The following is an 81804-nucleotide window of genomic DNA, read 5'->3' as shown; positions in this document are numbered from 1 at the left end:
AACAAAAAAATTGAATTTCTGGCTAATTTATACTTGACTTTTCATAGCTGGTCTCCTCGTATATTTGTACATATTCACAAAAGCCAAATAGATCAGCGGTAATTACTTTATTGTAAAATATTTAAAATTCCTATTTCACTACGTTCTGTCTATTTTCACAAAAAACTGCCGTGACACACCTTGCCTCAATCCAAAGTATAAAACAATAATAATGTACTCCGTTTAAAACATTTTTTCTCTGTCTGCAGCAAGTATCCCATTACTAACTTATCCCCATGTTCATCAAAGGTCAATGTTTTTTTTCAAATCCATAAAATCTCTCCTTAACGTAAAAAAGCTGAGCACAAGTCTCAGCTTGGTCCCCAATGTCAAAAAACACTGGGCAACTCTGTTGCATTTAGTATATCCACCCCTCAATAAACATGCAATAGTTTTTATTTTTTTTCGCATTTTCATCGTTACAAGTTCTACTACATTGCCTGTAAGTGGTCCCTTACTACTAAGGAATCCGCCCAACACCTTTGCCTTTATCCCACTTCCAGCCATGAGCCTTAGTAGTCTAAACCGTAGTAATTCCAAGACTTTCCGCCATATTATGCCGTACTCTGCCCCAGTCTGCGAGGGTATGCATTATCATAAAACTGGAGTGCCGTGGCAGACAAATAACACTCTTATCATTGCTTAAAACTCCTTGAAATGCTGTATTTACGCTGTTTGCAGGCATTTTCCGATAATCTTCAATCCTGTCATTTTCCTGTATATCACAGCATAAATTCGTATATTTTCTTATCCAAATTTAGTAACTTCTTAGTAATAATCAGCCTGGAAAACAGGCTTTCTAAGAACCTTATAATCAGATTATTCTTAATTCTTTTTTCTATTATTTTATCATACTATGCCAGTTTTGCAATCCTATTCATCTCTTCTTTTGCATCAATTAATCCCAGATGCGTATATACATTTAACGTAACCCCTATATCAGAATGTCCCATTAAATATTGGAGTGCTTTCGGATTCATTCCAGCTTTCGCCATATTGGAACAATATGTATGCCTGCATACATGAGGCGTGATCTTTGGCATTTGTTCCTCATGAGTACGATTATACTTTCCTAACGCCCACTGAAAATGTTTTTCCCAATGGAGTGCTACCTCAGGCATATCTTTTTTATCCAGGAATAAAAATCGACTATATTCATCTATAATCGGCTCAACCCTTACTTTTTTACGGTTTTTCACAATCTGTTCAAAACATTCATAAACTTCATCTTTAGAAGTATAGTAACAATATTTTTCCTTAAAATCAATAATAATACTTCATCTTTAGAAATTTTCGAGGATCAGAATGATTATTTATTGGGATAAAAAAACGAACAGCAAAAACAGAATAGGACAACGGGTAAAAGAATTACGAAAGGCTCATAATCTTACTCAGAAAACGCTCGCTGCCAAATTACAACTTGCAGGATATGATTTTAATGATCTGGCAATCCTGCGAATATCTTCTCGGTCTGACGGACGCTCCTGCAAAATAATTTAATTGTATTGCCTCCAATTATATGCTAAACTATGGATAGATACTTCTGAACAACATACACTATTTATAAACCGTATGATTGGAGTGATTTTATGGAATTAACAAAAAAAGTCCCTACAACCGATAAAAACCAGGAAAACAATCATCTTCTCTGCATGTTAGACCGGGGAATTGATGATATGGAAGCTGGTCGTGAATTGCCACTGGAAGATGCTTTTCGCAAAATCACAGAATTAAGGGATGCACGAAGAAATGCAAGAATATAAAATTATTTTAACCTGGGAAGCAATTTACGACGTCACAGACATTGCAGATTATATTGAAGAAGAATTCGGCCAGCAACGTGCTGACCGTTTTCAATCTGATCTGAAAGAACAAATGCAGAATTTAAGCCAGTTCAGTACTGCCTTTCCCCGAACTCAAATTCTGTACAGAGGATATTCCATACATAAAAGATCTTTTCCGCCATCTATTATTTTTTATATTATAATGGAAGAGACAAAAGAGATTCATATTCTCCGAGTGTTGCGCCATGAACGAGATTGGGAAAATATCCTGTTGCAAAGATCAACTTATACATATCCGGAATAAATAGCTGGAAGCCAATCAGAGATTTTTCTGAAAGGTATCCCTGGCCCTCTTATATTTTATAATTTCTTAATTTGACGCTTCCGCCTACTCCTGTTAAAATAAACTGTAGACACATCTATCCAAAACATCATACAGTCAAGTAATATAACTGTCATAACCGAACTGGTTAGACAGTTTTTTTGTACTCTTTTTTATAGAAAAAAACGAATTGGAGGATTTCAATGAGCAAACGTACCAGAATTCATCCCGTACAATTTTATTTGAATGATGACGAACAATACATTTTAGAAGAAAAATATCGTCTTTCCAGGATGAAAAGCAAATCTGCCTTTCTACGGAAAATGATCTTATATGGATTTGTATATGAAGTAGACTACTCTCATATCCGAAAAATGAATACCCTGTTGGGCAATATCAGCAGCAATTTGAATCAGATCACCCATCGTATAAACAGTACCAATACAGTTTACCCAAAGGACCTGGACGATATAAAGGAGTTAATGGAAAAATATGGCAGTTACAAAAATCCATGGTATCAAAACAACCGTTAATAAAGCAATAGAATACATCTGCAATCCAGATAAAACTGACCAGAATCTATATATTTCTTCCTTTGCCTGCTCTCCCGAAACAGCCGTTCTTGACTTTAAATACACTTTGGATCATACACATGACTGCAGAGATCCGCACAATACAAATAAGGCATTTCATCTGATTCAGGCATTTTCCCCTGGTGAAGTTTCCTATGAAGAAGCCCATCAAATTGGCAAAGAACTTGCGGATCGCTTACTGGAGGGAAAATACTCCTATGTTCTGACAACACACACTGATAAAGGTCATGTACATAACCATTTGATTTTCTGTTCTGCAGATAATATCACTTTTTCTCATTATCATGACTGTAAAAAGAATTACTGGAAAATACGAAATCTCAGCGACACTTTATGCCAGGAACATAACCTGTCCACAATTATGCCAGATGGTAAAAAAGGAATGAAATACAATGAATGAGCTGCAAATAAATCTGAATCCAGTAAAAAAGCGCAGCTGCGAAAAGATATCAACCAGACAATCCGAATCGTTTCCACTTACTCAGAATTTCTTGCATTTATGGAAGCTAAAGGATATGAAATAAAAAACGCAGAATTTGGCGAAAACAGCAGGAAATACATTACCTTTCGTTCTCCCGATATGTCCCGTCCAGTGCGTGGAAGTGCTAAATCTTTAGGAAAAAATTTTACTAAGGAACGTATCAAAGAACGTATTGAGAATAAACTCCAGAGAACTGCCATTTCTTCTGTTCGCAAGAAGTTAATAGACACCAACGCTCCCAATATAACAGGAAACATCGGCCTTCAGAAATGGGCAAATAAGGAAAATTTAAAGATTGTTTCTACTACATATGGCCAGATGCTTACACATAATCTACATAATTTTTCAGAACTTGAAAGCCGCATAACCTTGTTACATATGCAACAAAAAGAGGTAAATACCACTGTCGTCTCTCTTGAATCACAGATCCGACATCTTCGAGAACTGCTAAAATACGCTGAACAATATCAGAAAAATAAAATTTATAACGACCATTATAAAAGCTCAAAAGATTCGGATCGTTATTTCCGTAAATATGAATCTCAAATTATCCTTTTCGCTGGTGCCGAGCATATTTTACAGGAAAATGGTATAGACCTGAAACAGCTCAATACCAATAAGTTACAGGCTCAAATTTCAGAGCTTATTTCCAGAAAGAAGTCAATAAATACTCAATATGTTTCCTTTCGGAAAGAAATGAAAGAGTTGGAATTGATACATCAAAACTTGTCCAAGTATCTAAAACCGGATGATCCTGAAATAGAAAAATCTTCCCATAACAAACTTCCTTCTTTGTAAAACCATAATAATAGGCAGTGATTTCACTCGCTGCCTAAATTTCCGTTAAACCGATATCCTACACCTCGTACTGTTTGTATATATAATGGTTGTCCAGGATCATCTTCTATTTTTTCTCTGATATTGCAGATATGTCGCATAACCACATTATAATCACCGGAATAAGGTTCATTCCATACCAAATCATAAACCATTTCTTTTCCAAATATTCTACCTGGACTTTTCGCTAAAAGAAGTAAAATATCATATTCATATTTTGAAAGATGAACATCACTATCATTCTTTTTAACAATTCGTTCCTGTAGATATATTTTTAATTCTCCAAACCTTATAATTTCCGGTATGAATTGTTTTTTATGTTCCCAGCTAGTCAATATGTTTTCACTTATGCTTCCATTAGCATCTGTGATTCTCTCAATAATTTCTATCTTTTTCACCTTTATTGCCTCTACATTATTAATTTTATATTCTATATATCATCTGCCATTTGACTTTTTTCTTCTACAAGTAATATAATATATTTATTACATATGTAGGATTTAGCAGGAGGATTTTATTATGTCACTACCCCAAATTTCAGAAGCCGAATTTGAAGTTATGAAAATTGTATGGAAATATGCTCCCATCAATACAAATGAAATTACAGAAAAACTTACTCTAACTACCAGCTGGAGTCCAAAAACAATTCAAACTCTTATCAAGAGACTTGTTTCCAAAAAAGCTCTTTCCTGCGAAAAACAAAGCCGGGTATTTGTCTATACTCCATTAGTCCAAGAAGATGAATATATACGCCAGGAAAGCAATTCTTTTTTAAAGCGATATTATAATGGAAATCTTTCTTCTATGCTGGCTTCTTACCTTGAAGACGATAAGCTCTCTTCAACAGAAATTGATAACTTACGCCATTTATTATCAAAACATCAGAAATAGGAGGTTTTGAATGAGCAACTGGATTATCCACTTTTTAATCAGTAATATCTTCATATGTATTTTTACACTTGTAATAATCGGAACAAAAAAACTTCTGAAAAAATATTTATCTGCGGCTACACAGTACCATCTCTGTTTTCTTTTATTTTTACTACTTGCCGTGCCATTTTTTCCTGTACAGATTCATGGCTCACAACTTTTTTCATGGTTACATTTTTTTCAAACTGACTCAGGACTTAACTCTGGTACCGACACGCTATCCGAACTTACCAGTAATACACAAAATATTTTGTTAAACCAGGTGAATGATTTTTCAGTTTCCATCAGTAGTCAATTTTCTGGAGGCTTGAATACCATACTCTTTCTAATATGGATAACGGGTGTTATGATTATGTCAGTCCTCACCCTTCATTCATTAAACTATGTACGTTCCATAAAAAGATCTGCTCTCCCGCTTCAAAATCAGCAGGTAAAAACTATTTATTACAATTGTTTAAAGGAACTTAAAATCTCTCACCCAGTATCAGTCTACAGTACTGCATTTTTAAAATCACCAGTTTTAATCGGAATAATACATCCCAGAATTTACATTCCCATCCATTTAATTTCCGAACTGAATCCTGATGATATGCGTTTTATGCTGCTACACGAATTACAGCATTACCGTCACAAAGATACATTTATTGGCTTCCTCATGGTCATAAGTAATATACTCTACTGGTTTAACCCTTTTGTTTGGTACACTTTAAAAGAAATTCTCTGTGACCGTGAAATAGCCTGTGATTCTGCTGTATTGCAGATGATTTCTGCTGATGAATACCAAGCTTATGGAACTACACTGATTAATTTTGCAGAAAAAATATCCTCTTTTTCCTCTCCACTGGCAGTTGGAATGTCCGGAAATTTCAGGCAGATGAAACGACGTATTCTCAACATCGCCGTTTTTAGGAAAGAAACTCTTTATCAAAAAATGAGAGCATTGATAATTTATCTGGTCATTAGTGCTGTTTTTATTGGATGTACACCCATTTTATCCATTGATGCCTCTACTCAAAGCGTATATCATTTTAGTGATACAGACAAAAATATCTCCCTGTTAGATATATCCGAAACATTTGGAACATATGATGGATCATTTGTTTTGTATGACAATAATTTGGATTCCTGGAAAATATACGATCTTGAAGAAGCCACCAAACGTATTCCGCCAGAGTCTACCTACAAAATATACGATGCATTATTAGGGTTGGAATCCGGAATCATCACACCAGAACACTCTTCCATGACATGGAATGGTGATGCCTTTCCTTTTCCATCCTGGGAAGCTGATCAGGATTTAAACTCTGCTATGCAAAATTCCGTTAACTGGTATTTCCAGGCAATTGATTCGCAGCTCGGAATTAACAGAGTCCAGGAATTTTTGAATAAAATAGAATATGGAAACCAGACAACCAGTTCAAATCTGGATTTATACTGGTCCGATTTTTCATTAAAAATCTCGCCTTTAGAGCAAGTAACATTATTGAAAAAATTTAACACAAATGAATTCCATCTAAATTCCCAAAATGTATTTTCTGTTAAAAATGCTATAAAAATTGCCAGTACACCTAATGGTAATTTCTACGGAAAAACTGGAACCGGTCGTGTCAACGGACAGGATATCAACGGCTGGTTTATCGGATATGTAGAAACTTCCGATAACAGCTATTATTTTGCAACCAATATCCAAAGTGATTCTAATGCAACTGGCAAAAAAGCATTTGAAATCACTTCTGATATCTTAAAAAAATTACATATATGGAATTAACAAATATGAAAGGGCTGATAGTTGTTATCAGTTCTTTCTTTTTATTCTATATTGATATTTGGGAACTTCTTTCGTACCATTATTCAGAATTTTATTCCCCATATATTTAAAACTCTTATCATCGTTGAACTTAACAGTCAGCTCACTTGTAATAACGGCATCATTACATATAAATGTATCACATACAGCATCAACAACCAACACACTGTTTCCCTCTCCGCTATCTCTTATTTCAACGACCTCCGGTAAAGATGTTCCAAAATGAGTAGGGCTATAATTTAAACGGCCTAATCGTTCCCAGTCATAAGTTTGATGTTCCGAATCAAATACTGCCCATTTTTTAATTTGATCTGCTGTTATCGGCAAAAACTCCATTATCAGATTTTCAAACTCTTCTGCCGGAATTCCACTTGAGTTACCTGAAAACTCATATCTCTCCCCGTATTTCATTCGATATAAATATTCATATAAACCATTATAATCTAACCCTTCCATATCAGATCTATCCCAATCAGAACATAAAAGATTATTCCCCTGATATCCAAGCAAATACACACACCTCTTTGAAACTTCCCTGCATTCATCACTTAAAGGTTTAATTCTTATCATAGAACTGCCATCAACCGCTTCTGATACTTCCGGATACTTTGGAACGCATAGCGTATAACCAAACCAGCCTTTTTCTGTATATTTCCATTCTTCTATCCTTGTATACGAAACATATACAATAGATGGATTGTCGTTCATACCCCAAACAGCTTTCACAGCCAGCAAATACATATCTGTCCCATCATAATTGAATTTGAGTCTTTCTATCCCACCATCCCTGTTAATCCTATATAAGACGATATCTCCTGTCAGATCCTGTTCTGCCCTGAAAAGAAATTCTTCCATTTTAGAATAATTAGCCATATTTGAATACGGTGCTGATGTAATAACGGGGACATTTTTTTCCTTTAATACTTCCTGCATTTCTTCCATTACTGTCTCAGAAACTACTATATTCGATGAAGTCCCTTTATCCGCCTTTTGATAAATGACTTTCATCTGATTCATAACATTCTTACAATCTTCAATAGCTTCTTCTTTCACGACTTCATCTACTGGCAAATCATATCCTCTTTCTTGTACAGCATAATTCGCAGTTTCCTGTGAAATATATTCTAAATCAGCCCCTTTACATTTTGTATTTCCTATGAAAAAGCATCCCGAAATAAATAAAACGCTCATCATCTTTTTCAGTTTTCTTTTTGTAATCATATCAATTATCTCCATAACATTCCTCCCACTTTTCGTCTGATAATCTTTCCGTATACCAGGTAACCTCTATTTCTGACCTTGATACATAATTGGATACATATTGAAATCTATCTTTATCTAACAGCCGAATGGTTACGCTATGACAAAACGCCTGATCTAATTCTTTTTGTGGCCATACCGCATTTACTTCCAGTGTTATTGTTCCATCTTGATTTTCTATGTAGGAAACAACTTCCGGATATGGAATATATGGTGTGGGAGCAAAATCATATACGATTCCTCTGGTTCGATACCGATATGTCTGTATTTCTGTGTGAAATACCGTTCCTGTCTGCAGTATCTCTGCGCTTATATTAAAATATTTTTGAAATATCGTTTCAAATGATTCTTTTGGGATTTCATAAGTCTTTCCTTCCTTAAATTCATCAGTTTTTTCTTCCATTGAAAGTAAACGATCAAAAACATCATAAAAATTTATTCCATCATAATTTTTTTCACTCCAATTAGAAGTAAACAATTTATTAAGTGTATATCCAAAAGGAAGTATATATTTTCGATTCAACTCCCGACATTTTTTATTTAACGGTGCTACCCGAAAGTCCCGATATCCAGACGGTCCATCATATCCTGCCGGATGATATTCTTCTATAAAGAAATGCCCGTTTTCTGTATATTTCCATGAATTAGCTCTAAACTCATGATAATATGTTTCCTGCCAAGTGTCCTCTTTCCATTTAAAAGAGCTTACTTCAACGTCTATTTTCCCCTGTTTGGTTTTCAGATCATACCGGATAAAATAATCCCCTGCTATAACTTGAAATATAGTAGTTTTTCCATTCTTCTCTTTTTCTGCTTTTTTCAAAAAATCATCTACTTTAATACTTTGAACCATATCCAGCTGATTGTAGGAATCAATTACTGCATATCCATATTTTCCAAAATAATCCATACTTTTTTGTATTGTACTCAGCTCATATAGTGCATTTTCTTTCACAGCATTCTCATATATGTTCCGATAGCCTTCTGCTAGCATTTCACACTCTCTGTAAATTTTTTCTTTCGTATCTTCAATTGTCTTTTTCTGCTCTTTCTTTATGCCACATCCACTACAGACAGCAAGAAAAATAACTCCCACAAATATTTTCCAAATTTTTTTCATATCATTTTCCTCTTACATTTGTAATATTTAAAGGTAAAAATTATTCATTACCAAGATATTCATCCAGTATCGCCTTATCCTTTTCCACCACATAACCGCTTCCTCCAATATCTTTCACATTCTCTACCATACTGATGAGCAAAATAGGATTCTTTGTATCTCTATCTGTAGTAAAAACTGTAAACCAGCCAATTTCTGTTCCAGATGTATCTTCTTTTGTAGCTTTCAGTTCCGCTGTTCCGGTTTTTCCTGCTAATCTAATGTCTTCCCGGCATGCTCCATAACCAGTTCCTTCCGGGTTATTCACTACACCCTCTAGCCCCTCCATAACCTCCGAAACAATTTGTGGTGAAAAAACATCTTTTATCCAGATTTCACTGGAAGTGCTTCCACCATCCGCGTGAAGATATGGCTTTATCATATTTCCATCATTTAGAAAAGCCGTATAAATGCTTGCAAGATGCAAAGGATTTACCAGAATCTGTCCCTGTCCATACCCACTGTCAGCAAGCTGGATTTCTGTTTCTATCTTGTCCATATTAGAATATTGGGACTCTGACATTTTAATATCAAATGGAAGTTCCTGATTAAATCCTATTTGATTTAGAGACTGCATCAGTTGATCCGCACCAATTTTTAATGCTGCTTTTGCAAAATAAATATTATCTGAATAAATAAGCGCATTTTTCAAGATCACAGGTTCATAATCATGAAGTGTAGTCACTGTATAATCTCCCCACGAGGAATCTTTCTGCCACGCCAGACCCTCATTTCCAAAATCGTCATTTGCAGTAAATGCCCCCACTTTTAATCCAATTGCAGCAATTACAGGTTTAAAAGTTGAGCCTGGACACCATGTCTGGCGAAAGCGGTTGTATAAAGGCCTGTCTTCATTTTCATTTAATGCACTCCACTGGCTATTGTCCATTCCACGTACAAAATCATTATTATCATAAGATGGCGTACTTACCAACGCCAGTACTTCCCCTGTATAAGGATTCAAGGCTACAGAACATCCTCTGTCTTCTTTAAATTGTTCATAAAGAGTACTTTGAAGATCGCCATCAATCGTAGTGTGGATATCTTCTCCATCTTTTTTAGGCTCATATGCAATGACACTTTTTTTATTTCCATTTGCATCTACAATACAGATCTCACACCCATCTGTCCCTTTTAATTCTTTTTCATAAAGCGTTTCCAGTCCCGTCTTTCCAATCACACTGTTTGTACGATACCCTTCCCCTTTATGTTCCTGCAAATCCTCGGCTGTAACCGCCTGTACATACCCTACCAGATGAGAGGCAGCTTCTTTTAGATAATAAGTTCGTACTTTTACATCAGATAACATAATACCTGGAATCTTCAATAATGTGTCCTGCTTTTCTTTTTCTTCCAGAACAGTTTCATCCGGATTCACTGTCAGAAGATCGACCTCTTGTATTTTAGGAATTGTTGCTACTGGTACAAAAGAATCTGCTTTTACCCAATCGGCTTTTAACTTATCCTCAATTTCGTCTGCTCCAATTCCAAGATACTCTGCCAGTTTTTTTATTGTATCTTCCCTGTTCTCCATTCTGCCCGGAACAATTCCTACCGAAGATGCAGTTCCCTCTCCAGCCAGCTGGCGACCATTTCTGTCTAAAATATTTCCTCTTTTTGCCTCTTCTAACGTTACCTGAACTTTATCCGTTGCAGATAACTCTGGAAAAATCAACTGATCCTGCCAGATTAAATGATATCCTGTCCAGTTATGTGAAAATACCGCATTGTTGGTAAATTCTACATTTCCTGCAGCAGTCTGCATATTTGTTGTATAGGAAACTGCCGCATTTCCGTTTTCTTTTCTTTTTGCTGTAATATCGGTTATGGACAGATCAGACATCTCAATGCCTTCATATATTTTAGAATTTCGTTCTATAAATTCTTCCTTACTGTTCATGCTGCTTTTTTTCTGATCCAGCATGGCATACATTTGCTCATATTCCCCTTTTTCAATATATTTCATATATTCCATTAGTCTTTTTTCAGGAACATTACGATTCATTATTGTTACAATACCGATTCCACCACCAATCAATATACCGCTAAATAAAACTATTTTTGTGATAGTCTTCGTGTGTTTTTTTCTTTTCGTTTTTCTCATATAGTTTTATTTCTCCTTTTTTCGTATTTTCTTAAATATTACACTTGTAATATTTAAACGTCAAGTTTTTTCTTAGGTTTATATATGTAAACAAGAGGAAAGATTTGGATAAAAAAAGAAAGGGCATCTCAAAGCTCTCTTTGATAAAGAACTTTACCGACACCCTGAGGTAATGGTTTCTCCGGATGTTTCCCAAACGCTATAATCACTCTCCAGAAGAACCAAAAACGATTTTTAATTTTTCTCTCAGAAAAAAAGAACTACTCTAAATCTGCAGATCTTTGAAATAACCCTGCTCGTTTCTTATAATCACAAACATATTCAGGCAACACATTCTTTGCTGGCAGATTATTATAGCGGAAAACGCAACAAATCCCTTTATTAACTTTTGTTCTATATAATTCCTGTACCAATCCTATTGTTTCATCATCTGAACAAAAGCTCTTCGGAATCTCCTACAATCCCTGATAATAACGCAAATCTGTTTACTATGTCCTCTCTGTCAGTATACAAGCCAGCTAATCTCTTTATTATAGTATCTAAATACTTCTTCCCAATTCCACTACTCAAAATTTCTTCAGTCACTGTTTCTGCAGATGTATTTTTATATCAGCCAGAGTTTCCCTGGCTGAATTCTTCCAATATATACCTGTTAACACTTCTCAATGCTGACACTTTTTCCTTCGCTTCTCATCTTTCACCTGCTATACTGCACTCTGGCTTGAATTCATTCCCCCTCTTCCAGTTCCGATTTATAATCTTCCAAGTCCATAAGAAAAGTCTCATAGCCTTCATCACTCATGCAGAACAGCTTTCTTAGGGTATTGCAGACAAGCCCGATCATATCCGCATCCCCTTTTAGAGATGGAATGATATGGTCGATTGCTTCCATTGTGTCATTTCTGTTTCCTTTATCAAACATTGCCGTTACTGAACATTCGTCTGTATCAAAGTTCATTGCCAGATTCATCATAATTCTACATCCCCCTTCTTATGTGCTTTGGATTTTTCTACTTCTTTATTTTCCTGCTCCTGTGCTTTTGCCCTTGCCTGAAACTCTTTCAACGACTGCAATACAGATTTTTTCAGTTCTCCTTTCATTATACAAGAATGAGGCGGTAATCGCAAACACAATCCACAATACAAAATGATGTTCTTTTTTTCTGGATATTTCTGTGATATACTTATACGCGGTCGTATCAGACCGGAAAGGAAATATTATGTTACAAAAATTATATGTTTTTTTCAGGAAAGAAACCGTTTTGTCAATTGCAGTGATCCTGGCGCTTCTTTCTATGTTCTGGGTCAGACCGGATAAGGCTTATTTTACTTATATCGATTTCAGGACTCTCGGGCTCCTCTTCTGTTTGATGGCAATTGTAGCTGGTTTGAAGGCTGTTGGTGTTTTTGATATACTTGCCAAAAAATTGCTGATGGGAACATCGGGAACTGTGGGTGCGATCAGGCTGTTGGTACTCTTATGTTTCTTCCTGTCAATGGTGATCACCAATGATGTGGCATTGATTACTTTTGTTCCTCTTGCACTGATCATTGTGCATAAACTGCCAAAGGAACTGGGCAATTACTGGCTTCTTAAAATAGTAGCCATGCAGACAATCGCTGCTAATCTCGGAAGCATGCTCACACCAATCGGAAATCCGCAGAACCTTTATCTATATGCCAGAGCAGGGATGTCCGCAGCAGAATTAATAACCCTGATGCTTCCCTATTCCGCCACAGCACTTATCCTTCTTCTGATATGGATACAGGTAGCCGCTGCCAAAGCACCTCACGTATGCGGTTCCGAAAAAAATAAAACTCTTTTGGGATTCTCTGGCAGAAAAGAACTTAACATGGAATATCTGGCCGCTTACCTGATCTTATTTACAATCTGCCTGCTCACTGTTGCACGTATCATTCCATACCAGATTCCTCTTGTATTGGTTCTTATATATATGTTGCTAAGAAACAGGGAAAATATAAGCAGGGTGGATTACTCCCTGCTTGCCACCTTTATCGCATTATTTATTTTTATCGGCAACCTTGGAAGGATTCCGCAATTCAGCAGTTTTCTGGAAAGAATCATGGCAGGAAGGGAAACACTTACTGCTGTTCTTGCCAGTCAGATTATGAGCAATGTTCCCGCTGCGCTTCTTTTATCCGGCTTTACAGATAATTACCAGGCTTTAATTGTCGGAACCAATATTGGAGGTCTCGGCACTCTGATTGCATCCATGGCAAGCCTGATAAGTTTCAAATATATTGCAAAAGAAAACAGGAATCTGAGAGGGAAGTATTTGGGAATATTCACAGCCTCCAATATTATATTCATGATATTCATGTTAATATTGTATTTTTTTCTTAGATAAAGGTTTTCCCGGAATTACAAAAGCTATAGCAATTCTTTCTTCGCAAAAAATTCTCCGCGGCACTCTCCCATCCTGGAAGAAAAGCCGCGGAGAAATAAATATATTTTCGGTGCCAATACAAAGATCATTAATCTTTACACCACTTTACAACTTTCAAATTGTCTTATAAATATAGTTTTTTCAACCTTCCTATTTTAGTTTTCTATATTCTTCATCACTTACCGGTTCAAGCCATTCATTGGAACTATTTTCGCCCGGAACTTCTATTGCCAGATGTGAAAACCATTCATTCGGTGCTGCGCCATGCCAGTGTTTCACTTCTGCCGGAATATTGATGCAGTCGCCTGGCTTCATTTCTACAGCTTCTTTACCTTCTACCTGATAATATCCTCTTCCGGCAACGCATACCAGAATCTGTCCGCCTCCACTTTTTGCATGATGGATATGCCAGTTATTTCTGCATCCTGGTTCGAATGTCACATTGAAAATTCCAACCTGAGAAGTAGAAATCGGTGCAAGAAAACTCCTGCCCGAAAAATACTGTGCAAAGCCATCGTTTGGTTCACCAATTGGAAATACCATCTCTTTTGCATGCGCCCGCATCGCTTCCTCTTCGTATGGCAAATCTCCCTCGCCTGTTTCCCACACTTCCTTTGCAAGATTGAAAACAGCCCATGCTTTTGGCCAACCTGCATAGAATGCGGCATGTGTGATCACTGCAGCAATCTCTTTTTGTGTCACACCATGATTTTTTGCATTTTGAAGATGATATCTTAAAGAAGAATCCGTAATTCCGGAAGCCATCAGAGCAACCACTGTAATAATGCTTCTTGTTTTTACGTCGATGTCCTGGTTATTCCAGTTTTCGCCGAAAAGTACATCATCGTTAAAATGTGCAAATTCCGGTGCGAATTCACCAAGTGTATTTCTTCCTGCTGTCTGTACTATTTTTCCCATATTCTGTATACCTCCATAACGCTGTTATTTATAAAGAGTTTACCCATTCAGTGATTTCCTGTTTCGTTCCACAATTTAACAGTCTGCCTTCTGTAATAACTGCGTCTGATGCAGATGACTGCAATTCTTTCACAGTGTTCCCAAATCCACTTCCTCCGGATGTTGCAAAAAGCACAATCTTTTTACCACTGAAATCGTAAGCTTCTAAAAATGTATTGATGATTGTCGGAGCCACATACCACCAGATTGGGAATCCCAGAAGGATCTCGTCATAAGAACTCATATCCATCTCTTTTTTCATAATCGCCGGTCTATATTTTTTATCACTCATTTCCACACTGCTTCTGGATTTTTTATTCATCCAGTCAAGATCAGGCTTTGTATATGGAACTTTCGGCTCAATCTCAAACAAATCCGCTTTTGCTTCCTCTGCGATCATCTGTGCTACTTTTTTTGTTGTACCGCTTGCACTAAAAAATGCCACTAATTTTTTACTCATAATAAAAAGCCCCTTTCTATACGTATTTTTCACAAAAAAATAGATGTATAAGATTTACATTCATCTTACACATCTATTTTAAGCTCTATCGCTTCATCATGTCTAATGCTTATATTGAATTTTGTTTTATGCCTGAAAAGCATTAATCTCCTCGATCATTTTACGGACTGCCAAAGAATATGGGATATTCCGTCGCCAGGCAATCACCGTACTAGTCTTGATTTCAGGAGAAATTCTTCGCTGTACAAGAATATCCTCTCGCCAATACTTTGCAGCACCCTCAATTGAAATTGGATACCCCAGTCCATTTGCCGCCATAACTCCGGCATTCGTTCCAAGATTACTCGTAAAAGCAATCTGTAATTTTGAAAAGTCTTTCCCAAACCAGTTGGCAAGTTCACTTTGAACGTTCATTCTTTCCGGCAGGATCAAGGGCTTTCCAATAAGATCTTCTTTTTTTATAAACTCTTTTTCTGCCAGCGGATCATCCGGCCGCATTCCGACACACCAGTGATCGCAATCTGTGATCCGGATATAATCCAGCCCTTCGGTGTCCACCGGCTCCATGAATAATGCAATATCTACAATTCCTTTGTTCATCATCTCATACACTGCATCTGCTGTTGCAGTATGCAATACAACCTGAACCAGCGGATATTTTTCTTTATATGTTTTACATATCTTCGCCAATGTCTCCACTGCTGCAAATTCACCGCATCCAATGGTTATCGTGCTCTCTACAACCTCTTCTTTTCCTTTCAGTTCCTCAAGCGTCCTTTCCTCAAGATTAAGAATCTCCAAGGCACGCCTTTTTAATAAAATTCCTTCATCAGTGAGCGATATTTTCTTCCCGTTTCGAATAAATAATGTTATTCCCAGGTCCTCTTCAAATGCCGCCATTTGTCTGGATAGCGTTGGCTGGGTAATATGCAATTGTTCTGCTGCTTTTGTAAAGCTCTGTTCTTTTGCTACTGTTAAAAAATAGCGTAATAATCTTAATTCCATATCTTTATATTCCTACAAATTTTTCTTGTAACCATTCTATCATATTGCATCCCAGACATATCTGCACAAAATACCGTGGGTTATTTTTGGGTTATTTTCTAACCGCCTATGCCCTTCAGACTGTGATTTTACTGGCTTTTGGGCGAAGCTTTCAAAGAGTGCCGTGGCATATAAATAGTATTTTTATCATTGTTCTTAAACGCCTCTTCCTTTTCCACTATTATAGCTGATCGTACTTGGCCGCACTCCCTTTTGCCTTATCTACCGGATACTTTGCTTCATTCTGCGACATCTTCATATTTATGATTTCATCTGCATCCAGTTCCAGTTTGTCTAACAGATTCTGACTATAAACCAAAACATCTGCCAATTCCTCCTTGACATGTTGCAGATCATATTCTTCATCAGACCACTGAAAACACTCTAATAACTCTGCTGCCTCAATTACGATTGATTTTGCAAGATTTGCCGGCGAATGAAACTGATCCCAGTTTCGATCTTCTGTAAATTTTCTAATTCTGTCTATTGTTTCATACTTCATAATTAAATACTCCTTTATTTTGCTACTTCTAACAATGCTTTCTGACAAAGTGAAATTTTTCAGACACGCTCTAATGTTTCATCAACACTATTTTATACATGCAGATTTTTCTGCATCTCTTCTTTAAATTCTCTTCCTTTAAACAATATCACTGCTACAAGAAACAGGAAACATATTAACGCTCCAAACATACTTACTGTTGGATTTTTCACCACTTTGCATAAGAGTAAAATTCCCGGAAGAATCAATCCGTATCCGGCAGCCATAATTTCGTAAATAAGATACTCTCGCACAGGGCATTTCCGCACCTTAGCGATTACAAACATCGCTGTAAGTGTAGATACACTCATGATTGGCAGCACAAGATCTACAGACCAACTGTGCCAACCGGTCAGTGCATCCCATATAAAGCAGATAATAGTACCGACAAAAAGCTGCCACATCGCATTTTTCAGCAGGTTATAGCGTTTAAAAAAGCCAATCGATGAGGCAATCCACATTGTCACAACGCCTCCGGCTGTAAATAAGGTCCAGCGAATTCTAGGATGGAAATTACACTCCGTAACAAGCATTGCTGCAACAATTGCAATACACAGAAAGCTATAAATTTTATAGACTTTCATTTCCTGTTCGCTTGGCTCATCTGTCTTTGGAAATTCAGGTTTTACTTTTTCAGATGCAATTCCCTGTTCTTTTAACAAGCGATAAAAATTACGTTCAATGTTCACTGTGTCGTATCTGGATGTAAATGCAAATGATAATTTATCCTGAAAAGAACACAAACACAATTCAAACTTAGGAGTGTTTGTGTACACACCAAATCGTTCAATATAAGGCACATAACTCGCATGCATTTTAACCGCACTCATATTAGAGAAGATTGCTGTCGTGTTCTTCTCTGAATATTTTGCCCCGGCCTGAATACATAGATTTTTCAGTTCCAAAGGTGCAAGCCTCAGAATCGGATGCAGTTCCAAAGCAAGCAACTCGCTGATATGTGCTGACATCTTTTCTTTTGTCAGTTCTGTCTCAAAAAATTCTTTCGTATATTTCAGTATTGCCTCAAAACTTTGATCTTGTGTAGTAAAATTATATCCCGGCTCAATCCAATTAAAAAAATTCAGCATCGATAAAGACGGGAAAAACTTTCTTAAGTTAACCGGAACCATTAACACGACCGGCTTTTTCTTTTGCATTTTAGACATTTCTTCATTTATTGCCATCATAAATAATGCTGTCAAAAAGACTGTCATAGATACTCCGAGTTCCCTGCTCCGCTTCAATACTGCCTGAACTGAAACAACAGATTCATGGACGTGCAGATGATTTCCATCTTTCTTTTTTCTCCGTATCTGGAAAGCATGTAGTTTTCTTTTTTTCGGTCGTTTCTGATCTTTTGAATAATATTTCAAAAAACTATCAACTTCTTGATCTTGTACCGTCATATCTTCTGGTAACAATGAAACTGGTTCTAATCCATTTACTTTGTGAATAAGATAGAGATAATTTTTTACCAGTTCTTTTAAAAATTCTGTCGCTCCTGTGCCATCTGTCAATACATGGAATACTTCGAAGTTGATTCGTTTTTTATAATAGGTTACTTCAAAAAGCAGTGTCTTCTTATCCTTTATATAGAGTCTACTACAAGGCTCTTTGTACTCTTCCTTTACAATCGGTCGTAAATTACATGGCTCAAGATAATGCCAGAATAATCCTTTGCGAAGCACCATTAAAAACGTAGGAAATGTTTCTATTGTCTGATTCAATGCTTCCTGCAAAACGTCAGGATTTACTTCTTCTTTCAATTCGCAGTAAAAACGAAACACTCTCGTATCTTTTTTATTACTGGCAGCAGAATATAATTTTGCTGCATTATCTAGTTTTCTCCAACGTGCTTTTTTCTTACTCACAGTGTTTCCTCTTTCAGAAATTCATTGATATAGGTGAAACTTTCCTGTACATGAAGCTGCTTGATCCCCAACGCAAAATATCCATGTAATGCATCTTTGATCCGATGTATCTCCACATAATTTCCAGCCTCTTTTAAGCGCTTCCCATATGCTTCCCCTTCATCTCGAAGTGGATCAAATTCACATGTAAGAATCAATGTATCAGGTTGATTCGCTAAATCTTCTGCTATGTATGGTGCAAAATAAGGATTCTTCTTATCCTCTTTATTTCTCGCATAAAGATCAATATAATCCTGCATCTTCCCAGCTGTCAAAAGATAATCTGTTCCATTTTCCTTAACAGATGGAAATGGTGAATTTTCTGTATAATCATTATATGTAGCCGGATAGATCAGTATCTGTCTTTTTGGCATAAATTCTCCACAATCTCTAGCCATCAAAGATAATGCTGCACAAAGATTCCCTCCGGCACTATCTCCGATCAATGTAATATTTTCGGGTTTTATGTTGAGCATAAAATCTCCGGAATATAATGTTTTCGCAACGGCATAACAATCTTCCAGACCTGCCGGGAATTTATCTTCCGGTGCCAGTCGGTATTCAACTGCAACTACATATTGTCCGGTTGCATTAGCAAGCCGGGCACAAATTCTTTCATAATTATCGATACTCTCTGTAACCCAGCCGCCGCCATGTATAAACAAAAGCATCTTTTTATCTTGAATATTATGTTTCTTTTCTTCACTCTCACGAAAACTTTTTTCAGTTGGAAAGAAAATACGAATCGGGACTGCATGACTCCCGTTATATATTTTCTCATCTATTTTTTTATAAAAAATCTTCATAGGATCCAATCGTTTTAAATCCGCCATATGACGAAATGCTTCTACTTCCACACCATCAAAAGACAGAGCTTTCAAAATCTTCTTCGCTGTCTGATTAATCAATACTATATTCTCCTTATACCCGTTCTTATGTCTGTAAAAGACTACGAGCCCATTATATCATAAAGTGCTTATTAAAGTGAATTTAATATTGCAAAAAGCACCAGCCAACTGAATGACTAGTGCTTTTAACATCAATATACTTTATTTTGTATAAACTGTATTCCCTTTTGCAATTACTTCAACAAGCTGAAGTTCCTGGTCAAGAATACAAAGATCCGCATCATAGCCTTCTTCAACCTTACCTTTTCCTTTGAGCCGAAGAATATCTGCCGGATTAGATGTAATTGTAGAAATAGCTATTTCTAAAGGAATTTCTGTTTTAAATACACATTCCTTTACTTCCTTCAGAAGGCAGCTGGACTGTCCAACGCCCATTCCAAGGAATTCACCATCACTACTGTACATCGGAAGGCTTCCCTGTCCATCAGAAGAAATTGTCATACGGTCAGGATTTACTCCTGCATCCAGCATCCGTTTGATACCATTACATACACGTACCTCATCACAGATAGTTTCCCAATAGTCAATATCTTCATTTCCGGTAAAGTCTACTGCTCCGCCTTTCAGCGCATACTCGATCGACTTGCCAAAAAGCATCTCATTTCGATTGATATGTGTTGGCAGTATTTGAGAAGCCGGTATCTCTGTCTCATCTACCACTCGTTCAATAAGATCTAAGCATCTCGGACTGTCGCCAAGATGAACATTTACAATACCAGCTTTCCCGGAAAGAACACCGCCAAGTCTTGTATCCGCAACGACACGTACAAATTCCTCAAAAGTCGGCTGTGAAGAACGATGATCAGAGATCGCGATTTCTCCGGTTCCAATGATTTCCTGAATCATCATAATATCTTTGACAATACTGTCAGTCAACGTGTGAACCGGAATCTGATAACTGCCTGTATAACAGTATGCAGACATTCCCTGCTCATTCAATCCTTTTGTCTTTGCAACCAGTGCACACATATCACGACCGATTCCATCTGTTCCAAGGCAGCCAACAACTGTTGTTACTCCAAACTTCGTAAGTCCTTCCATAGTTGCTTCCGGAGTACGATTGGCGAATCCACCTTCGCCACCGCCTCCAAGTACATGAACATGACAGTCAATGAATCCCGGAGTTAAAAGTAACCCCTCTCCATTGATCATTTCTGCCTCAGAAAGAAATCCGTCTGCGCATATAGAGCCTGCATCTTTAATCTTGACAATCTTATCATTGATTATAAGTACATCTTTTTTCCCCAGATGCTGTGGGGCATAGACATCAATATTCTGAATTAATTTCATCATAAATCACTCTCAATTATCAAATGTATGTTTTAGAATCCAGTTCCAACTGCAATAAGAATTGTAATAATTGCACCAATCATTAATACACCAAGGAATTTCCACATGAATTTAATCCAGTTAGACCACTCAATCTTTGCAATTGCAAGAGATCCGATCAGACATCCTGATGTAGGAACAATCAGGTTTGTAAATGCATCACCAAGCTGGAATGCAACTACAGCTGTCTGACGTGAAACACCTAACAGGTCTGACAGTGGAGCCATGATTGGCATTGTAATCGCAGCCTGTCCGGTTCCGGATACAACGAAGAAGTTGAATACGGACTGGAACAGATACATAAGTACTGCTGCAACTGCTCCGGAAACTCCAGACAGTGCATTTGAAATATTATACATAATTGTATTAATAACCGTAGGTGTTGTCGGATCAGATCCACCAAGAACCTGCATGATGCCCTGTGCCATAGCAACAACAAGTGCAGCACCGATCAGGTCTTTTGCTCCATCTTTGAATGATGTTGCGATATCATTCAGTTTCATATCGTTCAGTTTAAAGATAACTCCAATCACACCGGAAACAATTCCCATAATGAAGAACTGAGTAGCAATCTCCGGCATGTAGTATCCTTGAGTCATAACTCCCCAAACTACCCATACTACTGTAGCAGCCAGTGTCAGAAGAACTAAAATGTGTCCAAGACCAAATGAATGTCCTTCGTCAATTCCTGTTTTTTCATTCTGCTCACGGAAATATGCATCGGTCTTATATGCGATTGAGATTGTCGGAGTCTTTTTGATCTTTGATGCATAGAACATAGTCATTCCACAGCCGAGTACTGTAAATACTACCCACATTACCATACGGAATCCTGCTCCAGAGAATACGTCAATACCTGCAATACCCTGTGCAATACCTACAGAGAATGGATTCATCCATGATGAACCGAAACCAATCTGTGTTGCAACATAAGTAACAAGAACTGCGATAACTGAATCGTATCCAACTGCAACAAACAATGGACAAAGAATCATAGTAAACGGAAGTGCTTCTTCTCCCATTCCAAAAACTGCTCCACCAAGAGAAAACAGTACGAAAAGTATCGGAATCAGCAGTTTTTCTGCTCCCTTTGCCTTACGGATCAATCCAATCAATCCGGATTCAATCGCTCCTGTACGGATCATGATACCGAATGCACCGCCTACTACCATAAGAAATGCGATAATCTCGATTGCAGAACTGCTTACGATTCCGTTATACATATAGTTGAAGAATCCTGTTCCACCATCTCCACTAAAGAGTGCTACTCCTTCTGTTACTACATTTCCTGCATCATCTGTCAGATACTGGAAACTTCCGTCTTTGATTACCGTACGGGTTTTCTCAACACCATTGATCATGTACGAAATATCCTGTGTTTCGTAAAATCCCTTTGGTACAAGGAAAGTCAGAAGTGCAGCGACAACAACTACTAAAAAGATAATAATGTAGGTGTCAGGCACTTGAAACCCCTTGTTAAAAGACTTTAACCCTTTTCCTTCTTTTTTGCTCATTTTCGAGTTTCCCTCCCATTTTTGATATACTATATCAGTGTACCATAGAATGCCTAAAATATAACTAAAAATTTACATATTTTATCAATTTTTGTCATTTCCCTGTATTTTTATACATCAAAAGATAGGTGTTTTATTCAATCAATCACATCATTCTGAAATCTTGACAAATGTTCATAAGGTAATATCAGTCTTCCCCTGAACAGTCCGCACCCATCATTGATCAGACTGTTATCTACTGCGGAAAACATATTTACATCCAGATCTGCCAGTTCCAGCTGCAAAAGACGCATGCCCCGTTCATAGGCTTCATCAAAATAAACGCACTCGCCTTCTGGAATAGCATCACGTCTTGCACGCTCATCCTGCTGTTTCTTCTCATATCCCAGATGATTCGCCGGACCAATTTCCGCAGTGTCATCCATTTTCTGAGTACGTAGCTGCACCTCCATGAAAGAACGGGAACTGTTATCATAAACTGTGATATGTAATGACTGATATCCTTCCCCGCTGGTTCCACAGATATAATCCCGGTAATACATCTTCACATCTTCATTAAGAAGCGGCGACGTACTTTTCTTTACTCCATAGGCAGACTCCACCGTAAACCCTCGTTCTTCCAGGAACCCGGGAAGAACATTGGCAATCTCATAAAGATAGCGGATCGACGCCGTTTCCTGATCTTCTCCTGGTTTCAGATGACACTTGGGCATACACAACACAATTCTGTATGCAATAAAATCCCGAAAACAACTGAGTTTATTTTTCAGTTCCGATACAGGAGGATAGGTTCCATGTTTTGTATAATAATCGTAAATATATTCCACAATATAGCCGTTAAATTTCTCTTCTGCCCGGATCAGCGATTTGATCCTTCCTTTAAATGTAAACGCAAGAAACGGATATTCATGAGCCATATATTTATAAAATTCCCGGATCTTCTGGGACTGGGCCGTAAGGAAATCATTGTGTTCTAAAAGCTCTGTGATCTGAATCAGGAAATTCACATGCATCATATCAATCTCATTATGAGTAAGTTTCGCTTCTTTTCTCAGATCCCGGGTATATTTCTGTAAAATTTTTAAAACCGTATCTCCTGAATACAGATAATCATTTAATGTAATCATAAGTTTTTCCTCTTTTGGAGTTATAGCGTGTTTGAAGATTGTAGAAATGATTTTTCAAACACGCTATAATCTATAACCGAAATTTAGTTTTTCATTAATTTTAATGCTTTGTCAATATATCTACTGTTCTGTCAGCCTTTAACCAAACTGCTTCTTTTTCTTCATGAGTAACAAAGATCAACGTCTTTCCCTCCGTCTTTTTCAAAATATAATCAATTGTTTTTGCTCTGGTTTTTTCATCAAGACCTCTGAGAGGTTCATCCATGATCACACAGTCTGATTCAGCCAGCAATGCCCTCAGGATAGATACTCTCCTACGCATTCCTCCACTCAGTTCACGAACCGGTTTCTGCCATATCTCAGTAAGCGCAACTGCTTTATACGCCTCCTCCAGTTCTCTGTCTGTTATTGTTTCTGTACATACCAGTCTTATATTAGAAGCAGCGCTCAGATTTTCACACAGACGATCTTCCTGAAATACTGCACTGAGTTTCCTGTCACTTACCCCTTCTATTTTCCCCTTATCCGGAATATCCAGTCTCAGAAGAAGCCGTATCAGTGTTGTTTTGCCACATCCGGATCTTCCTCTGATACAAGTGGTTTTCCCTTCCGGAAAAACACAGGACAAATCTTGCAGTACCTGCTGTTCTCCGTATGCTTTACTAATATGATCTACCTTTATATCCATATCTCTTCTCCGCCTGTAACAGACCTCATAAATAATGCATTTAAGAGGATTATCATAAATCAAAATTTCCGTTATCTATGTTCTATCATATAAACTACTCTGCTTACAATTCCAAGAAAACACTTTTCAAATACAAAACTGATCACAATTATCACAATTGTCCACGCAAAAAGATCCGGAGTATTCAGATATATTTTTGCATTATACAATTTCTCACCAATAGAACCTGAAGGTACTCCGATAACCTCTGCTGCCACTCCTGCCTTCCAGCACATTCCAAGAGAAAGCCTGCATGCTGAGAGAAAATAAGGCAGTACCTGCGATACATAAATATACCTGATCTGTCTTCTGAGATTCACACGAAATACTTTTGCCATTTCCAGTATCTTCCTGTCCGTCTGTCGTATTCCCTCAAGGATATTTGTATATATCACCGGCAGAACCATAAGAAAGGAAATAAAAACTGACAGATTTTTCGAAGGAATCCATATCAGGCACAAAATAATAAAAGATGCCACAGGTGTAGATTTGACCACTGCGATCACAGGTGCTGTCAGGATTTCCACTGTTTTTGACCAATATGCCCACACTGCCAGAAAGATTCCCAGAAGCACAGCCAGAAGAAATCCTGTCACAATGCGTACAAAACTAAATCCGACAGACTGCCAGAAATTTCCGCTGAAAATCAGTTCAAAAAGCTTTCGGACAACAGAAACAGGAGATGCCAGAAGGATCTCCTGTTTCAGATACATACTCGCAAACTGCCAGATTGCAATCCAGAAAAGTACTGCTAATATGTGAATTCCTGTATATTTCGTTCCATTGTCAGTTTTTGCTCTATCGTTTGTAATAGAATGCATCATCCGGCAACTGTCCTCCTATAATCTCAGGATTCTGATCATCCAGGGTTGCCAGATATCCTGAAAGCATGGTTTTCATCTCATCACCTTCAATAAACACAATACTGCAGTCAGGGATTGCTTTCTGCGCAACTTCTTTTGCAATAATATCATGATCTCCTATGATCTGGGCCGCAGCTTCTGTGTCACTATTAACAAAATCTACAGATGCTTTATAAGCATCCATAAAATCATTTACTTTATCTGCATGATCCTGAACAAACTCATTGTTCGCGATCACAACTCCTGTCACCAGTTTACTTCCGTCATCCATGGAATCTTCCCACAGTTTGTTCAGATCCAGGGCAACCTTCAGCTTATCGTTTTTCATCAGCGCTGTAGTTACAAAAGGCTGCGGAAGAAGTCCGACTGCTGTCTGATCCTGCACAAGTGCGGAGACTACCTCTGCGTGCTCAGATTTAAATTCAACAGTCACATCTTTTTCAGGGTCGATTCCATTCGCTTTAAGAACAGAGTTCAGAGCATATTCCGGAGTTGCACCCTTTCCACTGGCATAAATGGTCTTTCCCTTAAGATCCTCCACAGATTTTACACTGTCTCCATTCTCTACAAGATAGAGAACACCCAACGTATTGACCGCCAGGACACTGACATCCTTATCTGTCTTCTGATACAACGTTGCTGCCAGATTTGCCGGAACAGCTGCAATATCAAGCTTGTCCTGTACTACCATCGGAACAATCTCATCCGGAGATGCAGCAATCGTAAAATCGTATCCGTCTTCATCAAGAAGCTGCGCCATTCCCATTGCTGTCGGACCTTTCAGGGCGCCTATCCGGACAGCATCCGAAGATGATCCTTCGGATGCCCATACGCTGACCTCTCCAGTGTTACCGGTCAATCCTGCACAGATACACAAAGCCATTGCACAAATCATCAATTTTCTTTTCATTTTACTCAACATCCTTTCTTTATTTAAGAATTTAAAAATCATTTACAGCAGTTCAGAAAAATAATACAAATAAGGCGCAAAACTCTGTCTTTATGTCCCTGATTTCAAATCTGCCAGTATTTTTCTTAATTTACTTCCATAATCTTTTCCTGCTGCCCAGCCACCGCCATAAGGATTTTCCTGGATTCCCAGCCATTCCACGTAAGGCGCCGTCTCTCTTGTCACGTAATCAAAGCGTTCATCTACACATTCCTGATTCAGGGAATCTGTGGAGGCGTAGGCTTTGAGATGCTGAACCTGAGCACGTATTCCTGTTCTTACATCCGGAAATGCGATTCCTTTGACTCCACCTCCGGTTGTTCCAAGACCTGCGAAATTGAACTGGTCGATTCCCGCATCACCACCGAAACTCAGCCATCCGGTTTCCAGCATTGCCTGCGCAAAAACTACTTCACCACGTACATTCTCGGCATTTGCCTCCTCTACAATAATATTGCAAAAGATATCTATATCAGATGCTCCGCCGCCACTGAGTTCTTCAGATGGGTAAGTGCATCCCTGACTGTTGTATAATGAACACATTTCATCGACGGAAACAGTTGTTCCACCCATAATCGTGTAGTATCCATAAGTATTATCTGTCGGGTCTTCATCGGAGATAATTTCTTCTCCGTTATTTTCTGCATTTTCGAGATATTTAGGTTTGGAGATCTGTCCCTCTCCTGAATGATCAGTTTCCTGACTGTTTTTTTCTGCACTATCAGTTGTTTTAGCTATCGTGTCGTCATCTGGGGTATCTGCAGCATTGTCTGCTGCGCTGTTTTCTGTATCAGTGGACGCTATCCCTTCACTGGCACTTACCAAAGCAGGTGCCCCGAACATCAGGGCACCTGTTATTGTCATAAGCAGCCAGAAATATTTTCCCGGCACTTTTTTCATCTTATGCGTTTACCTTTCTCATTGCAGCTTCTACCACATGACCAACCAGTACAGAAGTTGTTACACTTCCAACACCGCCAGGTACAGGTGTAATAGCATCTACGATAGGCTCTACTGCTGCGTAATCAACATCACCGCAGAGTTTGCCTTCTGCATTTACGTTGATACCTACATCGATGATTGTCTGGCCTTCTTTTACATATTCGGCACCAACAACACCGGCGCGGCCTGCTGCTACAATAATGATATCTGCTTCACGTGCTACAGACGGCATATCTACAGTTCTTGTGTGGCAGATCGTAACAGTTGCGTTCTTTTTAACCAGCATCATTGCTGCAGGTTTACCAACAACAAGGCTTCTTCCGATTACTACTGCCTTTTTGCCTGTGCAGTCGATTCCGTAATGATCAAGGATTTCCATACAAGCCTGTGGTGTACATGGCGGGAAACCAATCTTCTTGCCTGTGAATACACCGGACATGGAAAGGTCTGTCATACAGTCAACGTCTTTTTCAGGAGCAAGTGCATTCTCGATCACTGCCTGATCCAGATGTTTTGGAAGCGGACGGAATAATAATACGCCGTGAATGCTGTCATCTTTGTTTACTTTATCGATTGTTGCAAGAAGTTCTTCCTGGGAAACATCTTCCGGAAGTAAGATTTTCTCACATGCAACGCCTAAAGTTTCACAGCGTTTTGTTGCTCCTCTTTCATAGGAGATATCGCTTGGGTTTTCACCAACACGGATGATGCAGAGGGTAGGATTTACTCCTTTTCCCTGAAGCTCTGCTACGTTTGCTTTGATTTTCTCGTTTAATGCTGCTGTTACTTCTTTACCTAATAACTGCTTAGCCATTTGTCGTTCCCTCCGAAATTATACGTTATTATTCTATACTGTATCTGAATGATTTCAGCATAACCGTCTCATAAATCATATGCACTCTGTAAAAAAATACATCTCAATAAATAATGTTACACTTTATTAAAAGAGACGGAAAACAATACAGAAATTTCTATTTTACTATTATTTCAGTCTGCCAAGTACGCTGTTGAATGTATCATCTGCGATCTTTGTATATTTCTCAAGCATGGCATCTGCTTTTCTGTTTAATTCTTCTGCATACTCTCTGTCAGCCATGGATTTTGTGTTGATGTATACGTTCAGGCTGGCACCCTGTAATGCTGCTTTACAGAAAGCTGCACCAACGCCTGCATCACTGATGGCAAGCTTAGAGCCTTTTGCACCGAATTCTACGATCAGTTCAATTGCTTCACAGCATTTCTCCATGATTTCCATTGGTACAGAGCAGGCATCTTTTAATACGATCTCCATGACTCTGGCTTTCTCAGCTTTCTCTTCTTCTGTTTCCTTTGGCATTCCATATGCCTTTGATAATGGCTCGAATACTTCTGCATCACGCTCGATCAGACGAAGGAAATCCTTCTGTAACTGATCGCATTTTGCTTTTAATTCGTACATTTCGTCTTCAACATCCGCATATTTCTTTTTTCCTACAGTAAGGCTTCCTACCATATTTCCAAGAGCAGTTCCTACTGCACCAACTAATGCAGACGCACCGCCGCCGCCCGGAACCGGAGCCTTAGATGCCAGAACTTCAACGAATTCTGTACATGTACTTGTTGAAAATCCCATTTTTTCTCCCTCTTTCTTTTTGTTTATATTTACTTATCTGACTCTGATATCCGCAGATTATTCTGCAATCTCTATAATCCTGATATCATTTGTCATTTCTGAACGCATTTCAGGTATGCTTTCAGAGAACCAATGATCACATCTCCCATAACTGCCATATCCTCTGCCTGAAAAGAAACAGGGAAGTTGTCAGAAAAGAGAATCTGTGAAGACGGCGGAAATTCCTCATCGCCCTCCCAGAGGATCATCTGTATTTTATATTCCGGAAAAATTTCTACTTCATAGGCAATATCTCCATGCTTTACAGGTATGGCACTGATATGCTCCATGATCGCCCTGAAATCTCCCGGACGGTTACCATAGGAAAATGCCAGACGTTTGATACATCTGCCGTCAAACTGTCTTAAATATACTTCTCCCCATGGCATCTCCCGGTATGTCTTAAATTTTCCGGAACTCTCAGACTTCACACCGTTTAAAAGAAAACGAATCGTCAGGATCCTTGCATAGATCATGTTCTCCAGTGGATAAAAACCTTTATCATCCGGAGTATGTGTTACTTCAAAATCCGGCCATGTAATCTGATACTGTGTTCCAAGAAAAGTTAAAGTAAGTTTTTTTGCTTCTTCATCGTAAGGAATAGACAGTCTGGAAGCAATTTCCTTCGGATCTGCAGTTGCAAACTCCTGAGTATAATGCTCCCATGGCATTCTTTCCTTACTGTCTTTTTCATAATTTAAGTCATTTAAGCTAAACGCCATATAAATCTCCATAAACAGGACAGATCAAAGGAATCTAAAGATCCGTCCTGTTATTTTTATTTCTCTAGATATTCATAATTTCTCATATAGAAATTACTGAAATTCATCAGCGGTTCTGAACCTCTTCCATTACAGTCGGGAACATACTTGTATCTGTATGAGGAATAAAACATGCACCTACAAATTCATCCATATAGATCGGTACTGTAGAAAGTTCCATATATGTCATATTTGCAGCAAGTTCATAAGTCTTCTTCTCTGCCGGTGTTGACAGAAGCATCAGATACGCACCTGTCAGAGAAGAGTTACCAATGTAGTGGAATTTCTCGATCGGGATATCCGGGAACATACCGATGTTGACTGCATTCTGCATGTTGATACCGCTTCCGATACCGCCTGCAACATACACATCATCGATCATGCTCACATCGAAGTCCAGAGAAGTAAGCATTGTACGGATTGCTGAGAAGATGGCACCTTTGGCACGGATGAAGTTGTCAATATCAACTTCTGTAATCTCAACATCCTTTACAGAACCTGCCTCTTCCTCAAATGCAAGGATATAGCTGCCCATTCCATATTTGTCATGTTTGATTCTCTTTCCTTCGCGGATAAATTTACCCTTCGGATTGATAATTCCGCAGATATAAAGTTCACTGATCACATCGATGATACCGGAACCACACAAACCTACAGGTTTGGTTCCCGGATCACCTACGATCTTGTAGGTCGGCTCCATAGTCTCTTTGTCAATGGTACATGCTTCGATGGCTCCATCTGTGGCACGCATACCACAGCTAATGTCACCACCTTCAAAGGCAGGACCTGCGGAACATGCGCAACTCATCATAAAATCTGAGTTTCCAAATACAAGCTCTCCGTTTGTACCAAGGTCGATAAACAATGAAAACTCCGGTCTGTTCCAGATCTGGCTGACCATTGTTCCGGCTGTGATATCGCCACCTACATAGCTTCCGATATTCGGCGCCATAATAATATGCGCGTCTTTATTGATATCAATCCCCACATCAGAAGCAAATAGGGAATTGGTCTTAAAGAATGCAGGGATATATGGTTCTGTACGTAATGGGTCAGAATTAATTCCTGCAAACAGATGATTCATAGTTGTATTGGATGCTACACACATCCTGTAAATACGGTCTCTTGGGAATTTTGCGCTTTTACACATTTCATGAATCATCGGGTTGATGGTCTCTGTAATTACAGCATCCTGTAATTTCTTTTGTCCACCAGGTTTCTGTGATTCCACAATACGATTAATTACATCTGCACCAAAACGGATCTGGCCGTTCCCTGCAGAACTCTTTGCAAGAATCTCACCGTTTTCCATATTGATCAGTACAGCAGAAACCGTTGTTGTTCCGATATCTACAGCAAGACCGCCGATTATTATATCTTCGTCTTTGCCGAAAATATCATACACGAACATATCGTCAGATGTGGCACGAATCACGCACTTCACTGCAAAATTGTTCTCTCTTAATACATCCGGAAGTTTCTTCAGAACTGCATAAGGGATACGAACCCTGCCAATATTTAAATATTTACGCAGTGCACGTGTCAGTCTCTCATTATCCGGCATTGTGTCATCCAGAGACGGAGGAGTCATCACAACTTCCACTACCTCAAGACTGTTCTTTAATTCTATGCCAGCAAGCTCAATGTCTCTCTTGGCATTTTCAAAAATGGCTATTTCCTCTTTAGAGCTTAAATCAGCTACTTTCATTCTGCTCTTATAGGCAGATGCAATATCAGGTACCAGCACATTTACATCTGCACTGATCTTGCTGCAGCATGCAAGGCGCCATCCTTCCTGATATTCTTCGTCAGAAATATGTAATGTCTTTTTGCTCTCCAGTTCTCCGCTCTTTAACTGGACACGGCATTTTCCGCAGGCTCCGTTTCCAGAACATGGTGCATCGATCGCCACATTGGCTCCACGAGCTACCTCAAGTAAATTGTCCCCCGCATTGGCAAACGCTTCTACCACACTGCCATCTTCGAATGAAAATGTTACCTTAAACATTCGGCAACCACCTTTCTCATAATCGTTAATAGCCTGTAATAAAACAAGGGCCGAAGACCGAAGCCTTCAGCCCCCATAATTATGTATTCAATTCGTATGAAACTGATTAGATTTCCAGATAGGAATCTGCATACAGTGTATTGCCTTTGAATACATCACAGGATTTGATAGTTTCCATCAGACGAAGGTCGTTAGGGTTAACGATTGCTGATGTAAGACCATTCATCATAGCCATTGCTACAAGAGCAGAGTCCATGATCGGACGGATATGTTTTGGCATACCGTTACTGTTGTTAGAAAGACCACCTGTAGAGTTCAGTCCCATTTCAGAGAACATCTTGATAGCTTCAAGAACTTCCATCTGTTTGTCCTGCATTCCTTTTACAACGAGGAATAACGGGTCAAACCACAGATCTTCTGTATCCATGCCCTGAGCCATACCTCTTTCAAGCATGTTCTGGCAGTGCATCATACGCTCATCATTGTCAGCTGCTACCATACCAGAGGAGCAAAGTGCGATACAGATTGCATCATTTGCTGCTGCAAGGTCGATATTGGAAATTCTGTCACCTGCGTCTGCAGAGTTAACGATTGGTTTTCCTTTTGCTCTGTTGTATACAGAAATACCAGCTTCGATAGCTTTCTGGTTTGTTGTATCCAGTGCAAGCGGAACATTATCAAACTCAGACTGAAGGAGCTGAACAGCCCATTTCATTAAGTCTTCGCCATCATTTTCTGCAGGTCCGATATTTACATCGAGGTAAGTAGCACCAGCATCCAGCTGCTGTTTTGCTCTTTTGATGATCGGTTCAGGATCTCTTTCTGTAAATGCTTTGTTTACTGCCGGTGCAGTAGTGGAAAGTCTTTCTCCAATTGTTACGAATTTTGCCATAACCCTGTTCTCCTTTTATATTTATTTATACAGAGAAATCTGACAATTGCAGATCCTCTGCATACATTTTTCTTTATAATCCGGCCAGTACAAAACCGACCAGATGTTTACGGTCATTAAATCTGACCGTCTGCCTGCAGATCCTTTAAGAATTTAACAAGCTGTACAGCTTCTCTTGGTCCAACGATGATTTCCCATCCAGGAAGTTTTGCTTCCAGATCACCCTTCAGAACCGCTACTTTACCAGGAATGATCAGTTTTCTGGATTTAACCTTCGGTTCAACATTCTCTTTGATATAAGAAGAAATACTGTTACCGGAGAATTTACCAGCTGCCCATGATGTCAGTACGGAAAGTCCGCCTGCATCATTGATTACCAGGTTAAGCGGAACACCGGAACGCTCCAGCTCGCCGGATACTACGAAATATGTAAGAGCAAAGTCTACAGTAGTAACTACTACTGCATTCTCATCAGCACCATTTAACGGATAGATGCCTGGCTCAACTTTCATTGGCTTCTGCGGGTCAGTGTAAACGTTCTGACGCAGACCATATAATGGAAGAGCCTCTGCATATGTCATCTGCTCCATAACGATGATGGAACCATATTTCATTGTAAACATAGATGCTAAAGCTGCCTGTAAGTGAAGGTCACCTTTTGCGATCTTAACAAGGTTTACGATAGATGGATAACCAAATGTTCTGTCCTGATCTTTCAGAGCTGCACGACGAACCTGTACAGTGTTTGCAAAGGTTTCTTTAATGTCAGCGCCTGTTGTATCAAGAACAAGATTCTTGTTTCCAAGTTTTTCAAGAGCTGCTGTTGTATCATATAATTCATTTAAGTCTTTACCGGATACACCGAGAACAACACCTGCTTCTGTAGCAACTGCGTTCATTGCTTCATAGTTGGAAGCATCAGCACCGTTTAAGACCGGTTTGCTGTCTTTGCATACTGCAAGAGCTGCTTTAGCGATTTCAGGATCTTTACAGTCAAGAACTAAAGTTCTGCCAAGACCTGCTGCTTTTTCTACAAGTGCAGTATATTTAGCTGCATCTGCGCCTTCACCACAGTTTACATATACAAGTTCAGCATACATTCTTTCGCCGATACGGTCATAATCTACCTTCGGAATTTCTGCAAGTTTTGCCTCTACTGCAGCGTCATCCATGCATGTGCACAGAGCTACTGCATATCTTGGCTTGCTTACAAATGTTTTTTCATGTCTGAATAATACTGTTTCTCCACCCAGAGTGTGCTCTTCTGCACCAGTACCAATTTTGATTGTCTTCATTGGCGGAGCAGTAGCCTCGGAAAGAGATGCTAAAGCTTCATCAGACATATGCGGACATTGTTCGATTTTCATAGCGCCCTGAGCAACTTTCATAGAGAAAGCCATACAAGTTGGGCATCCGCATTCCTTACAGTTTTTCTTTGGTGTTAATTTAAAAATCTGAATACCATTCAGTGCCATTTTATTTGTTCCTCCTATTCAATTACGCAAGTGCTTTGATCATTCTGGAAATAGCTGCAACAGCTTCCGGATGTCTTAAGATGACTGCATCAGATCCGGCTGCAAGGTCAGCAGCAGCTGTCATAACTTCCATATCGATTCCACGCTCTTCTTCCGGTCCCCATTCAGGCATATCTTTCTCAGAAGCTGTTGCTTCTTTTACGCCCCATGTTTCAGCGGATACCGGTGTAATGATAGGCATCTGCAGCATGTTATCATTCTGAGATAAAGCTGCACCTTTAATACGGTCCATAGTGGATACAACATATTCATATCCATATCCGGCAGCAGCACTACCGATATTCATAACAATTTTCTGTGCATTAACGCCTAACTGAGTAGTTACAACGTTAAGCTGTTTAGCAAGGTTGATATCTACGGCAGATTCTGCACCTACGATCTGATCGTAAGCAAGTCCTGCTGCAGCACCGATTGCTTTGTAGTTTTCTTCTTTTTCTGAAAGAATCAGTACGTTTCTTCCCTGAAGAGCTTCTGCTACCTTAGGAAGGAGTTCTGCGTCTTTCTCTACATTCTTGCATCCTTCAACTACTAATGGTGCATCAATTGCATCTGCAACTTCTTTAACAACTGCGATAAGTTCATCAACAGATTTGTTTACACCGTTCGGATCTCCACCCTCAAGGATCAGAGCTACAAAGTCAGCACCTTCCATAGCTGCTGCTTTTTTAGCCATTTCTCCGATTGTGGATGCTCCGTCATAGTATGCTTTGATACCTTCGGATACAATATTCTCAAGACCCATATCAGAGATTTCAACACCGATCTTAGGTGCGTTTTCTGATGGTGCATCAAAAGAATAAAATGGATAAGTAGAGTCTCCGCCGATTGTTACAGTCTTATCTCCGCTACCAATTGTGACTGTATTAATCTTTGCATTAAATTTCTGAAGTTTCTGATTAAACGGCATTTCTATTTGGCCTCCTTAAAAAAATTACTATGTACTTGCCTCTACGCAGACAAATCACATCATCTCATATAGTATACTACATCATCGGGTCCATTGACAAGGCTGGATGATTATGTTCTGTTAAAAATGCAACAAGCTCTTCTGGATCTGTTGTATTTGTCTCGTCACCAATCATATCAGTAAAGTTGTCAATACCATACAGTTCCTTTGCTGTCTTATTCAAACGCTCCGCAACTGTCTCTTTTAATTCCTTAGGCATCCATACGATACGTTCAATACCGCCTTCTGCCTTCATGAATTTCTTGGATGAAATAAAGTGTTTACCATGTCCCATGAATCCTGGTGTCTGAACACCGCCGCCAGTCATAGATGCCATCTCTGAGAATGTCATTCCGAGAGGTGTCATTCCTGCATATTCACGGTTGGCGATTACTACACCATTAGAAAACGGCTCAATACCACAGATACACTCAAAGCATCCACAGGAAGTCATAGGATCCTGCATAATGGAATAAAGTGTAACGTGTTCGAGAGCTCCCTGTGAGAATTTTTGTACAGCTTCATCAACATCCTCATAAGAACCAAGGTTCTCATCAATTGGTCTTTCCTTTGTAATGATCTGACAAGGTCCGTTTGGATCCAGTTCATTTGTTGCTTTTGCATCCAGCCATGAAACGGCTCCGCAAAGTCCAAGTCTCTCTGGTGTAACAACACATACATGAGACGGTGAAAAAGCCTGACAAAGGATACAGCTGTAATATACGTCTACAGTTTCATCTGTAAGATTTTCAAGACGTGCATCACGTTTATCGAATACAGGGATTGCTACCTCATGACGGATTCTTGTACACTCAGCCGGATCAGTATAAACGGTTACCTGACATTTATCAACTACAGCTTCAAACTCATTTTTTACCTGTGTATACAGAACTTCACCGATATGTCTGATACGGAATCCTGCATTGTAAGCTTCCTTACCGATACGGATCCTCTGCATATCTCTCTGTCCTGTATGATAAACTCCCTCAATACAGTTAATGTAATTGTGGAATTTACGCTCAATTACAGGTTCAAAATCAGGCTGCATTCTCTTTCCCGCTACTTCTACCACGTAAGCGATCGGATTCTTGCTTCCCAATTCCATTTCATCTACATCTGGTCCTACAACTGTAATCTTGTGGTCCTCTACCTCATCCATGCTTCTTGTCTGCACAAGTTCTGCACAATCCACACGGGAACCGTCGAACTCAACCTGCATATCTTTACGACGGATAATCTCGCCTTCGAATGCAGACGCAAACGCAACAGGAATATCAATATTGGTAATTTTGATCTTAATATTTCTGGCTTCCAGAGAAACCTTATTAAAATCAGCAACATTCGGGCATGCGATCAGCGCACCCGGAACTTCTGTAATGTTTTCATCTTCATTGGAAATCACAGGGAATCCAAGTTTGATTGCTCCTGCACCAGCAGCCAGAATCACATCATCGATCGGTTTAAACGCATTGACAAATGCCGGTACTCTCTCTGATGTATACTTGATCAGAGCGGCTGCATCTCCAGGAGTAACGTTTCCGAAGATCAGAGCTGCACGAAGTGCCACGGATACTACATGGATTACAGAAGTAATATCTTTTCCAAGTGGTACGATTCGAACATTATAGCCCATTTTCAATCCAAGTTCCTGCGCCTGGTCAATAATTCCTCCAACAAGTGTAACAAGAATTCCCTGTGCCTGATAACTCTTTACCAGATCTACACCTTCCTGTGCGGTAGGTGCCGATCCAATAATAACAGCTACACCAGGAATATCACCGGTTACAAGAGGTACACCAAGTTCACGGATTATGGAATCCGGAAGGTGTCCATAGTACGGTTCACTGTATGGCTCCGCTCCATCCAGATACTTCAGTACTTCTATGAACTCTGCACAAAGTGCGGTAGCGACTCCGGACATCAAAGCGTCATCTAACTGATGCTCTCTTGTCATAAGAGATTTGATCACACCAAGTGCTTCTTTCATTTCACCAAGGGTCTTCACCTTGACTCCTGTTACTGCATAGTAACATGGCAGACAGTAGGCAGTATGAGGAAATTCAACTGCCTTGTCTGCGCCGTGCTGTGCAATGGCTCCCTCTACAGCCTGACAGGTTAACCCGTAGACTGCATCATTTCCGTTAAAGATTCTGTCGATTAACAATTTGCACATCTCCATTTCGTATTTAGAATAATACTATGGTTTTATCTATATAACGCTTTAGGCGTTTAAACCCCGGAGACGTTTAGTGGCTTCCGCATTGCCCATCCACGACTCCGGGCAAAACCACCAATCTTTACATCATCGGATCAAGAGCTAATGCCGGATGGCCTTTTTCTGTAAGGAATCCAACCAGTGTCTCCGGATCAGTAGCGATTGTTTCATCACCGATCATATCTGTAAAGTTTTCAATACCATAGAGTTCATTTGCTGTCTTATTAAGACGTTCAGCAACAAACTCTTTCAGTTCTTTCGGCATCCATACGATACGTTCAATACCGCCTTCTGCCTTCATGAACTTCTTGGAGCTGATGAAATGTTTACCATGTCCCATGAAACCAGGTGTCTGAACACCACCACCTGTCATGGATGCCATTTCTGAGAATGTCATTCCAAGAGGTGTCATGCCTGCATACTCACGGTTAGCGATAACAACACCATTGGAGAATGGCTCGATACCGCAGATACACTCGAAGCATCCGCATGATGTCATAGGATCCTGCATGATAGAGTACAGTGTAACGTGCTCTAATGCACCCTGGGATAATTTCTTAACAGCTTCATCTACATCTTCATAAGAACCAAGGTTCTCATCAATAGGTCTTTCTTTTGTAATTACCTGGCAAGGTCCGTTTGGATCCAGCTCGTTGGTAGCTTTTGCATCCAGCCATGAAACGGCACCGCAAAGTCCAAGTCTCTCAGGTGTAACAACACATACGTGAGACGGGGAGAATGCCTGGCAGAGGATACAGCTGTAATATACATCTACAGATTCGTCTGTCAGAGTATTCAGACGGTCATCACGTTTCTCGAAGATCGGGATAGCAACTTCATGACGGATTCTTGTACACTCAGCAGGATCTGTATAAATAGTAACTTCACATTTATCAACAACTGCGTCAAATTCATTCTTAACCTGTGTATAGAGAACTTCACCGATATGTTTGATCTTGAAGCCTGCAGCAAATGCATCTTTGCTGATACGGATTCTCTGCATATCTCTCTGTCCTGTATGGTATACACCTTCGATACAGTTGATGTAGTTATGGAACTTACGCTCGATAACAGGTTCAAAGTCAGGCTGCATGTTTTTACCTGCAACTTTAACAACATATGCAATGCTGTTCTTGCTGCCAAGTTCCATGTCGTCTACTTCCGGACCAACAACTGTAATCTTATGGTCTTCTACTTCACTTGCATCACATGTATGTACAAGCTCTGCACAGTCTACACGGGAACCATCGAATTCAACCTGCATGTCTTTACGACGGATAATCTCACCTTCGAATGCAGATGCGAAAGCAACCGGGATATCGATGTTTGTAATTTTAATCTTGATGTCACGTGCTTCCAGAGAAGTCGCATTCCATTTGGAGATGTCTTTCTGGCAGATCAGGCTCTTTGGTACTCTTGCAACATCTTCCTGGTTTGTGATAACCGGGAATCCAAGAGCGATAGCGCCTGCACCACAAGCTACGATCACATCATTTAACGGTGCAAATGCATTAACAAATGCAGGTACACGTTTCATTGTGTAATCCATCAGAGTTGCAGCATCACCTGGTTTTACGTTACCGAAGATAAGAGCTGCACGAAGTGCTACAGATACTACATGGATAACTGCTGTAACGTCTTTTCCAAGCGGGATAACACGTACGTTAGCACCTGTCTTGTATCCAACTTCCTCTAACTGGTCAATAACGTCACCAACCAGAGTGATCAGGATACCCTGAGACTGATAGGATTTAACAAGGTCTGCTGCTTCCTGAGCGGAAGGAGCTTTTCCAAGGATAACTGCTACACCAGGGATATCGCCTGTTACAAGCGGTACACCAAGTTCACGGATCACTGCATCTGCAAGATGTCCGTAGCAAGGAGCTTCATAAGGAACTGCTCCGTCAATATATTTCAGAACTTCGATAAATTCTGCGCAGAGAGCTGTAGCAACGCCTGACATAAATACGTCATTTGTTCTTTTCTCTCTTGTCATAAGAGTTTTTACTACTGCAAGAGCATCTTTTAACTCTGCAAGAGTTCCAACCTTTGTTCCTGTTACTGCATAGTAGCATGGTAAAGAATATGCTGTATCAGGGAAGCTGACTGCTTTGTCAGCGCCGTATTTTTCAATTGCCTGGTTGATGGCACCCTCTGTAAGTCCATAAACCGCGTCGTTTCCCGCAAAAACACTTTCAAATAAAGTCACTTGTTCTACCTCCTAATATATGATTACTGACGATCTATCTTTTCTTTTATTTTAATGATCTCATTGGTAACTGTCTTGCTGAAGTCATACGGGGATTTTCCCTGTCTGTCTGCATCAATTACCTCTGTGTTGTAATGAATCATACCTAAAAGATCTTCCTGTGGAATCCGTTCTCTGATAAAGTTTTCGTCATCTTCATTGCGCACTTTGTTTGCGACAACCTTTACCTGAGACACTCCTAAATCTTTTGCCAGGCGCTTTACATTTTTATATGTCTGCACACTCCTTGCACCTGGTTCGATCACTACGATAAATGCGTCAACTCCTTCTGTGGTTCCTCTGCCGAGATGTTCCAAGCCGGCCTCCATATCAAGAATTACTACATCTTCTCTTCTAAGTACCAGATTATTGATAATGCGCTTTAACATTACATGTTCCGGGCATACACATCCGCCACCGCCTGTCTCGACAGTTCCCAGGACAAGGAGCCGTACGCCATTACAGACCTTACCATATTTCTCCGGAATATCGTCTACTTTCGGATTCAGATGATAGAACTGATTTCCTGCTGTAGCCCCTGTACGTTCTTCCACCAGCTTACGCATCTTTGAAATCGGTACAATAGAATCCAGAGTTTCTTCATCAAAGCCTAATGCAAGACCAAGATTCGCATCCGGATCCACATCTGCTGCAAGTACCGGTCTGCCCTCTGCTGCATACAACCTGGCCAGCGTTGCTGCAAAAGTGGTTTTGCCTACGCCGCCTTTTCCTGTAACTGCTATTTTCATTTTACGTCATCCACCTTTTATTACATTTTTAAGATCACAGCAGATTAGATTCCTAATGCTGTTCTCTTCTCTTCGATTCTTTCGATCATCAGATCAACTAATTTCTCAATATCTGTTTCTACTGTATAAGCAGCTCCTGTCCATTTTCTTGTTCCCTCTGTAAGAAGCTCTCCCATTTCTGAAGAACCGGAAACATATGGATCAACACCAAGGAATGTATCAATACCGGTACCTACTACATAGTTACCGATGGATACAGCTTTTTCAGACATCCACTCAGGAGCACATCCAACTACAGGAAGCTGATTGATCTGAAGACCTGCATCTTTTGCAAGTTCAGCAGCAAGGATCATCATACGGGAAATATCTACGCATGATCCCATGTGGAGTACCGGTGGGATATCAGCCAGTTCACAGACACGTTTCAGACCTGCACCGCAGAGATCTTTTGCAGATTTGTCCATAAGACCTGCTTTTGCAGCTGCCTGCGCAGAACATCCGGAAGCAATGACAACAATATCATTGGCGATACATTTCTTCATCAGTTCAATATGTGCATAGTCAGGACGGATCTTAGGATTGTTACATCCAACCATAGCAACAGCACCACGGATAACACCGGAAGTGATGCACTCAAGTAATGGTTTTGTTGTTCCTGTCTCATCAACCTGAGAGTTTGTAACACCGTCAAGAACCTTAACGATTGCTTCTACGGAATAACCAACTGTAGCTTTCTGTTTCAGCTGTGGGATATGTACAAGTTCAGGTTTTCTGTTCTTGAAGTTGTCAATAGCCATCTTGACGATTGCTTTTGCATTCTCTCCTGCTGTCTCAGCATTGAATCTGATAAATTCAGCATCAGGCATCTGAGCGATCGGAGAAGTTGTGATAAATTTAGTATGGAAGCATTTGCTTAAAGGTCCTAATGCAGGGAAGATACACTGAACATCTACTACGATCGCTTCGCAGGCACCTGTCAGTACTACATTCTCCTGCTGCAGGAAGTTACCGGCCATCGGAACACCGCGACGCATAGCTACTTCGTTTGAAGTACAGCATACACCGGAAACAGTGATTCCTTTTGCTCCTACAGATTTTGCATAATCGATCATTTCTTTGCTGTCTGCATATTCACAGATCATCTCGGAAAGACTCGGATCATGTCCGTGTACAACGATGTTTACATTCTCTTCAACCATTACACCAAGGTTAGCTTCAGTGTCAATTGGCTTCGGAGTTCCGAATAAAACATCAGAGAACTCTGTTCCCATCATGGAACCGCCCCATCCATCAGCCATACCGCAGCGGATAGACTGTTTTACAAGAGCTTCCGGAAGAGAAGAACATCCCATATGAGCCATATGTAAAGAAGTGGAAACCTCACGGTCGATCGCACGTGGTGCAATTTCATTTTCAATCAGTTTCTCTTTCTGTCCTGCAGGCATTCTGTCAAGGAATCTCTGATATCCAAATGGTTTACCATATTCCATCAATCCTGTCTCAGCCATTTCATGAGCCAGATCATAGATATCTTTTCCTTCTGTCTCTACGCCCCATTCTTTTGCGATACGGATCAGTTTCTCAGGATCTTTTACCTGATAGTTTCCGCCGTCTTTTGCACAATATAATGTGTGGCAGATTTCACGACCGTGATCAGAGTGAGTAGCTGCACCACCTGCTGTAAATTTCAGGAAGTTTCTTCCTACGATACCATGAACGTCACATCCGCAGATACCTCTTGATGCTTTAGGGGTAATACGACATGGTCCCATAGCACAGATACGACAGCAGACACCCTGCTCACCGAATTTACAATGTGGAGTCTGTTTTTTTACACGAAGCTGCCATGCGTCAGCTCCAACCTTTGCACCTGTCTCCAAAAGTCTGGCAGTAGCCTCTTCAAACTCTTCCACTGTAGTTAATTTGAATTCACTCATTATAGACCTCCTTTAATTCTGGTTTGTGTATTCCTTTAAGATACACATTTTTATTTTATTAATAATCCCACAGGCAGGAAATCCCGGTTATCTATAGGTTATCTATATCTGAAGAATTGGCTCCGTTAAAGATAACTGTGATAACCCATCCCATCCCCTCCCATGGGTTATTTAACTTAAAAAATAAAGATGTAAACTTGTATTTATCTCTGCATATATAGATTTCCTATGCGCAGAAACATCCCTCATCGGATTCTCATCCGACAAGGGGTGTTTCTTATAATTTTAAATTATCAACGATTGCACGAAGTGCAGTCTTGACAGGGTTGTCTTCCGGAAGTGTGCTTGTAGGACGTCCTTCACAGTCATATTCATAAACTGTTTCATCCTGTGGAACAACACCAAGAAGTGTCAGTCCCTGATTTGCAATCTCTTCCTGAATTCCCTTATTCAATTCTCCTTTCGGAGCTCGGTTAATGATCAGACCGACTGTATCAGGATGCATATCACATTCTTTAATGAGTTCTGCAATCCTGCCTACTGCCTGTACGCCTCTTCTGGAGCAGTCGCTGACCAGAATGGCAGTCTGCATGCTCGGAAGAACACCTCTGCTGATATGTTCCATTCCGGCTTCATTATCTACAACAATATATGGATAATTATTCTGGTATTTTGCAAGCTGAGTCTGAAGAAGACCATTCACATAACAGTAGCAACCCTTTCCCTGAGTTCTTCCCATAACAAGAAGATCAAAGTCATCATCCTCAACCAGAGCATCTTCAAAACGCATTTCCGCATAATCAGCTTTAGACATTCCGGTAGGAATTGGATTCTCTTTTGCAAGCTCTGCACGTGCAATTTCTTCACGCACATCGCCAAGAGTTGTCTCTACCTTTACGCCAAGAACCTCATTGAGGTTTGAGTTTGCATCAGCATCTACTGCAAGAATCGGCCCTTTACCCTTTTCACACAGGTACTGGATCAGCATTCCGCATAATGTTGTTTTTCCCACGCCGCCTTTTCCTGCGACAGCAATTACGTGTGCCATAAAACCAGGTGCCTCCTAAATCTGTCTTAGTATTCTTTCTATAAATAAAAAATGATGTTAAGGTCAAAAGGTGTTTTGTCCCTATCTTAATATCAGTCACATTTCAGTTTCACAATACTGTTGGCAAGGTCAACCATTAAAATAGTTCCCTCGACCACTCTCTCATCTCCCATAATATCACGGAGAATCAATTTATTCCCATCCACATCTATACGGGAAACATTTTTAAAAATAACAGAATCGTCACTTTCTTTATATACAGTTGCCAGACACATGTGATGTCGCCTCCTATTTCATCTCTTCTTTAACAAGTGTTAAGGCAAGTCCAAGTCTCATATTGCCTTTCTGAAAATCTGCAACAGCTTCCTTAATAGTCTTACATGCTGCATCCATTCCCATCTTGGCAAGGTTATCAGCCATCTGATCCAGTTCCTGAGCATGATGCTCATTGTGCTGAAGCATATATGTCAGAAGAGCCAGTGTCTCATTCTTACAGTCACCTTCACTGCAGGATCCGCAATGAGCAGTATCACAGGCATGATCTGCATGAGAATGTCCATGATCATGACCTTCGCCATGAGTATGCTCATGAGTATGAGTCATACCATCTTCATGGGTATGTTCATGGGTGTGTCCATGCCCATGCTGGACAAGATTCCCATTTTCATCTTTGATTAAATGCATGGTTAAATGCTCCCTTCTATTGAAAAATACACTGAATTTATAAAATTCAGTCTTTTTTTATGACAATAAATTATCAATTTACTGATATTATACATCTTTTTTTTCGTTTCCGCAAGCCATTTAGCATAAATAATCACTAAAAAAATTTTGAAATATATGCTTTGAAATAGCTTTTTTCACAAGAACTGTTAATACTTTAACCATTATGTTATATTGTTAACAATGTACTCTTGCAAAAACTTAATAATTTTTATGTACTTCTGACACATTTTTATGTTATACTTGGACCAGATTATCGGGCAAAGCAGCTTGCCCAAAGTGTATATAGGAATTGGAGGAATTGTTTTGGATAATACTGTTTTTCTGAATACAAACAGAGAGATGCCTTTACTCGGACTGGGAGTATACAAAGCCACCGGGGAAAATGAGGCCGAAAATGCTATTATTTCTGCTGTTGAATCAGGATACCGTCTGATTGATACAGCCTCCGTATATAAAAACGAAGAAAATGTAGGACGGGGAATCGCCAGCTGTGGAATACCGCGAAATGAACTTTTTATTACTACAAAAGTATGGAATACCGCACAGCGTCTGGGAGACATTCAGGGTGCTTTTGAAAGAAGCCTGGACCGGCTCAAACTGGATTATGTGGATTTGTATCTGATCCACTGGCCGGTTCCGGGATGTTATCTCAGCACCTGGAAAGTACTGGAGGAAATCCAGAAATCCGGGCGGGCTCTTTCTATCGGTGTCAGTAATTTTGAAATCCGTCATCTGGAAGAACTGGAAGCCAATTCCGGAATCATACCTGCTGTAAATCAGATTGAATGCCATCCTCTCTGCTATCCGAAAGAGCTGATTGATTATTGCCAGAATAAAGGAATTCAGGTACAGGCATATGCCCCACTTGCCAGAGGCGCATATCTTGATAACGATGTAATGTGTGTACTTGGAACCAAATACGCTCATACTCCCGCTCAGATCGGTCTGCGCTGGGCTACTCAGAAAGGAATTTCCGTAATTCCCAAATCCGTACATCCTGATCGCATCAGAAGCAATGGCAATATTTTTGATTTCACAATCGAACAGGAGGATATGGATCTGATCGATACTCTGAACGAAAATTTCCACAGTTCACATGTTCCCGAGGATTTAAGGGACATTGCATTCTGATAAAGAGTAGTTAAAAAATATTTTATCATTCAAATGTAAAAAGCAGATGTATTTATATAACATCTGCTTTTTGCATATTTATCATCTCTGTCTATAGAATTTTCCGTAAATGATGCATTCAAAAGTTTTTCGTAACCATTCAGCAGTCAGCTATCCCGCGAGGTACTGAACAGTTACAGTTTCTCTATAACATCTCAGTTAGTTTTCTGTCCGTCTTCCCATGGAAGCATCGGCGTCTCCACTTTTTTATCTCTTACCATAAGGTCGATCACCGCTTCCGCTGCACTTTTTCCTTCGAACAGGACTTTGTTTATTTCCGTGATGATCGGCATTTCCACATCATATTTCTCAGCCAGTTCTTTTGCTGCTTTTGCGGAATAGACGCCTTCCACGATCATTTTCACTTCAGCCATCGCCTGCTCCATGGTATATCCTTTTCCCATCAGATATCCGGCTTTCCGGTTACGGCTGTGGACACTGGCACAGGTAACGATCAGATCTCCGATCCCGGACAGACCATAAAAGGTTTCCATACGTGCTCCCATTTTAACACCCAGACGTGAAATTTCTGCAATTCCTCTTGTGATCAGGGCTGCTTTGGTATTATCACCGTATCCCAGACCATCTGCGGTTCCGGCTGCCAGTGCGATCACATTCTTTAACGCTGCGCCAAGCTCCACTCCCAGCATATCCGGCGTGGTATAAACTCTGAAAACAGGGCTCATAAAGATTCCCTGCAGATATTCTGCTGTCTCTCTCTGGTGAGAACTTACCACACAGGTAGTCGGAAGTCCTTTTCCAACCTCTTCTGCATGGCTTGGGCCGGAAAGCACAGACACATTTGCCTGTGGAAGTTCCTGTTCAATGATCTCGCTTAAAGTAAGAAGAGTTTTTTCCTCCACACCTTTGGCAACATTTACAATTTTCTGTCCGTTTTTTACAAAAGGCGCCATACGCTTGCAGGTACTTCTGGTATAAGGCGAAGGAACTGCCAGAATTGCCACATCTGCATCCCGCAGGCTTCTCTCAAGATCTATTGTGATATCAATCGGTTCAGGAATCTTTACACCCGGAAGTTTGCTCACGTGTTCCCGCTTTTCTCTTAATGTTGTTATCTCCTCCCCAAGCGCCGACCAGAGAATCACCTCGTGTCCATTATTGTAAAGAAGGATAGACAGGGCAGTTCCCCAGCTTCCCGCACCAAGCACACTTATCTTTGCCATATAAATACCTCTTTTTATTTATTTTTTTTGCTTAAATAAATTTTACTTTCTGTCCCGTCAAGAAGCCGTTTTATGTTCTTTTTATGTCTGTAAAATGCCAGTACTGTCAAGAGTCCCATAACAATATAAAGCTCGATCATATGATAAGAATCCATATGATAAGAACCCATCTGTCCAAATACGATCATACTGATAAATGCAGCCAGATATGCACTTACCGAACACAGAGAAACATAGTGTGTCAGGAAAAACAGTCCGAAAAATACAATTGCACAGATCACAAAAATCCGCCAGTCAAAAGCAATCACAAGTCCTACAGATGCAGCTACGCCCTTCCCGCCCTTAAAATTAAGATAAAACGGAAAATTATGCCCCAGAATACACCCAGCTGCTGCATAAAGGCTCAGCAGCGGCAGAATATCTCCATAAGAATTTCCGAATATTGCCCTTACGATCAGGATGGCCGCAATACACTTCAGACAGTCACACAACAGATTCAATGCCCCGGCCTTTTTGCCAAGTGTACGCAGTACATTTGTAGAACCCAGATTTCCGCTTCCCTGTTTGCGGATATCAATATGATAAATTTTTCCTAAAATGTATGCGGTCTGAAAAAGTCCGCATGCATATCCAATTACAATACAAATCAGGCGTTCCATGATTATTCTTTTTCACCTCGTTCACGAATAATGAATTTCAGTGATGTTCCCGTAAATCCAAAGGCATCCCTGATCTTATTCTCCAGATATCTGGTGTAAGAGAAATGCATCAGCTCTTTGTCATTTACAAAGATAACAAATGTAGGCGGTTTGACAGCTACCTGTGTCATATAGTAAATCTTCAGACGTTTTCCCTTATCAGACGGAGGCTGCTGCATTGCCACTGCCTCAGAAAGGATTTCATTCAGGACACCCGTCTGGATACGCAGTGTCTGGTTTTCGATAACCGCATCGATCGTTTCAAACATTCTGGAAATCCTGAGTCCTGTTTTTGCAGAAATAAATACCAGTTCCGCATATGGCATATATGCCAGAACCTCGCGGATTCTGTTTGTGTGCTTATAAATAGTCTTATCATTCTTTTCAATGGCATCCCATTTATTTACGGCAATGATAACACCCTTTCCTCTTTCGTGGGCAATACCTGCAATCTTGGCATCCTGTTCTGTAACACCCTCTGACGCATCGATCATTACAATGACAACATCCGCACGTTCTACTGCAGTCACTGTACGGATCACACTGTATCTCTCAATCTCCTCTTTGACTTTTCCCTTACGGCGAAGTCCGGCAGTATCAATAAAGATATAATCCTTTCCCTGCCATTTTACTCTGGTATCTACCGCATCTCTTGTAGTTCCGGCAATATCAGAAACAATCACACGGTCTTCTCCCAGAAGTTTGTTTACCAGTGACGATTTTCCTACGTTTGGTTTTCCCACAATGGCAATTCTCGGGATTTCATCATCTTCTTCTGTATCTGCATCCTCAGGGAAATGTTTTGCCACTTCATCCAGCATATCACCCAACCCCATACGGTTTGCCGCAGAAATCGGAATCGGTTCACCGATACCAAGGTTATAGAACTCATAAACATCCATCATAAATTTCTGGATACTGTCTACCTTATTCACAACAAGGACAACCGGTTTGCCGCTACGTCGGAGCATATCTGCCACCTTCGCATCGGAATCCACCAGTCCCTGATGAACGTCTGTGATAAAGATAATAACATCTGCCGTATCAATGGCAATCTGTGCCTGCTCTCTCATCTGAGAAAGGATGATGTCACTGCTGTCCGGCTCAATACCGCCTGTATCGATCATGGTAAATGTCTTGTCCAGCCATGTCACATCTGCATAAATTCTGTCTCTTGTAACGCCGGGTGTATCTTTTACAATAGAAATCTTCTCACCTGCCAGCGCATTAAACAATGTGGATTTACCTACATTAGGCCTGCCCACTATCGCTACTACCGGTTTGCTCATATATCTGTCTCCTTCTTATCTTTTTATGGTCTGGTGCTTCGATCAGACAGTTTACCAGGTCAGCACCCGGTTCATCTACCACTACAACTTCCGTCTTAAGAGCCTGTCTGACATCTTCCACCGTCAGGTCATCCAGAAAAACATCCTCGCCGCTTCTGAGCATATTGCATGGGATCAGTACTTTTTCTCCCAGATTTCTCTGCGCAAGCTGATCCATAAGATCAGTAGCTGTGATCAGACCGGAAACTGTGATCTTCTCTCCAAAGAAATTATTCTTTACTGCATATACTTCAGCCTGGACATTCGGAAATTTCTTCTGTACCAGTTTTATCATTTTACCTATATAAGGCGCTGCCAGCCGTCCTGTTGCAACAGTGGCATTTACCTCTCTGTCATCGCCTTCAAGCTGCTCAAGTCTCTCTTTTACCTCTGTTTCAAGCAGACGCATCATACCAACACCATTCTCCAGCTGAAGGTATCCGTCATATCTGCCCTCCTCAGGAAGTTCATATCCTGCAAGAATATACCATTCATCCGAAGCATGTACAAAATGAATACCATGCTTCTTCACCATAATCTTCTGCCACCGCTCTACCTGACTGATCAGATACCTTGCATCCTCTTTATCAAAAGATTCCAGTGGATACAGACCTTTTCGATACCTGGAAAGGCCTACAGGTACGATTGAAACGCTCTGCAGTACAGGCGCATATTCCGACAGTTTTTCCAGACTGTATTCCAGTTCATCCCTGTCATTAATCCCCTTGCAGAGCACAATCTGCCCGTTCATGGTCACATCACCTTTATAAAGCCTGTCAACTTTTGCAAGGGCATCTCCGGCAAATCGATTATGGAGCATTTTACAGCGAAGTTTGGGATTCATAGTCTGAAACGATACATTGATCGGGGAAAGATGAAACTTGATAATACGATCCAGATCATAGTCACTCATATTGGTAAGGGTAACATAGTTTCCCTGCAGGAATGACAGTCTGGAATCGTCATCTTTAAAATATAAAGTTTCTCTCATACCGGGCGGCATCTGGTCTATAAAGCAGAAAATACAGTGATTGGAACAGGAGCGGTACTCATCCATAAGACTGTTCTCAAACTCCACGCCAAGATCATCTTCATATTCCTTTTCTACTTCCAGTTCCCATTCCTCGCCATTCTTCTTTCGGATAAGGAGCTTAACAAATTCGTCATTCATCAGATAACGATAATCAAACACATCCTCTACCGGCTGGCCGTTAATGGAAAGCAACGCATCTCCCGGTTCCAGTTCCAGTTCTTCTCCGATACTGTCCGGAAGAACCTTGGATATTATGTGTAAATTTTTTTTCATGAATTTTACTCCATTGGAATGTAACCGGAAATTGTGTGTGGGATAAACTTTTCCGGCACATTTTGTTTCTCGATCATTCAGGAGCCGCTGATTTATTTACTGTGCAGGCACAGTAACTTTCTGACATTTACTCCTGATATCATATGACAGTAATTCCGGGCAAAATATACCTGCGCCCAGAATCCACTATCTTTTATATCATAACAATTGTAAAAGAAAAAATCAATAAATTCCTTGACGTATTTTAGGGCAAATGTTATATATTATATTGAAATCTATTTTTTGAGTATAAAATCACTACTTAGGAGGAGTATTATGCCAAACATAGAATTGTTGGAAAAATCCATGCCGGTTGCACCTATCCGTATTGCAGCTCTTGGATGCAGAGAACTTGCAGAAGAAGTTGACAGAAAACTTGTTAAATTCCGTAAAGAGCTGGTTGAACGCAAACAGCTCAGTGTTATTCCTCAGGGATACAGCGAAGAATCATTTATTGTAGAATGTGAATGCCCCCGTTTCGGAACCGGTGAGGGTAAAGGTTATATTAAAGAATCCGTTCGTGGCACTGACCTTTATATTATGGTTGATGTGACCAATTACAGTGAATCTTATACTGTATGCGGACACGAGAACCATATGTCTCCTGACAACCATTTCCAGGATCTTAAACGAATTATTTCCGCTGCAACAGGCAAGGCACACCGTATCAATGTAATTATGCCGTTCCTTTATGAAGGCCGCCAGCACAGACGTACTAAAAGAGAATCTCTGGACTGTGCACTGGCACTGAAGGAGTTAAGCGATATGGGAGTTTCCAATATCATTACCTTTGATGCCCATGATCCACGTGTCCAGAACTCTATTCCGCTGAATGGTTTTGATAACTTTTTCCCTACTTATCAGTTTTTAAAAGCTCTGATCAAGAGTGTGCCGGATCTTCGTGTTGACAATGACCATCTGATGATCATCAGCCCTGATGAAGGTGCCATGTCCAGAGCTGTATATTTCTCCAACATCCTTGGAGTAGATATGGGTATGTTCTACAAACGTCGTGATTACTCTACAATCGTCAATGGAAAGAATCCTATTGTTGCACATGAATTCCTCGGAGATTCCGTAGAAGGCAAAGATGTTGTAGTTATCGATGACATGATTTCCTCCGGCGGAAGTATGCTGGATGTTGCCAAACAGTTAAAGGAACGCAACGCAAAGAGAGTATTTGTATGCACTACCTACGGTCTGTTCACAGACGGTCTGGATAAATTTGATGAATATTACGAGAAAGGCTGGCTTGACAGAGTGATCACAACCAACTTGAATTACCGCATTCCGGAACTTCTCGAAAGACCATATTATGTAGAAGCAAATATGAGCAAATATCTTGCGAGCATCATTGATATCATCAATCATGATGTTTCCGTTGAGAAGGTTCGTTCCAGCAACGAAAAGATCATGTCTCTTATGGAAAAAGTAAATTCCAGATAGTTTTTCCGGCAGATGAATACGAAAAGGGGAGCTGTTAACCAGCTCCCCCCTTTTTCGTATTGTACAGTTAATCTGCAAATTCAGGATTACTCACTTCGCACTGTTGTGCTTATAACAATTTCAGGTTTTATGAACGTATGCCAAGAAAAGCCCCAAGATTTCCCCTTTTTCCATGGGAAGCCCTGTGAGAAAAGAGAAACTCAGGATTACAGCAGGTACAGAGATTTGGCATGGAAATGTTTTCTTCCGGGATTCCCGCTTCCAGAAAAATAATCTTGTTTGCCATCCACAGATTTAACTGATATTTTCCGTTTTCTTTTCTATAAAACAGCTTGTTCCGGTATTTCTTATCAAAAACCTTTTCAAATTCTTCAATCACATCTTCGCTGACTTCATAACACTCCTGACAGATAGACGGTCCGATGGCCACTTTCAGATCTTTCGGATTACTTCCATACTCTTCAGACATCTTTTCTATGGTAACTGCACCGATTTTCTGAACCGTACCTCTCCATCCCGAATGAGACAGTCCGATCGCGTGATTCGCCGGATCAGCAAAATACAGTGGAACGCAATCCGCATAAAAGGTTGCGAGAACCAGCCCCGGAACATTTGTGATCATTCCATCTGTATCTGTATAATCACGCGGAATCACAATTCCCTTTCCGCGGTCTTTCTCTGTTACTTTCCGCACATTGTTGGTATGAGTCTGATCAGATGTAACGATGCTGTTCATATCAAATCCCATAGCATCAGAAATCCTTCTGTAATTTTCTTTCACGCAGGACTCCTCATCACCTCTTGTAAAACTCAGGTTCATAGAACTGTAGATTCCTCTGCTCACTCCGCCAAAGCGGGTGCTGAATCCATGAACAAGCCAGTTCATTTCTTCATATGCGGGATATGTAAGAAATGTAACATCTTTATTGTTTTTTACATTCATCTTTGGAATCTGTTCACTGTTCCATTTTATCTTCATATTTCATTATTCCCTTCCTGCTGTATGGCAGATTATTCATCAAAGCAGTTTCTATAATTATTAGAGGATTGCAATATATTCAAACGCATTCTTAACCCAGTGTATTTCATCCCCGTCAATTCCTGCCACATCGAAACGGCATGGGATATCCACATTGTGATATTCCACTGTAAGAAAATACCTTGCCACCTTACATATGGTTTTCTGTTTAGCAGGATTTACTGCAGCCAGCGAATAACCGGAACTATTGTCTTTCCTGTATTTTACCTCAACAAAAACAAGATATTCTCCATCTCTGGCAATCAGATCGATTTCTCCAAATCTGCATCTGTAATTATATCTCAGAATAAATAATCCCTGCTGTTTCAGATAATCAGCAGCTTTTCGTTCGTAACAGCTTCCGGTAGACCGGGTATTTTTATGCAAATTCTTCCATCCATTTCTTTTTATATTATATGTAGGCATCTTTTGTTGTTACTGTGCATCACTCAGTGTATTGCTGTGTACTGAAGGATAGTAACCCTTTTGCGACTGTTTATATGAAATGTGTAATAAAGGTCTTTCTGTGGATCGGGGTTTCTCCGTATTTTTTCAGTGCCGCAATATGATCGGCAGAACCATATCCCTTATTTGATGCAAAGCCATATTCCGGGAACACTTTATCATATTCTTCCATCATTCTGTCCCTTGTCACTTTTGCAACAATACTTGCTGCTGCAATGGAAACACTCTTTGCATCTCCCTTAATAATGGGAACCTGTGGAATGGTGATCTGAGGAATCGTGACTGCATCATTGAGAAGAAGCTGAGGAACCACTTCCAGTTTACTTACCGCCTCCCGCATTGCCTCATAAGTAGCCTGAAGGATATTGATCTCATCAATACGCTCCGGGCTGCGCATACCGATTCCTACTGAAACCGCTTCCCTCATAATCACATCATACAGTTCTTCTCTTTTGGAAGCACTGAGTTTCTTGGAATCGTTCAGATAAAGGATCCGGCTGTCCTGTGGCAGAATTACTGCACATGCCACAACCGGGCCTGCAAGGGGGCCTCTTCCCACTTCATCAATTCCGCATAAATAACCAAGATGTTCATATTTATGCTCATATACCTTCATATTTTCAATACGCTGCTTCTCCGCTTCCAGAGCTGCTTCCTTTTTGCGGCACTGTGCGATCAGCTTTTGCACACCACTTCTTGTATCTTCTTTATAAATTTCATATAAAGCCGGGTAGCTGCTCATATCTGCTGCAGCAAACTCGGCTTTAATCTCAGCTATTGTTTTCATAATGGCGCCCACTCCAATGTGATCCGCCCCATTTTTCCGGAACGGAAATCATCAAACAGTATCAGCGAAGCTTTGGCATAGTCCAGCTCTTCCTGCTTTTTCAGACACCCTCTGGCTCTGGCAATCGCCTCCAGAACTTCCACAGAAGTTCCCTCCTCTGTGATCTGATATCTCTCTGCCAGAATCCCTTTATAATTTTCGCGCAGATAATCGATCAGCCAGAGTGCCAGTTCCTCCATATTCAGAATGTCATCTTTGATAGAACCTACACATGCCAGACGGATTCCCACCTGCTGGTCTTCAAATTTCGGCCACAAAATACCAGGAGTGTCCAAAAGTTCTACTCCCTTATTCAGACGGATCCACTGTTTTCCTTTCGTAACTCCCGGCTTGTTTCCGGTCTTTGCACAGGCCCGTCCTGCAAAGGTATTGATAAATGTAGATTTTCCTACATTCGGGATTCCCACTACCATAGCGCGGATCGGACGGTTTTTAATACCGCGGCGTCTGTCTCTTTCTATCTTTTCCTTACATGCTTCCTGGATCACATTATTGATTGCTTTCATTCCGGAACCATTTCTGGAATCTACTTTTACAACATAAAATCCCTTTGCCTGAAAATAAGTTTTCCAGGCTTCATTCTGGCGCTCGTCAGCCAGATCTGATTTATTAAGAAGAATCAGTCTGGATTTATTTTTTCCCAGTTCATCGATATCCGGGTTTCTGCTCGAAAGAGGTACGCGGGCATCCACAAGTTCAATGATCAGATCGATCAGCTTAATGTCCTCCTGCATCTGTCTCTTTGCCTTGGTCATATGACCAGGGTACCACTGTACGTTCATATACACCTAACCTTTCAAAAATCCAAATTTATCTTTCGGGGAAATGACAAACCATACCTTTCCCACAATATATTTCTTATTGATATTTCCGATATCACCATACCGGCTGTCCTCACTGTTATTTCTGTTATCGCCAAGTACAAAATACTCACCGCTTTCCAGAGACACTCCATCGGATGCCAATCCCGCATTACTGATTTCAGGAAAATTCTTATTTTCATTATATACTTCTCCGTTGATCAATACTGCTCCGTTGGATATCTGTACAGTCTCACCGGGCAGACCGATCACGCGGCCGATATGCAGAGCCGCATCATCACTTCCACTGGTTTTATATACAATGATATCTCCCCGTTCAGGTGAGGATACTTTATAAACAGCCCTGTTTACAAAAAAGCGTTCTCCAACCTGTAGTGTGGGCTCCATGGTACTCTCCTGTACAGTCACTGATTGAAACAGCGCAATTCCCGCCAGAATGCCAAAAATGAGCACTACCGCTATCTGAAATATCCAGTTAAGGATTCCCCGGACTTTTTTATCTTCAAGTTTTATTTCCAGCATATCTCTGGTCTCTTTCAGTGCCGGACTATCTTTCCATTTTCTGATATTCATCCAAATCTCCTGACAGATGGAAAAAGAGGGACAATACACAAGTTATTGTCCCTTCTTCTGCTAATTCATGAAATTATTTAACAAGCTCTTTAACCTTAGCTGCTTTACCTACACGATCTCTTAAGTAGTTCAGTTTCGCACGACGTACTTTACCACGACGAATAACTTCTACTTTTACTACATGTGGGGAATGAAGTGGCCATGTTTTCTCAACGCCTACTCCGTTAGAGCTCTTTCTTACAGTAAATGTAGCTCTGTTGCTTCCGCCCTGTTTCTTGAGAACTGTTCCTTCAAAAACCTGAACACGTTCACGGTTTCCTTCTTTGATCAGTGCGTGTACTCTTACAGTATCACCTGTGTTGAATGCCGGTACTTCAGCTTTTAACTGAGCTGCTTCGATGTTTTTGATAATTTCGTTCATTGTATTTTCTCCTATTCTTATATGGATGTTCTTAATACATATCCTGTAACAGAGGACCATCTTTTTTCACAACAGTTGTGATTATACTATATAGCCTGATGTATTGCAATACTTTTTGCAAATTTTTTACCAGCAGATTACTTCACATCCTGTTTCCGTAACCAGAACAGTTACTTCCCACTGGGCTGAAGGAAGTCCGTCCTCTGTACGGACTGTCCACTCGTCAATCTCATCCGTATAAATTTCATCGCTTCCCATATTTACCATCGGCTCTATGGTAAACATCATACCTGGAACCATCAGGACACCTGTATTCTCTTCAGAAACAAAGCTTACCCATGGATCTTCATGGAACTCAACTCCCACACCATGTCCACCGATTTCTCTGACTACAGAATATCCGTTTTCTACTGCATGTTTATGAACTGCACTTCCCATATTTCCGATCGGAGTCCATGGTTTCACCTGGGAAATACCAATCTCAACACATTCTTTTGTGACCTTGACAAGTTTTTCTTTCTCCGGACTCACTTTACCGATGCAGAACATTCTGGACGAGTCAGAATAATAACCATTATATATTGTAGATACATCAACATTGATAATATCTCCCTCTTTCAGAATCTGCTCTTCATCCGGGATTCCATGGCATACCACTTCATTTACAGAAGTACACACGCTCTTTGGAAATCCTTCGTAATTTAACGGTGCCGGGATTCCCCCATGCCGTACAGTCTCTTCATGTACCCATCTGTCAATCTCTTCAGTGGATACACCTGGTTTAATATGCTCTTCCACATAATCAAGAACTGCGATATTGATTTTGCAGCTTTCTTTTATTTTCGCGATCTGCTCGGGTGTTTTGATCAGATCATGATCGATCACTGCATATCCTTTCTGCTTCATTATTTCCATTTTTTCATCAAATGCCTCATGGCATTTTTTATATTTTTTTCCGCTTCCACACCAGCATGGATCGTTTCTTCCAATTTTCAAAGACATGATAATTCCTCTTTCTTTTTTCTTATGTAGGGTACAGCGCATCATCACCATTACAGGAAACTGTGTACTGTTTTATCATACCACATTTTCTCTCGGAAATGTGAACTGTTATTGGTAAAATTACTCGTTATCTTTCGTGAATTGTAAGAAAAAGCATCTGCATCAAAGCATTTTTCAAACACACTCTGGGATTGAAAAATCCGGCAGTTTAATTGCTGCCGGATTTTTCAGAATCAGAAGTCTTATCTGTATTCATAATCTGATTAAGTTCATTTATCATCTCATCATCTTTCAGACGAAACTTTACTTCCACTCGTCTGGATGCATCCTTATCTACATTCCCATCGGAATCCAGAACCGGATTGGCTGAACCATGACCATTTACGGTCAGATAATTCTGAAGTTCTGAAATCTCATCAGAACTCAGGAAGTTCTCCCTGATTTCCGTCAGATACTGTGCAACTGCGAGAGAACGTTTCTGAGAAAGCTCCAGATTGTAATCATAGTCTCCGTCTGTGTCTGTATAACCGTCAATGATGATCTCAGCCAGATACTTCTTATAATCTTTCTGAAGAAGCACCTTACAGTAAATCGGAAGGATATCTGCAAGTTCCTGTTTGCCCTCATCTGTCAGTTCTGACTTATCATAGTCAAATAATACATTTGCATTGAGGGTAAGAGCACCTGTCTGAGCATCAATATCAACACTTACATTGTTTTTGGAAAACTCCTTCTGCAATGCTTCAATAACATCTGCCTTGACACCGATGATATTATCAATTTTCTTCTGCTGTGTGGCAAGAAGAGATGTTTTTTCATCAAGGCTGGCCTGCTGTTCCTTTAACTGTGCTGCCAGTTCTGCAAGAAGCTTTTTCTGCTTGTCAAGCTGTTCATCCTGGGAACTCAGCTTGCTGTTTTTCTCGTCCAGCTCACTCTGCTGTGCCAGAATTTCCGCTGTATACTGCTCCTGAAGAGCTATCTTGTCATCTCTCTCCTTAATACTCTCGTTATAACTTTTCTGAGCCTGAAAAAGAGTCACACACATAATCAGTATAAAAAGGAGCAGCACACCGGCCATCATATCAGAATAAGACCGCCAGACATTAAATCCGCCCTCTTCTGATTTCTTTCTTTTGCGCATATTTCTCTCCTTTTCTTATTTGAATAAGCTGAATTTACCTTTCTGGTTTTTGGAAATATTCTTCATATTTTTGTTCATCTCCTCCAGAAGTGCTTCCTGACGCTCGCTCTGTTCCTCCAGAAGTTTGCGTACTTCCTCCACAGATTCTTTCTGTGCCGCACTCTGAGCTGATTTTCCGCCTGAGAGATAAATATTGTTGTCTTCTTTCTGAACAGAAATATCTGCAAAGAGTCTGCGTACCTCTTCCATTGTCTCGTAAGTCATCTTCTGATAAGATACAAAGTCTTTCATCTTTACATCCAACTGTTCTACCAGTTTACGGTTAGCCTCAAGCACATCTTTTCCTGCCTGATTTGCAGCCGAAACCTTTTCCATTCCCTGCGCGGCAGCTTCCACATATTTCTGCATTGTCTGATTGCAGGCAACCCAGAATTTGGCAGAAGATTTCTCGGATTCATGCAGATAATCCGCAATGCGCTGATAATCCTGCTGCTGAAGCTTCTGGATTTCCTGATTATCCTGTGTGATTCTTGTTGCCGTAGACATATAACGGCCCTGAACCTGTCCCAGTTCATTTACAAGGTCTTTCATAGCTTCGCTCTGTTTTGCATAAGAGGTATTCAGCTGATTACTCATCGTCTGATAGAGCCTTGTAGTATAATCAATATTTTCTTTCTGCGCTTCCTTCAGCTGTACAAGAGCTTCATTGAAATCTGTGAACTGCATTTTAAATGAACCGTTCATCTCCCGCAAAAAAGTACGCAGGATATCCTGAACCACATCCTCCTGACATTTTGTTACAGATTCTGTCAGAATCTCCAGAGATTCTGTCATCTTCTGGAAAGTAGGATTGATTGCTTTCTCAAAACTCTCTGCCATCTGTGAGGTAAGCTGCTCTGCCATCTGTTTCATGGCTTTTGTCTGAACCTTCTGACTTGCAAGCATCAGGTTTCTTGACTCGCTCTCAGCCGCCGGAAGTACATAAAGATGAAATCTCTCCAGAAATCCCTGAAGCTTCGCATCCATTCCGGAATAAACGCTTTTCATTCCGGAACTGTAGATCAGTGCAAATGCAATTCCATAGATAGAAGTAAGGAATGCTACTTTGATACCATCTACCAGGGCAGATACAGAGGTAGTCATTGTCTCATAGCTGGATGGCTCAAAACTCTTAAGCCCCCATACCAGACCAATAAAAGTACCAAGAATACCAAGGCTAGTAAAAATATCCGGTGCCATTTCCAGAATCTTCTTATGTACATGAAGATCAATCTCGTCCTCATTTATGTAATCTTCAACATCTCCGATTCCTTCCTGGTTTTTCTCCATGGCATCTACAAAGCTGTCCATTCTGTCATCCAGATATTTATGTTCAAACATCCCCTTCAGGCAGGAAAGATCTTCGCTTTTGGCTTTTCCGGGTATTTTGAATATACTGGAAAGCTCCTGCGTTCCTCTTGCAAGAGCCTCTCCAATGCTGTCTACCCGAAACATACCGCCAAACAGTCCGGCCAGATAGATCACAGCCATAACAGCGAGGAATGCAAAGTTATAAATCATCGTGCCTGATGAACCATTCCCGGTCAGCAGCGTCATGGCAACACATCCGCCAAGCACCACCAGAAAAAGAACCGTATTCATAATTTTTTTGCCCATAATACACCTCCTGTGATTATTTGCAGATTCTGCACAAAATTACAGACAATTTCCTTTTTCGTATATCATATCACAACGTCATATCTGTCACAAGTAAAAATATAGTTACTGTTCACAGTAACGTATCCAAAATTCATTCCAGATTGCCTGCGGCAATGGAGTTTGGGCTTATATGTCTCGGGATAGTGGTGTATAAACAGTAACAAAATATATTAAAAGTCCGGCAGAAAAGCTGTACTCAAAGCACAGTTTTCCACCGGATTATTTTACAGAATTGTTATATTTCAGAATAAACTTTATCTTCTTCCAGAAATCTGGCTTTTCCATCTTTTACTTCAAGCAGATTGATACTGCAGTTTGGAGGCACACATCCATGCCAGAAATGTTCCGGATCCTGATAAACATTCTGAAGCAGTGCACGAACTGCACATCCATGAGAAGAAACAAGAATTGTTTTGTCTGCCAGAGCAGGATCTGTCGTTTTCTCCACCCAGAATTCTCTGGTGCGTTTCAGAATATCAGAAATGTTTTCGCCGTTTTGAGGACGTTCAAATTTCTGTGGCTCTTCAAAGAAAATTTCCATTTCATGGCTGATGATCTTCCCTTGTTCATCCTTAAACCGGCTTCCTTCAAGAACTCCAAAATCAATTTCCTGGATTCTTTTATCCTCAATAACAGGAATCTGCCTGTTTCCCAGCACATAATGTGCTGTCTGTCTCGCTCTTGCCAGAGGACTGGTAAAACAGATATCAAACGGAACATCTTTTAATGCTTCTCCTGTTCTTTTCGCCAGTTCAATTCCTTCCGGTGCAAGGGGAATATCCATTGCCCCCTGCACTTTTTTCAGTTTATTCCACTGAGTTATCCCATGTCTTAATACATAAATCAGCATTAACTTCTCAACTCGATTCCAAGATCTGTCAGACCATTCAGGATTTTCTTCATTGCAGCTGTAATCTCGCTCTCTTCCAGAGTCTTGTCATGGTGACGGAATACCAGAGAATAAGCCATGGATTTATATCCTCCTTTAATCTGGTTTCCTTCATAAATGTCAAATAACTGATAACTCTCCAGAATCTTTCCGCCTCTCTGAGTCAGAATATGTTCAATCTGTCCTGCAAGAACGGTTTTCGGAACGACCATACTTAAATCGCGGGTTACTGCAGGATATTTTGCAATTCCTGTGTATTTATGGTTGAAGCTTGCAAATTCAAGAACCGTAAGGATATCAATCACTGCCACATATGCCTTATCACCGATTCCATAAGTATCTGCAACCAGAGGATGAACCTCTCCCAGATAGCCCACAACCTTACCATCATAAACCATATTTGCCTGTCTTCCGGGATGAAGGTAAGTTTTTCCGCTGTTTGGATCATAATCTACTTTATCTCTCATTCCTACTTTCTCAAAGAACTCTTCACATACACCTTTCATGTCAAAGAAATCGCCGTTTCCATACATACCAAGTGTAAAGTGCATACGCTCATCCGGAAGTTCTGTAAGAGGAAGTGCTTTCGGACGATATACATTACCAAGTTCATAGAGACGTACATCTTTATTTCTTCTGTTATAGTTCGTAGCCAGAGAACTGAGCATACCGTTTAAAGTAGTTGTTCTCATGACACTGTAGTCTTCTCCCAGAGGATTGCTGATCACGATTCCCTGACGGAGCTTACTGTCAGCCGGAAGTCTTAATTTGTCAAATACCTTCGGACTTTCGAAAGAATAGGTCATTCCTTCAGAGAAACCACAATATTCCGCAATATCACGTGCCACTGCTTCAATACGAAGTTTAAACGGAAGCTTACCTGTTGTAGCTTCACCTGTAGGCAGAGTAGTCGGAATCTTATCATATCCGAAAAATCTTGCAACTTCTTCTGCAACATCAGCTACATAATGGATATCCTGACGGAAAGTAGGAGCTACGATCTCATTTGTTTTTTCGTCATAGGTCAGTTCTACTTTTGCCAGATAAGCAAGCATTTCTTCCGGTGTCAGGTCAGTTCCAAGAAGAGCATTAATCTTCTCCGGTTTGAAAGGAACTCTGGATGGTTCTCTTACTTCATTGCAGATATCTACCATTCCACCTACGACTTCACCTGCTCCAAGTCCCTCCATCAGCTGGCATGCTCTGTCGATAGCTGCCTGCGCATTGTTCGGGTCAAGACCTTTTTCGAATTTACCGGAAGCATCTGTTCTCAGACCGATTCTCTTGGAAGAAAGGCGGATATTTGTTCCATCAAAACATGCAGCCTCGAAAAGAACAGTTTTTACATCGTCTGTGATCATAGAATTCTCTCCACCCATGATACCGGCAATACCAACTGCTTTCTCACCGTCACAAATCATCAGTACCTGATCATCCATGGTACGTTCCTGTCCATCCAGCGTTACAAATTTCTCATCATTCTCTGCACGACGTACAACGATTTCTTTTCCTGCAATCCTGTCCAGATCATATGCGTGCATTGGCTGACCAAATTCTTCCATTACATAGTTTGTAATATCTACCAGATTATTGATCGGACGGATTCCATTGGAAGCCAGACATCTCTGCATCCATTTCGGAGATGGTCCGATCTTAACATTCTTTACGACTCTTGCGCAGTAACGTGGACAAAGTTTCGGATCTTCTACCGTTACTTTTACATAGTCAGAAGCTTTTTCATCATTTCCCTTACACTCTACAACAGGAGGACAGAATTTCTCATTAAACGTAGCTGCCGCTTCTCTTGCAATTCCCAGTACGCCGTAGCAGTCAACACGATTGGATGTAATTTCATATTCAAAGACAACATCATCCAGGCCCAGTGCCTTGATCGCACTCTCGCCTACAACAGCGTCTTCAGGGAAAATATAGATTCCGTATTCCGGTGCTTCCGGATACATTTCTCTTGTGCTTCCCAGCTCTTCGATGGAACACATCATACCATAGGAATCGATTCCGCGAAGTTTTCCTTTTTTGATTTCAATTCCACCCGGTGTTTTCTTTCCGTCATGTCCACCGGCAACACGTCCGCCGTCAAGAACAACAGGAACCTTATCTCCCTCTTTTACATTAGGAGCGCCTGTAACAATCTGTACAGTCTCTGTTCCGATATTCACCTGGCAGATGATCAGTTTATCTGCATCCGGATGTTTCTCAATTTTTTCAATCTGACCGATCACGATCTTATCCAGATCTGCGTCCAGTTTTTCAAAGCCTTCCACTTTTGTTCCTGTCAGTGTCATGGCATCTGTATATTCCTGTGCTGTCACATCAAGATCCGGCACATACATTTTAATCCAAGATAATGAAGTATTCATTTTGTTAATCCTCTTTCTATATTATAGCTCAGACTTATAGCAGCTTTCCCGGACAGAAATTTCCTCTTGGCTGCATAGCTCTGTTGTTTCAGACAGTCATTTCATTAGAACTGTTTCAGGAAACGGATATCATTCTCATAGAGCAGTCTCATGTCATCAATCTCATATTTCAGAAGTGCAATACGTTCAAGACCTACGCCAAATGCGAATCCTGTGTATTCTTCCGGATCAATTCCGCACATGCTTAATACATTCGGATGAACCATACCGCAGCCAAGGATTTCAATCCAGCCGGAACCTTTACAGAAACGGCAGCCTTTACCACCACACTTGAAACAGGATACATCCACCTCTGCGCTTGGCTCTGTGAACGGGAAGTGATGTGGTCTGAACTTAGTTTTTGTCTCAGGTCCGAATAATTCCTGTGCAAACTCCTGCAAAGTTCCCTTAAGATCTGCAAAAGTGATGTTCTTGTCAATAACAAGACCTTCGATCTGATGGAAAGAAGGAGAATGTGTTGCATCTACTTCATCTGAACGGAATACACGACCAGGTGCGATCATACGGATCGGCAGCTTTCCTTTCTCCATAGTACGTGCCTGAACCGGTGAAGTCTGGGAACGAAGAAGGATAGAATCGTTGATAAAGAAAGTATCCTGTTCATCACGTGCCGGATGATTTTCCGGAATATTCAGTTTAGTAAAGTTGTAATCCGCATACTCTACCTCCGGTCCCTCTACTACTTCATAACCCATACCAATAAAGATACGCTCTACTTCTTCCAGGGCGATGGTGTTCGGGTGACGGTGACCGATTTTAGCTTTCTTTGCAGGTAAAGTCACATCAATCACTTCCTGTTTCATCTTCTCTTCACGTGCTGCTTCTTCCAGTTTCTGTTTAGATTCATCAAGAAGTGCTTCTATCTTGCTTCTTGTTTCGTTTACAAGCTGTCCAACCTTCGGGCGCTCTTCCGGTGCAACATCTTTCATACTCTTTAAAATTGCAGTCAATTCACCTTTTTTACCAAGGTATGCCACACGTACTTCGTTCAGTTTTTCCAGACCTTCGGATTCACTGATCCGTTTTCCGGCTGCTTCAGCCAGTTCCTGAAGTCTTTCTTTCATATCCATGTTCTCTTTCTCCTTTATGTCATAATGTCAGAGAAGAAAAATCGTTACTGAGAACAGAATGAACAGTAACGTAAAATCTGACTCTGACTTGATAGCCACAAATCGCTCCGTTGCAAAAGCAGTTCTCGCAATTCATGTTATAATAGCAGAATTGGCAAACAAAAAACTCCGTCCCACTAAAGGGACGGAGTAAAATATCCGCGGTACCACCCTGCTTCCTGCATTTTCTACAGGCTCTCGGTCTGCTTAACGCGCAGTAACGTCATTTCCTACTCAGTAAATACTGTCATTCAGAAACGCGGCTCCGGTGGGAAATTCAGGAAATATCTGAACCTGAGGCAGCTTCCAGCCGATGGCTTCCTCTCTCTGACGGAAAATAAATCCCTGTAAACACCTTCTAAGCTTTTCATGATTATCAACACTAGTAATCATGCCACAGACGTCAAAATCTGTCAAGTACCATTTACATTATTTATTTTTAAGATATTCATCGATACCTTTGGCACCAGCTTTACCTGCACCCATGGCAAGGATAACAGTAGCTGCACCTGTAACAGCATCACCGCCGGCATATACACCATCTTTAGATGTCTTACCTGTTTCTTCTTCAGCAATGATACATCTTCTCTTATTGACTTCAAGACCTTTTGTTGTAGAAGAGATAAGAGGGTTCGGGGAAGTACCAAGAGACATGATAACTGTATCTACATCCATGTCATATTCAGATCCCGGAATTTCAACCGGACGACGTCTTCCGGAAGCATCCGGCTCACCAAGTTCCATCTTGACAACCTTCATACCTTTTACATGACCGTTCTCATCTACAAGGATTTCCTTCGGGTTAGTAAGAAGATCAAAGATGATTCCCTCTTCTTTTGCGTGATGAACTTCCTCTGCTCGTGCAGGAAGCTCTGCTTCACTTCTTCTGTATACGATATGTACTTCAGCACCAAGTCTTAAAGCTGTTCTGGCAGCATCCATAGCAACATTACCACCGCCTACAACTGCTACTTTCTTTCCTGCTGCGATCGGTGTATCATAAGAATCATCAAAAGCTTTCATCAGGTTGCTTCTTGTAAGATATTCGTTGGCAGAGAATACACCGCTTGCATTCTCACCCGGGATACCCATGAACATTGGAAGTCCGGCACCTGATCCGATAAATACAGCTTCAAATCCTTCGTCCTCGATCAGCTGATCGATTGTTGTGGATTTACCGATAACAACATTAGTCTCGAATTTAACACCTAATTCTTTAACTTTTTCAATTTCTTTCTTAACAACTTTCTGTTTCGGAAGACGGAACTCCGGAATACCGTAAACAAGAACACCGCCAAGTTCATGAAGAGCTTCAAATACAGTTACATCATAACCAGCTTTTGCAAGATCACCTGCACAGGTAAGTCCGGAAGGACCGGAACCGATCACTGCAACTTTATGTCCGTTCTTAACTTCTGCTCCAACAGGTTTGATATCATGTTCCAGAGCATAGTCAGCAACAAATCTCTCCAGCTTACCGATAGAAACAGCTTCACCTTTGACTCCGCGGATACATTTACCCTCACACTGGGATTCCTGAGGACATACACGTCCACAGATAGCCGGAAGTGCGGAGGATAATCCGATCACTTTGTATGCTTCTTCGATCTTTCCCTCTTTAATCTCTTCAATAAATCCAGGAATATTAATGGATACAGGACAGCCTTCCACACATTTCGGTTTCTTACAGCCTAAGCATCTCTGTGCTTCTTCCATTGCTTCTTCCTGATTGTATCCAAGACAAACTTCTTCAAAGTTTGTTGCACGTACTTTTGGATTCTGTTCTCTTACAGGAACTTTCTTTAACATCTTTGCATCTGCCATTACTTGTCACCTCCACAATGTCCACATCCGCCATGATGGGTATCACCTTCCTGAAGTTTCAGTAATGCACGTCCCTCTTCAGTCTTATACATCTGGCTTCTCTTCATAGCCTGGTCGAAATCAACGAGATGTCCATCGAATTCCGGTCCGTCTACACATGCAAACTTAATCTCATCGCCAACCTGAAGGCGGCATGCGCCACACATACCTGTTCCGTCAACCATGATCGGGTTCATGCTGACAATTGTATGAATGCCAAGCTTCTTGGTAAGAAGACAGACAAATTTCATCATGATCATCGGTCCGATCGCTACGCAGACATCGTAATGTTTGCCTTCGTTTGTTACCAGATCCTCAAGAGTCTTGGTAACCATACCTGCACGGCCATAGGAACCGTCATCTGTAGTAACATAAAGATTGGAAACTTCTCCCAGTTCTTTCTCAAGGATAACCATATCCTTAGTTTTTGCACCAAGAATAACATCTGCTGTGATTCCATGTTCATGGAGCCATTTTACCTGTGGGTAAACAGGGGCTGTACCAACACCGCCGGCAACAAATACCATTTTCTTTTTCTTTAATTCTTCGATATCTTCCTCAACAAATTCAGAAGGACATCCAAGAGGTCCTACGAAATCGCGGAATGCATCTCCTGCTTTTAATTCTGCCATCTTGATGGTAGATACACCAATCTCCTGGAATACGATTGTGACCGTACCCTCTTCACGATCATAATCACAGATAGTAAGAGGGATTCTCTCACCCTTCTCATCTAACTTAACGATAATAAATTGTCCTGGCTGACAATGGCTTGCAACACGCGGTGCGTGTACAACCATAAGATGGATCTTAGCTGCCAGTGTTTCAGCTTTTAAAATCTTATACATGGTTTTCCTCCTCGCAAATAATAAACCTCTATTAATAATACGCCAAAATCTGACATATGGCAAGGGTTGATTTGTAGCATATATAAGATTTTTTTCACTTTCAACACTCTTTTTCTATCATTTCATATAATTTTGCCAACGCTTCCTTAATACCGCCAACCTCATCGATCAGCCCTTCTTTTACTGCCTCTTTCCCTTCCAGCATGGTTCCTACATCTTTTACCAGCTGAGAAGTATCAAGCATCAGCTCTTCCAGACGTTTCTGAGATGCTCTGGAGTGTTCGGAAATAAATGTAGTGATACGGTCCTGAATTTTCTCCATATTCCGGTAAGTCTGAGCCACTCCGATAAACATACCATTGGAACGTACCGGATGGATCACCATCGTAGCACTTGGTACTGCGAAAGAATAGTCCGCAGATACGGCCATCGGAACTCCGATAGAATGTCCGCCGCCCAGAACCAGTGACACTGTTGGTATACTTAATGAGGCAATCATCTCTGCAATGGCAAGCCCAGCCTCCACATCTCCTCCCACTGTGTTTAAAAGGATCAGCAAGCCTTCTATTTCTTCATCATCCTCAATGATGGCAAGCTTTGGAAGTACATGCTCATATTTTGTAGTTTTGGAATGGGAGGGTGCAGACTCATGACCTTCCACCTCACCAATGATGGTCAGAAGCTCTACCTTGTGTTTTCGGGAATTGCTGTTTAAAACCACCTGTCCCATATCTTTGATCTGCTCATTGGTACTTTCCTGAACTTTATTTTCTGACTCCTGTGTCTCACAGTTTTGCAGCTTCATCCCTGTTTCAGACTCTTCTCTTTTTTCTCCATATCTGTTTTCAGACATAAAAATACCTCCATTTTCTCTATGGAGGTATTATGTGTGTTTCTTTTATAAACTATACATGTCCGACAGCAATAACCCAAAACAGGCAGTCTCAATATACCTGCGGTATTTTACTGCTCATCCCAGTTTGTCCAGTAATCTGTGACATCATCGTCATCATCCAGAAGATCCAGAGTTCTCTGAAGATCCTTGAGTGCCTGCTCATCTGTAAGCTCCACATAAGTCTGAGGAATCATGGCAACCTGTGCTTCTGCAATAGGCAGACCTGCTTTTTCCAGAGCTTCGCGAACTGCACTGAAATCATCCGGAGCAGTAAGAATCTCATAACTGTCCTCTTCCTCGCTGAAGTCCTCAGCACCGGCATCCAGAGCAAGCATCATAATCTCGTCTGCATCCATCTCACACTCTTCTTTGTCAATAATGATCTGACCTTTCTGATCAAACATATAGGATACACATCCCTGAGTTCCGATGCTTCCGTTACCCTTTGTAAATGCATTACGTACATTACCTGCTGTACGGTTCTTGTTGTCTGTCAGAGTCTCAACAATGATAGCAACACCGTTCGGGCCATAGCCTTCATATACAGCTTTCTCGTAGTTGTCTGCAGAATCAGCACCTGCTGCTTTTTTGATACCACGTTCAATTGTATCGTTTGGCATGTTGTTTGCTTTCGCTTTGGCAATTACATCACGAAGTTTGCTGTTGTTATTCGGATCCGGACCGCCTGCTTTGACAGCCATAACCAGCTCACGTCCGATTACTGTAAAAATCTTACCTTTTTTTGCATCGTTTTTCTCTTTCTTATGCTTAATGTTTGCAAATTTTGAATGTCCTGACATCTTTCTTTCTCCTTTTGTTAATTATTTTTATCTGCTGCTGTTTATACAGCAACATTATTATCCCGCTCCACCTTAACCTTGCCAATGGTTTTATTACCAATAGACAAGATTGTAAAACAGTATCCAATCGCTTTTATGCTTGTATTAACATCCTTATCTGCAGGAATATGTCCCAGAATATTGGTCAGATAACCGTTCAGTGTTTCAAACTCTGTATCCCCAAAATCTGCATCCAACTCTTCTTCCACATCCTCCAGATAAGCAAGCCCGTCAATGATCAGACTGTTATCTTTCTGTGCGCGGATCGTAATTTCATCCTCATCATATTCATCCAGAATATCTCCGACAATCTCCTCCAGAATATCCTCCATGGTAACGATCCCGGCTGTCTGGCCATATTCATCCACAACAATTGCCATATGAATCTTTCTGGCCTGCATAGTATGAAAAAGATCTCCAATCCCCCTTGTTTCAGGAATCAGGGATGCCTGGCGGATAATTCCGGGCAGTTCCTTCAACGGTTTGAACTTCGCCCAGGGATTCTGTGTCATAAACTTAAGCGCATCTTTATAATGGACAATTCCTTTGATATTGTCAATATTCTCCTCATATACCGGATAACGGGAATTCCCCTCTTCCAGCATAGTGTCAATCATGTTCTTGAGCAATATCTCCTCGTCAAAGGCCACCACGTTCTTTCTGTGAGTCATGATATCATGGGCTTCTGTCTCATTAAAAGATATGATATTCTGGATCATTTCCGCCTCATTCTCCTGGATGACGCCCTGTTCATGAGCTTCATCTACAATGGAAATGATTTCCTCTTCTGTGACAGACTTTTCTGTACGGTTTATCTCCACACCAAAAGGCACTGCTGCCAGTCTGGCGATCCAGGTGACAGATACAGTAAAAGGCTTTAACAGATTCAGCCAGAAATGTACCAGGTTCAGATACTTATATGCATAAGCTTCAGGATGATAAGTACCAACCCGCCGAAAAGCCAGAATACCGATTGCAGCAAGAAAAATCACGCACAACGCCATTACCAGGATCAGTGCAGGCACATGCTTTATGTATGGATAAAATGCATCCACAGCATATGGGACCAGAAAAGTACCAAAACAAATACCACATGCCATTACGATCAGCGGAATTGCATTGACAAACTGCGCCGGTTTGTCGATCAGAGCCATCAGCATCTGTGCTTTTTTATCGCCTTCCTCTGCTTTCTTCTGTGTATCATTCTCACTTATGTTTCTCAGCGCTGCGGCAAACCCGTAAAAGATTCCATTCAGCCACAACAGTAACAGTAAAACAAATAAGCCCCAGAGGGGCATACTACTGCCATCTTCCATTATATTATTCAGTCTCCTCCTTATTGAATATGCGTAATTACTGGTAAAATATATCACTTTCTCCATTAATCGTCAAGATACTGACCGGACAGAGATACCAAAAATTACTGTTCATTTATTGTTCACGCACTACTATCCGAGGCATGCAAGCCCCAAAATCGCAATACCGGATCAGATGATATATCCCTTAAAAAGTAAAATCAGAACGTAAGCTCCAGGCTGATCTCAAGTGCATGATTCACCTTATCCAGCATCGCATCATCCAGATGACAGACTTTATCTTTTAATCTTCTTTTATCTATAGTACGAAGCTGTTCCAGCAAAATCACAGAATCTTTTTCAATCCCATAGAGTTCCGCATTGATCTCAATATGTGTAGGAAGCTTAGCCTTGTTCATTTTTGATGTAATAGCAGCACAGATCACTGTAGGGCTGTGCCGGTTACCTACGTTATTCTGAATGATCAGAACCGGCCGGATTCCACCCTGTTCACTCCCCACTACAGGGCGAAGATCAGCATAAAATATATCCCCTCTTTTAATTACCACACAATTCACACTCCGATTCTTTCCGGTTTCAATTTACAACATTGCCATAAGAAGAAACCTTGTTATCAGCCGGATATTTCCTGTCCGGTTAAGATAAAGTATTTCCACCTTTTTCTTGTGTATACATGCGTGGTATATAAAAATCAGTTATCGCTCACTTCGTCTCTATTCAGCAAACAGTAACATTATATTTCTTTCCCGTTTTTAATATAGACTCTCGGCACACGCGGGCTGATATCACAGGCAAACTCATAGGAAAATCTGCCACAGAGATCACCAATCTCCTCAATACCGATAAACTCATCCCCGTCTCTGCCGATCAGTGTTACCTCATCGCCCTTCTTCACATCACCAATCTCAGTCACATCTACCATAAACTGGTCCATACAGACTCTGCCAAGGATCGGAGCCTTTTGTCCATGGATCAGAACCCAGCCTTTATTGGAAAGCTGCCTGGAATAGCCGTCTGCATAGCCCACCGGAACAGTTGCCACACGAAGCTTCCTGTCAGCCACATAAGTACCGCCGTAGCTGATCGCTGCTCCGGCAGGAACGTCCTTCACATAAGTCACATGACTCTTAAGTTCCATAACCGGCTCAAGCTTTACAATATCTCTCTCCACCTCAGAAGAAGGATAAATTCCATAAATTGTGATTCCGGCGCGAACAATATTCAGATTTGCTTCCGGCATACGTATGATGCCCGCACTGTTAGAACAGTGATGCAGAGGAATTTCCACTCCTGCCTCTTCTACGCGTCTTGAAAAATCCAGATACCGCTCCAATTGTACCATAGCCGGACTTCTGTCATACTCATCTGCTCTTGCAAAATGAGTAAACATACCCTCAATCTCAAGATTTGGAAGTTCTGAAATTTTTTTAATTTCCTCTACATTTTCCTGTGCATCCGCAAAACCGATCCTGGTCATTCCTGTGTCCAGAGCAATATGAATATGTACAGTTTTTTTCTGCAGAACCGCTTCGTCTGAAAGTTTCCTTGCCTCCTCATATTCGCACACTGCAGGACGGATCTCATAACGGACAAGTTCCGGAAAATATTCATCAAAAACAATTCCAAGGATCAGGATTGGTTTTGTAATCCCGGCTTCTCGCAGATGAATCGCTTCTTCCGCAGTTGCAGCCGCAAATCCCCAGATATAATCATAATCCTCAATGAGATGTGCAACCGGCACCGCGCCATGTCCATAAGCGTCAGCCTTTATGACTGCGATCATCTTTGTCTCTTCTGCAATATTTTTTCTCATTTCCCGGAAATTATGTTCTACTGCATCCAGTGAAATGACTGCTTTTACTCTGCTATCTTTCTTCATAATAATTTTCCTCTGTTATTTTTTCATGTTAATATCTGCAAATTGTTTCACAGATTTACTGCCTCAAAATGAATATCCTATCTTAGTATTTCCGGCAGAAAACAGATGATATCTCCTGCGGTCATCCCTCGCTGCCCTACTGTTTCAGCAGCCAGATCACCTGCCAGCCCATGCACATATACACCAAGTGCAGCCAGCATAACAGGAGAAAATTTCTTTTCTGCTGCCAGATACATACACTGTATACCGGCAAGCACACCGCTTAACACATCTCCACTTCCCGCTGTAGCCATTCCTGCATTACCCGAAATGTTCAAATACATATCTCCAAAAGCATCTGCCACCACAGTACAGGCATCCTTCAGAACGCAAACCGCTCCAGACTCCTTTGCATAATCAGCTGCGGTCTGTGCCAGACAATCCTGGATCTTACCGATTTCTTTTCCGCACAGACGACTCATCTCACCAATATGAGGTGTCAGGATCACATGTTCCCCGATAAAACGCTTCCAGTTGTCATGGACTGACAGAAGATTCAGGCCATCTGCATCCAGAATTACTGTTTTTTTACACTCAGCTGCCTTCGCCAGAAACCACTGAGCTCTTTCCCTGCTCTGCGCTCCGGTTCCAAGACCTGGTCCTATCACAAGCACATCACACCAGTCAAGCATTGCCTGGTTTTTTTTCTCATCAAAATCACAGGTGATCATGGCTTCCGGCAACAGTGTCTGCAACGGAATCCTGTTGGCCTCCACGGTCTGAATTCTCACCATTCCCGCAGAGCTTTTCAGAGCAGCTGCTGCACTCAGATATGCAGCTCCGCACATTCCTTCGCTGCCAGCTATAAGAAGAACCTTACCGAAGGTTCCTTTATTTCCATAGGGAACTCTCTCCGGAAGCATTTTCAAATCTTCACGTTCCAGATGATGCATACAGATTTTCTTTCCGGGTATGGAATAGATTCCGATATCCGTAACAACGATCTCACCGCCATACATGCGTCCGGGATAAAAACACAGCCCTCTTTTGCGAAAAGCAAAGGTAACCGTAAGATCTGCCCGGAATGCAATTCCCTTCTCAAATCCGGTGTCTGAGTCAATCCCGGATGGAATATCCACAGCTACTTTATACGCAGATGCCCGGTTCATTGTACTGATAAGCTCTGCATATTTTCCCTCTACAGGTCTGCTCAGTCCAACCCCAAAGATGGCATCTACTATAGTAGTATATTCATCCGGATCCAGGTTATGCACCCGGGGCACCTGATAATATTCTGCTGTTTTAAGCTGTCCGGCAGTTTCAGCAGTCATTTTCTCTTCCTTACCCGCAATATAATACCAGGTTCTGACTCCTCTCAACTGAAGCAGTCTGGCAATCGCCAATCCGTCTCCGCCATTGTTGCCGGTTCCGCAGACCACAAGGATTTTCTCTTTTTCTTTATTCTTTAATCTCTGTACAATCTCCTCAACCGTCTTTAATGCCGCCCTCTCCATAAGTACCGGAGACGATATCCCGGCTTTCTGAATCGTATTATGGTCCAGTTCTTTCATCTCAACAGCAGTTACAATCTCTCTCATCTGTTCACCTCCTGTTTACAATAACACATTTACATACAAGACAAAAGCTGTGATCAGATGACCACAGCCTTGTGTTTCACAGTTATCCCTTACATTCCTTCATGTTCCTTTCTGTACTCACTCAGGTTATAGGACAAAGTCATAAGACTCTCTGAAAGATGTACGTTCTCTACCATTACATCCTCCGGGGCATCCAGATCAATATGTGCAAAATTCCAGATTGCCTTAATTCCATTATCAATTAAAATCTTTGCCATCTCTTTGGCTTTGTTTTTAGGAAGAGTCAGGATTGCAATCTCAACCTCATTCTCCTTCAGAAACAAAGGAAGATCGCTCAACATCTGAATCTCAATTCCACGAACTGCAATCCCCTCAAGTACAGGATTGACGTCAAAAATACCAACCAGCTTAAATCCGCGCTTTTCAAAATCCACATAATTGGCCAATGCCTGTCCCAGATTACCGGCACCCAGAATAATCATCGGATGTACAGTATCCAGCCCAAGGATTTTACCGATTTCTGTATACAAATAGCGTACATTATAGCCGTAACCCTGCTGACCAAAACCACCGAAATTATTTAAGTCCTGACGAATCTGGGAAGCCGTCACATGCATCTTCTTGCTAAGATCATTTGAAGATATACGCTCTACATTCTCCTCCATCAATTCACCGAGGTAGCGGTAGTACCGCGGCAGACGCTTGATTACCGCTTTCGAAATTTCCTTAGCTTCCACAAATTTTCCCTCCTTAGCTTATCTATGTCAATTATACCCAGATGTTATTTTATTGTCAAATTAAATTTGTACTTTTTGACCAAATATTTCTGTATTTTTTTATCAATTTCATTCTGAAAAATTCCCCGGAATATCATATTTTCTTCCATACATCTATCCGATGCCTTCTTTTCCCTGGACAAAATCTCTTAAAATGCTTTCAAAAACAGGCATTTTCGATTATAATAGTACGCGGACAAATTACAAACGGAGGAATTCCTATGATTTTATCATGTCAGAATATCTGTAAATCCTTTGGCGAAAAAATCATTCTCAAGGATGCCAGTTTCCATATAGAAGACCGCGAAAAGGCAGCTCTCATCGGCAATAACGGTGCAGGCAAGACGACTCTGCTGCGAATCATTATGCATGAGCTCTCCCCGGATTCAGGAAACGTGGTACTTGCCAAAGATAAAAATATCGGCTACCTTGCCCAGTATCAGGACATTCATGGCCATCATACCATTTACGAAGAACTGATTTCCACCAAACAGCACATTATTGATATGGAGAACCGTCTGCGCTCTCTGGAACAGGAAATGAAAACCACCACCGGAGATGCTCTGGACAGCCTGATGAATACTTACACAAGACTGAGTCACCAGTTTGAACTGGAAAATGGTTACGCTTACAAAAGTGAGATCATGGGTGTATTAAAAGGTCTTGGTTTCACAGAAGAAGATTTCGAACGCCAGATAGAAACTCTTTCAGGCGGCCAGAAAACCCGCGTAGCTCTGGGTAAACTGCTTCTTGCCAGCCCTGACATTCTTCTTCTGGATGAGCCTACCAACCATCTGGATATGGAGAGTATTTCCTGGCTGGAAACCTATCTTCTGAATTACCCGGGTGCTGTATTTATCGTATCCCACGACCGTTACTTTCTTGACAAAGTCGTAACAAAAGTTGTGGAAATCGAAGCAGGAAATATGCGTATGTACAGTGGCAACTATTCTGCCTATGCCCTGAAAAAAGCCCAGTTGCGTGACGCCCAGTACAAAGCCTACCTGAACCAGCAGCGGGATATCAAACATCAGGAAGCAGTCATTGCCAAGCTGAAATCCTTTAACCGCGAGAAATCCATCAAACGTGCGGAAAGCCGCGAGAAAATGCTGGATAAAGTCCAGCGCATTGATAAACCACAGGAGATTCAGAATCAGATGCGCATTTCCCTGGAACCAAGATTTGTCAGCGGAAATGATGTCCTTACTGTGGAAAGTCTTTCCAAATCTTTTCCCGGACAGACACTTTTCAGTGACATCTCCTTTGAGATCAAACGTGGAGAACGTGTAGCCCTGATTGGCAATAACGGCACAGGCAAAACCACCATGTTAAAGATCATCAATGGGCTGATCGATGCAGACAGCGGCAGATTTACTCTTGGTTCCAAGGTACAGATTGGCTACTATGACCAGGAACACCATGTTCTTCATATGGAGAAAACTATTTTTGAGGAAATCTCAGATGCTTATCCCACACTTACGGAAACAGAAATTCGAAATATGCTGGCAGCATTCCTTTTCACAGGGGATGACGTATTCAAACTGATCTCCGCTCTGTCCGGCGGAGAAAGAGGTCGTGTTTCCCTCGCCAAGCTGATGCTGTCCGAAGCAAACTTTCTGATCCTCGATGAGCCCACCAACCATCTGGATATCGCTTCAAAAGAGATTCTTGAAGAGGCATTGAACAGTTACACAGGAACAGTATTCTATGTTTCCCACGACCGTTACTTCATCAACCAGACAGCTACCCGGATCCTGGATCTGACCAATCAGGCAATTGTAAATTATATCGGAGATTACGACTATTATCTGGAGAAAAAAGAAGAGCTGACGGAAAAATATGCTCCGGCTGCCGCTCAGGCTGTGACAGAAGCAAAGCAGGCTTCTGATAACAAGCTTTCCTGGCAGCAGCAGAAAGAAGAACAGGCCCGCCAGCGAAAACGAGAGAACGAACTAAAAAAAGTAGAAGCCCGCATTGAAGAACTTGAAACCAGAGATAAAGAGATCGACGAAACCATGATTCTCCCGGATATCTGCACAAATGTGGCAGAATGTGCGAAACTCAGCAAAGAGAAAGCCACCATTACCGAAGAATTAGAAGGATTATATGAAAAATGGGAAGAACTTGCATAATGCAGGTTCTTCCCATTTTCGCAGTTTATAACTTTTTACAGGTTTCTCCGCTGCAGTGTGATCCTGCCCGGAGAACTTTATAATGTTATAGAAACATTACCGGATAATTTCTGACATTATAAAATTTCATCCAGTCTCTCTCTGATGGCAAGGATGAAATCTTTACTGTTCAGTACTGTCACATCCTCAAGAGAAGTGATCAGCGCAAGGTCTTTTGTCATCTTACCGCTTTCAATCGTCTCCAGAGTCGCCTTCTCCAGTTTATCAGCAAATTCCATCAATTCTTTATTGTCGTCCAGCTCACCTCTTTTTCTCAGAGCTCCGGTCCATGCAAAAATAGTTGCTACAGAGTTAGTAGATGTCTCCTCACCTTTCAGATAGCGATAATAATGTCTCTGTACAGTTCCATGAGCAGCTTCATATTCGTAATATCCCTGTGGAGATACCAGTACAGATGTCATCATAGCCAGAGAACCAAATGCTGAAGAAACCATATCGCTCATAACATCTCCATCATAGTTCTTGCAGGCCCAGATAAATCCGCCTTCAGCCTTCATGACACGAGCTACGATATCATCGATCAGGCTGTAGAAATATTCAATGCCTGCTGCCTCGAATTTCTCCTTAAACTCATCTTCATAAATAGTTGCAAAGATTTCCTTAAAACGTCCGTCATAAATCTTGGAGATCGTATCCTTGCCGCCAAGCCACAGGTTCTGTTTTGTATCCAGTGCATAATTAAAACAGCATCTTGCAAAACTTGTGATAGAATCATCCAGATTGTGCATACCCTGAAGCACACCCGGTCCCTCATAATGATGGATCAGCTCTTTTCTCTGCTGTCCGTCTGCACCTTCAAATACCAGATAAGCATCTCCGGGGCCGTCAATATACATCTCTGTGTTCTTATACACATCACCATAGGCATGACGTGCGATGGTGATCGGTTTCTTCCAGTTCTTAACACATGGTTCAATACCCTTCACTACGATTGGGGCACGAAAAACAGTTCCGTCGAGAATTGCACGAATCGTTCCGTTAGGACTCTTGTACATTTTCTTTAAGGTATACTCTTCCATTCTTGCCTTATTAGGAGTGATAGTGGCACATTTCACTGCAACGCCGTACTTCTTTGTAGCCTCTGCTGCATCAACAGTTACCTGATCATCCGTTTCATTTCTGTATTCCAGACCAAGGTCATAATACTCAGTGTTCAAATCAATATACGGAAGAAGAAGCTCATCTTTGATTATTTTCCAGAGAATTCTGGTCATCTCATCTCCATCCATCTCCACAAGTGGTGTCTGCATCTGAATTTTTTTCATGTTAATCCTCCTCTTTGGCTCTCATCCAGTTAACTATCATGATAGCCGAAAACAGACCGTTCGTCAATGCTTTTATACATTAAAGCAATATTTTGCCAAATAAAATGATTACTGATCACAGTTCCATAAAGCGTTCCAGATCCAGTTCTCCCCATCCCTGCTGATTCTTTGGCAATCCCATATCCCTGGCACTTTCTTTCAATTTCATCTTGATCTGAACATTAGTCAGCTCCGGATTCTTCTCAAGCATCAATGCTGCTGCCCCTGCAACCAGAGGTGTAGACATAGAAGTACCACTCTTCACTCCATATCCGTTATCTGCCCCCGGTGCACAGGCAAGAACATGATTCCCAGGTGCAACCAGATCCGGTTTACAAACACACTCAAATGTAGGTCCCCTGCCGGATATGGCAGTCCGTCCTGTAAGCAGATCGCTGGAGCCTACTGTGATAATCTTCCGGCTGCTTCCCGGTGCTGTCACACTTCCTGCCTTCGGTCCCTGATTTCCTGCCGCAGCAACTACCACCAGACCTGCATCCCAAAGTTGTTCCACACCCGCAATCAGAACTCTGTGATCTTCTGCTCTCCTGCAGGTTGTTCCCACCGAGATATTCACTACACGTATCCCATAATATCTCTTATTCTCCAGAATCCAGCGAAAAGCCTGTAAAACATCTTCTTTCCTGCCATTTCCCGTTCTGTCGAGCACCTTCAGAACTATCAGGCTACACCCGGGGGCAATTCCTCTGATCCGTCCTTTCGAAGCCCTTCCGTCACCGCCAATGATCCCACATACATGGGTTCCATGAGAATTATCATCATAAGGTCTGATACGATGTCCGATGAAATCTTGAAACGCAAGTATTCTCCCTGTAAAATCTATATGAGGAAAAATCCCGGTATCCAGAACACACACACCCACGTGCTTTCCTGTATATCCGGAATCATCTGAATTCTTCATAAAAAATCCTCCGAATCATCTGGATAATGAAATCTTACCGCAACTGTTCATCAGGTCGCTGCAAAGACAATGAACATCTGCGTCTTACTTTAAATTATTCGGAAGATTATATTTTCGTGTCCGACAGTTTCTCCTGTCATATCTCCGTTTTTCTGTAAATAAAATGTATAAAGCTTCCATGATATGCAGATACTTCTGATATGCAAAACAACAGGCATATACAGAATCTGTTACAGAAATCCCGAAAAATATCCTTATAGCAATTTCATAAAATAACTGTAACCATCTGCATAATATTAAGGAGACAAATTATGACTGCATTATTATTGATACTGGTATTTTTACTCTTTCAGACCTTCGTCCTGCTCTGCTGTGTAGCTGCCGGAAATGACGCTGCCTCCCAGGAAATCTCCGATCAGGAACAAATGGAATTTATCCGGGAATGGAAAAAGATACATTGCAGCAGCCCTCAAAAATAAAGGGCTGCTGCAATGTGCTGATAAACCTTCTACATCACATAACAGTCATATCGTATTGCTTTTCCTTTTAATATATAAGAAGGCTCTCTTCCATCAAGACAGACGCTCTTAAGAGGACGTTTTACGATAATTCTGGAAGGTCCGGCTTTGATAGCTGCATCAAAAAGATCTTTTTCCTCAGAACATGGAGGTTCAAGTTTCTGGATCAGCTGAAGTTTTTTATTTATCAGACCGGATTTCTGTCTCTTTGGGAACATGGGATCAAGATAGATCACATCTACCGGATCCATAAGTTTCTCCATACATGACACACTGTCACCCTCCACCAGTTTCATTCTGGAAGCAATGTCTTTTAATACGGGATGCTTTCTGGCACGCCGGAGCGCATCCTTCAAAAGTGCGGCGATCACCGGATTCTGTTCGTATAATGTCACCTCATAGCCATATGCTGCAAGAAGGAAACCATCCTCCCCCATACCTGCAGTGGCATCAATTGCTTTCAGATGTTCTCCCTCTGTTTTGACCGCACGTACCAGCATTTCATGGGAAAGTCTTCCGTTTGTGACTCTGTGCAGCATTCCTTCAAAATCTCCCTGATATGTCAGGCCATAACCGGTAAGTGATACGCCCCGGGAGTCAAACATTACTGTCAGATGTTCTCCCGGTTTGTCCATAATCGGAACATTGTTCTTTCTGGCAAAAGATTCTGCCATTTCTCTTTGCCCGCCCTTACCCAGGCAGACTGTTATCTTATCATTCATTTACACATTTCCCGCAAAATTTAATTTTCTTTTAATGCTTTTTCTATTTCAGAGATCACAATTCTGAGTGCTTTGATACGGGCATATTTCTTGTCAACAGATTCCAGTACATGCCATGGCGCAAAGGAAGTGTTTGTCTTCTGAAGCATCTCATTGACAGCCACTTCATAGGCATCCCATTTCTCTCTGTTTCTCCAGTCCTCATCTGTGATCTTCCATTGTTTCTCCAGATTATTCTGTCTCTCCTGAAAACGCTCCAGCTGTGTATCCTTATCGATCTGTACCCAGAATTTAATAATGACTGCACCCCAGTCTTTAAGTTCTTTCTCAAACTCATTCATTTCGTTGTAGGCACGTTTCCAGTCATTTTCACTGCAAAATCCCTCCAGACGTTCTACCATAACTCTGCCATACCAGGTTCTGTCAAAAATAGCGATATGCCCATTTTTCGGAAGTCTTGTCCAAAAACGCCATAAATAATGTCTGGCCTTCTCATGTGGTTCCGGACTTGCAATTGGATGTACTTCATAACCCCGGGGATCCAGAGCTTCTGTAATACGTTTGATGTTACCTCCTTTGCCTGCCGCATCCCAGCCTTCATACGTGATGATCACAGGAATACGTCTCCTGTACAGTTTATTATGGAGTTCCCCCAGTTTACTCTGGAGCTGTTTCAGTTCTCCCCTGTACTCCTCGTCATCCATTGTTTTATCTCTCAGATCAATATCCGACAGACGGGGAATCTGCTCCAGAGGGAATACATTCTGCAAAATCGGAACGGAATGTGCCTGATTCTGCATGGCAACTTCAATATTGCTTACCATAGTCTCCAGCACCTGAAGTTCCGCCCATTTTCTGTCACTGGCATCTATGATGTACCATGGTGCAGAGGAAGCATTCGTGTCAGACAGATACTGAGAAAATACTTTTGCACATTTTTTGTAATGTTCATTCTGCCATTTATCAAAGTCTGACACACGCCATCTGGTGTCTTTATGATCCAGAAGTAATTTTTCACGCCGCTTCTGTTCATCCCTGTCAATCTGCATAAAGAATTTCAGCACCAGATAACCATTATCTGTAAGCTGCCGCTCAAAACGGCGGATGCTGTCAATCCGCTGTGTATAACCTTCGCCTTCAATCTCGCCCGACAGACAGTCTTTACAAGTCTGCTCCATCCAGCCGGAATCCAGAAATGTAAATTTTCCGGCTTCCGGAATCTGTTTAAAATAGCGATACAGAAATGGATATCTCAGTTCTTCTGCTGTGGGAGCTGACATAGTGGCAACCTTAAAGAAACGCGGATCAATATTCTTAATGACTTTTCCGATCGTACTTCCCTTGCCGGAAGATCCCCAGCCTTCAAAGAGTACGATTACCGGGATCTTATGTTCCTTGATTTTCATCTGAAAATCATAGAGCTGACTTCTTGCTGTCTGCAGACGGGTTTTGATTTCCTCTTTTTCCGGCATATGTGCCGGAGTCCATGTTGTAAGCATAACATTGATCCTCCTTTTATTTTTCTTCGTAACTGTTCAATACTTTCACAGTCAGAAGCTGTTGAATAGTTGCCCTTTTCATTAATAGAATATCTCAAATTCAGCTGAAATAATCATAACATGAAATCTGTTTATCGTAAAGCAGGTGTATGATATCACTACTGAATTGTTTTAACTGCATTATTTTATGGGATTACTATGGATTTTTTCTAAAGCCACAATATTTTCAGGATATTCTTCCCAGGTGAGATTTCGTTTGATCCTGGCCGGACTGCCCATTACCAGAGAACCATCCGGTATCACAGTATTCTTGGTAACCAGGCTTCCTGCACCTATAATACAGTCCTTTGCCAGGCAGATCCGGAAAGATTTGCCCGCCCCCAGCTGATGAGCATTACAAAATTCCTGTCTGGTAAAAGACAGCTTCTTCTTTTTATAATAAAAATGATCATATCGGATTTCAGAATTTCCGTAATCCTTTCTCAGGCCGTTATCAAAAGCAGCATTCAAATGATAATAAGGTAATCATCCGTATCTGTTTTCTCACAGTTTATCATCTCTTTGCGTCAATCCATATTTTTTTAAATCCACCGTTCCATTGACAACCTCAATTCCATCTGCTTCCAGTAGCTTTTTCTGTACATCTTTACCGCCGAAGGCAAAAGCCCCTGACAGTTCTCCTCTGAAATTCACTACCCGATAACAGGGAATATGCTCCGGATCCGGATTCTTATGGAGGGCATTCCCTACCGCTCTCGACATTCTCGGATTCCCTGCCATTTCGGCAACCTGACCATAAGTTGCAACGCATCCTTTTGGAATTTGCTTCACTGCCTCATAAATCTTCTTTGTCGGGCTGTATGTTACGAGATCATAGCTTTCGGATATCATTCTTTTAATATCTTTATCCGGTACCGTCCCATTTAGAATAATGGTATTCCAATGTTCCTTATTCTGATGATAACCAGCCTGTACAGATTCATAGGCACTTCGCCAAAAATCACGCCACTCCGGATCTGCTTTTACATTCAGATTAACATAACCGTTTCGTTCATAGATCCATAAAAAATTTTTTTGTTTTCCCTCGCTCTTACCACTTGCCAGTTCTGATCACGGAAAGGTCTTTCCGTATATGTATTCTGAAATGATAAACCGAATTCCAACGCTGCTTCTCGTGTAATCATGCAATTTTGATTCATTTATTTCACCCTTATTCCCTGAAATTATTTCTGGCATCTTCATAATCTCTTGGAAGTCCCTCAAACAAAATTATTGCCTTATCATACTGTTCCTCTTCATTCGCTTCCTCTATTGTCACACTCTCCTGTACCTGCATATCCGTATACTGAA

General features: G+C 40.9%; 73 protein-coding genes, 2 pseudogenes and 1 other annotated feature. Of the genes and pseudogenes, 11 read left to right on the top strand and 64 right to left on the bottom strand.

What is annotated here, in order from left to right; genetic code table 11:
• Positions 1-893: 893 nt before the first annotated feature.
• A complete protein-coding gene (locus tag LJE12_RS08715) occupies positions 894-1307 on the bottom strand; it encodes a tyrosine-type recombinase/integrase (protein WP_331466117.1) in 414 nt (137 codons plus the stop codon).
• 321 nt (positions 1308-1628) lie between these two features.
• Here LJE12_RS08715 and LJE12_RS08710 point away from each other — a divergent pair, with 321 nt between their 5' ends.
• From LJE12_RS08710 to LJE12_RS08690, 5 genes and pseudogenes are all read left to right on the top strand, one after another.
• Complete coding sequence (locus LJE12_RS08710) at positions 1629-1802, top strand: hypothetical protein (protein WP_195981437.1); 174 nt, start codon at positions 1629-1631, stop codon at positions 1800-1802.
• A complete protein-coding gene (locus LJE12_RS08705) occupies positions 1789-2127 on the top strand; it encodes a type II toxin-antitoxin system RelE/ParE family toxin (RefSeq protein WP_055059021.1) in 339 nt (112 codons plus the stop codon). Before LJE12_RS08710 ends, LJE12_RS08705 begins: the two co-directional genes overlap by 14 nt.
• Before the next feature lie 221 nt (positions 2128-2348).
• A pseudogene (locus LJE12_RS08700) lies at positions 2349-2689 on the top strand (plasmid mobilization protein).
• Positions 2638-3138, top strand: coding sequence for a relaxase/mobilization nuclease domain-containing protein (locus LJE12_RS08695; RefSeq protein ID WP_227226332.1), 501 nt, complete (start codon positions 2638-2640; stop codon positions 3136-3138). Before LJE12_RS08700 ends, LJE12_RS08695 begins: the two are co-directional and overlap by 52 nt.
• 99 nt (positions 3139-3237) lie before the next feature.
• Positions 3238-4017, top strand: coding sequence for a hypothetical protein (locus LJE12_RS08690; protein WP_227226334.1), 780 nt, complete (start codon positions 3238-3240; stop codon positions 4015-4017).
• 23 nt (positions 4018-4040) lie between these two features.
• Here the strand turns inward: LJE12_RS08690 and LJE12_RS08685 are convergent, their stop codons facing one another.
• On the bottom strand, positions 4041-4454 hold the full coding sequence (locus LJE12_RS08685) for a winged helix-turn-helix domain-containing protein (protein WP_055152993.1): 414 nt from the start codon (positions 4452-4454) through the stop codon (positions 4041-4043).
• A gap of 118 nt (positions 4455-4572) precedes the next feature.
• On the opposite strand from LJE12_RS08685, the gene LJE12_RS08680 reads away from it, so the two are divergent.
• On the top strand, positions 4573-4947 hold the full coding sequence (locus LJE12_RS08680; protein WP_026077000.1) for a BlaI/MecI/CopY family transcriptional regulator: 375 nt from the start codon (positions 4573-4575) through the stop codon (positions 4945-4947).
• Between the two features lie 10 nt (positions 4948-4957).
• Positions 4958-6754 (top strand): BlaR1 family beta-lactam sensor/signal transducer, encoded by a 1797-nt coding sequence (locus LJE12_RS08675; protein ID WP_021650354.1) that lies wholly within the window; start codon positions 4958-4960, stop codon positions 6752-6754.
• A gap of 27 nt (positions 6755-6781) precedes the next feature.
• Here LJE12_RS08675 and LJE12_RS08670 read toward each other — a convergent pair whose 3' ends face one another.
• The 4 genes from LJE12_RS08670 to LJE12_RS08655 form a co-directional block, all read right to left on the bottom strand.
• Complete coding sequence (locus LJE12_RS08670; protein WP_227226336.1) at positions 6782-8029, bottom strand: DUF6070 family protein; 1248 nt, start codon at positions 8027-8029, stop codon at positions 6782-6784.
• Complete coding sequence (locus tag LJE12_RS08665) at positions 8016-9173, bottom strand: DUF6070 family protein (RefSeq protein ID WP_015541269.1); 1158 nt, start codon at positions 9171-9173, stop codon at positions 8016-8018. Before LJE12_RS08665 ends, LJE12_RS08670 begins: the two co-directional genes overlap by 14 nt.
• Positions 9174-9213: 40 nt before the next feature.
• Positions 9214-11316 (bottom strand): penicillin-binding transpeptidase domain-containing protein, encoded by a 2103-nt coding sequence (locus LJE12_RS08660; RefSeq protein WP_227226338.1) that lies wholly within the window; start codon positions 11314-11316, stop codon positions 9214-9216.
• Between the two features lie 727 nt (positions 11317-12043).
• Positions 12044-12289: a transposon-transfer assisting family protein gene (locus LJE12_RS08655; protein ID WP_227226340.1), complete on the bottom strand. Its 246-nt coding sequence runs from the start codon at positions 12287-12289 to the stop codon at positions 12044-12046.
• A 247-nt stretch (positions 12290-12536) separates the two neighbouring features.
• Here LJE12_RS08655 and LJE12_RS08650 point away from each other — a divergent pair, with 247 nt between their 5' ends.
• Positions 12537-13685 (top strand): SLC13 family permease, encoded by a 1149-nt coding sequence (locus LJE12_RS08650; protein WP_227226341.1) that lies wholly within the window; start codon positions 12537-12539, stop codon positions 13683-13685.
• A 189-nt stretch (positions 13686-13874) separates the two neighbouring features.
• On the opposite strand, the gene LJE12_RS08645 is transcribed toward LJE12_RS08650, so the two are convergent.
• The 27 genes from LJE12_RS08645 to LJE12_RS08515 all read right to left on the bottom strand — a co-directional run bounded on the left by LJE12_RS08645 (position 13875) and on the right by LJE12_RS08515 (position 43669).
• Positions 13875-14642 carry a carboxymuconolactone decarboxylase family protein gene (locus LJE12_RS08645; RefSeq protein ID WP_227226344.1) on the bottom strand — a complete coding sequence of 256 codons (768 nt, stop codon included), beginning with the start codon at positions 14640-14642 and terminating at the stop codon, positions 13875-13877.
• Between the two features lie 28 nt (positions 14643-14670).
• Positions 14671-15141 carry a flavodoxin gene (locus tag LJE12_RS08640; protein ID WP_026648204.1) on the bottom strand — a complete coding sequence of 157 codons (471 nt, stop codon included), beginning with the start codon at positions 15139-15141 and terminating at the stop codon, positions 14671-14673.
• Positions 15142-15267: 126 nt separating this feature from the next.
• Entirely contained in the window at positions 15268-16146 is an 879-nt protein-coding gene (locus tag LJE12_RS08635) for a LysR family transcriptional regulator (protein ID WP_227226346.1), read from the bottom strand.
• Between the two features lie 220 nt (positions 16147-16366).
• Positions 16367-16687 carry a nucleotide pyrophosphohydrolase gene (locus LJE12_RS08630; RefSeq protein ID WP_008703857.1) on the bottom strand — a complete coding sequence of 107 codons (321 nt, stop codon included), beginning with the start codon at positions 16685-16687 and terminating at the stop codon, positions 16367-16369.
• 92 nt (positions 16688-16779) lie between these two features.
• Positions 16780-18597 carry a DUF6320 domain-containing protein gene (locus LJE12_RS08625; protein ID WP_227226348.1) on the bottom strand — a complete coding sequence of 606 codons (1818 nt, stop codon included), beginning with the start codon at positions 18595-18597 and terminating at the stop codon, positions 16780-16782.
• The gene (locus LJE12_RS08620; protein WP_020994037.1) at positions 18594-19544 is read right to left on the bottom strand and encodes an alpha/beta hydrolase; all 951 of its coding nucleotides are present in this window, start codon (positions 19542-19544) and stop codon (positions 18594-18596) included. The genes LJE12_RS08625 and LJE12_RS08620 overlap by 4 nt, the downstream gene beginning before the upstream one ends.
• A gap of 141 nt (positions 19545-19685) precedes the next feature.
• A complete protein-coding gene (gene iadA / locus LJE12_RS08615) occupies positions 19686-20834 on the bottom strand; it encodes a beta-aspartyl-peptidase (RefSeq protein WP_118587757.1) in 1149 nt (382 codons plus the stop codon).
• Positions 20835-20866: 32 nt separating this feature from the next.
• On the bottom strand, positions 20867-22387 hold the full coding sequence (gene yfcC, locus LJE12_RS08610) for a putative basic amino acid antiporter YfcC (RefSeq protein WP_227226350.1): 1521 nt from the start codon (positions 22385-22387) through the stop codon (positions 20867-20869).
• A gap of 137 nt (positions 22388-22524) precedes the next feature.
• Positions 22525-23514, bottom strand: coding sequence for a guanosine polyphosphate pyrophosphohydrolase (locus LJE12_RS08605; RefSeq protein ID WP_062807829.1), 990 nt, complete (start codon positions 23512-23514; stop codon positions 22525-22527).
• Positions 23515-23614: 100 nt separating this feature from the next.
• Positions 23615-24202 (bottom strand): ATP-binding cassette domain-containing protein, encoded by a 588-nt coding sequence (locus LJE12_RS08600; protein ID WP_025577060.1) that lies wholly within the window; start codon positions 24200-24202, stop codon positions 23615-23617.
• A gap of 71 nt (positions 24203-24273) precedes the next feature.
• Positions 24274-25062: an ABC transporter permease gene (locus LJE12_RS08595; RefSeq protein WP_055059624.1), complete on the bottom strand. Its 789-nt coding sequence runs from the start codon at positions 25060-25062 to the stop codon at positions 24274-24276.
• Entirely contained in the window at positions 25040-26014 is a 975-nt protein-coding gene (locus LJE12_RS08590) for an ABC transporter substrate-binding protein (RefSeq protein ID WP_055059585.1), read from the bottom strand. Before LJE12_RS08590 ends, LJE12_RS08595 begins: the two co-directional genes overlap by 23 nt.
• A 90-nt stretch (positions 26015-26104) precedes the next feature.
• Positions 26105-26953 (bottom strand): glucosaminidase domain-containing protein, encoded by an 849-nt coding sequence (locus LJE12_RS08585; RefSeq protein ID WP_227226352.1) that lies wholly within the window; start codon positions 26951-26953, stop codon positions 26105-26107.
• 1 nt (position 26954) lies between these two features.
• Positions 26955-27809, bottom strand: a complete 855-nt coding sequence (locus tag LJE12_RS08580; RefSeq protein ID WP_008703871.1) for a bifunctional 5,10-methylenetetrahydrofolate dehydrogenase/5,10-methenyltetrahydrofolate cyclohydrolase — start codon at positions 27807-27809, stop codon at positions 26955-26957.
• Between the two features lie 168 nt (positions 27810-27977).
• Positions 27978-28607 carry a cyclodeaminase/cyclohydrolase family protein gene (locus LJE12_RS08575; RefSeq protein ID WP_008703872.1) on the bottom strand — a complete coding sequence of 210 codons (630 nt, stop codon included), beginning with the start codon at positions 28605-28607 and terminating at the stop codon, positions 27978-27980.
• Positions 28608-28699: 92 nt separating this feature from the next.
• A complete protein-coding gene (locus LJE12_RS08570; RefSeq protein WP_022380770.1) occupies positions 28700-29368 on the bottom strand; it encodes a DUF3786 domain-containing protein in 669 nt (222 codons plus the stop codon).
• Positions 29369-29474: 106 nt separating this feature from the next.
• A complete protein-coding gene (gene acsV, locus LJE12_RS08565) occupies positions 29475-31415 on the bottom strand; it encodes a corrinoid activation/regeneration protein AcsV (RefSeq protein ID WP_227226355.1) in 1941 nt (646 codons plus the stop codon).
• Positions 31416-31521: 106 nt separating this feature from the next.
• On the bottom strand, positions 31522-32307 hold the full coding sequence (gene acsE / locus LJE12_RS08560; RefSeq protein WP_022380768.1) for a carbon monoxide dehydrogenase/acetyl-CoA synthase methytransferase subunit: 786 nt from the start codon (positions 32305-32307) through the stop codon (positions 31522-31524).
• Positions 32308-32423: 116 nt separating this feature from the next.
• Positions 32424-33782 (bottom strand): acetyl-CoA decarbonylase/synthase complex subunit gamma, encoded by a 1359-nt coding sequence (gene acsC, locus LJE12_RS08555; RefSeq protein WP_025577065.1) that lies wholly within the window; start codon positions 33780-33782, stop codon positions 32424-32426.
• Positions 33783-33804: 22 nt separating this feature from the next.
• On the bottom strand, positions 33805-34749 hold the full coding sequence (gene acsD / locus LJE12_RS08550) for an acetyl-CoA decarbonylase/synthase complex subunit delta (protein ID WP_022380766.1): 945 nt from the start codon (positions 34747-34749) through the stop codon (positions 33805-33807).
• Positions 34750-34825: 76 nt separating this feature from the next.
• Complete coding sequence (gene acsB, locus LJE12_RS08545; RefSeq protein ID WP_055059584.1) at positions 34826-36961, bottom strand: acetyl-CoA decarbonylase/synthase complex subunit alpha/beta; 2136 nt, start codon at positions 36959-36961, stop codon at positions 34826-34828.
• Positions 36962-37085: 124 nt separating this feature from the next.
• Positions 37086-39212: an acetyl-CoA decarbonylase/synthase complex subunit alpha/beta gene (gene acsB, locus LJE12_RS08540; protein ID WP_022380764.1), complete on the bottom strand. Its 2127-nt coding sequence runs from the start codon at positions 39210-39212 to the stop codon at positions 37086-37088.
• Between the two features lie 23 nt (positions 39213-39235).
• Positions 39236-40000, bottom strand: coding sequence for an ATP-binding protein (locus tag LJE12_RS08535; RefSeq protein ID WP_022380763.1), 765 nt, complete (start codon positions 39998-40000; stop codon positions 39236-39238).
• 44 nt (positions 40001-40044) lie between these two features.
• Complete coding sequence (cooS, locus tag LJE12_RS08530) at positions 40045-41937, bottom strand: anaerobic carbon-monoxide dehydrogenase catalytic subunit (protein WP_022380762.1); 1893 nt, start codon at positions 41935-41937, stop codon at positions 40045-40047.
• A gap of 277 nt (positions 41938-42214) precedes the next feature.
• Positions 42215-42985: an ATP-binding protein gene (locus tag LJE12_RS08525; protein ID WP_008703890.1), complete on the bottom strand. Its 771-nt coding sequence runs from the start codon at positions 42983-42985 to the stop codon at positions 42215-42217.
• 92 nt (positions 42986-43077) lie between these two features.
• Positions 43078-43260: a CooT family nickel-binding protein gene (locus LJE12_RS08520; protein WP_008703891.1), complete on the bottom strand. Its 183-nt coding sequence runs from the start codon at positions 43258-43260 to the stop codon at positions 43078-43080.
• Between the two features lie 13 nt (positions 43261-43273).
• The gene (locus tag LJE12_RS08515; protein WP_022380761.1) at positions 43274-43669 is read right to left on the bottom strand and encodes a hypothetical protein; all 396 of its coding nucleotides are present in this window, start codon (positions 43667-43669) and stop codon (positions 43274-43276) included.
• Positions 43670-44014: 345 nt separating this feature from the next.
• On the opposite strand from LJE12_RS08515, the gene LJE12_RS08510 reads away from it, so the two are divergent.
• Positions 44015-44842: an aldo/keto reductase gene (locus LJE12_RS08510; protein ID WP_025577068.1), complete on the top strand. Its 828-nt coding sequence runs from the start codon at positions 44015-44017 to the stop codon at positions 44840-44842.
• A 194-nt stretch (positions 44843-45036) separates the two neighbouring features.
• Here the strand turns inward: LJE12_RS08510 and LJE12_RS08505 are convergent, their stop codons facing one another.
• From LJE12_RS08505 to LJE12_RS08490, 4 genes are read right to left on the bottom strand one after another with little or no spacing between them, the layout of a single operon-like run.
• The gene (locus LJE12_RS08505; protein ID WP_055052417.1) at positions 45037-46065 is read right to left on the bottom strand and encodes an NAD(P)H-dependent glycerol-3-phosphate dehydrogenase; all 1029 of its coding nucleotides are present in this window, start codon (positions 46063-46065) and stop codon (positions 45037-45039) included.
• Between the two features lie 14 nt (positions 46066-46079).
• Positions 46080-46724 carry a glycerol-3-phosphate 1-O-acyltransferase PlsY gene (plsY, locus tag LJE12_RS08500; protein ID WP_195284630.1) on the bottom strand — a complete coding sequence of 215 codons (645 nt, stop codon included), beginning with the start codon at positions 46722-46724 and terminating at the stop codon, positions 46080-46082.
• A 2-nt stretch (positions 46725-46726) separates the two neighbouring features.
• A complete protein-coding gene (gene der / locus LJE12_RS08495; protein ID WP_195284631.1) occupies positions 46727-48052 on the bottom strand; it encodes a ribosome biogenesis GTPase Der in 1326 nt (441 codons plus the stop codon).
• Positions 48015-49397: a DUF512 domain-containing protein gene (locus LJE12_RS08490; RefSeq protein ID WP_118616725.1), complete on the bottom strand. Its 1383-nt coding sequence runs from the start codon at positions 49395-49397 to the stop codon at positions 48015-48017. Before LJE12_RS08490 ends, der begins: the two co-directional genes overlap by 38 nt.
• A gap of 315 nt (positions 49398-49712) precedes the next feature.
• On the opposite strand from LJE12_RS08490, the gene LJE12_RS08485 reads away from it, so the two are divergent.
• Positions 49713-50882, top strand: coding sequence for a ribose-phosphate pyrophosphokinase (locus LJE12_RS08485; protein ID WP_020994041.1), 1170 nt, complete (start codon positions 49713-49715; stop codon positions 50880-50882).
• A 127-nt stretch (positions 50883-51009) separates the two neighbouring features.
• Here LJE12_RS08485 and pgeF read toward each other — a convergent pair whose 3' ends face one another.
• The 21 genes from pgeF to LJE12_RS08380 form a co-directional block, all read right to left on the bottom strand.
• Positions 51010-51861 carry a peptidoglycan editing factor PgeF gene (gene pgeF / locus LJE12_RS08480; protein ID WP_008703902.1) on the bottom strand — a complete coding sequence of 284 codons (852 nt, stop codon included), beginning with the start codon at positions 51859-51861 and terminating at the stop codon, positions 51010-51012.
• Positions 51862-51921: 60 nt separating this feature from the next.
• Positions 51922-52287: a YraN family protein gene (locus tag LJE12_RS08475; RefSeq protein WP_008703904.1), complete on the bottom strand. Its 366-nt coding sequence runs from the start codon at positions 52285-52287 to the stop codon at positions 51922-51924.
• A 109-nt stretch (positions 52288-52396) separates the two neighbouring features.
• On the bottom strand, positions 52397-53152 hold the full coding sequence (locus tag LJE12_RS08470; protein WP_008703905.1) for a ribonuclease HII: 756 nt from the start codon (positions 53150-53152) through the stop codon (positions 52397-52399).
• Positions 53149-53994, bottom strand: a complete 846-nt coding sequence (gene ylqF / locus LJE12_RS08465) for a ribosome biogenesis GTPase YlqF (protein WP_020994042.1) — start codon at positions 53992-53994, stop codon at positions 53149-53151. Before ylqF ends, LJE12_RS08470 begins: the two co-directional genes overlap by 4 nt.
• 6 nt (positions 53995-54000) lie before the next feature.
• Positions 54001-54606, bottom strand: a complete 606-nt coding sequence (lepB, locus tag LJE12_RS08460) for a signal peptidase I (protein ID WP_008703909.1) — start codon at positions 54604-54606, stop codon at positions 54001-54003.
• Between the two features lie 73 nt (positions 54607-54679).
• Complete coding sequence (gene rplS / locus LJE12_RS08455) at positions 54680-55027, bottom strand: 50S ribosomal protein L19 (protein ID WP_008703911.1); 348 nt, start codon at positions 55025-55027, stop codon at positions 54680-54682.
• A gap of 126 nt (positions 55028-55153) precedes the next feature.
• On the bottom strand, positions 55154-56029 hold the full coding sequence (locus tag LJE12_RS08450) for a methionyl aminopeptidase (RefSeq protein WP_008703912.1): 876 nt from the start codon (positions 56027-56029) through the stop codon (positions 55154-55156).
• Between the two features lie 208 nt (positions 56030-56237).
• Complete coding sequence (locus LJE12_RS08445; protein ID WP_055052420.1) at positions 56238-57170, bottom strand: OmpA family protein; 933 nt, start codon at positions 57168-57170, stop codon at positions 56238-56240.
• A gap of 15 nt (positions 57171-57185) precedes the next feature.
• Positions 57186-58826 carry a MotA/TolQ/ExbB proton channel family protein gene (locus LJE12_RS08440; RefSeq protein WP_008703914.1) on the bottom strand — a complete coding sequence of 547 codons (1641 nt, stop codon included), beginning with the start codon at positions 58824-58826 and terminating at the stop codon, positions 57186-57188.
• Between the two features lie 277 nt (positions 58827-59103).
• Positions 59104-59718, bottom strand: a complete 615-nt coding sequence (locus LJE12_RS08435; protein WP_022379995.1) for a histidine phosphatase family protein — start codon at positions 59716-59718, stop codon at positions 59104-59106.
• A complete protein-coding gene (gene pheT / locus LJE12_RS08430; RefSeq protein ID WP_227226357.1) occupies positions 59718-62135 on the bottom strand; it encodes a phenylalanine--tRNA ligase subunit beta in 2418 nt (805 codons plus the stop codon). The genes LJE12_RS08435 and pheT overlap by 1 nt, the downstream gene beginning before the upstream one ends.
• Before the next feature lie 104 nt (positions 62136-62239).
• Entirely contained in the window at positions 62240-63259 is a 1020-nt protein-coding gene (gene pheS, locus LJE12_RS08425) for a phenylalanine--tRNA ligase subunit alpha (RefSeq protein WP_026648180.1), read from the bottom strand.
• Positions 63260-63442: 183 nt separating this feature from the next.
• Positions 63443-63674, bottom strand: a binding site (T-box leader).
• Positions 63675-63733: 59 nt separating this feature from the next.
• On the bottom strand, positions 63734-65128 hold the full coding sequence (gene gltA / locus LJE12_RS08420; RefSeq protein WP_055057464.1) for an NADPH-dependent glutamate synthase: 1395 nt from the start codon (positions 65126-65128) through the stop codon (positions 63734-63736).
• Positions 65128-66015 (bottom strand): sulfide/dihydroorotate dehydrogenase-like FAD/NAD-binding protein, encoded by an 888-nt coding sequence (locus LJE12_RS08415; protein ID WP_055052424.1) that lies wholly within the window; start codon positions 66013-66015, stop codon positions 65128-65130. Before LJE12_RS08415 ends, gltA begins: the two co-directional genes overlap by 1 nt.
• Before the next feature lie 100 nt (positions 66016-66115).
• Positions 66116-66868 carry a ClpP family protease gene (locus LJE12_RS08410; protein ID WP_022379998.1) on the bottom strand — a complete coding sequence of 251 codons (753 nt, stop codon included), beginning with the start codon at positions 66866-66868 and terminating at the stop codon, positions 66116-66118.
• Between the two features lie 110 nt (positions 66869-66978).
• On the bottom strand, positions 66979-67710 hold the full coding sequence (locus tag LJE12_RS08405) for a YebC/PmpR family DNA-binding transcriptional regulator (protein WP_008703925.1): 732 nt from the start codon (positions 67708-67710) through the stop codon (positions 66979-66981).
• 41 nt (positions 67711-67751) lie between these two features.
• Positions 67752-69065 carry a hemolysin family protein gene (locus LJE12_RS08400; protein WP_020994044.1) on the bottom strand — a complete coding sequence of 438 codons (1314 nt, stop codon included), beginning with the start codon at positions 69063-69065 and terminating at the stop codon, positions 67752-67754.
• A gap of 200 nt (positions 69066-69265) precedes the next feature.
• Positions 69266-69613: a type II toxin-antitoxin system PemK/MazF family toxin gene (locus tag LJE12_RS08395; RefSeq protein ID WP_020994045.1), complete on the bottom strand. Its 348-nt coding sequence runs from the start codon at positions 69611-69613 to the stop codon at positions 69266-69268.
• 185 nt (positions 69614-69798) lie between these two features.
• Positions 69799-70944, bottom strand: coding sequence for an alanine racemase (gene alr / locus LJE12_RS08390; RefSeq protein ID WP_008703932.1), 1146 nt, complete (start codon positions 70942-70944; stop codon positions 69799-69801).
• A gap of 77 nt (positions 70945-71021) precedes the next feature.
• Positions 71022-72521, bottom strand: a complete 1500-nt coding sequence (locus LJE12_RS08385; RefSeq protein ID WP_118339560.1) for an NAD(P)H-hydrate dehydratase — start codon at positions 72519-72521, stop codon at positions 71022-71024.
• Positions 72522-72610: 89 nt separating this feature from the next.
• Complete coding sequence (locus LJE12_RS08380; RefSeq protein WP_022380002.1) at positions 72611-73258, bottom strand: redox-sensing transcriptional repressor Rex; 648 nt, start codon at positions 73256-73258, stop codon at positions 72611-72613.
• Between the two features lie 260 nt (positions 73259-73518).
• On the opposite strand from LJE12_RS08380, the gene LJE12_RS08375 reads away from it, so the two are divergent.
• Positions 73519-75429 carry an ABC-F family ATP-binding cassette domain-containing protein gene (locus tag LJE12_RS08375; protein ID WP_055052427.1) on the top strand — a complete coding sequence of 637 codons (1911 nt, stop codon included), beginning with the start codon at positions 73519-73521 and terminating at the stop codon, positions 75427-75429.
• A 116-nt stretch (positions 75430-75545) separates the two neighbouring features.
• On the opposite strand, the gene LJE12_RS08370 is transcribed toward LJE12_RS08375, so the two are convergent.
• From LJE12_RS08370 to LJE12_RS08345, 6 genes and pseudogenes are all read right to left on the bottom strand, one after another.
• Positions 75546-76754 (bottom strand): NADP-dependent isocitrate dehydrogenase, encoded by a 1209-nt coding sequence (locus LJE12_RS08370; RefSeq protein ID WP_055057469.1) that lies wholly within the window; start codon positions 76752-76754, stop codon positions 75546-75548.
• A 115-nt stretch (positions 76755-76869) separates the two neighbouring features.
• Entirely contained in the window at positions 76870-77715 is an 846-nt protein-coding gene (locus LJE12_RS08365; protein ID WP_227226359.1) for a S8 family peptidase, read from the bottom strand.
• A 508-nt stretch (positions 77716-78223) separates the two neighbouring features.
• The gene (locus tag LJE12_RS08360) at positions 78224-78955 is read right to left on the bottom strand and encodes a class I SAM-dependent methyltransferase (protein WP_008703940.1); all 732 of its coding nucleotides are present in this window, start codon (positions 78953-78955) and stop codon (positions 78224-78226) included.
• Positions 78956-78975: 20 nt separating this feature from the next.
• On the bottom strand, positions 78976-80454 hold the full coding sequence (gene pap, locus LJE12_RS08355) for a polyphosphate:AMP phosphotransferase (RefSeq protein ID WP_227226361.1): 1479 nt from the start codon (positions 80452-80454) through the stop codon (positions 78976-78978).
• Positions 80455-80634: 180 nt separating this feature from the next.
• On the bottom strand, positions 80635-80964 hold the full coding sequence (locus LJE12_RS21055) for a hypothetical protein (protein ID WP_118408852.1): 330 nt from the start codon (positions 80962-80964) through the stop codon (positions 80635-80637).
• Between the two features lie 33 nt (positions 80965-80997).
• Positions 80998-81638: pseudogene (locus LJE12_RS08345) on the bottom strand (methylated-DNA--[protein]-cysteine S-methyltransferase).
• Positions 81639-81804 lie beyond the last annotated feature (166 nt).

It is taken from the genome of Blautia sp. DFI.6.71 (assembly GCF_020593585.1).
GTDB lineage: Bacteria > Bacillota > Clostridia > Lachnospirales > Lachnospiraceae > Blautia_A > Blautia_A wexlerae.
This window is presented reverse-complemented; position numbering and strand designations above follow the sequence as displayed.

Excerpts from the sequence above, each read along its gene's own strand:
- LJE12_RS08445 (WP_055052420.1), bottom strand. The coding sequence starts at position 57,170 with ATGCGCAAAAGAAAGAAATCAGAAGAGGGCGGATTTAATGTCTGGCGG.
- acsC (WP_025577065.1), bottom strand. The coding sequence starts at position 33,782 with ATGGCACTGAATGGTATTCAGATTTTTAAATTAACACCAAAGAAAAAC.
- pheS (WP_026648180.1), bottom strand. The coding sequence starts at position 63,259 with ATGAAAGAAAGACTTCAGGAACTGGCTGAAGCAGCCGGAAAACGGATC.
- yfcC (WP_227226350.1), bottom strand. The coding sequence starts at position 22,387 with ATGAGCAAAAAAGAAGGAAAAGGGTTAAAGTCTTTTAACAAGGGGTTT.
- LJE12_RS08470 (WP_008703905.1), bottom strand. The coding sequence starts at position 53,152 with ATGAAAACAATAGCTGAGATTAAAGCCGAGTTTGCTGCAGCAGATATG.
- cooS (WP_022380762.1), bottom strand. The coding sequence starts at position 41,937 with ATGAGTGAATTCAAATTAACTACAGTGGAAGAGTTTGAAGAGGCTACT.
- LJE12_RS08670 (WP_227226336.1), bottom strand. The coding sequence starts at position 8,029 with ATGGAGATAATTGATATGATTACAAAAAGAAAACTGAAAAAGATGATG.
- LJE12_RS08675 (WP_021650354.1), top strand. The coding sequence starts at position 4,958 with ATGAGCAACTGGATTATCCACTTTTTAATCAGTAATATCTTCATATGT.
- LJE12_RS08520 (WP_008703891.1), bottom strand. The coding sequence starts at position 43,260 with ATGTGTCTGGCAACTGTATATAAAGAAAGTGACGATTCTGTTATTTTT.
- acsE (WP_022380768.1), bottom strand. The coding sequence starts at position 32,307 with ATGGCAAAATTCGTAACAATTGGAGAAAGACTTTCCACTACTGCACCG.
- LJE12_RS08605 (WP_062807829.1), bottom strand. The coding sequence starts at position 23,514 with ATGATTACATTAAATGATTATCTGTATTCAGGAGATACGGTTTTAAAA.
- LJE12_RS08365 (WP_227226359.1), bottom strand. The coding sequence starts at position 77,715 with ATGAAGAATTCAGATGATTCCGGATATACAGGAAAGCACGTGGGTGTG.
- LJE12_RS08650 (WP_227226341.1), top strand. The coding sequence starts at position 12,537 with ATGTTACAAAAATTATATGTTTTTTTCAGGAAAGAAACCGTTTTGTCA.
- alr (WP_008703932.1), bottom strand. The coding sequence starts at position 70,944 with ATGAAGAAAGATAGCAGAGTAAAAGCAGTCATTTCACTGGATGCAGTA.
- LJE12_RS08485 (WP_020994041.1), top strand. The coding sequence starts at position 49,713 with ATGCCAAACATAGAATTGTTGGAAAAATCCATGCCGGTTGCACCTATC.
- pgeF (WP_008703902.1), bottom strand. The coding sequence starts at position 51,861 with ATGAAGATAAAATGGAACAGTGAACAGATTCCAAAGATGAATGTAAAA.
- LJE12_RS08505 (WP_055052417.1), bottom strand. The coding sequence starts at position 46,065 with ATGGCAAAGATAAGTGTGCTTGGTGCGGGAAGCTGGGGAACTGCCCTG.
- LJE12_RS08385 (WP_118339560.1), bottom strand. The coding sequence starts at position 72,521 with ATGAGAGAGATTGTAACTGCTGTTGAGATGAAAGAACTGGACCATAAT.
- acsD (WP_022380766.1), bottom strand. The coding sequence starts at position 34,749 with ATGCCGTTTAATCAGAAACTTCAGAAATTTAATGCAAAGATTAATACA.
- LJE12_RS08375 (WP_055052427.1), top strand. The coding sequence starts at position 73,519 with ATGATTTTATCATGTCAGAATATCTGTAAATCCTTTGGCGAAAAAATC.
- LJE12_RS08595 (WP_055059624.1), bottom strand. The coding sequence starts at position 25,062 with ATGCATTCTATTACAAACGATAGAGCAAAAACTGACAATGGAACGAAA.
- der (WP_195284631.1), bottom strand. The coding sequence starts at position 48,052 with ATGAGCAAACCGGTAGTAGCGATAGTGGGCAGGCCTAATGTAGGTAAA.
- LJE12_RS08535 (WP_022380763.1), bottom strand. The coding sequence starts at position 40,000 with ATGAAAATAGCAGTTACAGGAAAAGGCGGCGTAGGCAAAACCACTTTT.
- LJE12_RS08660 (WP_227226338.1), bottom strand. The coding sequence starts at position 11,316 with ATGAGAAAAACGAAAAGAAAAAAACACACGAAGACTATCACAAAAATA.
- iadA (WP_118587757.1), bottom strand. The coding sequence starts at position 20,834 with ATGAAATTAATTCAGAATATTGATGTCTATGCCCCACAGCATCTGGGG.
- acsV (WP_227226355.1), bottom strand. The coding sequence starts at position 31,415 with ATGTTTAAGGTAACATTTTCATTCGAAGATGGCAGTGTGGTAGAAGCG.
- LJE12_RS08580 (WP_008703871.1), bottom strand. The coding sequence starts at position 27,809 with ATGGCTAAGCAGTTATTAGGTAAAGAAGTAACAGCAGCATTAAACGAG.
- LJE12_RS08400 (WP_020994044.1), bottom strand. The coding sequence starts at position 69,065 with ATGGAAGATGGCAGTAGTATGCCCCTCTGGGGCTTATTTGTTTTACTG.
- LJE12_RS08490 (WP_118616725.1), bottom strand. The coding sequence starts at position 49,397 with ATGAAAAAAAATTTACACATAATATCCAAGGTTCTTCCGGACAGTATC.
- LJE12_RS08630 (WP_008703857.1), bottom strand. The coding sequence starts at position 16,687 with ATGAAGTATGAAACAATAGACAGAATTAGAAAATTTACAGAAGATCGA.
- LJE12_RS08590 (WP_055059585.1), bottom strand. The coding sequence starts at position 26,014 with ATGAAAAGAAAATTGATGATTTGTGCAATGGCTTTGTGTATCTGTGCA.
- plsY (WP_195284630.1), bottom strand. The coding sequence starts at position 46,724 with ATGGAACGCCTGATTTGTATTGTAATTGGATATGCATGCGGACTTTTT.
- pap (WP_227226361.1), bottom strand. The coding sequence starts at position 80,454 with ATGCTTACAACATGGACTCCGGCACATATGCCGGAAAAAGAGGAAATC.
- LJE12_RS08450 (WP_008703912.1), bottom strand. The coding sequence starts at position 56,029 with ATGTCTTTGAAAATTGGAAGAAACGATCCATGCTGGTGTGGAAGCGGA.
- ylqF (WP_020994042.1), bottom strand. The coding sequence starts at position 53,994 with ATGAACGTACAGTGGTACCCTGGTCATATGACCAAGGCAAAGAGACAG.
- LJE12_RS08600 (WP_025577060.1), bottom strand. The coding sequence starts at position 24,202 with ATGGATATAAAGGTAGATCATATTAGTAAAGCATACGGAGAACAGCAG.
- LJE12_RS08515 (WP_022380761.1), bottom strand. The coding sequence starts at position 43,669 with ATGCATTTAATCAAAGATGAAAATGGGAATCTTGTCCAGCATGGGCAT.
- LJE12_RS08705 (WP_055059021.1), top strand. The coding sequence starts at position 1,789 with ATGCAAGAATATAAAATTATTTTAACCTGGGAAGCAATTTACGACGTC.
- LJE12_RS08575 (WP_008703872.1), bottom strand. The coding sequence starts at position 28,607 with ATGGGATTTTCAACAAGTACATGTACAGAATTCGTTGAAGTTCTGGCA.
- LJE12_RS08570 (WP_022380770.1), bottom strand. The coding sequence starts at position 29,368 with ATGGCGTTTAGCTTAAATGACTTAAATTATGAAAAAGACAGTAAGGAA.
- pheT (WP_227226357.1), bottom strand. The coding sequence starts at position 62,135 with ATGAATACTTCATTATCTTGGATTAAAATGTATGTGCCGGATCTTGAT.
- LJE12_RS08695 (WP_227226332.1), top strand. The coding sequence starts at position 2,638 with ATGGCAGTTACAAAAATCCATGGTATCAAAACAACCGTTAATAAAGCA.
- LJE12_RS08585 (WP_227226352.1), bottom strand. The coding sequence starts at position 26,953 with ATGAAAAAAGTGCCGGGAAAATATTTCTGGCTGCTTATGACAATAACA.
- LJE12_RS08640 (WP_026648204.1), bottom strand. The coding sequence starts at position 15,141 with ATGAGTAAAAAATTAGTGGCATTTTTTAGTGCAAGCGGTACAACAAAA.
- acsB (WP_055059584.1), bottom strand. The coding sequence starts at position 36,961 with ATGTGCAAATTGTTAATCGACAGAATCTTTAACGGAAATGATGCAGTC.
- LJE12_RS08655 (WP_227226340.1), bottom strand. The coding sequence starts at position 12,289 with ATGATGAATCTGGCAATGAACTTTGATACAGACGAATGTTCAGTAACG.
- LJE12_RS08710 (WP_195981437.1), top strand. The coding sequence starts at position 1,629 with ATGGAATTAACAAAAAAAGTCCCTACAACCGATAAAAACCAGGAAAAC.
- LJE12_RS08525 (WP_008703890.1), bottom strand. The coding sequence starts at position 42,985 with ATGGCACACGTAATTGCTGTCGCAGGAAAAGGCGGCGTGGGAAAAACA.
- LJE12_RS08635 (WP_227226346.1), bottom strand. The coding sequence starts at position 16,146 with ATGGAATTAAGATTATTACGCTATTTTTTAACAGTAGCAAAAGAACAG.
- LJE12_RS08435 (WP_022379995.1), bottom strand. The coding sequence starts at position 59,718 with ATGCTGATTTATGTATTAAGACATGGGATAACTCAGTGGAATAAACTG.
- LJE12_RS08665 (WP_015541269.1), bottom strand. The coding sequence starts at position 9,173 with ATGAAAAAAATTTGGAAAATATTTGTGGGAGTTATTTTTCTTGCTGTC.
- LJE12_RS08410 (WP_022379998.1), bottom strand. The coding sequence starts at position 66,868 with ATGTCTGAAAACAGATATGGAGAAAAAAGAGAAGAGTCTGAAACAGGG.
- LJE12_RS08440 (WP_008703914.1), bottom strand. The coding sequence starts at position 58,826 with ATGGGCAAAAAAATTATGAATACGGTTCTTTTTCTGGTGGTGCTTGGC.
- LJE12_RS08415 (WP_055052424.1), bottom strand. The coding sequence starts at position 66,015 with ATGTATAAGATTTTAAAAGCTGAAACACTGGCAGCTAAGATCCATCTT.
- LJE12_RS08370 (WP_055057469.1), bottom strand. The coding sequence starts at position 76,754 with ATGAAAAAAATTCAGATGCAGACACCACTTGTGGAGATGGATGGAGAT.
- lepB (WP_008703909.1), bottom strand. The coding sequence starts at position 54,606 with ATGAATATCAGAAAATGGAAAGATAGTCCGGCACTGAAAGAGACCAGA.
- LJE12_RS08360 (WP_008703940.1), bottom strand. The coding sequence starts at position 78,955 with ATGAATGATAAGATAACAGTCTGCCTGGGTAAGGGCGGGCAAAGAGAA.
- LJE12_RS08690 (WP_227226334.1), top strand. The coding sequence starts at position 3,238 with ATGGAAGCTAAAGGATATGAAATAAAAAACGCAGAATTTGGCGAAAAC.
- LJE12_RS08405 (WP_008703925.1), bottom strand. The coding sequence starts at position 67,710 with ATGTCAGGACATTCAAAATTTGCAAACATTAAGCATAAGAAAGAGAAA.
- LJE12_RS08645 (WP_227226344.1), bottom strand. The coding sequence starts at position 14,642 with ATGGGAAAAATAGTACAGACAGCAGGAAGAAATACACTTGGTGAATTC.
- gltA (WP_055057464.1), bottom strand. The coding sequence starts at position 65,128 with ATGGCAGATGCAAAGATGTTAAAGAAAGTTCCTGTAAGAGAACAGAAT.
- rplS (WP_008703911.1), bottom strand. The coding sequence starts at position 55,027 with ATGAACGAAATTATCAAAAACATCGAAGCAGCTCAGTTAAAAGCTGAA.